The 115343-nt window shown below is 71.8% G+C and carries 92 protein-coding genes and 2 pseudogenes (1 of these 94 cut by a window edge); 48 read left to right on the top strand and 46 right to left on the bottom strand.

Annotation, left to right across the window (positions count from 1 at the left end):
• Together ACH4ZX_RS07675 and ACH4ZX_RS07670 are read right to left on the bottom strand one after the other, a co-directional pair.
• A protein-coding gene (locus ACH4ZX_RS07675; protein WP_398269051.1) for an amino acid adenylation domain-containing protein crosses the window boundary here: on the bottom strand, positions 1-9898 show its 5' portion. 1940 nt of this gene lie to the left of the window's left edge; the window shows 9898 of its 11838 coding nt (coding positions 1-9898); it begins with the start codon at positions 9896-9898; its stop codon lies beyond the left edge, outside the window.
• Positions 9895-14955: an amino acid adenylation domain-containing protein gene (locus tag ACH4ZX_RS07670; protein WP_398269048.1), complete on the bottom strand. Its 5061-nt coding sequence runs from the start codon at positions 14953-14955 to the stop codon at positions 9895-9897. The genes ACH4ZX_RS07675 and ACH4ZX_RS07670 overlap by 4 nt, the downstream gene beginning before the upstream one ends.
• Before the next feature lie 345 nt (positions 14956-15300).
• Between ACH4ZX_RS07670 and ACH4ZX_RS07665 the strand changes: the two genes are divergently transcribed.
• A complete protein-coding gene (locus tag ACH4ZX_RS07665; protein ID WP_398269045.1) occupies positions 15301-15741 on the top strand; it encodes a hypothetical protein in 441 nt (146 codons plus the stop codon).
• A 531-nt stretch (positions 15742-16272) separates the two neighbouring features.
• Positions 16273-16488: a hypothetical protein gene (locus ACH4ZX_RS07660; protein ID WP_398269147.1), complete on the top strand. Its 216-nt coding sequence runs from the start codon at positions 16273-16275 to the stop codon at positions 16486-16488.
• Here ACH4ZX_RS07660 and ACH4ZX_RS07655 read toward each other — a convergent pair.
• The gene (locus tag ACH4ZX_RS07655; RefSeq protein ID WP_398269042.1) at positions 16469-17074 is read right to left on the bottom strand and encodes a class I SAM-dependent methyltransferase; all 606 of its coding nucleotides are present in this window, start codon (positions 17072-17074) and stop codon (positions 16469-16471) included. The genes ACH4ZX_RS07660 and ACH4ZX_RS07655 overlap by 20 nt on opposite strands.
• Positions 17075-17555: 481 nt before the next feature.
• Between ACH4ZX_RS07655 and gcvPA the strand changes: the two genes are divergently transcribed.
• The 5 genes from gcvPA to ACH4ZX_RS07630 all read left to right on the top strand — a co-directional run bounded on the left by gcvPA (position 17556) and on the right by ACH4ZX_RS07630 (position 23215).
• Positions 17556-18935: an aminomethyl-transferring glycine dehydrogenase subunit GcvPA gene (gene gcvPA, locus ACH4ZX_RS07650; RefSeq protein ID WP_398269039.1), complete on the top strand. Its 1380-nt coding sequence runs from the start codon at positions 17556-17558 to the stop codon at positions 18933-18935.
• Positions 18932-20524, top strand: a complete 1593-nt coding sequence (gene gcvPB / locus ACH4ZX_RS07645; protein ID WP_398269036.1) for an aminomethyl-transferring glycine dehydrogenase subunit GcvPB — start codon at positions 18932-18934, stop codon at positions 20522-20524. Before gcvPA ends, gcvPB begins: the two co-directional genes overlap by 4 nt.
• Positions 20521-21711: an ATP-NAD kinase family protein gene (locus ACH4ZX_RS07640; RefSeq protein ID WP_398269033.1), complete on the top strand. Its 1191-nt coding sequence runs from the start codon at positions 20521-20523 to the stop codon at positions 21709-21711. The genes gcvPB and ACH4ZX_RS07640 overlap by 4 nt, the downstream gene beginning before the upstream one ends.
• Before the next feature lie 66 nt (positions 21712-21777).
• Positions 21778-22524 (top strand): SDR family NAD(P)-dependent oxidoreductase, encoded by a 747-nt coding sequence (locus ACH4ZX_RS07635; RefSeq protein WP_398269030.1) that lies wholly within the window; start codon positions 21778-21780, stop codon positions 22522-22524.
• A 49-nt stretch (positions 22525-22573) separates the two neighbouring features.
• Positions 22574-23215: a GntR family transcriptional regulator gene (locus ACH4ZX_RS07630; protein ID WP_398269027.1), complete on the top strand. Its 642-nt coding sequence runs from the start codon at positions 22574-22576 to the stop codon at positions 23213-23215.
• A gap of 155 nt (positions 23216-23370) precedes the next feature.
• Here the strand turns inward: ACH4ZX_RS07630 and ACH4ZX_RS07625 are convergent, their stop codons facing one another.
• The 6 genes from ACH4ZX_RS07625 to ACH4ZX_RS07600 all read right to left on the bottom strand — a co-directional run bounded on the left by ACH4ZX_RS07625 (position 23371) and on the right by ACH4ZX_RS07600 (position 28063).
• The gene (locus ACH4ZX_RS07625; RefSeq protein ID WP_398269024.1) at positions 23371-23829 is read right to left on the bottom strand and encodes a biotin transporter BioY; all 459 of its coding nucleotides are present in this window, start codon (positions 23827-23829) and stop codon (positions 23371-23373) included.
• A gap of 177 nt (positions 23830-24006) precedes the next feature.
• Positions 24007-24987: a biotin-dependent carboxyltransferase family protein gene (locus tag ACH4ZX_RS07620; protein WP_398269021.1), complete on the bottom strand. Its 981-nt coding sequence runs from the start codon at positions 24985-24987 to the stop codon at positions 24007-24009.
• Positions 24977-25867 (bottom strand): allophanate hydrolase subunit 1, encoded by an 891-nt coding sequence (locus ACH4ZX_RS07615; RefSeq protein WP_398269018.1) that lies wholly within the window; start codon positions 25865-25867, stop codon positions 24977-24979. Before ACH4ZX_RS07615 ends, ACH4ZX_RS07620 begins: the two co-directional genes overlap by 11 nt.
• Positions 25868-26045: 178 nt before the next feature.
• Positions 26046-26792 carry an SDR family NAD(P)-dependent oxidoreductase gene (locus ACH4ZX_RS07610; RefSeq protein WP_398269015.1) on the bottom strand — a complete coding sequence of 249 codons (747 nt, stop codon included), beginning with the start codon at positions 26790-26792 and terminating at the stop codon, positions 26046-26048.
• On the bottom strand, positions 26789-26989 hold the full coding sequence (locus ACH4ZX_RS07605; protein WP_398269144.1) for an SDR family oxidoreductase: 201 nt from the start codon (positions 26987-26989) through the stop codon (positions 26789-26791). Before ACH4ZX_RS07605 ends, ACH4ZX_RS07610 begins: the two co-directional genes overlap by 4 nt.
• A 633-nt stretch (positions 26990-27622) precedes the next feature.
• Positions 27623-28063, bottom strand: coding sequence for a hypothetical protein (locus tag ACH4ZX_RS07600; protein ID WP_398269012.1), 441 nt, complete (start codon positions 28061-28063; stop codon positions 27623-27625).
• Between the two features lie 643 nt (positions 28064-28706).
• Between ACH4ZX_RS07600 and ACH4ZX_RS07595 the strand changes: the two genes are divergently transcribed.
• The gene (locus tag ACH4ZX_RS07595; RefSeq protein ID WP_398269009.1) at positions 28707-29360 is read left to right on the top strand and encodes a TetR/AcrR family transcriptional regulator; all 654 of its coding nucleotides are present in this window, start codon (positions 28707-28709) and stop codon (positions 29358-29360) included.
• 214 nt (positions 29361-29574) lie between these two features.
• On the top strand, positions 29575-30510 hold the full coding sequence (locus ACH4ZX_RS07590) for an alpha/beta hydrolase family protein (RefSeq protein WP_398269006.1): 936 nt from the start codon (positions 29575-29577) through the stop codon (positions 30508-30510).
• Between the two features lie 308 nt (positions 30511-30818).
• On the opposite strand, the gene ACH4ZX_RS07585 is transcribed toward ACH4ZX_RS07590, so the two are convergent.
• On the bottom strand, positions 30819-31223 hold the full coding sequence (locus ACH4ZX_RS07585; RefSeq protein ID WP_398269003.1) for a RidA family protein: 405 nt from the start codon (positions 31221-31223) through the stop codon (positions 30819-30821).
• A 136-nt stretch (positions 31224-31359) separates the two neighbouring features.
• On the opposite strand from ACH4ZX_RS07585, the gene ACH4ZX_RS07580 reads away from it, so the two are divergent.
• The 3 genes from ACH4ZX_RS07580 (at position 31360) to ACH4ZX_RS07570 (ending at position 35136) form a co-directional block, all read left to right on the top strand.
• Positions 31360-31740 carry a winged helix-turn-helix transcriptional regulator gene (locus tag ACH4ZX_RS07580; RefSeq protein ID WP_398269000.1) on the top strand — a complete coding sequence of 127 codons (381 nt, stop codon included), beginning with the start codon at positions 31360-31362 and terminating at the stop codon, positions 31738-31740.
• Positions 31741-31882: 142 nt separating this feature from the next.
• On the top strand, positions 31883-33721 hold the full coding sequence (locus ACH4ZX_RS07575) for a DUF3556 domain-containing protein (protein ID WP_398268997.1): 1839 nt from the start codon (positions 31883-31885) through the stop codon (positions 33719-33721).
• Positions 33718-35136: a phytoene desaturase family protein gene (locus ACH4ZX_RS07570; protein ID WP_398268995.1), complete on the top strand. Its 1419-nt coding sequence runs from the start codon at positions 33718-33720 to the stop codon at positions 35134-35136. The genes ACH4ZX_RS07575 and ACH4ZX_RS07570 overlap by 4 nt, the downstream gene beginning before the upstream one ends.
• Before the next feature lie 73 nt (positions 35137-35209).
• On the opposite strand, the gene ACH4ZX_RS07565 is transcribed toward ACH4ZX_RS07570, so the two are convergent.
• Complete coding sequence (locus tag ACH4ZX_RS07565) at positions 35210-36205, bottom strand: Lrp/AsnC family transcriptional regulator (RefSeq protein ID WP_398268992.1); 996 nt, start codon at positions 36203-36205, stop codon at positions 35210-35212.
• A gap of 170 nt (positions 36206-36375) precedes the next feature.
• On the opposite strand from ACH4ZX_RS07565, the gene ACH4ZX_RS07560 reads away from it, so the two are divergent.
• Complete coding sequence (locus ACH4ZX_RS07560; protein ID WP_398268989.1) at positions 36376-37905, top strand: MFS transporter; 1530 nt, start codon at positions 36376-36378, stop codon at positions 37903-37905.
• Positions 37906-38066: 161 nt separating this feature from the next.
• On the opposite strand, the gene pntB is transcribed toward ACH4ZX_RS07560, so the two are convergent.
• Positions 38067-39533: a Re/Si-specific NAD(P)(+) transhydrogenase subunit beta gene (gene pntB / locus ACH4ZX_RS07555; protein ID WP_398268986.1), complete on the bottom strand. Its 1467-nt coding sequence runs from the start codon at positions 39531-39533 to the stop codon at positions 38067-38069.
• 6 nt (positions 39534-39539) lie between these two features.
• A complete protein-coding gene (locus ACH4ZX_RS07550) occupies positions 39540-41096 on the bottom strand; it encodes a Re/Si-specific NAD(P)(+) transhydrogenase subunit alpha (protein WP_398268983.1) in 1557 nt (518 codons plus the stop codon).
• A 331-nt stretch (positions 41097-41427) separates the two neighbouring features.
• Here ACH4ZX_RS07550 and ACH4ZX_RS07545 point away from each other — a divergent pair, with 331 nt between their 5' ends.
• Positions 41428-42435, top strand: coding sequence for an NADP-dependent oxidoreductase (locus tag ACH4ZX_RS07545; protein WP_398268980.1), 1008 nt, complete (start codon positions 41428-41430; stop codon positions 42433-42435).
• 290 nt (positions 42436-42725) lie between these two features.
• On the opposite strand, the gene ACH4ZX_RS07540 is transcribed toward ACH4ZX_RS07545, so the two are convergent.
• Positions 42726-43007, bottom strand: a complete 282-nt coding sequence (locus ACH4ZX_RS07540) for a hypothetical protein (RefSeq protein WP_398268978.1) — start codon at positions 43005-43007, stop codon at positions 42726-42728.
• Between the two features lie 257 nt (positions 43008-43264).
• Here ACH4ZX_RS07540 and ACH4ZX_RS07535 point away from each other — a divergent pair, with 257 nt between their 5' ends.
• Positions 43265-44104, top strand: a complete 840-nt coding sequence (locus ACH4ZX_RS07535) for a helix-turn-helix domain-containing protein (RefSeq protein WP_398268975.1) — start codon at positions 43265-43267, stop codon at positions 44102-44104.
• Here ACH4ZX_RS07535 and rph read toward each other — a convergent pair.
• Positions 44101-46773 (bottom strand): rifamycin-inactivating phosphotransferase, encoded by a 2673-nt coding sequence (gene rph, locus ACH4ZX_RS07530; RefSeq protein ID WP_398268972.1) that lies wholly within the window; start codon positions 46771-46773, stop codon positions 44101-44103. The two genes, ACH4ZX_RS07535 and rph, sit on opposite strands and share 4 nt — an antisense overlap.
• A gap of 341 nt (positions 46774-47114) precedes the next feature.
• On the opposite strand from rph, the gene ACH4ZX_RS07525 reads away from it, so the two are divergent.
• Positions 47115-47600, top strand: coding sequence for a carboxymuconolactone decarboxylase family protein (locus ACH4ZX_RS07525; protein WP_398268969.1), 486 nt, complete (start codon positions 47115-47117; stop codon positions 47598-47600).
• A 100-nt stretch (positions 47601-47700) separates the two neighbouring features.
• Here ACH4ZX_RS07525 and ACH4ZX_RS07520 read toward each other — a convergent pair whose 3' ends face one another.
• Positions 47701-49137, bottom strand: coding sequence for a PLP-dependent aminotransferase family protein (locus ACH4ZX_RS07520; protein WP_398268966.1), 1437 nt, complete (start codon positions 49135-49137; stop codon positions 47701-47703).
• Between the two features lie 169 nt (positions 49138-49306).
• Here ACH4ZX_RS07520 and ACH4ZX_RS07515 point away from each other — a divergent pair, with 169 nt between their 5' ends.
• Together ACH4ZX_RS07515 and ACH4ZX_RS07510 are read left to right on the top strand one after the other, a co-directional pair.
• On the top strand, positions 49307-49912 hold the full coding sequence (locus ACH4ZX_RS07515; RefSeq protein WP_398268963.1) for a sugar O-acetyltransferase: 606 nt from the start codon (positions 49307-49309) through the stop codon (positions 49910-49912).
• A gap of 339 nt (positions 49913-50251) precedes the next feature.
• Positions 50252-52077 (top strand): annotated as a pseudogene (locus ACH4ZX_RS07510) (carboxylesterase/lipase family protein).
• Between the two features lie 108 nt (positions 52078-52185).
• Here the strand turns inward: ACH4ZX_RS07510 and ACH4ZX_RS07505 are convergent.
• Both ACH4ZX_RS07505 and thrS read right to left on the bottom strand, forming a co-directional pair.
• Positions 52186-52764, bottom strand: a complete 579-nt coding sequence (locus tag ACH4ZX_RS07505) for a lamin tail domain-containing protein (RefSeq protein WP_398268960.1) — start codon at positions 52762-52764, stop codon at positions 52186-52188.
• A 347-nt stretch (positions 52765-53111) separates the two neighbouring features.
• Entirely contained in the window at positions 53112-54335 is a 1224-nt protein-coding gene (thrS, locus tag ACH4ZX_RS07500; protein WP_398268957.1) for a threonine--tRNA ligase, read from the bottom strand.
• Positions 54336-54673: 338 nt separating this feature from the next.
• Between thrS and ACH4ZX_RS07495 the strand changes: the two genes are divergently transcribed.
• The 3 genes from ACH4ZX_RS07495 to ACH4ZX_RS07485 all read left to right on the top strand — a co-directional run bounded on the left by ACH4ZX_RS07495 (position 54674) and on the right by ACH4ZX_RS07485 (position 57117).
• Positions 54674-55597, top strand: coding sequence for a restriction endonuclease (locus tag ACH4ZX_RS07495; protein WP_398268954.1), 924 nt, complete (start codon positions 54674-54676; stop codon positions 55595-55597).
• 144 nt (positions 55598-55741) lie between these two features.
• Entirely contained in the window at positions 55742-56419 is a 678-nt protein-coding gene (locus tag ACH4ZX_RS07490) for a carbonic anhydrase (protein ID WP_398268951.1), read from the top strand.
• Positions 56416-57117: a class I SAM-dependent methyltransferase gene (locus ACH4ZX_RS07485; RefSeq protein ID WP_398268948.1), complete on the top strand. Its 702-nt coding sequence runs from the start codon at positions 56416-56418 to the stop codon at positions 57115-57117. The genes ACH4ZX_RS07490 and ACH4ZX_RS07485 overlap by 4 nt, the downstream gene beginning before the upstream one ends.
• A 112-nt stretch (positions 57118-57229) precedes the next feature.
• On the opposite strand, the gene ACH4ZX_RS07480 is transcribed toward ACH4ZX_RS07485, so the two are convergent.
• Complete coding sequence (locus ACH4ZX_RS07480) at positions 57230-57877, bottom strand: hypothetical protein (protein ID WP_398268945.1); 648 nt, start codon at positions 57875-57877, stop codon at positions 57230-57232.
• A 105-nt stretch (positions 57878-57982) separates the two neighbouring features.
• Positions 57983-58759: a crotonase/enoyl-CoA hydratase family protein gene (locus tag ACH4ZX_RS07475; RefSeq protein WP_398268942.1), complete on the bottom strand. Its 777-nt coding sequence runs from the start codon at positions 58757-58759 to the stop codon at positions 57983-57985.
• A 131-nt stretch (positions 58760-58890) separates the two neighbouring features.
• On the opposite strand from ACH4ZX_RS07475, the gene ACH4ZX_RS07470 reads away from it, so the two are divergent.
• The 8 genes from ACH4ZX_RS07470 (at position 58891) to ACH4ZX_RS07435 (ending at position 69383) form a co-directional block, all read left to right on the top strand.
• A complete protein-coding gene (locus ACH4ZX_RS07470; RefSeq protein ID WP_398268939.1) occupies positions 58891-60225 on the top strand; it encodes a PLP-dependent aminotransferase family protein in 1335 nt (444 codons plus the stop codon).
• 129 nt (positions 60226-60354) lie between these two features.
• Positions 60355-61395: a helix-turn-helix domain-containing protein gene (locus tag ACH4ZX_RS07465; protein ID WP_398268936.1), complete on the top strand. Its 1041-nt coding sequence runs from the start codon at positions 60355-60357 to the stop codon at positions 61393-61395.
• A 391-nt stretch (positions 61396-61786) separates the two neighbouring features.
• A complete protein-coding gene (locus ACH4ZX_RS07460; RefSeq protein ID WP_398268933.1) occupies positions 61787-62368 on the top strand; it encodes an NADPH-dependent FMN reductase in 582 nt (193 codons plus the stop codon).
• A 424-nt stretch (positions 62369-62792) separates the two neighbouring features.
• Positions 62793-64688 (top strand): PQQ-binding-like beta-propeller repeat protein, encoded by a 1896-nt coding sequence (locus ACH4ZX_RS07455; protein ID WP_398268930.1) that lies wholly within the window; start codon positions 62793-62795, stop codon positions 64686-64688.
• Complete coding sequence (locus ACH4ZX_RS07450; RefSeq protein ID WP_398268927.1) at positions 64685-65995, top strand: MFS transporter; 1311 nt, start codon at positions 64685-64687, stop codon at positions 65993-65995. The genes ACH4ZX_RS07455 and ACH4ZX_RS07450 overlap by 4 nt, the downstream gene beginning before the upstream one ends.
• Positions 65979-66698 carry a GTP cyclohydrolase II gene (gene ribA, locus ACH4ZX_RS07445; protein ID WP_398268924.1) on the top strand — a complete coding sequence of 240 codons (720 nt, stop codon included), beginning with the start codon at positions 65979-65981 and terminating at the stop codon, positions 66696-66698. Before ACH4ZX_RS07450 ends, ribA begins: the two co-directional genes overlap by 17 nt.
• Complete coding sequence (locus tag ACH4ZX_RS07440; protein ID WP_398268921.1) at positions 66695-68395, top strand: WD40 repeat domain-containing protein; 1701 nt, start codon at positions 66695-66697, stop codon at positions 68393-68395. Before ribA ends, ACH4ZX_RS07440 begins: the two co-directional genes overlap by 4 nt.
• Entirely contained in the window at positions 68388-69383 is a 996-nt protein-coding gene (locus tag ACH4ZX_RS07435; protein WP_398268918.1) for a formylglycine-generating enzyme family protein, read from the top strand. The genes ACH4ZX_RS07440 and ACH4ZX_RS07435 overlap by 8 nt, the downstream gene beginning before the upstream one ends.
• Positions 69384-69474: 91 nt before the next feature.
• On the opposite strand, the gene ACH4ZX_RS07430 is transcribed toward ACH4ZX_RS07435, so the two are convergent.
• Positions 69475-69918, bottom strand: coding sequence for an MscL family protein (locus ACH4ZX_RS07430; RefSeq protein ID WP_398269141.1), 444 nt, complete (start codon positions 69916-69918; stop codon positions 69475-69477).
• Between the two features lie 140 nt (positions 69919-70058).
• Positions 70059-71345, bottom strand: a complete 1287-nt coding sequence (locus tag ACH4ZX_RS07425) for an oxygenase MpaB family protein (protein WP_398268915.1) — start codon at positions 71343-71345, stop codon at positions 70059-70061.
• A gap of 140 nt (positions 71346-71485) precedes the next feature.
• Here ACH4ZX_RS07425 and ACH4ZX_RS07420 point away from each other — a divergent pair, with 140 nt between their 5' ends.
• Positions 71486-72049 carry a TetR/AcrR family transcriptional regulator gene (locus ACH4ZX_RS07420; protein ID WP_398268912.1) on the top strand — a complete coding sequence of 188 codons (564 nt, stop codon included), beginning with the start codon at positions 71486-71488 and terminating at the stop codon, positions 72047-72049.
• 160 nt (positions 72050-72209) lie between these two features.
• Here the strand turns inward: ACH4ZX_RS07420 and ACH4ZX_RS07415 are convergent, their stop codons facing one another.
• Positions 72210-72545, bottom strand: a complete 336-nt coding sequence (locus ACH4ZX_RS07415) for a hypothetical protein (protein WP_398268909.1) — start codon at positions 72543-72545, stop codon at positions 72210-72212.
• A gap of 41 nt (positions 72546-72586) precedes the next feature.
• Between ACH4ZX_RS07415 and ACH4ZX_RS07410 the strand changes: the two genes are divergently transcribed.
• The gene (locus tag ACH4ZX_RS07410; RefSeq protein ID WP_398268906.1) at positions 72587-74047 is read left to right on the top strand and encodes a tetratricopeptide repeat protein; all 1461 of its coding nucleotides are present in this window, start codon (positions 72587-72589) and stop codon (positions 74045-74047) included.
• Between the two features lie 54 nt (positions 74048-74101).
• On the opposite strand, the gene ACH4ZX_RS07405 is transcribed toward ACH4ZX_RS07410, so the two are convergent.
• The gene (locus ACH4ZX_RS07405) at positions 74102-75457 is read right to left on the bottom strand and encodes an erythromycin esterase family protein (protein WP_398268902.1); all 1356 of its coding nucleotides are present in this window, start codon (positions 75455-75457) and stop codon (positions 74102-74104) included.
• A 457-nt stretch (positions 75458-75914) separates the two neighbouring features.
• Between ACH4ZX_RS07405 and ACH4ZX_RS07400 the strand changes: the two genes are divergently transcribed.
• The gene (locus ACH4ZX_RS07400; RefSeq protein WP_398268899.1) at positions 75915-76259 is read left to right on the top strand and encodes a hypothetical protein; all 345 of its coding nucleotides are present in this window, start codon (positions 75915-75917) and stop codon (positions 76257-76259) included.
• 102 nt (positions 76260-76361) lie between these two features.
• Here the strand turns inward: ACH4ZX_RS07400 and ACH4ZX_RS07395 are convergent, their stop codons facing one another.
• Positions 76362-77123 (bottom strand): DUF1775 domain-containing protein, encoded by a 762-nt coding sequence (locus ACH4ZX_RS07395; protein ID WP_398268896.1) that lies wholly within the window; start codon positions 77121-77123, stop codon positions 76362-76364.
• Between the two features lie 1038 nt (positions 77124-78161).
• Here ACH4ZX_RS07395 and ACH4ZX_RS07390 point away from each other — a divergent pair.
• Complete coding sequence (locus tag ACH4ZX_RS07390) at positions 78162-80801, top strand: glycosyl hydrolase (protein WP_398268893.1); 2640 nt, start codon at positions 78162-78164, stop codon at positions 80799-80801.
• Positions 80802-80848: 47 nt separating this feature from the next.
• Here the strand turns inward: ACH4ZX_RS07390 and ACH4ZX_RS07385 are convergent, their stop codons facing one another.
• Positions 80849-81157, bottom strand: a complete 309-nt coding sequence (locus ACH4ZX_RS07385) for an acetyl-CoA synthetase (protein ID WP_398268890.1) — start codon at positions 81155-81157, stop codon at positions 80849-80851.
• A 561-nt stretch (positions 81158-81718) separates the two neighbouring features.
• Between ACH4ZX_RS07385 and ACH4ZX_RS07380 the strand changes: the two genes are divergently transcribed.
• The gene (locus ACH4ZX_RS07380) at positions 81719-82681 is read left to right on the top strand and encodes a ferritin family protein (RefSeq protein ID WP_398268887.1); all 963 of its coding nucleotides are present in this window, start codon (positions 81719-81721) and stop codon (positions 82679-82681) included.
• Positions 82682-82869: 188 nt separating this feature from the next.
• On the opposite strand, the gene ACH4ZX_RS07375 is transcribed toward ACH4ZX_RS07380, so the two are convergent.
• Genes ACH4ZX_RS07375 through ACH4ZX_RS07360 form a run of 4 tightly spaced genes read right to left on the bottom strand, consistent with a single transcriptional unit; the run spans position 82870 to position 85116 of the window.
• Positions 82870-83490: a hypothetical protein gene (locus ACH4ZX_RS07375; protein WP_398268883.1), complete on the bottom strand. Its 621-nt coding sequence runs from the start codon at positions 83488-83490 to the stop codon at positions 82870-82872.
• Between the two features lie 57 nt (positions 83491-83547).
• Entirely contained in the window at positions 83548-84363 is an 816-nt protein-coding gene (locus ACH4ZX_RS07370; protein ID WP_398269138.1) for a rod shape-determining protein, read from the bottom strand.
• 5 nt (positions 84364-84368) lie between these two features.
• Complete coding sequence (locus tag ACH4ZX_RS07365; RefSeq protein ID WP_398268880.1) at positions 84369-84758, bottom strand: TraR/DksA family transcriptional regulator; 390 nt, start codon at positions 84756-84758, stop codon at positions 84369-84371.
• A 46-nt stretch (positions 84759-84804) separates the two neighbouring features.
• Positions 84805-85116 carry a TraR/DksA family transcriptional regulator gene (locus tag ACH4ZX_RS07360; protein WP_398268877.1) on the bottom strand — a complete coding sequence of 104 codons (312 nt, stop codon included), beginning with the start codon at positions 85114-85116 and terminating at the stop codon, positions 84805-84807.
• Between the two features lie 349 nt (positions 85117-85465).
• Here ACH4ZX_RS07360 and ACH4ZX_RS07355 point away from each other — a divergent pair, with 349 nt between their 5' ends.
• From ACH4ZX_RS07355 to ACH4ZX_RS07335, 5 genes are all read left to right on the top strand, one after another.
• Positions 85466-86413 (top strand): histidine kinase, encoded by a 948-nt coding sequence (locus ACH4ZX_RS07355; RefSeq protein ID WP_398269135.1) that lies wholly within the window; start codon positions 85466-85468, stop codon positions 86411-86413.
• 8 nt (positions 86414-86421) lie between these two features.
• Entirely contained in the window at positions 86422-87081 is a 660-nt protein-coding gene (locus tag ACH4ZX_RS07350; protein ID WP_398268874.1) for a response regulator, read from the top strand.
• A gap of 43 nt (positions 87082-87124) precedes the next feature.
• Positions 87125-87601 (top strand): hypothetical protein, encoded by a 477-nt coding sequence (locus tag ACH4ZX_RS07345; protein WP_398268871.1) that lies wholly within the window; start codon positions 87125-87127, stop codon positions 87599-87601.
• 94 nt (positions 87602-87695) lie between these two features.
• Positions 87696-89942 carry a protein translocase subunit SecD gene (secD, locus tag ACH4ZX_RS07340; protein WP_398268869.1) on the top strand — a complete coding sequence of 749 codons (2247 nt, stop codon included), beginning with the start codon at positions 87696-87698 and terminating at the stop codon, positions 89940-89942.
• A gap of 172 nt (positions 89943-90114) precedes the next feature.
• The gene (locus ACH4ZX_RS07335; RefSeq protein ID WP_398268866.1) at positions 90115-90855 is read left to right on the top strand and encodes a VOC family protein; all 741 of its coding nucleotides are present in this window, start codon (positions 90115-90117) and stop codon (positions 90853-90855) included.
• Positions 90856-90923: 68 nt separating this feature from the next.
• On the opposite strand, the gene ACH4ZX_RS07330 is transcribed toward ACH4ZX_RS07335, so the two are convergent.
• The 7 genes from ACH4ZX_RS07330 to ACH4ZX_RS07300 all read right to left on the bottom strand — a co-directional run bounded on the left by ACH4ZX_RS07330 (position 90924) and on the right by ACH4ZX_RS07300 (position 96989).
• Positions 90924-91208: a WhiB family transcriptional regulator gene (locus ACH4ZX_RS07330; RefSeq protein WP_398268863.1), complete on the bottom strand. Its 285-nt coding sequence runs from the start codon at positions 91206-91208 to the stop codon at positions 90924-90926.
• A 233-nt stretch (positions 91209-91441) separates the two neighbouring features.
• Entirely contained in the window at positions 91442-92617 is a 1176-nt protein-coding gene (locus tag ACH4ZX_RS07325) for an HTTM domain-containing protein (RefSeq protein WP_398269132.1), read from the bottom strand.
• A gap of 10 nt (positions 92618-92627) precedes the next feature.
• On the bottom strand, positions 92628-93431 hold the full coding sequence (locus ACH4ZX_RS07320; RefSeq protein ID WP_398268860.1) for a DUF5819 family protein: 804 nt from the start codon (positions 93429-93431) through the stop codon (positions 92628-92630).
• Between the two features lie 159 nt (positions 93432-93590).
• Complete coding sequence (locus ACH4ZX_RS07315; RefSeq protein ID WP_398268857.1) at positions 93591-94379, bottom strand: hypothetical protein; 789 nt, start codon at positions 94377-94379, stop codon at positions 93591-93593.
• A 267-nt stretch (positions 94380-94646) separates the two neighbouring features.
• Entirely contained in the window at positions 94647-95414 is a 768-nt protein-coding gene (gene map / locus ACH4ZX_RS07310; protein WP_398268854.1) for a type I methionyl aminopeptidase, read from the bottom strand.
• Positions 95415-95540: 126 nt separating this feature from the next.
• Positions 95541-96164 carry an ester cyclase gene (locus tag ACH4ZX_RS07305; RefSeq protein WP_398268851.1) on the bottom strand — a complete coding sequence of 208 codons (624 nt, stop codon included), beginning with the start codon at positions 96162-96164 and terminating at the stop codon, positions 95541-95543.
• A gap of 84 nt (positions 96165-96248) precedes the next feature.
• Positions 96249-96989: an SDR family oxidoreductase gene (locus ACH4ZX_RS07300; RefSeq protein WP_398268848.1), complete on the bottom strand. Its 741-nt coding sequence runs from the start codon at positions 96987-96989 to the stop codon at positions 96249-96251.
• Between the two features lie 137 nt (positions 96990-97126).
• On the opposite strand from ACH4ZX_RS07300, the gene ACH4ZX_RS07295 reads away from it, so the two are divergent.
• From ACH4ZX_RS07295 to ACH4ZX_RS07285, 3 genes are all read left to right on the top strand, one after another.
• Positions 97127-98080, top strand: coding sequence for a LysR family transcriptional regulator (locus tag ACH4ZX_RS07295; protein WP_398268845.1), 954 nt, complete (start codon positions 97127-97129; stop codon positions 98078-98080).
• A 204-nt stretch (positions 98081-98284) separates the two neighbouring features.
• The gene (locus tag ACH4ZX_RS07290) at positions 98285-99640 is read left to right on the top strand and encodes a GH25 family lysozyme (RefSeq protein WP_398268842.1); all 1356 of its coding nucleotides are present in this window, start codon (positions 98285-98287) and stop codon (positions 99638-99640) included.
• 34 nt (positions 99641-99674) lie between these two features.
• Positions 99675-100445: a D-Ala-D-Ala carboxypeptidase family metallohydrolase gene (locus ACH4ZX_RS07285; protein WP_398268839.1), complete on the top strand. Its 771-nt coding sequence runs from the start codon at positions 99675-99677 to the stop codon at positions 100443-100445.
• A 4-nt stretch (positions 100446-100449) separates the two neighbouring features.
• Here the strand turns inward: ACH4ZX_RS07285 and ACH4ZX_RS07280 are convergent, their stop codons facing one another.
• From ACH4ZX_RS07280 to ACH4ZX_RS07265, 4 genes and pseudogenes are all read right to left on the bottom strand, one after another.
• Complete coding sequence (locus ACH4ZX_RS07280; protein WP_398269129.1) at positions 100450-101394, bottom strand: 3-carboxyethylcatechol 2,3-dioxygenase; 945 nt, start codon at positions 101392-101394, stop codon at positions 100450-100452.
• Positions 101391-101876, bottom strand: coding sequence for a hypothetical protein (locus ACH4ZX_RS07275; protein WP_398269159.1), 486 nt, complete (start codon positions 101874-101876; stop codon positions 101391-101393). The genes ACH4ZX_RS07280 and ACH4ZX_RS07275 overlap by 4 nt, the downstream gene beginning before the upstream one ends.
• Positions 101839-102531: pseudogene (locus ACH4ZX_RS07270) on the bottom strand (alpha/beta fold hydrolase); the annotation flags it as partial. The gene ACH4ZX_RS07275 and the pseudogene ACH4ZX_RS07270, both read right to left, overlap by 38 nt.
• A 123-nt stretch (positions 102532-102654) precedes the next feature.
• Positions 102655-103377 carry an IclR family transcriptional regulator gene (locus ACH4ZX_RS07265; RefSeq protein ID WP_398268836.1) on the bottom strand — a complete coding sequence of 241 codons (723 nt, stop codon included), beginning with the start codon at positions 103375-103377 and terminating at the stop codon, positions 102655-102657.
• Positions 103378-103523: 146 nt separating this feature from the next.
• Between ACH4ZX_RS07265 and ACH4ZX_RS07260 the strand changes: the two genes are divergently transcribed.
• The 5 genes from ACH4ZX_RS07260 (at position 103524) to ACH4ZX_RS07240 (ending at position 107979) form a co-directional block, all read left to right on the top strand.
• Entirely contained in the window at positions 103524-104246 is a 723-nt protein-coding gene (locus ACH4ZX_RS07260) for a TetR/AcrR family transcriptional regulator (protein WP_398268833.1), read from the top strand.
• 159 nt (positions 104247-104405) lie between these two features.
• The gene (locus tag ACH4ZX_RS07255) at positions 104406-105986 is read left to right on the top strand and encodes an MDR family MFS transporter (protein WP_398268830.1); all 1581 of its coding nucleotides are present in this window, start codon (positions 104406-104408) and stop codon (positions 105984-105986) included.
• A 448-nt stretch (positions 105987-106434) separates the two neighbouring features.
• The gene (locus ACH4ZX_RS07250; RefSeq protein ID WP_398268827.1) at positions 106435-107061 is read left to right on the top strand and encodes a hypothetical protein; all 627 of its coding nucleotides are present in this window, start codon (positions 106435-106437) and stop codon (positions 107059-107061) included.
• Between the two features lie 232 nt (positions 107062-107293).
• The gene (locus ACH4ZX_RS07245) at positions 107294-107476 is read left to right on the top strand and encodes a hypothetical protein (protein WP_398269156.1); all 183 of its coding nucleotides are present in this window, start codon (positions 107294-107296) and stop codon (positions 107474-107476) included.
• 155 nt (positions 107477-107631) lie between these two features.
• Positions 107632-107979, top strand: coding sequence for an antibiotic biosynthesis monooxygenase family protein (locus ACH4ZX_RS07240; protein ID WP_398268825.1), 348 nt, complete (start codon positions 107632-107634; stop codon positions 107977-107979).
• Positions 107980-107993: 14 nt separating this feature from the next.
• On the opposite strand, the gene ACH4ZX_RS07235 is transcribed toward ACH4ZX_RS07240, so the two are convergent.
• The 3 genes from ACH4ZX_RS07235 to ACH4ZX_RS07225 all read right to left on the bottom strand — a co-directional run bounded on the left by ACH4ZX_RS07235 (position 107994) and on the right by ACH4ZX_RS07225 (position 110245).
• Positions 107994-108374, bottom strand: a complete 381-nt coding sequence (locus ACH4ZX_RS07235) for a VOC family protein (RefSeq protein ID WP_398268821.1) — start codon at positions 108372-108374, stop codon at positions 107994-107996.
• Between the two features lie 201 nt (positions 108375-108575).
• Complete coding sequence (locus ACH4ZX_RS07230; protein WP_398268818.1) at positions 108576-109163, bottom strand: helix-turn-helix domain-containing protein; 588 nt, start codon at positions 109161-109163, stop codon at positions 108576-108578.
• A 29-nt stretch (positions 109164-109192) separates the two neighbouring features.
• Entirely contained in the window at positions 109193-110245 is a 1053-nt protein-coding gene (locus tag ACH4ZX_RS07225; protein ID WP_398268815.1) for an isopenicillin N synthase family dioxygenase, read from the bottom strand.
• Between the two features lie 452 nt (positions 110246-110697).
• Here ACH4ZX_RS07225 and ACH4ZX_RS07220 point away from each other — a divergent pair, with 452 nt between their 5' ends.
• Positions 110698-111798: an NADH:flavin oxidoreductase/NADH oxidase gene (locus ACH4ZX_RS07220; protein ID WP_398268812.1), complete on the top strand. Its 1101-nt coding sequence runs from the start codon at positions 110698-110700 to the stop codon at positions 111796-111798.
• 150 nt (positions 111799-111948) lie between these two features.
• Here ACH4ZX_RS07220 and ACH4ZX_RS07215 read toward each other — a convergent pair whose 3' ends face one another.
• Both ACH4ZX_RS07215 and ACH4ZX_RS07210 read right to left on the bottom strand, forming a co-directional pair.
• Positions 111949-113586, bottom strand: coding sequence for a hypothetical protein (locus ACH4ZX_RS07215; RefSeq protein ID WP_398268809.1), 1638 nt, complete (start codon positions 113584-113586; stop codon positions 111949-111951).
• A gap of 331 nt (positions 113587-113917) precedes the next feature.
• Positions 113918-115141, bottom strand: a complete 1224-nt coding sequence (locus ACH4ZX_RS07210; RefSeq protein WP_398268806.1) for a Rieske 2Fe-2S domain-containing protein — start codon at positions 115139-115141, stop codon at positions 113918-113920.
• Positions 115142-115343: the final 202 nt, after the last annotated feature.

Below are 115343 nucleotides of genomic sequence, written 5' to 3'. Positions count from 1 at the left end.
TGGGCGCGGGGAAGTGCCCGCCGATGACGATCCGGTCGATGTGCACGCCGTCGTCCTCGAGGAAGCGGGCGACCGCCATGGTGGTGGCCCCTCCCATGCAGTGCCCGTACAGCGTGATGCTGCCCCCTACGTGCTCCTTGACCGCGTCGGCGCAGCGCCGGGCGACCTCCAGCAGCGGAAGCTGGGGTTCTTCTGGACGGTTGATGTCGTGCCCGGGCGGCTCCAGGGCCCACAGTTCGGCGTCCTGCGGCATCGCGGCCGCCAGTGCCTGGTAGGTGATGGCGCCGCCGCCGGCGAAGGGAATGCAGACGAGGGAGCGCTCGGCCTTCCTGTCCGGCGGGGTGAGCCGGTGCAGCAGGCCCTGTGGCCGGTCCTCCCGCTCGGTGGAGTCGCCGGAGGTCAGAGCCTGGACGGTGGGGTTGCGGAACAGTTCCAGCACGCTGGTGTGCACGCCGTGTTCGCGTGCGGCCTTGACGGCGAGGACGGCCTTGAAGGAGTCGCCGCCGAGATCGAAGAAGTTCTCGTCGATGCCGACGGATTCGACGCCGAGGATCTCTGCCCACCGCCGGGTCAGCGCCGTCTCCAGGGGAGTGCGCGGCGCGGTGCCGAGGGACTCCCGCTGTGCGGTGGTGGGGGCGGGCAGGGCACGCCGGTCGATCTTGCCGTTGGGGGTCAGCGGCATGACGGGCATGACCACGAAGGCGGAGGGGACCATGTAGTCCGGCAGCCTGCGGCGGAGGAAGGACCGCCACGCGGCGAGGTCGGGCTGCGCGGCACCGGGCCGCAGGGTGGCGTAGGCCACCAGGTTCTTCTCCCCCGTCTCCTCGCGGACGACGACGGCGACGTCGCGCACCGACTCGTGTGCGGTGAGCGCCTGCTCGATCTCTCCCAGCTCGATGCGGAATCCGCGCACCTTCACCTGGGAGTCGGTGCGGCCCAGCAGTTCGATGCGGCCGTCCTTGCGCAGCCGTGCCAGGTCGCCGGTGCGGTACATCCGGGCGCCGGGAACGGTGGCGAAGGGGTCCGGGACGAACGCGGCCGCCGTGGCGGACGGCTGTCCCGCGTAGTCGCGGGCCAGGCCGTCGCCCGCGATGAACAGCTCGCCGACCACGCCGAGGGGGACGGGCTGCAGGGACCGGTCCAGTACGTAGGCGCGGGTGTTGCGGATCGGTCTGCCGATGGTGATGTCGTCGCCGGGGTCGATGCGGATGCCGGTGGAGTAGATCGTGGTCTCGGTGGGGCCGTACATGTTCCACACCTCGGCCACCCGCTCGTGCAGCGCGGCGGCGAGTTCACGCGGCAGCGGTTCGCCGCCGGTGATCACCCTCAGGCCCGGGCGTCCCCGCCAGCCGGCGGCGACCAGCAGCTTCCAGGTCGCGGGCGTGGCCTGCAGGATCGTGGTGCCCGCGGCGTCGACAACGGACGCCAGCCGCTCGGCGTCCTGCACGTCGTCCCGGTCGGCGAGGACCACCCGGGCGCCCACCGTCAGGGGACCGAACAGCTCGAAGACCGAGATGTCGAACGCGAAGGTGGTGACGGACGTCAGCACGTCCGAGGAGGTGATGCCCGGCTCGTTCTGCAGGGAGAGGATCAGGTTCACCACCGAGCGGTGGGTCACCCGGACGCCCTTCGGCTTTCCGGTCGACCCCGACGTGTACAGCAGGTACGCGAGGTTCTCCGGGCCGAGAGCGGTGTGCGGTCTGCCGGTGTCCAGCCCGGTGGGACCGTCCGCGTCCCCGTCGCCGTCCGCGTCCACGACGAGCACGGGACCCCCGAACGCCTCGAGGTCCGCTGCGAGAGAGGACTGGGTGATGACGGCTGCCGCCCCCGAGTGACCGAGGATGTAGGAGCGGCGCTCCTCGGGGTAGGCCGGGTCCAGCGGCACGTAGGCGCCGCCGGCCTTGAGCACGCCCAGCAGTACGGCGGGAAGGTCGACCGACCTTTCCAGTGCCACGCCGACCGGTGTGCCGGGTTCGATGCCCCGGGCGATGAGCCAGTGGGCGATCCGGTTGGCACGCTCGTCCAGCTGCCGGTAGGTCAGGGAACGTCGGCCATGGCTGACGGCCGTGGCGTCGGGGGTGCGGTCCGTCCGGTCCTCGACCAGTTCGTGCAGCAGTGCGGACGGGTTCGTCTGCGGAGCCGGCTGCCACTCGACGAGTTGCCGGCGCAGTTCTGCCGGGCTGAGCAGGGCGGCGTCCTGCAGGGCGGTGCCGGAGTCGGCGGTGAAGGCCTCGGCCAGGTTCGCCAGATGGGTGAGCAGCCGCTCGGCGGTGTCCGCCTCGAACAGATCGGTGTTGTACTCCAGCCGGCAGTCCAGGACGTCGCCGCGCTCGTAGACGTAGAGAGCGAGGTCCACCTGGGCGGTGTGCAGGTCGAGCGAGAGCCACTCGGCTTCGGCGCCCGGTACGCGCAGTTCCTTCTCGGGCAGGTTGAGCAGGTTGAACATGACCTGGAAGAGCGGGTTGCGGCTCAGGTCGCGGGGCAGGTGGAGCGCCTCCACCACCCGCTCGAAGGGCAGCGCCTGGTGGGCGAACGCCTCCCGGGCGGTGGCTCGCACCTGGTCCAGCAGTTGTCCGAAGGGCTGTCTGCCGTGCAGCGTCGAGCGCAGCACGAGCGTGTTGAGGAACAGGCCGACCATGTCCTCCTGCTCGGCGCGGGTGCGCCCGGCCACCGGGGAGCCCACGCAGATGTCGCGCTGACCGGACCAGCGGAACAGTACGGCCTGGAACAGGCTGAGCAGGGTCATGTAGAGCGTCGCCCCGTGCTCGCGGCTCAGCTGCCGCAGACCGGCGGTGAGCGCGGGGGGCAGGATGCGGGACACGACCGCCCCGTCGAAGGTCTGCACCTGGGGCCGCGGCCGGTCGGTGGGGATGTCGAGGCTGGGCGGGGCGCCTTCCAGCCGCCGGGTCCAGTACGCGAGGTCGGCGCTGCCGGACTCGGCGACGTGCCGGCGTTCCCACAGGGTGTGGTCCCGGTACTGGACCGGCAGTTCCCGAAGGGGCGAGGGTTCGCCCGCGAGGAACGCGGTGTAGAGACTGCCGAGTTCCCTGCCGATGACGGAGAGGGACCAGCCGTCGGAGACGATGTGGTGCATGGCGAGGACCAGGATGTGGTCGTCCTCCTCCAGCCTGACCACCGACGGCCGGAACAGCGGGCCGTGCTCCAGGTCGAAGGGGGCGCGGCCGAGCATCCGCAGCAGGCGCAGCGCTTCCGTCTCACGCTCCCGCGCGGTGGCGCCCGCCGCGTCGATCAGCGGGAGCTGCACTGCTTCCGCCTCGCGGACCACCTGTACGGGTTCGCCCTCGGGAGCCGGGAAGACGGTGCGGAGAGCCTCGTGCCGCCGGACGAGTTCGTCGAGGGCCGCGCGCATGACGTCGAGATCGAGGCTGCCGCGCAACCGGATGCCGGCCGCGATGGCGTACGCGGCACCCGAGTCGGCGTGCACGTGGTCGAGGAACCACAGGCGGCGTTGCACGAAGGACAGCGGTACGGGGCCGTCGTGCCCGTCGGAGGCCGGGATGGGGACGGTGCCGGAGAGCGCGGGTTCCGGCTGCCCGGCCTGCGGGCCGTACCGGGCGACCAGGCCGGCGATGGTCGGCTCGTCGAAGAGCATGTCCAGCGACACGTCCATGCCGCAGGCGGAGCGCAGGCGTGCCGCGAGCTGCGTGGCCATCAGGGAGTGGCCGCCGAGGTCGAAGAAGTCGTCGTGCACACCCACGGGCGCGATGCCGAGCAGGTCCTCCCACACGGCGGCGACGGCCTTCTCGGCCACGGAGCGCGGTGCGGTGTACTCGGTGGCGACGCCGGGCCGCCGCACTGCGCCTTCTTCGGACACGTCCGGACCCGCCGGGACTTCACGGGCGGGTTCGTCCCCCGGTGCGGAGGGCACCGGCAGGCCGGCTCCCGCCGGGGCACGGGTGGCGGGCCGGGCCGGCACCCAGTACGACTGCTCGTCGAAGGGGTAGGTGGGCAGCGCGATGCGGCGGGCCGGGGCGTCCGCGCCGAAGGCGGTCCAGTCGACCGGAGCACCGGCCAGCCACATCCTGCCGACGCCTTCGAGGAAATGGACGTAGTCGTCTCGATGTGCCTCGTTCTCACGGCGCATCAGGGCGACGGCACACGCCGGGTCCAGGCCCTGGCGTTTGAGCAGTCGTGTGAGCGTGCTGCCGGGCCCGGCCTCCGCGGCGACCGCCCCGGACTCGGTGATCAGGCGGGCGCAGTCGGCGAAGCGGACCGGTTCGCGCAGCTGGGAGGCCCAGTAGGCGGGGTCCGTGGCCTGCTCGGCGGTGATCCAGGTGCCGGTGACGTTGGAGAGGTACCGCAGGGTCGGCGGCCGCAGGTCCACGGTGCCCGCCAGCTTCTCGAAAGCGGTGGCCGCAGGGGTCATCATCGCCGAGTGGAAGGCGTGCGAGGTCTGCAGTTCCCTCGTCTCGACCCCCCGGCCGGCGAGTTCCCCGCGCAATGCCCGCATCGCCTCGTCCGGCCCCGCCACGACGCAGCTGTCCGCCGTGTTGACCGCGGCGAGGGACACCTCGGGCCCCAGCATCGCCCGCACCTCGGCCTCCGGCAGCGGGACGGCGGCCATGACGCCCGTGGGGAGGTCCTGCATCAGGGACCCACGCGCGGCGACCAGCCGCAGGCCGTCCTCCAGCGAGAAGACGCCGGCCAGGCACGCCGCGACAAACTCGCCCACGCTGTGGCCGGCCATGGCGACCGGCCGGACGCCCCGCTGGAGCAGTGTCCGGGCCAGGGCGTACTCGACGGTGAACAGCGCCGGCTGGGTCAGCCGGGTCTGCCGCAGCCGCTGCCGCGCCCGCGGGGGGTCCTCGACGGCCGCTTGCAGCAGGGTGCGCAGGTCCAGGCCGAGCAGCGGCCGGAGAATCTCCGCGCACTCGTCCACCGTGCGCCGGTACACCGGATCGTGCGCGTACAGGCCGCTGCCCATCGAGGCGTACTGGGAGCCCTGCCCGGGGAAGAGCAGGGCGACGCCGTTCGCCGGACGGTCGGCCTTGGCGGTGTGGATCCTGCCGGAACGCGGTGTCCGCAGCGCCTCACGGGCGTCGTCCCGGTCGCGGGCCACCAGGATCCGCCGGTGGGCCAGCTGACGGCGGCCGGTGCGGAGCGTGGCGGCGATGTCCCGCAGCGAGCCGTCCGCGTCCCCTCCGAGGAAGTCGGCCATCCGCGCGCAGGCCGCGTCGAGGGCCGTCGGGGCGGCCGCCGACATGATCAGCAGTTCGGGTGCGGGAGCTTCGTGCCCGGAAGGCGCCGGCGGCAGGAGGGGCGCCTCCTCGAGGACGACGTGCGCGTTGGTTCCGCCCATGCCGAAGGAGCTGACGCCGGCACGCCGCGGCGTGGTGCCCTCCGGCCACGGCTGCCGCTGGGCGTTCACGTAGAACGGACTGTTCGCGAAGTCGATCCCGGGGTTGGGAGAACGGTAGTTCACACTGGCGGGAAGCACCTTGTTCCTGAGCGCGAGCACCGTCTTGATGAGGCCGGCGACGCCCGCGGCGGCGTCGGTGTGGCCGATGTTGGACTTCACCGACCCCAGGGCGCAGAACCGGGTGTCCGGCGTGTGCGCCCGGTACGCCTCGGTCAGGGCTTCGACCTCGATCGGGTCGCCCAGCGTCGTCGCCGTGCCGTGGGCTTCCACATAGCCGACGGTCCGCGCCGAGACACCCGCCTCGGCCAGTGCCCTGCTGATCACCTCGGCCTGTCCGCCGACCGAGGGTGCGGTGTATCCGACCTTGCCCGTGCCGTCGTTGTTGACGGCCGAGCCGCGGATGACGGCGTATACGGTGTCGCCGTCGGCGAGGGCCTCGCTCAGGCGCTTGAGGACGACGACGCCCACACCGCTGGAGCCGACGGTGCCCTTGGCGTCGGCGTCGAAGGGACGGCAGTGGCCGTCCGGGGACGCGATGCCGCCGGGCTGGTACAGGTAGCCGCGACGCTGCGCCGCCTCGATGCTCACCCCGCCGGCCAGCGCGATGTCGCACTCCCCGGCGAGCAGACCGCGCCGCGCCATGTGGACGGCGACCAGCGAGGTCGAGCAGGCCGTGCTCACGCTGACGCTGGGGCCGCGCAGGTCCAGTGCGTAGGAGGCGCGTGTGGCCAGGAAGTCCTTCTCGGTGCTCAGGGCGATCTGGTAGTCGCCGACCGACCTGACCAGGTCGGGCTGGGACAGCAGGTTCTCCATCAGGTAGCTGCTGCGGCCGGCGCCGGCGAACACGCCGACGGCGGCCGGGACCTCGCCGGGGGCGCGGCCGGCGTGCTCCAGCGCCTCCCAGCAGGTCTGCAGGAACAAGCGGTGCTGGGGATCCAGGATCTGCGCCTCACGCGGTGTGAAGCCGAACAGGGACGCGTCGAACCGGTCGATCCCTTCCAGCACCGTCCCGGCCTTCACGTAGTCGGGGTGGGCGAGTTCCCCGGGATCACCGCCGTCGGCGAGGATCTCCTCGTCGGTGAAGACGCGCACCGCCTCCGCGCCCTCACGGATGTTGCGCCAGAAGGTCTCGACGTCGGGCGCGTCGGGGAAGCGGCAGGCCATGCCGATGACGGCGACGGCCTCACCCTCGGCTGCGGGCTTCGCAGGCTCCTGGTCGTGTGCCGGCCGCGGTGCGCCGGACGTCCCGTCCGCGGCGGCGAGGTGCCGGGCAAGACCGCGCACCGTGGGGAAGCGGAAGAGATCGGTGACCGTGAGGGCGGGGAACTGCTCCTGGAGCACTGTGTGCAGTTGCAGCAGCAGCAGCGAATGCCCGCCGGCCTCGAAGAAGTTCTCCTGCGGTGCGACGGTGTCGCGGCCGAGGACCGTGCACCATGCCGCCGCGACGGTGCGCTCCAGGGCGCCCTCGGTGGCGGCGAGGGCGTCGTCGGGGCGTTCGGCCGCTTGTGCGGTCCTGGGCGCCGGCAGGGCCTGACGGTCCACCTTGCCGTTGACGGTCAGCGGCAGTTCGTCCAGCAGGACGACCGCCGAGGGAACCATGTGCTCGGGCACGATGTCGGCGAGCGCCGCGCGCACCGCTTCGGGGTCCGGCGTCGAGTCCTCCGCGGTGGTTTCGCCGGAGGCGGCCCGAGCGGTCACGTAGGCCACCAGCCGCCTGTCGCCGGCCCGGTCCTCGCGCAGCACGACCACCGCGTCCCGTACCTGCGGAAGCCCGGCCAGTGCCGCCTCGATCTCACCGAGTTCGATGCGGAAGCCCCGGACCTTGACCTGGTGGTCGCGACGGCCCAGGTACTGCAGGTCTCCCGTGGGCAGCCGCCTGGCGAGGTCACCGGTGCGGTAGAGCCTGCCTCCCGGGGCTCCGAAGGGGTCCGGGACGAAACGCTCCGCCGTGAGGGCGGGCCGGCCGAGATAGCCCCGGGCCACTCCCTGGCCGCCGATGTACAACTCGCCCACCACGCCCGGGGGTACCGGCTGCAGGTACGCGTCGAGTACGTAGAGCGTGGTGTTGGCGATCGGACGCCCGATGGGGACGGAGCCGTCGTGCGGGGAGCCGGGGGACACTTCGTGGACGGCGCACCCGACGACCGTCTCGGTGGGGCCGTACTCGTTGATCAGGCGGGTGGCGGGCGCGTGCGCACGCCAGAACGCGATCTGCTGGGCCCGCAGGTCCTCTCCGCCGATGACGAAGACCCTCGCCCGGCCCGGGGCCTCGGACGGTGGTATCTGACGGTTGACGATGTCCAGGTGCGCCGGGGTGATCTTCACCAGTCCGTGGGGGGCGGCCCGCAGCGTCTCGCCGAGATCGGCCGCACCGGCCGTCGGCGGCAGCATCCTCACCGCCGCTCCGGCGATGAGCGGGACGAGCAGGCTGGTGACGGTCAGGTCGAAGGCGAAGGAGGAATGGACGGGGACGGTGTCCTCGGGGCGCACATCGTAGAAGTCCTTCGCCCACAGAAGGTAGTTGACCACTCCCCGGTGAGTGACCATGACGCCCTTGGGGTGTCCGGTCGAGCCGGACGTGTAGATGACGTAGGCCAGATCGTCGCCGAGGACACCGCGCGTGTCCGGGAGGTCTTCGGGGCCGCCGCGGCTCAGGTCGTCCGCGGTCAGTACCCGGATCCGGTCGTCCGCGAGGCGGTGTGCGGCGTCCGGGCCGGAGACCACCACACGGGCCCGGGTGTCCCGCAGGATGTAGGACAGCCTCTCGGCGGGGTAGGCCGGGTCGAGCGGGACGTAGGCGGCTCCCGCCTTCAGCACCGCCAGCAGGGCCACCGGCAGGTCGATGCCCCTCTCCAGGCACACTCCGACCAGGTCACCGGGTGCCACCCCGTGTGCGCGAAGGGCTCCGGCCCAGGCTTCCGAACGCTCGGCGAGCTCCCGGTAGGTCAGGGTCCCGGCGGCGTCGCGGACGGCGACGGCGTCCGGCCGGGCCGTCGCCGCGGCGTCGAAGAGCTCGTGCACGAGGAGGGGCTGGGTCTCGGCCCGCTCACCGCGGGCCGCCGACAGCAACGCCTCGGTCTCGTCGGCGGGCAGGACGGGCAGCTCCCACACATTCGTCGCCGGGGCGTCCACGGCGGCTGTCAGGAGCCGGTCGTAGTGGGCGAGGAAGCCCCGTACGGTCGACTCCTCGAACAGCTCGCTGCTGTACTCGAGCAGTCCCTCGAGCCCGTCGGCGGTCCGGCGGACCGCCATGGTCAGGTCGAACTTCGCCGTCGGCCGGGGCATGTCCATCGCGCTGACACTCAGTCCCTCGAAGTCCGGGGATCCGTCGTCCTGCGACTGGAAGAGGAACATCAGCTGGCTGAACGGATGCCGGCCCGGGCTCCGGTCCGGCCGCACCGCCCGCACCAGGCTGTCGAAGGGCAGCGCCTGGTGGGCGTAGGCGTCGAGGAGGGTGCGGCGTACCCGGGACACCACCTCGTCGAAGCCCGGGCGCCCCGACAGGTCCGCCCGGATGGGCAGGGTGTTGGTGAAGAACCCGATGAGGTCCTGCACCTCGGGCCGCTCCCGGTTGGCCGTCGGCGTGGTGACCACCAGGTCCTCGCGTCCGCTGTAACGGGCCGTCAGCACCAGGAACGCGGAGAGCAGCACCGTGTACGGAGTGGCGTCGGTGCGCCGGCACAGCGCCTCGAAGGCCTCGGCCTCGATGCCCAGGCGGAACGGCAGGCTCGTGCCGTGCTCGGAGGCGACCGCGGGACGCGGGCGGTCGGTGGGCAGTTCGGTACTGGCGGGGGCGCCTTGCAGGGCACCTTTCCAGTAGTCGAGGTGGCTCTTGAATTCGTCCCCCGAGGCCCACTCGTGCTGCCACTCGGCGAAGTCGGCGTACTGGATCGTCAGCGGCTCCAGGCCGGGCTCGCGGCCCTGGGCGAAGCTGCTGTAGGCGGCGCCCAGTTCGCGGTGCAGGATCTGCAGCGACCACTCGTCGGCGACGATGTGATGCAGGGTCAGGAGCAGGACGTGCTCCTGCGGGCCCATACGGAGCAGGCGGGCGCGCAGAAGGCCGCCGCAGGACAGGTCCATGGGCGTGGTGGCCTCTGCCGCGAGGTGCTCGGCCAGCCGGGCCCGGGCGGTCTCCTCGTCCAGGGGCGACAGGTCCGTCACGGCGAGGGTGAAGGGTTCCGCCTCGCTGATCACCTGCTGGAAGGCGGCCCCGTCGGCGCGGAAGGCGGTGCGCAGCGATGTGTGCCGCCGTATCAGCCAGTCGAACGCCGTCTCCATCGCCCGGACGTCCAGCGGCCCGGTGAGCCGGAAGGCGGACGGCAGCAGGTAGAGGCTGCTTCCGGGCGTCAGTCGGTCCAGGTACCACAGCCTCTGCTGTTCGAGGGACATCCTGGCCGTGGACGCCGCGCTGCCGCGGGGCGCGATGACGGCGTCGGTGGCCGCCGCCTTCCTGCGGCGTGCCATCAGCAGGCGGCGCTGCTGGTCCGTCAGGGGCCGCCGCGCGGTGAAATCGCTCATTCGGTGCTGTCCTCGTGCTCGTTTCCGCTGAGTGCGACCTGCAACATGGCTTCGGCCTCCTCGTCGGAGAGACCGGTGATCAGGAGGTATTCCTCCGCTGCCAGATCGACGTCGGTGCCGTGCTGCTCGCGCAGGGCGCGGGCGCAGGCGGCCAAGGTGGGGTTCAGGAAGAGGGTCCTGAGCGGCACCGCGACGCCGAGCGCCTCGCGCAGGTGGGATGTGACGCGCGTGGCGATCAGTGAGTGCCCGCCCAGACGGAAGAAGTGGTCCTCTCGGCCCACGCCGTCGAGTTTCAGTGCGTCCGCCCAGGCCTGGGCGATCACGGTCTCCAGCGCGTCGCGCGGTGGTGAGGACGCCGCGCCGCCGCGCGACGGTTCCGGTTCCGGCAGGGACCTGCGGTCCACCTTGCCCGACGGGGTCAGCGGGAGCGCCTCGAGGAGGACGAACGCCTGCGGCACCATGTACTCGGGCAGCCGGCCGGAGAGTTCGTCGCGGTACCGGTCGGCCAACTGCCGGCGGCGGTCCTCACGGACCGGATCCTGGGGGACGACATACGCGCAGAGGTACTGCGCCCCGTCGCCGCCGCGGGCAGCGACGGCCACGGCACGTACGTCGTCCAGGCGGGACAGCGCCGCCTCGACCTCCGCCGGTTCCACCCGGTGGCCGCGGATCTTGACCTGGTCGTCCGTCCGGCCGAGGAACTCGATCGTGCCGTCGCGCAGGATCCTGACCCGGTCACCGGTGCGGTAGAGGCGCTCTCCGGTGCTCAGGGTGAGGAAGCGCTCGGCGGTCAGTTCGGGCCTGTTCAGGTAGCCGTCGGCCAGGCACGCTCCGCCCAGCCACAGCTCCCCCGGCACCCCGTGCGGCACCGGACGCATGGCGTCGTCGAGGGCCCTGGCGGTCACCGCGGACACCGGACGTCCGATGGGCGGGATGTCGGGCCAGTGGGCCGGGCTGCCGCGCAGGATGTGCGCCGTCACCACGTGGGTCTCACTGGGGCCGTAGTGGTTGTGCAGGGAACTGCCGGGAAGGGCCGCGAAGAAACCGCGCATCTGCGGCGTGATCCGCAGCTGTTCGCCGGCCGTGACCACTTCCCTGAGCCGCAGCGGGATGCCGGGCTCCCAGGCCTCGGCCAGGTGGTGCAGTGCGACGAAGGGCAGGAAGACCCGTTCGACGCGGTGCCTTCGCAGGAACCGGAGCAGTTCGCCGGAGTCGCGCCGGACGTGGTCGTCGACCAGGACCAGAGTGCCGCCGACCGCCCAGGTGGAGAAGAGTTCCTGGCAGGAGACGTCGAAACTCAGCGAGGAGTACTGGAGGGTGCGGGCGGCGCTTCCGAGCTCACCGGCCGTTCGCTGCCAGTCGATGAGGTTGGAGACCGCTCGGTGGGGCATGGCCACGCCCTTGGGCGTCCCGGTCGACCCGGACGTGAACAGCACGTAGGCGAGGTCCGCGGCGGTCGCCTCGGACGGGGGCGCAGAGGCCGCCTCCCGCGCGATCGACGGCGCGTCCTCGTCGAGGCAGACCACCCGGTGCTCGCCTTCGGGGATCCGCTCCCGCTCGGAACGCCTGGTCACCACCAGCGGAGCGGCCGATTCCGTCAGGGCCGCGGCGAGCCTGGGCGGGGGGTAGTCGGGGTCCAGGGGAACATAGGCGGCTCCTGCCTTGAGGATCGCGAGGACGGCCCGGGGCAGGTCCAGGGATCGTCCGAGGCAGACCGCGACCGGCGTGGAGGGTCCCGCGCCCAGCCGCCTGAGGTGGTGCGCGAGCCTGTTGGCCTGCTCGTCCAGTTCGCGATAGGTCAGGGCTGCCTCGCCGTATTCGACGGCGGGGGCGTCCGGTGTCGCGGCGGCCTGCCGTTCGAAGAGGGTGTGCAGAGGCAGGGGTGGCGCCTCGGTCTCCGGTCCGCGAACCGAAGCGGCGTCGCCGCTTCCGGGCGCCAGCAGCGGCAGCCGGGACACCCGGTCGCCCGGTTCCCGGGTGAGGGACCCGAGAAGGGTCTGGTAGTGGTCCAGCAGTCGCTCGATGGTGACGGCGTCGAACAGGTCGGTGTCGTACTCGACGATCAGTGCCGGCCCGGACTCGGGGAAGTCGATGTAGAGGGACAGGTCGAATTTGGCGCAGCCGTTGTCCAGTTCTCCCTCGTAGGCGACGCGCAGTCCGTGACCGTCGACCGCGGGCACCGGCTCCTGGTAGACGAACAGGGTCTGGAACAGGGGGTTGGTGACCGCGTCACGCTCCACGTCGACGGCGCTCACGATCCGTTCCAGGGGGACCTGGCCGTGTTCGGCGGCGGACATGACGGTGCGCCGCACCTGGTGCAGCAGCTCGATCGAGGTCGGGTCTCCGCCGAGGTCCACCCGCAGTGGCAGCGTGTTGGTCATCATGCCGATGAGCGGGCGGCACTCAGGCGTGGACCGCTGGGCCAGCGGTACGCCCGTGGTGATGTCGGTCTGTCCGCTGTAGCGGTGCAGCAGCAGCTGGTAGGCGGTGAAGAACACCACGAACGGGGTGACGCCCGCGTCCCCGCTCAACGTGCGGACCGCTTGCAGCAGTTCCGGTCGCAGCGGTTGCCGCGTCTTGCTGCCGGGCCGGGCGGCGGCGTCCTTGCGCGACCGGTCGGCGGGCAGCTCCAGCGCAGGCGGCGGCGTGGCGAACACCTCGCGCCAGTAGTCGAGTTGGGCGGTGAGCTTCTGTACTTGTCCGGGGCTGCGCCGCCACATGGTGATGTCGCTGTGCCGGACGTGCAGTTCGGGCAGTGCGGGAGGCCGGCCCTGGGTGAAAGCGGTGTACGCCGCCGCGAGTTCGCTCATCAGCACACGCACGGACCAGCCGTCGAAGGCGATGTGGTGGACCGCGATCAGCAGTTCGTGGTGCCTCTCGCCGAGCCGGACCAGCGTGCAGCGCAGCATCGGAGCACTGCCCGGTTCGAAGGGCAGTGCGGCCTCCCGGCGCAGGGCCTCGAGCCGGGTGCGGCGGACGTCCTCGGGGCAGCCGCTCAGGTCCACCTGGTGCAACGGCACCCGAAGGTGGGGCTCGCGCCAGGACTTCGGCCCGGATCCGTCGTCCGTGACACGGCTGTGCAGCGGCTCGTGGCGGAGCACGAGGGTGTTGAGTGCCCGTTCCAGGAGCGCGGGCTGCGGGGTTCCCGTGACCGTGAAGGCCAGCGGCACCACGTACTGGGCGCTTCCGGGGGCCATCTTCTCCATGAACCAGATACGCGTCTGGGCATCGGACAGCGGCAGTGGGTCGGGGGTCGCCGTGGGAACGGGAACGCTTGCCGACGGGGCCGGGCCCGCTGCGTCGAGCGCCTTGGCCAGGGCGGCGACGGTGGGGTTCTCGAAAACGGTCCGTGGCGCCACCGGCACCCCGAGCAGGGACTCCAGCTCCACGGCGACGCGCATCGCCACGAGCGACTGGCCGCCCAGGGCGAGGAAGTCGTCGTGGACGCCGATCGTCCTGCCGCCCAGGTGGCGCTGCCAGACGTCCGACACCATCCGTTCGCGCTCGGTACGCGGAGGGGTGAGCTCACGGTCCTGCCGGGGGCCGGATTCCGGCAGCGGAAGCGCACGGCGGTCGATCTTGCCCTGGGAGGTGAGCGGGAACGCCGTCATCCGCACAAGAGTGCGGGGCACCATGTACGCGGGCAGCCGTGTCCGCAGGTGTTCGCCGAGCACCTCGTCCAGCCGGCTCGCCTGAACGTCCGCTTCCGGCCACGTCACGACATGGGCGATCAGCTCGCCGGCCCACGGACCGCTCTCGGCGACCTGCGCCACAGCGGACTGGACCAGGGAGTGGCCCAGCAGACAGGCCTCGATCTCACCGAGTTCGATACGAAAGCCGCGCAGCTTGACCTGGTGGTCCGTGCGGCCGAGGAACTCCAGTCTGCCGTCCTCCCTCCTGCGCACCAGGTCACCCGTGCGGTAGAGGCGGGCACCCGGCTCGGTGCCGGTCGGGTCCGGGAGGAAACGCTCCGCGGTGAGATCGGGCCGGCCCAGATAGCCTCTGGCCACGCCGGGGCCGCCGATGAACAGCTCCCCGGCCTCGGTGTCCGGGACCGGGTTCAGCCGTTCGTCGAGCACGTGCAGGACCGTGCGGCCGACGGCCGACCCGATGTCGGGCAGGTCTTCCGCAGCGGACGGGACGGTCACCGTGCCGGAGGTCGCCACGACGGTGCATTCGGAGGGACCGTAGTTGTTGACCAGCCGGAAGGGCAGGTCGGCCGGTGGGAACCGGGTCAGCCGGTCGCCTCCTGTGAGCAGCAGGCGCACGGCCGTGTCCGAGGGCCACTCCAGTTCGATGAGGCCCTCGGCCATGGGCGTGGGGGCGAAGCAGACGGTCACCGAGCGCTGGACGAGCCAGTCGCGGAGCCGGGTGAGCGAGTCGCGCACGTCGGAGTCGGGAATGGTGAGAACGGCGCCCGCGCACAGGGTCGGCCAGATCTCCCAGACGCTCGCGTCGAAGGCCGGGGAGGCGATCAGCGCCGTGCGGTCCTGCGCGGAAAGGCCGAAGGCCGTTTCGTGCCAGTCCACCAGCCCGGCCAGTCCGCGGTGCGGGATGTGAACACCTTTGGGCGCACCGGTCGAGCCCGAGGTGTACACCACGTAGGCGCCCTGATCGGCATGCGGACAACGGCGTTGCCGGGGCTCGACGGGCGCCGCGCGGCCGGACACCGGGGAAGGCGGCCGGACGTGCAGGATCGTCGGATGGTCGATGTCCGGGCGGCCTCCGGAAGCGACCACCACGGCCCCGGCCCCCGATTGCCGGAGCAGGCTGTTGAGGCGATACGTGGGCGTGGCGGCATCGATGACCACGAAACACGCTCCAGCGCGCCAGACCGCCAGCTGGGCCACCACCAACAGGGGTGAGCGGTCGAGCACGAGCGCCACCACGTCCTCGGTGCGGATCCCTGCGTCGCGCAGCTCATCGGCGAGACGGTCCGCCCCGGCGAGCAGCTCCGCGTAGGTGATCGCACCGTCGGACCACTCGACCGCGGTCGCGTCGGGTGCGCTCTGCGCCCGCCGCACGAAACGGCAGACGACGTCCGTACCTGATGCCATTCCCGCCCTCCCCCTGCACACCGCGACTGGCCTCAGCGGTCGAGCCACAGGCCTTCCGGCGGATCGGCAGCCGGCGTCGGTGTGCGTCCGTGATCAAGGTCAGTGATCTTTCACACCCTTCACCAGCCACGGTGCGCAGGTCACCAGTAATTGCTACTCCCACCGGCTGATCTCTCGCCCGACGTGCTCCGACCGGCCCTCGGTCACGGCCACCGCCACCGCCGAGAAACAACTCCTGGCACAGCGCGCCGACATGACTGTGGATCAGCGCCCCCACGACTCCGCCGACCCCGGGGGCGGCCCCGCCGGGCAAGGACGAACACCGATAAGCCACCATCTCCCGTCATGGACAGCAACACACTGACACTCTTCGCCGCGCCGGATGAGCGGACAGCCGCGGTCATGCTCGCAACCGACCCCGGAGCAGGCGCCATTGAGCTGGACTTCGACGAACTCGACCCAGAGGATGTGCTGCCCGCCTGGGAGGCCCTCCTTGCCGGCCGGAACATGGAAGCAGTCGCCGAGGCCGCGAGGCCCCGCATCATCGCCCTGGACGAGGTGAGCGGTGCCACGGTGTTCGAGGTGCCGCAGGTGCTGGTGGAGGGGGTGCGGAACGCCACACCGCCCGAAATCGATCAGGTGGTCGTGGGATGGGTCCTGGGGTGCGCCGAAGCCGAAGACTTCCTGTGTGTACCCGAGATCGCCGAGCAAGCGCTCGGCGCCATCGCCGATCTCGCCCGTACCGAGGCCACCAGCGGCCGGCGGATCTACGGAAGACTGTCCTGACCTCTTCGTCACCGCGATCTCTCGTGACGGCTCAAGCTGACCCGGGTTCCGCGGAGGCCCCGGCCTGCCCCGGGCTCTGACAGGGCCGGACTGCTGCGCCCAGCTGTCCGCCCGCGTTTCGCAGCCGACCGGACCTGACAGCTCCGTGCCCCACGCGCCCGGAGAACACCGATTCGGCCCCTGTCGGACGTGCGCACACGCGCCACCGTCGCCCTGTCGACCGCGGCGCTCGGCATGGGCCTCGCCCTCGGAACGCCTGCCGCAGCAGCTCCCGCGCCGGCCGACACCGTCACCGCCGCGGCAGGGACCGCCCCGGCCACCGGCACGGCGACACATGTTCTGCGCGGTCCCGCAAGAGGGCGGTGAGACGCGGCCCCGCCGGCATCGCGTCGTGCTCACCGCGGATTCCCTCCGCACCGGCCCGCGCCCCGGCCTCGGCCCGCCGCGCCACCGTCACCCCCCGACTCGATCCGCCTCACAGACCGAGGCGTGCGGGGAACGAGGGTGTTCACGCAACCGGCTGTGCCGGCCATGCAGCCGGGCCTGGACCGGGCGGTCGTGCTCCAGGCGGTCACGGACGTCACAACCCACTGCGCGGACACGGGAGAGTATCCGCGGGCTTCCTTCGGCGATCCGGACGGCTACGCCGTACAGGCCGCCGCGCGGCTGGTGCCGGCAGACCGGGCGGCTCGCGCGGGGCGGCACAACGCCGTGGTGGACGCGTTCCTCACCGGGAGTGGACGCTGACGGCATAGCCGCCGCCGTCGTAAGGATCGGCGTCCCAGCCGGCGAAGCGGTCGACGAGGGTGAGGCCGGCTCGGGCGCAGCAGTCGTCGTACTCTGCCAGCGTGATACTGGGCGGCACGGGCAGGTGGTCCTCGTCCAGGCCGAAGCCGGCGACCAACAGGCCGCCCGGACGCAGGGCCGCGGCCAGGCGCTTGACCACCGTGGCCTCGGTGTCGGCAGCGAGCAGCGGGAAGACGTTGCCTGCGGCGACCACGAGATCGAAGTCTGCGGCGATGCCGAGCAGGGCCGGATCGAATCCGGTCAGATCTGCCTGGAACCAGGGCAGGCCCGGCGCCTGCTTCCGGGCAACCGCCAGCATCGACTCGTCGAGATCCACCCCGACACAGTCGTAACCGAGCTCCGCGAGCCGGATCATGACCCGTCCGGTACCGCACCCGGCGTCCAGCACTCGCGCTCCGGCAGGTACGAGAGCGGCGCAGAACCGCGCTTCACCGTGCACGTCCTTCCCGCTGAGGGCCAGGGCCGCGAACCTCGCGGCGTAGTCTTCTCCGGACGTCCCCCCGGTCAGCGCATTCCAACGGCTCATGACACCGAACTATATGTCGGCCATGCGTCGCTCGAACAAGCGACTGAACCCGTGGCGCCGAAGGCCGGCGCCTCGGCGAGTCCGGTCTCGCACCGTGATGCGGGGCAGGCACCGCCCAGCCGAGGTGGGGCGGGTTGAGCGACGCCCAGGTGACCGGGTCGTAGTCCCTGGTCGGGTCGAGCCAGACGGGGCCGCGCCGGCAGACGGTCGGCGAGCGCCGTTGTCGCGGGCCTGTCCACCGCCGCCCGTGCCTCCATGACGCAGCCGCCGATCAGGGGGTCGGCGCCGTGGTCGCGAGGCCAGCGGCCAGGACGGTCCGCCGCTCGGGTCCATTGACACTCTTACCTCCCGGAGGCTGTATACCTAATGCTGTATTCAGCACACTGAATGACGACGCCCGTCAAGACGTGTACATGCAAAGACCTACGAGACCGGTCGGGCCGACCGGAACACGCTGACCTGCCTGACGGAAAGGCGCGGCATGACGTCGACCGAGAACTTCGTCCACCCCTACATCCCGAACTCAGTACCGGCCGTGCGGCAGGCGATGCTCGACGAGATCGGCGCGGCGGGCACCGAGGACTTCTACGCCGACATCCCGGACGGGATCCGGCTGCACCGCCCCCTCGACCTGCCGGCTCCGCTGCGTTCGGAGGCCGAACTCGTCCGGCACATGGAGGAACTGCTCGCCCGCAACACCTCGACGCGGCAGGTCCTCAGCTTCCTCGGCTCGGGCTGTTACCAGCACCATGTGCCCGCGGTCGTGGACGAGGTGGTCAACCGCAGCGAGTTCCTCACGGCCTACGCGGGCGAGCCGTACGAGGACCACGGCCGCTTCCAGGCACTGTGGGAGTACCAGTCGATGATGGCCGAGCTCCTCGACGTCGAGGTCGTCAACGTCCCGGTGTACGACGGCTTCCAGGCCGCCGGTACCGCCCTGCGCATGGCGGGCCGCATCACCGGGCGCCGCCGCGTGCTCGTCGCCACCGCGATCGACGCGGACAAGCTGTCCCGCATCCGCGACTACGTCCGTCCCGACCATGACGTCACCGTGGTTCCGGTCGACCCGGAGACGGGCTGCGCCGACCTCGACGCGCTGCACGAGGAGCTGGCCGCCGGTGACACCGCGGCCGTCTACGCGGACGCCCCGTCGGCCCTCGGCATCGTCGACTCGTCACTGCCGTGGCTTGCGGAACTCGCGCACGGCGCCGGCGCCCTGTACGTCGTCGGCTGCAATCCGCTCACCCTCGGCGTGCTCGCGCCTCCCTCCGCGTACGGCGCGGACATCGCCTGCGGCGACATCCAGCCGCTCGGCATCCACCAGAGCTTCGGCGGCGGCAACGCCGGCTTCATCGCCACCCGCGACGAGGAGTGGCTGGTCGCCGAGTACCCCTCACGGCTGTTCGGGCTCGCGCCCACCTCGGTCGAGGGCGAGTACGGCTTCGGCGACGTCGCGTACGAGCGGACCTCGTTCGCCCTGCGCGAGGAGGGCAAGGAGTGGGTGGGCACGGCGGCCGCGCTGCACGGCATCGGCGCCGGCGTGTATCTCGCCCTGATGGGACCGCAGGGCATGCGGGAGATCGGCGACACGATCCTCGCCCACACCGCGTACGCCCGGCAGCGCCTCGCCCAGGTGCCCGGCATCGAGGTCCCGTACGGTGACGCCCTGCACTTCGCCGACTTCACCGTGCGCTACACCCGCGGCGCAACCGCCGCCGGGATACGCGCCGGCCTCAGGGAGCGCGGCATCTACGGCTCCGTACCCACCGGCGAGCACGAGGCAGCCTTCTGCGTCACCGAAGTCCATTCCAAGGCCGACATCGACCGGCTCGCCGCCGCCCTCGAGGAGATCGTCAAGTGACCGCCCACCACGCACCCGTACCGGTCTCCCCCAACGATGCGCGGATCGCGCCCAAGCCGCCGCTGCGCCGCTTCCAGCAGGCGTCCTGGGACGAGAAGCTGATCTTCGAACTCGGTTCGCCGGGCGAACGCGGCGTCCTCGTCCCGGCGCCGGACCCTTCGGTGGCGCCGGTGGAGATCCCCGCGGCGCTGCGCCGCGCCGAGCCGCCCGCCCTGCCCGAGATGTCGCAGCAGCAGGTCCTGCGCCACTACCTGCGCCTGTCGCAGGAGAACCTGGGCGCCGACCTCAACATCGACGTCGGCCAGGGCACCTGCACCATGAAGTACAGCCCCAAGGTCAACGACCAGTTCGCCCGCGACCCGCGCATCGCCGCGCTGCACCCGCTCCAGGACGAGGACACGGTCCAGGGCGTCCTCGGCATCATGCACAGCCTGGAACTGCTCCTCAAGGAGATCTCCGGCATGGACCGGGTGTCGCTCCAGCCGGGGGCCGGCTCGGCCGCGATCTACACGAACGTGGCCATGATCCGGGCGTACTTCGCTGCGCGCGGCGAGTCGGAGCAGCGCGACGAGGTCATCACGACGATCTTCTCCCACCCGTCGAACGCGGCCTGCGCCAAGACGGCCGGCTTCAAGGTCATCACCCTCCACCCGGACCCGGACGGCTACCCGGACATCGAGGCGCTCAAGGCCGCGGTCGGACCGCGCACGGCCGCGCTGCTGATCACCAACCCCGAGGACACGGGCATCTACAACCCGCGCATCGAGGAGTTCGTACGGATCGTGCACGAGGCGGGCGGCCTGTGCTCGTACGACCAGGCCAACGCGAACGGCATCCTCGGCATCACGCGCGCCCGTGAGGCCGGGTTCGACCTGTGCCACTTCAACCTGCACAAGACGTTCTCGACGCCGCACGCCTGCGGCGGGCCGGCGGCCGGCGCGTGCGCGGTGACGGAGGAGCTGGCGCCGTATCTGCCGCGCCCCACGGTCGAGTTCGACGGCGAGCGCTACCGTCTGGACGACGACCGGCCCGAGTCCGTCGGAAAGATGCGGCCGTTCTACGGGGTGGTGCCGAACCTCGTGCGCGCGTACGCGTGGATCATGTCGCTCGGCGCTCAGGGGCTGCGCTGCGCCGCGGAGACGGCCGTCCTCAACAACAACTACCTGCTCCACAAGGTCCGGCGGATCCCGGGAGTCTCGGTGCCGTACGCCCAGGGGCGGCCACGCGTCGAACAGGTCCGCTACAGCTGGCAGAAGCTGCACTGGGACACCGGGCTGCACTCCGAGGACATCGGGCTGCGCGCCGCGGACTTCGGCACGCACTACTGGACGAGCCACCACCCGCACCTCGTCCCCGAGCCGATGACACTCGAACCGACCGAGTCGTACACGCGCGCCGACCTGGACGAGTACGCGGCGATCCTTGCCGAGATCGCCCGCGAGGCGTACGAGTCCCCGGACACGGTCCGCACGGCCCCGCACCGTTCGACCATCCACCGGGTCCGCCCGGAGACCCTGGACGACCCGGCCACCTGGGCCGTCTCCTGGCGCGCCTACCGCCGCAAGATCCTCGGCGAGGCGGCCCGTTGACCAGGATCGGCCTGGTGGTCAACCCGGTCGCCGGCCTCGGCGGCCGGGTGGGCCTGGGCGGCACCGACGGCCCGGAGCACCGCCACCGCGCCCTCGCCCTGGGCGCGAGACCCCTGGCAGGGGAACGGGCGGCCGCGGCACTGCGCGAACTGCGGGCACGGTCGGGCACCGGTGCCGGTGCCCCGGGTGGCGCGGTCGCGGGGCCGGGCGGCGGGCACCGCGGCGCACCACCGGAAGTCGTCACCGCCGCCGGCGCCATGGGGGCCGGCTCCGTCGCCGCGGCCGGGCTGACGGCGCGGGTCGTGTACGCCCCGGGGGCCGAGGACGAGACCTCGACCGAGGACACCGTCGCCGCCGTGCGGGCCGTCGTCGCCGAGGGAGTCGACCTGCTGCTCTTCGCCGGCGGTGACGGCACCGCCCGGGACGTGCTCGCCGCGCTCGACGGGTTGCGCTGCCCGGTGCTCGGGGTGCCGACCGGCGTCAAGATGCACTCGGCCGTGTTCGGCGTCAGCCCGCGCGCGGCGGGCGAGGTGGCCGCCGCGTGGCTCGCCCGCTCCGGCGCCGTACGCCTGCGCGACGCCGAAGTGATGGACCGGGACGTGGACGAACTGCGCGCGGGACGCGTCGCCTCACGCCTCTACGGCTGGCTCTCCGTCCCCGACGTACCGGTGCGCGTCCAGCAGCGCAAGACCGGCAGCACGGCCGGTGCGCCGCAGGCGGTCGGCGGCATCGCCGCCGAGGTCGCCGAGCGTGTCGGCGACGGACTGCTGGCACTCGGCCCGGGCAGCACCACCCGCGCCGTGGCCGCCGCGCTGGGGACCGATGCCTCCCTCACCGGCGTCGACGTGCTCGCGCTGCGGCCCGGTCGGCCGGCGGAGGTCGTGCTGCGCGACGCCGGAGAGGACGCCCTCCTCGCGGCGGGGCCACGCTGGATCGCCCTCTCCCCCATCGGCGGCCAGGGCTTTCTCCTCGGCCGCGGCAACCAGCAGATCTCGCCGCGTGTGCTGGGCGCGGCGGGCGGCCGGGACCGGCTGCTCGTACTGTGCACCGAACAGAAGCTGGCGTCTCTGGGCGGACGTCCTCTTCTCCTCGACACGGGCGACGAGGTGCTGGACGCCGAACTGGCAGGCCATCTGCCCGTCATCACCGGCCGGCGCCGCACATCGCTGTACCGCCTGACCACCTGACCACCCGACCACCCCACCGTCCGCGCGCTCGAAACCGCGCCCCCGTACCCCAATGAAGGAAGCCTCATGATCACTCTCGACGGCAAGCGTTCCATCGTCACCGGCGGAGCCACCGGCATCGGCCGGGCCACCGCTCAGGTCCTCGCCGAACTCGGCGCCCGCGTCGTCATCGCCGACATCGACCCGGACGGCGGCGAGCGGACCGCCAGGGAAACCGGCGGTGTCTTCGTCCGCTGCGACGTCTCACAGCGCGCGGACTGCGAAGCCGTGGCCGGGGCCGCGCAGGAACGCTTCGGCGGCGTCGACGTGCTGTTCAACAACGCCGGCGTCATTCGCCGCTCCACCGTCTGCGAGATCACCGAGGACGACTGGGACCTGGTGATGGCCGTGAACGTCCGCTCCATCATGTTGATGAGCCGCCTGGTGATTCCCGGCATGGCCGCGCAGGGCGGCGGCTCGATCATCAACACCGGATCGGGATGGGGCATCTCGGGTGGCGGTCGCGCCGTCTCGTACTGCGCCTCCAAGGGCGCTGTCGTCAATATGACCCGCGCCATGGCCATCGACCACGGTCCCGACAACATCCGCGTCAACTGCGTCTGCCCCGGCGACACGGCCACCGGCATGCTCGCCGAGGAAGCCCGGCAACTCGGCGAGAGCTCCGACGCGTTCTACGCCGAGGCCGCCGACCGGCCCCTCGGCAGGATCGGGCAGCCGAGGGACATCGCCCAGACCGTGGCGTTCCTCGCGTCCGACGCGTCGTCGTTCGTCAGCGGGGCGATCATCCCGGTCGACGGCGCGGGTACCGCGTGACTCGCCGGTAACAGATAATCGACCGGACGGAAGAGGAGGGCCGCCCCACATGCCAATCGAGAACCGCCCGCTGCGCGAACAGGTCAAGGAGGAACTGATCAAGCGCCTCGGACGTGGCACGATCGCGACCAACGAGCCGATCAACGAGGGGCAGCTCGCCACCGAACTCGGGGTCAGCCGCACTCCGCTGCGCGAGGCCCTGATCACGCTCGAGCGCGAGGGCGTCATCACCAGCGAGCGCGGCAAGGGCTTCCGGTTCACGCCGCTGAGCGCGCAGGAGTTCCGTGACCTGACCGCGATCGTGGCGGCGCTGGAGGCGCTGGCCCTGGAGTCCAGCGACCCGGAGCACCTGCGGGCGACGGCTCCCCGTCTCCTCGAGGAGGCGCGGGCCTTCTCCGCGCCGCAGGCGCCGCACGACGTCATCGAGCGCTACGACGACGCATGGCACGACCTGCTCCTGTCAGGCTGCACCAACGACCGGCTGATGAAGCTGATCACCTCGCTGAAGGTGACGATGCACCGCTACGAGCGGGTGGCTCTCGGCGACCAGGACATCCTGGAGCGCTCCGCGGTGGAGCACGAGCGGATCGCGCAGTGTCTGCAACGCGGCGACACCGACGCGGCGGTGGCGGCGCTCAAGGAGAACTGGAACAGCGGGATGCACCGGATCCTGGAGCACCTCACGGACTGAGGGCACCCGGGGGCCGCCGCGGGCCGGCGAACGTCCGCACCGGTTCGTACCGGCACGCCCCGCGATGTCGTCGGCCTCGGCGCACCCGTGCACCTGATGGCGTCGCGCCGGCGAGCGGCACGGCACGGGCGGGCGCGCGGGCGCGCCCGCCGGGGTCAGCGGGTGCGGCCCGTCACACGCCACGCCGCGGGCAGCAGTGCGCTCGCGGCCAGGGCCTTGAGGACGTCACCCACGAGGAACGGCACGAGGCCGTGGGCCACGGCCCAGCCGAGCGACTGGTGGGTGACCAGGGCGAGTACCGGAACCCCCAGCGCGTACACGGCCAGCGAACCGGCGATGTACGTCAGCAGGGTGCCGGGGAGGCTCCGGTCGGCGCCCCGCTGGGCAAGCGCTCCCACGAGGTAGCCGGCCACGACGAACCCGAGGAGGTAGCCGGCGGTCGCGCCGAGGACGGCGGGCATGCCGCCGGTGGCCCCGGAGAAGACCGGCAGCCCCGCGGCACCGGCGGCGAGATAGACCAGTTGACTCAGCGCACCGCGGGTGGCGCCGAGGGCCGCCGCGGTCACGAGTACGGCGAACGTCTGCAGCGTGACGGGCACCGGTGAGCCGGGCACGGGCACCGAGACCTGGGCGGCGAGGGCGGTGAGGGCGGCGGCGCCGACGACGAGCGCGGCGTCGCGGGTGCGGCTGCGCGCCCAGAGGTCGACGAGGGTGCCCCTTCGGGGGCGACCGGCGCGAGGGAACTCATGGTGGCGGGGATCCTTTCAGGCGGTGCAGGGGGCAGCGGCAGGTCAGGACGGCTGGGGTGGGGTCAGCGCCGTGCGCAGGTGCCGGACGCGTGCTGCGGCGGCCGCTCTGGCCTCCAGCGCCTGCTCCATGGACACCGGGCGGAAGCGGGTGCGGGTGCCGGGCGCGGACTGGCCGACGGTGTCGAGATCGGCGCTGATCACCGTTGCGACCATGGCGTAGCCGCCGCCGGAGACGGCGTCGCGGTGCAGGATGATGGGCTCCACTCCCCCGGGCACCTGGATGGAGCCGAGCGGGTATCCGGCGTCCACGATGTTCGACGGGTCGGATCCGGCGCCGAACGGCTGTACCCGTTCCTCCCACTCCAGCGTCCCGCCGCTGTACCGGAAGCCGATCCGGTCCGCCACGGGCGTCAGGGTCCACGTGGTGTCCAGCAGCGAGGTGAGGCCGTCTGGGGTGAGCCGGTGGTCGTACAGGCCGATCATGACGCGCAGGTCGAGTTCGCGGGACAGCACGGGACGCAGGTGCTCGGGCACGACCAGTCCCGGCCGCCCGCCGCCGGTGCCGACGGGCAGCACGTCCCCTGCCCTCAGCGCACGGCCCTCGAACCCGCCGAATGCCCCGAGGGCGTACGTCGACCGGCTGCCCAGCACCGGCGGCACGTCGACACCCCCGGCTACGGCGATGTAGATCCGGGCACCCTGTTCCAGATAGCCGAAGGAGAGCACGTCGCCGGCCGCGACGCGGAAGGACTCCCACTGCGGTGCGGGCCGGCCGTCCACCAGGACCGGCATCCGGGCGCCGGTGACGGCCACCAGCGCTGGTTCGGTGAAACGCAGCTCCGGCCCCATGTAGGCGGCCTCGATCAGGGCGGCACCGTCCTCGTTGCCGACCAGCAGGTTCGCGGCGAGGGCGGAGTACAGGTCGACCGCGCCCGACGGCGGGATGCCCACCGCGTAGTAGCCGGGACGGCCCCGGTCCTGGACGCTCGAGGCAAGCCCGGGGTTGACGATCTCAATGGCCATACAGGGCCTCCAGCAGTGTGGCGTTGTAGGCGTCCGGGCCTGCCAGGAAGTCGCGCAGGCTGAAGTCGACCGGGCTTTGGCGGTAGCGGAAGGTGCCCGCCTCGACATCCGCCTTGATGCGCTCGTACTCGCCCTCGTCGATCGGGCGGAACTTCACGATGTCACCGGGCCGGAAGAAGACCATGAAGTCCTCGAAGTCGGGCAGTTTCCGGGCCGGGTCGAAGATCGGCACCGGGGTGACGCCGAACATCTGGTAGCCGCCGGCACCGCGCACGGAGTAGACGCAGGAGAAGCAACCGCCGTACCCGACGGTCAGCGCCGGTGTGTCGGTGCGGGGGCGCAGGTACTTGGGGACTTCGAGTTGCCGCTCCTGCGGGACCATCTGGAAGAGGAACGGGAGCCCGGCGACGAAGCCGACCATCGACGTGATCCACGGTGAACCCGAGTGGCGGTCGATGAACGCCTGCGCCGAGGGCAGTCCGTTCTCGATCGCCGCGAATTCCAGGTCGTTGCCCTCCGGCCGCTGGTGGCGGTCACGGAACCGGGCGCCGGTCTCGTTGGTGAACGGGTCGTCGTACCAGACGGGCACTTCGACGATGCGTGTCCCGAGCGTCAGCGACGGCGCCTCGCCGACCTCCCGCTCCACCTGCCGCACGGCGGCCTCCAGTGCCGCGGGGGCGATGACGTCCGGGTCGAACCGCACCAGGAGGGAGGCGTTGGCGGGGCAGATGTCGACCACGCCCGGCAGCTTCCGGCCGTGGAGCAGTCTGGCCATGGCCATCGCCGCGAAGTTGACCTCGAGGCTCATGGCCTCGTCGAGTCGGACGACGAGGTGTTCGTCTCCGCCCCACGAGTAGTGGCTGCTGACGGGCGCACTCACGCGGTCCTCCCGGTGCCGTCGTGATCGGAGGCACGGCCGGCCGGCCGACTCTCCAGCAGGTGCCCAGCACACCGTTGACGATCCGGGCGGCCTCCCAACGGGCACGGCCGGTACAGAAGATGCCGGACCAGGCGTCGGTTGCCACGGCCCTGCCACAAGCGCCACACACGGTTCGCTCCTACGGCATGACGTCGCCGGAGTTGGGCCCCAGCGTCTGGCCGACGAACAGGTCACCGCCGGGGGACGAGGCCAGCAGCACCGCAGTCGGCGCGACCTCCTCGGGCGTCCCGAACCGCCCGAGCGGCAGCTCGGCGCGCTTCGCCCGCTTCCAGTCCTCGGATATCCCGTCGACCAGAGGTGTTTCGATCGGGCCGGGGGCAATCGCGTTGACCAGCACCCCGTCCCGGGCCACCTCCAGGGCCAGGGCCTTCGTCAGGCCCAGGACGCCCGCCTTGGCCGCGCAGTAGTGCGTCAGCGATGCGCCGCCCTTGATGGCCAGCTGGGAGGCGATGTTGATGACCCGGCCGTTCCCGCGGGACACCATCCCGGGAACCACGTGCCGGCACATGAGGAACACCCCGGTCAGGTCCACGTCGATGGTCTGCTGCCACTGTGCCGGCGACATCTCCACCAGTGGGCTCTGGGTCAGGATGCCGGCGGAGTTGACCAGGACGTCGATCCGGCCCAGCAGCCGCTCCGCCTCGGCGACGGCACACCGGACCTGCTGCTCGTCGGTGACGTCGGCGGCGACACCGCCGGCCGCACCGATGGACCGCGCGGTCCTCTCGGCCGCCTCGGGGTCGTGGTCGAGCACGGCCACCTGCGCCCCGGCGGCGACGAATGCCTCGGCGATCGCCCGTCCGATGCCGCTGGCGCCACCGGTGACCAGGGCCGTTCGGCCGGTCAGGGCTGCGATCCCGCTCATGCGCGCACCCTCACGGTCAGGCCGCCGTCGACGACGAGTTGCTGGCCGGTGACGTACCCGGCCTGCGGGGAGGTGAGGAACCGGATGACGTCGGCGACCTCCTCGGGTCGCCCTGACCGCCACGGCCGCGGCGGGTGGGACCGCGGCCTTGACGATCGGCCACTCGTCCCGGCACACGTGCAGCACGACCCGGCGATCGAGGGGTTGCTGCGCCAGACGCGCGCCGAACAACTGGGCGTGGGCAGCCCTCGGACCGGCCGAACCGGTTCCGTAGACGGCCGTGACCCGGGCGTACAGCCTGCTGACGGCCTGGATGGCGGTGACCTCGGTGTCGGAGCCGTCGGCCGACGGGCCGATGGACACGTTCATGACGGCGGTGTCCAGCACCCCTCAGGAACCGGGCCGTTCCGAGGACGACCAGAGCACGCCGATGTCTCACGGTGTCCACCTCACCGAGTCGGTCCGGGCAGCGGGCGGCAAGATCGCCGCCGCTCTCATTCCACCCCGCCGACCGGTCCCGGTGCCTCACCCCGCCACGGGGGAGGTCACCACGGCCGCCGCCCGCCCGGCAGGGTCCGGCGACCGGTGTCTCAGCCGCAGACAGTCGCAGCAGCCGGCGCCCGACTGCGCGGCGACGCCGACGGCGAGCGCGATGACATCCTTCCGCGCGCCGCTCGTCTCGCAGCGTCCGGGCAAGGAGGGGGCTTGCCATGAATCACCTCGACCGCATCATCCTGGGCACCCCCGCCAGAACAGACCGCCGCGCAGGTGCACGGCACGAAGCGCCCGTCCCTCCGGCGCTGCGGTGGGACGGGCGCTCGTGTCGGGGCTCATTCCTGGAGCTTCATGCCCTTCGGTGACGTCAGGCCCTTGTCGGGGTGGGCCCGGAATGTCGCCGTCCAGGTGGTGGGCGGGCAGGACGCGCCGTTGGGGTGCCGCTCCGTCAGCCTGGCCCGGATGCTGTCCGCGACGACGGTGGCACCGCTCTTCACGGACGTCACCGTGAGCCGCACCGGGACGGTGGACGAGCCGACGTCGCCGCGGAGTCGGACCGACAGCGAGGCGAACGGATCGTCGGGGCTGCCCGATACCCGCTCCTGGCATCTGGCCTGCACGCACAGACGGACTTTCACCGCGTCCCGGCCTCCGAAGTCGGTGGGCCGCCACATCACGGACACCTGCGAGTCCGCGTCGGCCATGGTGCAGGGCGTGTCCTGGCCGAGGAGTGAGCATCCGGTCAGGGCCGCCGCCAGCAGCGGTGTGAAAAACATACGGTGCATGTCAGTCCCGCCACCACCGCCGCGCGGTACTCGTTGTCTTCGGCGGGATCTTCGCGCGCCCGAGGCCGCGGCAACCGACGAGGAGTGAGACACCGGGATCCTTTCACGACTTGTCGGTCCGAAGAATAGTCTGCATGCCTCGGTGCGGGGACGGCGCGCTGGTCAGAACCTATTCGGCGGTCCGGGCCGGGCCGTGTCTCAGTCGCGCCCTTGGCACCGCCGGCTCGGGAGCGGACCGTCGTGGCGTCGAAGCGCGCGAGGCGCCATCCGGTGCGCAAAAAGTACCTGAAGTGTCCTTCGCCGCCCTCGTCGTCACCACCGAGCCCGATGTCTCCGATCGACGGTGCGGAGGCATCGGGGCGGGGAGGCTCGGCGGTGGTGACGGTGGCGGTACGGCGCAGCGTGGTGGAGTCGCGGCGCACCGTCCAGCCGGAGGACGCCGGGCCCACACCCCGACAGCTTCGTGGCGGGCCCCGGACGCTCCCCGACGGTCCGACATCGCCTTGTCGAGCCGGAGCCAGTAACAGCCATACCTGTCCGACACGTTGACTTGCGGCGAGCTACACCTCCACCATGACCGGGCGGTCACATCAGCGTCCGTCACGTGAACGTCCGGTCACATGAAGGGGTGTCCATGCCCACTCCCACCTGGACCCGACTGTCGCCCACCCGCCGCGAGCGGGTCCTGGTCGCGGCGATGGACGAGTTCGGCACCCACGGCTACTCCACGGGCAGCCTGAATGTCATCGCCCGTGAAGCGGGGGTCGCCAAGGGCTCCCTGTTCCAGTACTTCTCGGGCAAGCTGGACCTCTTCTCCTACGTGGCGGAGCAGACCTCGCTGCGGGTCTACGCGCACATGCAGCCCTGGCTCGACGGCTACGACGGCACCGGCGACTTCGCCACGCACCTCGTCGACGCGCTGGAGGCCTGGCTCGAGTACTTCGCCGGGCATCCGCTCGAGCGAGGGGTGGCCGCCGCCACCAACATGGAGATGGACCCCGCGGTTCGTGACGCGGTCAGGCGACCCGTGAACGCCATGTACCTGGCCGGTCTCCGCCTTCTCCTGGAACGGGCCGTCGACGCCGGGGACCTGCGCAAGGACGCCGACCTGGACGCGCTGCTGTCATTCCTTCTGGTGCTCCTGCCGCACCTGGCTCTCGTCGCGCACGTCCCGACGCCGAACAGCCCCGTACAGCTCACCGGAGTCAGCCCGCAGGTCCGGCGCGGGAATCTCGAACGTCTCGTCATCCCGCTGCTCGCCGATTTCGGAGCGCGGGACGACCGATGACAAGACCCGACCGCGACATCGACATCATCGGTCCCGGTTTCGGTCCAGGTCCGGCGCGATTCTCAGCTCGGTGAACCTTCCCCTGAACACCGCTCGGGCCCACGGGTGTGCCCGCGGCGGAGTGGCCTCCGGCCCCTGAGCCGGACAACACCCGGACAGCACGGAGACGTACCACCGGACATCACTGCTTCATCCCCCCAGAAAAGGTGATCTCGTGTTCCGTACACTCCTGCGGTCCTTGACCGCGCTGCTGCTGTGCGCGGCAGCCGCCTTCGCCCTCGCACCGGCCGCCCACGCGTCGGAGGCAGCCGCACCGGTCCAGGCGGCCGACCCGTCCGCCACGGGGTCGTACCCCGTCGCCTACACCGATCTCACCGTCTCCGCCTCGGGCCGCTCGTTCAGCGCACGTGTCTGGTATCCCGGCACGACGGCCGGGGCGGACGCGCCGGTCGCCGCTGGCGCCCACCCCGGCCTCGCCTTCGGACACGGCTTCTTCCAAGCCATCACCCAGTACGAGAGCCTGCTCAAGCACTACGCCTCCTGGGGCATCATCACCGTCGCACCCAAGTCCCAGGGCGGTCTCTTTCCCAGCCACTCCGCGTTCGCCGACGACCTGAACGCGGCACTCACCTGGCTCACCGCCCAGAACAGCACCACCGGCTCACGGTTCGCAGGCGCGGTCAGCACCGACCGGCTCGCCGTCTCGGGGCACTCCATGGGCGGCGGCGCGGCATTGCTCGCCGCGAGCCGGAACCCGGCCGTCAAGTCCGTCTCCACCCTCGCGGCGGCGGAGACCAACCCCTCGGCCGTCAGTGCCTCCGGCACGCTGAGCATGCCGGTCCAGTACGTCGGCGGCAGCGCCGACAGCATCGCCGGCGTCGCCGACAACCAGCAGAAGATGTACGACGCCAAGCCGTCCGCCACTCAACTGCGCGTCATCACCGGCGGGTTCCACTGCGGATTCGAGGACAGCTCCGGCATCGGCTGTGACAGCGGAACCATCACCCGCGCCGCCCAGCTGAAACTGACCTACGGGGTCACGACCGCCTGGCTGCTCTACACGCTCGGCGTCGACTCCTCCCTGTACGACCAGGTCTGGGGCTCCGCGGCCCAGAACCTGGCCGGTGTCGTGTACTCCGCCAAGCCCTGAACACTCCGGGGCGCGACGACGGCAGTTCATCTGCGCGTGTCCATGCTTGCTGAACGGAGAGAGTCCGTGACCGCTCGGACCGCACCGGCGGTCTGAGTGCAGCGCCGGGCGGGCGGCCCGGGAAGCCCTCGTGGCCGCCCGCCCGGTCACCGGCCCGGCGACGGCGACCCGCCCGCCCGTCTTGCCGGACTCCCAGCCGCTGACCGTGGCGCGGCGCGCAGTCAGCGCCGGGGCGACCTCGTCGACCATCAGACCGTGGGCCCTGCGCAGCCGCTTTCGCTCCTCGGGGATGGCAGCGGCGGCAGCGGTCAGGCGAGGACCGCTGTGGCTTCGATCTCGACCAGATGCTCGGGGACGTCCAGCGCCATCACGCCGATCAGCGTGGCCGGCGGGACCGGATCCCCGAGCTTCGCGGCCGCCCGGGAGATCCCCTCCAGGAGTGCGGGCATCTTGTCGGGAGTCCAGTCGACGACGTAGAAGGTCAGTTTCGCCACGTCGGCGAAGGAACCGCCGGCCTCGCCCAGCGCGGTGGCGATGTTGTGGTAGCACTGCTCGACCTGCGCCGCGAGGTCGCCCTCTCCGACCGTGACCCCTTCCGCGTCCCAGGCGACCTGCCCGGCGACGAAGACCAGCTTCGAACCGGAGGCGATCGCCACCTGCCGGTACACATCGATCTTCGGCAGCCCATCGGGGTTCTTGAGAGTGATGGCCATGCTGTCCGACTCCTTGCCCGGGCTGCTGTCAGCCCGTGTTCGTCACGCCAACTGCGCTCTCTTGTGGTTACTCAGAAACCGTAGGAGAGTGTGCGTTGACATGGAAGAACGCACTTTTCAGTGACTGGGGAACCTGATGGTGACCAAGCAGCTCGAAGACTCGGCCGACGATGCCGACCTGCGGCACGCCGACTCCCTGGCGCGGGAGATCTTCTCGGACGTCGCCAACAAGTGGGCACTGTTGATCATCGAAGCCCTGGGAGAGGGCACCCTGCGCTTCAGCGAACTGCGCAGCCGGGTCGAGGGCATCAGCCACAAGATGCTCACCCAGAACCTGCGCATGCTGGAGCGCAACGGCCTGGTCGAGCGGGCCGTCCACCCCACCGTCCCGCCCCGCGTCGAATACACCCTCACCGAAGCCGGCCACGGACTGCGGGCGACGGTGGACGGGATGTGCGACTGGACCCACCGCTACCTCCGGCACATCGAGTCCGCCCGGCAGCGCTTCGACACCTGACGGTCAGTGAAGCCCCGGGTTCACGAAGGCCCCGGAGAACCCGGTGGGCGAGATCGGCACGCCCGACGCTGCGCCGGCGCGCGCTCGTGCCCTCCCGCCGGGTCCCGCCACCGCCCCTTCGAGCCACAAGGACGTGACCCTCATGGGCTTCATCAGACCCCGGTTGCCGCCCGTCGACGCCGGGACCTTCCGTACGCTGCCCCGCGACGAGCGTCTGAGGATCCTCACGCGGCACTGGGTCGAGCACGGCTTCGGCACGCCGAACGTGGTGTACCTGTTCTACGTCGTCAAGTGCCTCCTCTACGTCGGCGGGGCAGCGTTCGTGATCTCGCTGACGCCCGGCCTCGGGACGATCGCGCAGGCCCCGTCGTGGTGGTCGGAGCCGATCGTGTACCAGAAGCTGATCGTCTTCACCGTCCTGTGGGAGGTGCTGGGACTGGGCTGCGGGTCCGGCCCGCTGGCGTCCCGTTTCCAGCCCGTCATCGGATCGGTGCTGTACTGGCTGCGGCCGGGCACCATCCGGCTCCCGCCGTGGCCGGCGCGGGTGCCGCTGACCCGGGGCAGCCGCCGCACGGTCATCGACGCCGCCCTGTACGCCGCCGTCCTCGCCTCGGCCGTATGGCTGCTCACCCGCCCGGGTGACGGCAGCCACCCGGCCGGTTCCGGCACGGTGGGCCTGCTCGACGCGCGCGCGGCCCTGCCCCTCGTCGTCAGCCTCGCGCTGCTGGGCCTGCGGGACAAGACGGTCTTCCTGGCCGCCCGCGGGGAGCAGTACTGGCTGTCGCTGCTGCTGTTCTTCTTCCCCTACCCGGACATGTTCATCGGCTTCAAGCTGGTCATGCTGGCCCTGTGGTGGGGCGCGGCGACATCGAAGCTCAACCGGCACTTCCCCTTCGTGGTGGCGACGATGATGAGCAACGCCCCGCTGGTCCCGAGCCGCCGGCTGAAGCGGATGCTGTACCGCGACAGCCCGCGCGACCTGCGCCCCTCACGGCTGCCGTTCTTCCTCGCCCACATCGGCACCGTGACGGAATACGGTGTGCCGCTCTTTCTGGTGTTCCTCGGCGACGGAGGCTTCTGGACCTGGGCGGCCCTGCTCTACATGGCCGTGTTCCACCTCCACATCCTCTCGACCGTGCCGATGGGCGTGCCGCTGGAGTGGAACATCTTCTTCGTCTTCTCGCTGTTCCACCTCTTCGGCGCCCACGGCGACATCAGCGTCCGGCACCTGCATTCTCCCTGGCTGCTCGCGCTGATCCTGCCGAGCCTGGTCCTGCTGCCCCTGCTGGGCAACATGCGCCCCGACCTGGTGTCGTTCCTACCCGCGATGCGCTACTACGCGGGAAACTGGGCCACCAGCGTCTGGCTGTTCACCGGTGACGCCCTGGCACGCCTGGAGGCCGGCCTGACCACCGCATGCCGGCTTCCCACCCGGCAGATGGAAAGCCTCTACGACGAAGGGACGGCCCTGCTGATGTCCCACAAGGTGCAGGCCTGGAGGTCGTTGCACTCGCACGGCCGCGCCCACAACGGGCTCATCGACCGTGTCACCCACGGCCAGGACGACGTCGTCGTGATGGACGGCGAGCTGATCGCCGGCTTCGCGCTCGGATGGAACTTCGGCGAGGGCCACCTCCACGACGACCAGCTGCTGCAAGCCGTCCAGGAGCGCTGCGGCTTCGTCCCCGGCGAAGTGCGCGTGATCTGCCTGGAAGGCCAGCCCATCCACCGCCGTACACAGGCCTACGAGGTCCATGACGCCGCTCTCGGCCTCCTCGAGCGGGGGCACGTCGCCGTGCGGGACATGGTGACCCGTCAGCCCTGGCCCACCGACGGCCCCGACTACCCCGTGTACGACGTGGAGCGCGTGCGTCCGCTGCGGCCGGTACTCCAGCAGGGCATTCCCGCCCCGGCCGGGGAGGATGCCGTTCCCGCGCAGCGCGGCGACGGCCCGCCGCCGGCCCAGGACTCCCCGTCATGACCAGCGCGACGGTCGTCGGCGGCGGGCCGAACGGGCTCACCGCCGCCGCCCTCCTCGCCAAGGCCGGGCTGGACGTCACCCTGCTGGAGGCCGCCGACGAGGTCGGCGGCGGCACCCGCAGCCAGGAGGCGATCCTGCCCGGCCTGCTGCACGACCACTGTTCGGCCGTCCACCCCATGGCCGTCACCTCGCCGGCCCACAAGGAGCTCGGCCTCGAAGGCCACGGATTGCGCTGGCGGCTGCCGGACGTCGACTGCGTCCATCCCCTCGACGACGGCACAGCGGGAGTGCTGCTGCGCTCCGTCCAGGACACCGCCCGCATGCTGGGTCCCGACGGCGCCCGCTACCGGCGCCTGCTGCAGTCCCCGGTGCGCCGGTGGGACGCTCTGAGCCAGGACGTGATGGGCCCCCTGCTGCGCGTCCCCTCCCACCCCCTGCTCCTGGCGCGCTTCGGCCTGCCCACCGCACTGCCCGCGGCCCTCCTCGCCCGCGGCTTCTCCACCCCCCGGGCCCGCGCCCTGTGGGCCGGCGTCGCGGCGCACTCGTTCCGGCCGCTGTCCCACCCGTTCAGCTCCGCCATCGGCCTGGGCATCCTCACCGCCGGTCACGCCGCCGGGTGGGCGGTCGCCGAAGGCGGCTCACAGGCCATCGCCCGCAGCCTGGAACGCGCCCTGCACGCCTGCGGAGGCAAGGTGCACACCGGCGTCCGGATCACCCACCACGCGCAGATCCCGCCCGCCGACGTCGTCCTCCTCGACCTCGACCCCGCTCAGATCGCCCGCATCTACCACGACCGGCTGCCCACCCGCGTGCGCGACGCCTACCAGCGCTTCCGTCGCGGCCCCGCCGCCTTCAAAGTGGACCTGGCCGTCGAGGAAGGCGTGCCGTGGACGAACGAGCACGCCCGCCGGGCCGGCACGGTACACCTCGGCGGCACGCTCACCGAGATCGCACGGACAGAACGGGCGGTGAACGACGGGCGCATGCCCGAGCGCCCCTTCGTCCTCGTCGGGCAGCAGTACCTCGCCGACCCCACCCGCTCCGCCGGCAACGTCCACCCCGTCTGGGCCTACGCCCACGTGCCCCACGGATACGACGGCGACGCCACCGAAGCCGTCATCGGCCAGCTCGAACGCTTCGCCCCGGGCACCCGCGACCGTGTCGTCGGCCTGCGCACCACCTCACCCGCCGATTTCGCCGCCGACAACGCCAACTTCGCCGGCGGCGACATCCTCACCGGAGCCAAGACCGTCCCCCAACTCGTCCTGGGAGCACGCCCCGCCCTCAACCCCTACTCCACCGCCCTGCCGGGCGTCTTCTGCTGCTCCGCCGCCACCCCGCCGGGTCCCGGCGCGCACGGCATGTGCGGGGCCGCCGCAGCGGCATCCGCACTGCGCCACCTCAACCTCTCCTGACGGGGCGACAGGAGACGCCGCACGGCTCCGGCGCCGGCGATCATTCGGGCGGCCGCCGGAGCCGGGGCGGGGGTCAGGGTGTCCGCACGGTCACCGCCGCCTTGTACGTACGCAGTACCGGGGCCGTCTCGATGCGTGTCACCGCCTCCCACGCCACGCGCCGGGTGAGGTAGGCGTGCAGCGCCTCCGCGTCCCGGCACAGCGCGTGCGCGACCAGGTTCGTCGGACCGGTCGTCGCCGCGACCACCGCCAGTTCCTCGTGGCCCGCCAGGGCGGTCGCCACCGTGTCCAGGTGCGCGGGCGCGACCTGCATCCACAACAGCGCCGACACCGTGACGCCCACCAGCGCCGGTTCCACGTCCACGTCGAAGAACAGCGCGCCGCGCGCCCGCAGTTCGGCCAGCCTGCGGGCTGCCGTGGACGCCGTCGTGCCGGTCGCCGCGGCCAGTTCCGCGTAGCTGACCCGCGCGTCCTCGCGCAGCGCGTCCAGCAGTGCCCGGTCGGCGTCGGTCAACAGGTACGGTTCGTCGCCGGGTTGCGCGGCGCGCTCGCCGGCGCCGGGGGTGTCCCGTTCGGCGCGCAGCCGGGCCTGCTGGTCCTCGTCCAGGGCGTTCACCCGTCCCCGCCACGCGGTCGGCCCGCCGAGGTAGGTGTGCAGCAGGTAGTGCGCGGAGACCGAGGTGATCCCGGCGGTACGCGGGATGTCGCGCAGCAGCAGCGCGTGCGCGTCCGGGCCGGAGGGTGCCGTGTGGATGATCGCCACGATCTCCGTGCCGCCCGACGTCAGCCGGACCCACGAGGTGTCCGGCCGGCGCGCGAGCGCCGCCGCGATGTCGTGCGCGCTGCGTGTCGCGGCCGTCAGCCGCACGAACCACTGGTGGGTGCCCGCGCTGCGCGGTGTCGGCAGCGTCACCACCCGCAGCCCGGCCTGCGCGTACAGGCGTCGGTAGCGGCGGACGACGGTTTGCGTCGAGGAGCCGAGCACCTCGGCGATGAGCGTGAAGGGGGCCCGCGCGTCCACCTGTAGCGCATGGATCAGGCCTCGGTCCAGATCATCCAGTACGAGCATCTTCGGCAAACTAGCCGATCCGGATGGAAGAAATCACCTATTGATCGCGGAGCAATGGAAGTTGGTACGGGCGTGCGGGCACGGTGGTCACCGGCCCGCCGCGAACCGGTGTCCGTGTCCGTATCCGTTGTCCGTATCCGTATCCGTATCCGTATTCGTAGGGAGACCGCATGTCCCGCACCACCGGCACACCCGCCACCGTGTCTGCCGCACCGGGCACCCCCGTCACTCCCACTGCCGACGCGCCCGCGCCGTACCGGTGGCGCTGGACCGCGCTCGCCGCGCTCCTCGCCGCCGAGGCCATGAACCTGCTCGACGCCACGATCGTCCAGGTCGCCGCCCCCGTCATCCACACCGACCTCGGCGGAGCGAGTGCCACCATCCCGTGGTTCAGCGCCTCCTACACCCTCGTCTTCGCCCTGGGCCTGCTCACCGGCGCCCGCCTCGGCGACATCCACGGCCGCAAGCGCGTCTTCCGCGCCGGGGTCATCGCGTTCGCCGCTGCCTCCCTGGCGTGCGCGTTCGCTCCCACCGCCGCCGTCCTCATCGTGCTGCGCGCCTTGCAGGGGGCCGCCGCGGCCGCGATCATCCCGCAGACGTTCGGGCTGATCCGCGCCATGTTCACCGGCGCCGAACTGTCCAAGGCCCTCGGCATGATCGGTCCCGTCATGGGGCTCTCCGCCGTCGCCGGCCCCGCGCTCGGCGGCGTGCTCACCCACGCCGACGTGCTCGGCGCCTCCTGGCGTGCCGTCTTCCTCGTCAACCTCCCCCTCGCCGCCGCCGTCCTGGCCGCCGCGCCCAAGCTGCGCGAGGACCGCGCCCCCGTCCGGCCCCGCCTCGACCCGGCCGGCACCGCGCTGGCCATGCTCGGCACCGCGCTGCTGGTGTGCCCGCTCGCCACCGGCCGCCCCGGGCCCGCGGCGTGGGCGACCGCCGCGGCCGGCGCCGTCGTCCTGACGGTGTTCGTCGCCCAGCAGCGCCGCACCGCCCGCCGCGGCAAAGCCCCCTTGATCGAGCCCGCCCTGCTGCGGGGCCGCTCCTTCCCCGCGGCCCTGACCACGTCCACCCTGTTCTTCGCGGTGATGAACGGCGTCATGATCGCCGTCGTCCTGCACCTCGAACTCGGCCTCGGTGACGGGCCGTTCACCGCCGGGCTCAGCCTGCTGCCCTGGTCCACGGGACTGGCCGTGGCCTCCTGGGCCGCCGGCAGCCGCCTGGTCCCCCGCTACGGCGCCCGCGTCATGCACGTCGGCCTCGTCACCTTCGCCGTCGGTCTGGCAGCCGCCGCGCTCGCCTACCGCGCCGCCGCTCCCGGCGCCTACCCGACGGCCCTCCCCTTCGCCCTCGCGTTGGCGGGGCTGGGCTCCGGGCTGTTCACGCCACCGTTCTTCACCACCGCGCTGGAAGCCGTCGGACCGCAGGAGACCGGCTCCGCGGCGGGACTGCTCAACGCCGTCCAGCAACTCGGCGGAACGCTCGGCGTCGCCGTCATCGGCGGGATCTATCTCGACACGACCGGCGGCCCCCGCACCGCGGCCGGACACGCGCTCGGCGCGGCCGCGGTGTTGCTGGCCGCCACCGCGGCGGCCGCCGGTGTGATGACGGCGCGCCGTACCCGACCGGCAGTCGCTGCCGACGAGGCCGGGGAGGCCGACGAGGCCGACGGAGAAGCCGGGGAAGCCGGGGAGGAGGCGGGCTGACCGCCGCACCGGCCGTCACCGCCCCGTTGCCGCGTGGCCACGGGGCCACGCCCGTCAGACGGTCCCAGCGCACGGCATCGCCGCCCGGTACGAGAAGACCGCCGCCTCCGGGGAAGCGGCGGTCGCACTCGCGTCGTTCCCGCTCCGGGCGAGATCGGTGCTCAGCGGCTGGCCCCCGTCGCCTGGCGGGCGGCCGGGGCCGCGTCGCGTCGGCTGCCGGGGCCCAGTGCGTGCAGGATCTCCTCCACGCTCTGTTTGGCGTCGCCGAAGAGCATGCTGCTGTTCTCTCGGAAGAAGAGGGGGTTCTGCACGCCCGCGTAGCCGGAGGCCATGGAGCGCTTGAAGACGATGACCTGCTCGGCCTCCCAGACGCGCAGCACGGGCATGCCGGCGATCGGGCTGCCCGGGTCATCGGTCGCCGCGGGGTTGACGGTGTCGTTGGCGCCGATGACCAGTACGACGGAGGTGTCGGCGAAGTCGTCGTTGATCTCGTCCATCTCCAGGACGATGTCGTAGGGCACCTTCGCCTCGGCCAGCAGCACGTTCATGTGCCCGGGCAGGCGCCCGGCGACGGGGTGGACACCGAAGCGGACCTCGACGCCGCGCTCGCGCAGTTGCCGCGTGAGTTCCGCGACCGGGTGCTGGGCCTGGGCGACGGCCATGCCGTAGCCCGGGGTGATGATCACCGAGCGGGCCTGCGCGAGCATCTCGGCCGCCTCCGCGGCCCGCACCTCCCGGTGCTCGCCGTGGTCCTCCTCGCGGCCGGACGGCGCCTCGATGCCGAAGCCGCCCGCGATGACGGAGATGAAGGAACGGTTCATCGCCTTGCACATGATGTAGGACAGGTAGGCGCCGGAGGAGCCGACCAGCGCGCCGGTGACGATGAGCAGGTTGTTGTCGAGCAGGAAGCCGGCCGCGGCCGCCGCCCAGCCCGAGTAGCTGTTCAGCATGGAGACGACGACGGGCATGTCGCCGCCGCCGATCGAGGCGACCAGGTGCCAGCCCAGGGCCAGCGCCAGCACGGTGACCGCGATCATCAGCGGCAGGCTCGGGCTGACCGTGAACCAGACGGTCAGCGCGACGAAGGCCACGAGCGCGCCGACGTTCAGCGCGTTCTTGCCCGGCAGCGTCAGGGGACGGGACTTGATGCGCGCCGAGAGCTTCAGGAACGCGACGATCGAGCCGGTGAAGGTGACCGCGCCGATGAAGATGCCGATGAACACCTCGGCGTGGTGGATGCCCAGCAGGTCGGCGCCGATCCGGTCCTGCGCGCTGCCGTGCGCCTCCACCTCCAGGTAGCTGTTCCAGCCCACCAGCACCGCGGCGAGGCCGACGAAGCTGTGCAGCACGGCGATCAGTTCGGGCATCTGCGTCATCTCGACGCGGCGGGCCCGCCACAGGCCGATCGCCGCGCCGAGCGCCATCGCCAGCACGATCAGGGTGACCGCGCCGGCGGTGATGCTCTGCGCCGCCACGACGACGGTCGCGACGAGGGCGAGGGCCATGCCGGCGATGCCGTAGACGACGCCGGCGCGGGAGGTGCGGTGCTGGGACAGGCCGGCCAGGCTGAGGATGAACAGCAGGGCGGCGACCAGGTCGGCCGCGTGTGAGGCCGTCAGGGAGGTCATCTCGGCTCAGCCTTTCGAGAACATGGACAGCATGCGGCGGGTGACGGCGAAACCTCCGAAGATGTTGACGCTCGTCAGCAGGATCGCCACGAAGGACAACGCGGTGACGAGCCGGCTCTCGTGCCCGATCTGCAGCAGAGCGCCGATCACGACGATCCCGGAGATCGCGTTGGTCACCGACATCAGCGGCGTGTGCAGCGCATGGTGCACCTTGCCGATGACGTAGTAGCCGATCACCACCGCCAGCGCGAACACCGTGAAGTTGCCGGCCAGTTGGGCGGGAGCGTAGGCCACCAGCAGGAACATCGCGAGCATGCCGAGCCCGATCAGGCCGAAGCGCCGGGCGGGCGTCAGCTTCGGCTGCTTCGGTTCGGGCGCCTCGGGTGCGGCCGCGGGCTGCGCGGCGGGCGCGGCCGAGACCGCGACGGGTGGCGGCGGCCAGGTGACGTCGCCGTCGCGCACCACGGTCACCGCCCGCTGCACGACGTCGTCGAAGTCGATCGTCAGCTGCCCGTCCTTGCCGGGGGTGAGCAGCTTGAGCAGGTTCACCAGGTTGGTGCCGAACAGCTGCGAGGCCTGGGCCGGCAGCCGGGAGGCCAGGTCGGTGTAGCCGATGATGGTGACGCCGTTGTCGGTGACGATCGCCCGCCCCGGCACGGTGCCCTCGACGTTGCCGCCCATCGCGGCGGCCATGTCGACGATGACGCTGCCCGGCTTCATCACGGCCACGTCCTCGGCCGTGAGCAGGCGCGGTGCCGGCCGGCCCGGGATCAGCGCGGTCGTGATCACGATGTCCACGTCCGCGGCCTGCCGGTGGTAGAGCTCGGCGGCGGCCCGGTCGTAGTCGGCCGAGGTCGCCTTCGCATAGCCGTCGGTGCTCGCCTCCTGCGCGACTTCCACCGGCAGGTACTCGCCGCCCAGCGACTTCACCTGGTCCGCGACCTCCGGCCGCGGGTCGGTGGCCCGCACGATCGCGCCGAGGCTGGAGGCGGCGCCGATCGCCGCGAGACCGGCCACACCCGCGCCGGCGACCAGCACCTTCGCGGGCGGCACCTTGCCCGCCGCGGTGACCTGGCCGGTGAAGAACCGACCGAAGACGTGCGCGGCCTCGATCACCGCGCGGTACCCGGCGATGTTCGCCATCGACGACAGCACGTCCATCGACTGCGCGCGCGAGATGCGCGGCACCGCGTCCAGCGCCAGAGCGGTCACCCCGGCATCGGCCAGTGCCCGCAGCAGTTCGGGCTTCTGGGCCGGCGCCAGCAGGGCGACCACGGTCGCTCCGCGCCGCAGCCGGGCGATCTCCGCGTCGGAGGGGGCGTTCACCTTCAGGACGACATCAGCGTCCCAGGCGTCGCCGATCTCGGCGCCGGCATCGATGTACGCCTGGTCGCCGAAGCCGGAGGCCTCACCGGCACCGGACTCGACGACGACCTCGTAGCCGAGGCCCAGCAGCAGTCGTACCGTCGCCGGGGTGGCCGCGACCCGCGTCTCCCCGGAGACGGACTCGGCCACCGCGCCGATGCGGCGAGGAGGATGGTGCGAGGCTTCTTCAGCAGACATGTCCTGTATCTCTCGTCAAAGGAGGGTGCGAAAGGGAGATCTGCGCCTGGGGAGTGACGACGTCCTCCCCGTGATCGCTGGAACCTAACCCGTCTGACGGGTACGGGCCAACGCGAACCGACGGTGACGTGCTTCACCTTGCGCAACGGGCCGGGATGATCCGACGACACGGGACCGCACCGGCGGGGCCCCGGCGATCAGTCCGCTCCGTCCCGTCGTGGCCGCCGATCCCACCGTGCGGCCGTCGGCTCGGGAACTGTGACCATAGACACACCCCCTTCGTACCTACTGGTCGGTACGCTGCGGCGAGCCGTCAATGACAGGAGGCGCGATGTCCGTGACCAACCGCCAGATCCGTCTGGCCGCACGCCCCGTGGGCGACGTCAGGCCCGAGGACTGGCAGCACTGTTCCGCGCCCGTCGAGGAGCCCGGTCCCGGCCGTTTCGCGGGCCACACCCGTGTCATCTCCCTGGACCCGGCGATGCGGGGCTGGCTGGACGACCGCCCCTCCTACCTGCCGCCCGTGGGCATCGGTGAGGTGATGCGCGCCGGATCGGTCATCGAGGTCACCGCCTCCGACCATCCCGACTACCGACCCGGCGATCACGTGGTGGGCACCTTCGGCGTGCAGGAATACGTCGTCTCCGACGGCCGGGGCGCCATGAAGATCGACACCTCTCTCGCCCCTCCCTCGACGTACCTCGGCGCGCTGGGCATGCCCGGCATGACCGCCTACTTCGGCCTGCTGGACGTCGGGGCGCTGCAGGACGGCGAGACCGTCGTGGTCTCGGGGGCGGCCGGGGCGGTGGGGACCATCGTGGGGCAGATCGCGAAGGTCAAGGGCTGCCGGGTCGTGGGCATCGCCGGAGGGCCGCAGAAGTGCGCGCTGCTCACCGACGAACTGGGCTTCGAAGCGGCGATCGACTACCGCGCCGAGGACGTCCGGAAGGCGTTGCGCCGGCACGCCCCCGACGGCATCGACGTCTACTTCGACAACGTGGGGGGCGACATCCTCGACGCCGCCCTGACCCGGCTGGCGATGCACGCGCGCGTCGTGATCTGCGGTGCGATCAGCCAGTACAACAACGCCACACCGGTCAAGGGCCCCTCCAACTACCTCTCGCTGCTGGTGCGCCGCGCCCGCATGGAGGGAATGGTGGTGTTCGACTACGCCAAGCGCTACCCGCAGGCCGCGCAGGACATCTCGGCCTGGATCGGCGCCGGCCGCATCAAGGTCAAGGAGCACGTGGTCCGGGGAAGCGTGGACGACTTCCCCGAGACGTTGCAGATGCTCTTCCGCGGAGAGAACGTCGGCAAGCTCGTCCTGGAACTGGCCTGACACGTCCGGTCCGCCCTGCGTCGAGGCGTGCAGCGGGCGACCGGGCTCCAGGCCGGCCGCTGCCGTAGCGGACTTGCCGATCGTGTCGGCGGTGGGCCCGCCGTCGGCCATCAGGGGCAGCAGTAGCGGGCGAGCGGCGGGCAGTTGAGCGGTGGTCGCCGCCCAGCGTCGTGCGACGGTGTTCGGGGACAGGACGCGGGATGCCCTTGTCCGGACCCGGCGTAGGGCCGCGGTCCGCCGTCGGTGGCCTCCGCCCGTGCGGGAGTGGAGGCCACCGACAGGCTAGGTGCTCAGCGGTTGGTCCACAGGTTCCACACCCACGGCCACAGGGAGCCCTCGGCGCACTGGTAGCGGTCCCAGTGCCCACGCTCGATGCCCTGCTGGCCGGCCGTCTGGCAGCCGCCCAGGGTCATGAACTTGCCGCGGTGGATGTCGAGGCCGTCGCCCGCCCGGACGGCTGCCGCCTGGTGGGACGCCGCGCTCGGGGCCGCGAGGGCAGGCGCGGCCGAGACCGCCCCGAGCCCGACCACGGTCATCGCCGCGAAGGCGGACAGTGCGGTGCGTACACGCATGATGAAGATCCTTTCGGTAGGGGTTCGAGGTCGGGCCGTGCGGCATCCGCCGGCACTGCCACGACCACCGGCACGCTCACCCTCGGGGGTGATCTGCTCGGCCGGTATGCCGAGTTTGCGCAGGAAGACGCCCCTTGGAAACCAGATCCCGCTTGCTTCACCGATGTCGGGATAAATACAGTCCTGACCTGCCGGGACGCGTCCGTCCCGGGACACGGGACAACCGCGGGACGCGGTCTCACGAAAGGCCCTTCGCGATGACCGGCCGACGACCGGACCATGGTGCGGCAGCACGGAAGCTGGGAGACGCGCTGCGGAGCCTCCAGCAGCAGTCGGGGCGCACACTGCGCAGTCTGGAGACCCAGGTCCGTATCAGCGACTCGTCGCTCTCCCGCTACTTCCGCGGGGCGACCGTGCCGGCCTGGACGGTGGTGAGTGACATTTGCCGGGCGTTGGGGGCGGACCCTGCCGAGTACCGTGCCCTGTGGGAAGCGGCCGACCGCACCCGCCCCGACGAACCGGCCGGCACCCGTCCCGACGAACCGGCCGGCACCGGCACCGGCACCGGCACTGCGGACGCTGCCGGTCCGTCACGCCTCCCCGGCCTCGCCGGGTGGCCCCGGCTGCGCGGGGCTGTGTCCAGTCGCTGGGTCACCGCGGCGGCCGCGGCCGCCGCGGGCGGACTCGCAACGGCGCTGCTGCTCCTCCTGCTTCCCTCACAGGACGCGCCCGGTGCCGCGCCCGCGCAGGGCGTCACGGGCAGCGCGGGCAGAAGCAGCGACGCCGGTGTGCTCGTCCACAACGTCGAGAAGGCCTGCCAGAAACCCCGCACGAACGAATGCGCTCTGTCCCTGGCCTACAGTCCCTACCGCCCCTACGTGACGTCCAACTCGGCCGGCCGTGTCTGGCACCACGACCTGCTCCACGCCCGGTGCACCATCGCCAACGGCGTCAGCGTCACCGACGAGAACCACAAGCACACCAGCATCTGGATCCAGGTCACACGCAACGGAGAACACCTCTGGCTGCCCGGCATCCGTGTCCGCCCCGACCAGCTGAACCAGCTCACCACCGTGCTGCCCACCTGTCCCTCCTAGGAACTGGGCCTGGCTGGAAGGTCCTTCGCCGCTTGGTCGGCCGACAGGATCTCGACGTAGCCGTCGGTTCCGTGGACGCGGATCCGCTGCCCGTCCCGGATCAGCCGGGTGGCCTGCTCCACGCCCACGACGGCCGGCAAGCCGTACTCCCGCGCGATGACCGCGCCATGGGTCATCAGGCCGCCCACCTCCGTCACCAGGCCGGTGATGCCGACGAACAGGGGCGACCAGCTGGGGTCCGTATGCGCCGTGACCAGGATGTCCCCCGCCTCGAGGTCGGCCTGCGCCATGTCCTGGATGACGCGGGCCCTGCCCTCGACGGTCCCGGCGGAGACCGGCAGGCCGATCAGGGCACCGGCCGGCACGTCCTCACGGCGGTACGCCCCGGTGACGGCCTCGCCGTCCGAGGTGAGCACCCGGGGTGGGGTGAGCGCGTGGTACGACCGGAAGGCGTCCTTGCGCTGCCGGATGAGCCGCTCATCCACCCGGTGCGAGCGCACGACGTCGTGAAGCTCCTGGAAGGTGAGGTAGAAGACGTCCTCCTGTTCAGGAAGCACGCCCTCCCGCACGAGACGCTCGGCCTCCTCCAGGAGGGCCTGCTTGTAGACGAAGTAGCGGCTGACGATGTCGTACTTCGGGTACTCCCGGTATCCGATGAAGGTCCGGACCCGGTCGATCATCCGTTTGGCCTCGTCGGCCTTCCGTCCGCCGTCCGGCAGGGTCCGCAGGCGTGACAGCACGTCCTGCTCCTTCTTCCGCGCCGCCTGCCGTCCTTGCTCGAAGCGCCGCCCGGCGGCGCCCGGTTCGAAGTTCCTGATGTTGTCGAGGACCACGGGCACGAGAGTGGCGGGCCGCTCACGCCAACGCGGTCTGGTGATGTCGATCTCGCCGACGCAGCGCATGCCGTACCGGTCCAGGTAGGCCTCGAACGCGTCGCGCGCTTCGGTCCCGCCCGGGAGCTTCGCCAGCTCGTCCAGGAAGTCCTCGTCCCCGACGCCCTGGAGAAACGCCGTCACCTCCGGATGCGGGCGGATCGCATCCGCGACGTCGAGCAGCGCCAGGCCCATCTCCGAGGTGATGTTGCCGGGGGCGGACAGCGTGAGCGTGTCCGCCGCGTTCTTCTCCCCCAACCACGCCCGCAGCTTGTCGTTGAGCCACCACGTGGCCTCCATCCCCGCCATGATCGCCTGGATGCTCAGCGGATCACTGAGGACGCGTTTGTGCTCCTCGAAGGCCTCCAGCAGGAAGTCGAACAGCGCCGGTCCGGTCTTCGTCCGAATGTCACGCCTCAGCGCGGCGATGGACGCCTGGCTGCGCCTGACCAGCTCCGTGACGACGGCCGGATCGGTCTCGATCGGAGCGGACGCGCCGTCGGCCGGCGGCCCGCCGGGACCCTCGTCCGGGAGCGACGGGACGAAGTCGTCGCCGCGGTCGAGGACGGTCTCCAGCGCGTCCCTGGTCAGCGGATCGGATCTCCCCACGAGGTCCAGGAGGCGGGCGCGGCCTGCGGGCGAAGCCAGCCGCCGGGTGACGTCGACGAACAGCCTGCCGCCGGCCTCGTGCATCGGCACCATGGCCGTCAGCTTCCACATGGAGAGCCCCAAGGGCCTCATGGGGTCGGTCATCATCTGCTGATGACCGACGGAGACGTAGACGTGATTCTCCCGGTCGTCGGTCTCGGGAACGGGGACAGGGACAGGAACGGGGACGGGGACGGGGAACAGAGTCGTGATCGGCCGGCTCTGGACGATCTGGAAGCCGTCGTCGTCCAGGCACCATTCGATGTCCTGCGGGCAGCCGAAGTGCGCTTCGATCCGCCGCCCGAGCCGCACCAGCTGCAGCACCTGCTCATCCGTCAGCGCCGGCTGCCGCTGCCGCCGCGGATCGATCAGCGCTTCCTGGACACCGCCGGCCGGCAGAGCGTGCACGGCACGCTGTTTGGCGGCGATCGACCTGGCGACGACTTCGCCGCCTCTCACTTTGAAGACGTCCGGGTTGACCAGGCCGGAGACCAGCGCCTCGCCGAGGCCGAAGCCGGCGTCCACGGTGGCGACCTTCCGGTTGCCCGTGACGGGGTCGGCCGTGAACAGGATGCCGGCCGCGTCCGGAAGGACCATCCGCTGCACGACCACGGCCATGTGAACCGTACGGTGGTCGATGTCGTTCCGCCGACGGTAGGTCACGGCCCGCTCGGTGAAAAGCGAAGCCCAGCACCGGCTGACGTGCCGGAGGATCGCCGCCGGCCCCACGACGTTCAGGTACGTGTCCTGCTGGCCGGCGAAGGAGGCCGTCGGCAAGTCCTCGGCCGTCGCGCTGGAGCGGACGGCGTAGGCGGCTCGCCGTCCGAACCGGGCGAGCGCGCCGGTGATCTCCGCGGCGAGATCGGCCGGAACGGCGACGCCCTCGATGGTCCGGCGGATTTGCGCGCTGAGCGTGCGGATCGCCTCCCGGTCGTCCGGGTCCGCGCGTGACAGCTGATCGAGCCGGTCCTCGATCGACGGCGTCTCCGCCATGATCCGCCGGAAGGCGTCCGTCGTCACGCACAAGCCACCCGGCACGCGGACACCCTCGATCCGCGACAGCCCGCCCAAGTGCGCGCCCTTGCCGCCGACGACCGCGACCTGCGTCTCGTCCACCTCTTGAAGATCCAGCACGTACTGTCCGGTCATCGCGATGCCTCCGGGACAGCCGTGCTCCGTCGTCGACAACGACTCAGGCACCTCGTGCCCCCAAATCCGCAGGTTGTGGCCATGGCCGACGATTCTGCGCCGCGACCCGGGTCTTGCCGCAAGCCCCCCGGCGCGCTATACGTTGAGAGTGGCAAGGAGAGCACTCTCCTTGCCCTTGTTCTTTGTCGCCCGCTGGAGCCGATCCGCCCGGCGGCAAGCGCCTGAGAACGCCACCGCGTGGCACGTGGTCAGGGAGGACAGCCGTCGCGGGAGATTGACCCTGGAAACGGGCGCCCGAATGACCTCCGCGGCCGGTCTTTCCCGGCCGTAGCGTCGTGGTCATGACGAACAACGAGATCACGCTCGACAGCTCCCGCCTGGACTTCGCCAAGGCCGCCCCGAAGGCGTTCAAGGCCTTGATCTCCTTCGATGCCGCGGCCCGCGAGGGTTTGGACCCGGCTCTGATCGAACTCGTCCAGATCCGCTCCTCACACCTGAACGGCTGCGCGTACTGCCTGCACATGCACACCTCCGACGCCCGCAAGGCGGGCGAGAGCGAGGCGAGGCTGCACATGGTCTCCATGTGGCGGGAAGCGAGGAACTTCTTCACGGAACAGGAGCAGGCCGCCCTCGAACTCACCGACGCGGTCACCCTCGTCTCCGAGCGCGGGGTGCCGGACGCGGTCCACCGCCGCGCGGCCGCCCACTTCGCCGAGGAGGAGCTGGCCCGCCTGCTCGCTCTGATCTTCACCATCAACACCTGGAACCGTATCGCCCTGAGCACCGCGAAGGTGCCGGGCACCGACCGGCGTGGCGCCCGGCGATGAACCCTGGCTCGCCGCCGGCGGCCGCCGCGGCGAGCAGCAGCCGTCCAGACGGCCGGGGCTGCTCATCGCACCCTGCCCGGTCCGGTGCGGGAGCCGGTCCTCAGACCGTGCCGGACGGCGGGGGCAGAATCCGGCACAGGGCGTCGAGTGCCGCCCCGTAGGCGTGGTCGGCAGGTGCCGCGTAGCCGACGACCAGGCCGTCTTCGGCCGGCGCGTCGGCCGCGGGGTGACGGAAGTGGGCCAGCCCGTCGAGGGCGATGCGCTGCCGGGCCGCCGCCTTGGTCACGGACCGTTCGGTGCCGGGCGGGAGGCGCAGCACCGCGTGCAGGCCGGCGGCGATTCCCGTGGGCGCGATGTGCGGCGCCCGGCGGGCGAGCATGTCCACCAGCCGGTCGCGGCGGTCGCGGTAGCGCTGCCGGGTGCGGCGGATGTGCCGGTCGTACCGGCCCGACTCGATGAAGTCGGCAAGGGTGAGCTGGTCCGTCACGCCGGCCCACGCCTCACGTTCGCCCTTCGCGCGCAGGACGGGCTCCACCAGGTGCTCCGGCAGCACCATCCAGCCCAGTCGCAGCGCGGGTGAGAGGCTCTTGCTGACCGAACCCAGGTAGACGACGCGCTGCGGATCGAGCCCCTGGACGGCGCCCACCGGCTCCCGGTCGTAGCGGAACTCGCCGTCGTAGTCGTCCTCCAGCAGCACTCCCCCGCCCGCGCGTGCCCAGTCCACTGCTGCGGCCCGCCGCTCGGGAGCGAGCGGGCCGCCCGTGGGGAACTGGTGCGCGGGGGTCAGCAGCGCGGCCCGTACCCCCTTCGATTCCGCCAGGTCGGTGGTGCGCGCCCCGTGTTCGTCCAGCGCCAGCGGCACCGTACGTACACGCGCCGCCTGCAGGATGGACCGGTGGAACGGCAGTCCGTAGGACTCCACGGCCAGCGGGCCGCGCAGTACCTTCCCGCTGAAGAGCAGCCGCAACGCGTGCGCGGAGCCGGAACACACCACGATCGTCCCGGGATCGGTGCGCACGCCCCGCACTCGCGCCAGGTACTCCGCCAGGGCACGCCGCAATTCGGCCCGCCCCCGCGGATCGCCCGGCCCGAACGCCTCGCCGGGCGCCGCGTTCAGGGCCCGTCTCGCCGACGCCAGCCAGGCCGCGCGGGGGAAGGAGGAGGGATCCGGCAGCCCCTGGCGCAGGTCATGGGCGGGCGGGTCCGAACGTGCCGGCGCCGCCTTGGGGGTACGGGGCGAGCCGGCCGGCTTCGCTCTTGGCGCCACCCGCGTCCCCGACCCCTGGCGGGCGACCAGCCAGCCCTCGGCGACGAGTTCGGCGTAGGTCTCCGCGACGGTGTTGCGGGCCAGCCCCAGATCAGCGGCCAACGACCGGTACGGAGGCAGCAGGGTGCCGGGGGCGAGCCGCCCGTCCCGTATCGCCTCCCGCAGCGCGCGGCCGAGCACGGCCCGCCGACTGCCGCGCCCGCCGGCTTCCAGGTCCAGGTGCAGGTCGCTACCGATACGTCCGGCCAGACCGACCCATGAATCCGCCATGAGCACGCACCCTACTCAAGGCCTTCCACAGCGGTGGAGCAGCTGTCCGAAAGGGATCACGGTCTCTCCGCGATGTACGTAGGCTCTGCACGCGCGTGGTCGACGCGGTCGGCCGGGGACGCGTCGGGCCTGTGCCCGAAGGGTTGGATCCCATAAGGAGCGTTCCGCTGTGACGCATGCTCACGAGGACGACGACATCCTGTCCCGGATCGCCAAGGGGCTTGTCTACACCGAGTCGGAAGCGGCCTTCCAGGCGCCTCGGCGCCGTGCCGAGCAGGTCTTCGAGTACAACCACACGCCACCGGGCGAAATGGAGAAGCGTCGGTCGCTGCTCGTCGCGATCTTCGGCTCGGTCGGTGAACGCATGGTCCTGCTGCCGCCGTTCCACGCCGCCTTCGGCAGCAACGTCCACATCGGTGATGACTTCTTCGGAAACGTCAACCTCACCTTCGTCGACGACGTGGACATCCGGATCGGCGACGGCGTCATGATCGCGCCAAGCGTCACCCTGACCACGACGGGGCACCCGGTGCATCCCTCGCGACGCGCCGACTTCGGACGTTTCTCGGAGCCGATCGTGATCGAGGACAAGGTGTGGATCGGCAGCAACGCGGTGGTCCTGCCCGGCGTTCGTGTCGGCTACGGGTCGGTCATCGGCGCCGGCAGCGTCGTCAGCCGCAGCATTCCCCCGATGACCGTCGCGGTGGGAGCCCCTTGCCGGGTGGTCCGCCCCATCACGGAAGAGGACCTCACCACCCGCACCGCGGCTGACTGAGCCCCGAGACGACCACCCTGGTCCCCGGTCCTGAGCACACAGGGCAGATCCCTCGTCCGCACCGCCCGGCGGTGGGGCGAGTGGGTGGTTCTCGGCGGCCGAACGGGGGGCCGTACGACTGTTTCGGCTTCGGTCCGTTGACTCACGGACACGTCGGTGGTTGCGCCCAACCGTGTGAAAGGTGGCCAACCATGACGCGCACCCGTGACCGGTCCGGGTCGGAGACCGACGGCAGCGGTACAGCGGGGGCTCTCCTGAGCCGAGCGCACAGGGCGTTCACCGGGGGCAGGGGCCCATGCCGCGCTGCTCGGCTCGGCCGGGCGGAACGTCGGCCAGGAGATGCGTGCGCCGTGGCGAGGCTCTCCTCGGCGTCGTCTCGTCACGCCTCCTGACCGCTCCGGTGTCGTCGACGCGCGCCGTGGTCCCGGCGATGCGGGGAAGCCCGCGTCCGGCGCGTCCCGAAAGCATGCCAGGTCGTTCCGTCGTTCCCCGGCCGCCTTCGAACGCATCGCAAAGGAATTGTCCATGCGGCTTCTCCGTCCTCCCATACGCACCCGCCTCATGTCTCTCCGGCGCCCGCATCGGCGGGCAACCGGCCCCAGGGGACCGCTGCTGGTCGCCGTCGTGGCCATGGCGTCTGTCGTCGGCGTGCCGATGCCGACCGCCTCGTCCACGGCCACCGGCTCGGGCCCGGTGGTCTCGGTCGCTCAGGGCCGGCTCCAGGGCGTCGCACGCCGTGGGGTGCACCAGTTCCTGGGGATCCCCTACGCGGCCCCTCCCGTGGGACCGTTGCGGTGGAGGCCCCCGAAAGCCGCCCCGGCTGGCAGGGGACACGGTCGGCCGCCGAGGTCGGCCCGCAGTGCCCCCAGCTCACGAACGAGTCCCCCTACCACACCACCCAGGAGGACTGCCTCTACCTGAACGTCTACACACCTGCCGTCCGCACCGCGGAAGCCGTGCCGGTGATGGTGTGGATCCACGGCGGCAGCTACATCTACGGTTCCGGTGGCTGGTACGACCCCAGCCGCATGGCGGCCAAGGGTGTCGTCGTGGTCACGGTGAACTACCGGCTGGGCGCCCTCGGATACCTCGGCCTGCCCTCACTTTCGGCCGAGTCGGCCGATCATTCGTCGGGCGTCTACGCGCCGATGGATCAGCAGGCCGCGCTGCGCTGGGTACAGACGAACGCCGGCGTCTTCGGCGGCGACAGAGGGAACGTCACCGTCTTCGGCGAGTCCTCCGGCGGTGCCAGCGTCTGTCAGCACCTGGTGTCGCCGACCGCCGCGGGCCTGTTCCGCCGGGCCATCCCGCAGAGCGGTTGCGGCGCGCCCTCCATGCTGGACCAGCGCCAGGCCGACCGCATCGGCACCGCGCTCGCCACGGAACTCGGGTGTACGGACGCCGCCACTGCCGCCGACTGCCTGCGCGACAAACCGGTGCGGGACGTCCTTCTGCAAGCGGCGAAACACCCCTGGGGGCCGGTGGTCGGGAGCACCGTCTCCCCCCGGCAGGTACGTGACGCCTTCACGGCGGACGGCTACCACCACGGGTCGGTCCTCATCGGATCGACCCGCGACGAGGGCACCTACTTCGCCGCCTACGACTCTCCCGATTCGCTCACGGCCGCCCAGTATCCGAAGGCCCTGGCCGACCACTTCGGACCCGAGGCGGCGGGGAGGATCGCCGCCGAATACCCGGTGTCCGGCTATCCCTCACCCTTGCGGGCGCTGGGCGCGGCGATGACGGACGGCCTTTACGCCTGCAGCGTTCATGAAGCCACAGGCATGCTGGCCCCCGCGGCGCCGACGTACGCCTACGAGTTCGCCGACCCCGCGCCCGGCGGCTCCGACCCGTCGGTACCGGGCGCCGGGCACGTCTCCGAACTCCCCTATCTCTTCGACATCGAAGGTCCCCAGGGGCGGCCGTTCACCACCGCTCAGCGCGCCCTGTCCGAGACCGTGATCGGGTACTGGACCCGCTTCGCCAGGACCGGGAACCCGAACGCCCCAGGCGCTCCCACCTGGCCGGCGTTCACCTCCCGGATCCCCTCGGTGCTCTCACTGGCGCCGACCGCTGTCACCCCGAGCACCGATTTCGCGGCCCGCCACCGGTACGGTTTCTGGCTGCCGCTGCTCAGCGCCGGGGTGATCGACTGGAAGATCTGACTCCGGTGGTCCTTGCCGGGCAGACCGTTCTCACCGCGCCACTCGCCAGGAGTCGCTCGCCAGGAGTGGCGCGGTGTCGTGAATGGTGTGCCGGTCTCCTACGGACCGTCAGTAGCGGCGGTCCGTGCGGCGGTCACCGACGTCGCGCCGTCGGTCGCCGTCCCAGCGGTGGCCGCCGTCGCGGTGGTGCCGGTAACGGTCGTCGCCGTCGCGGCGGTCGCGGCGGTCGCCGCCCCAGGAGAACTCGTCGATGAACCGGCCCCGGTCGTTGCGCAGGGTCGCGGTGTCGTAGTCGTTGTCCCACACGTAGTCGCGGCGGTCCTGGTACAGGTCCTCGGAGGTGTCCCGGCCGAAGCCGGTGTGCACGCGGACGGTCGAGCCGCCCTCCAGCCAGACGCGGCGGAAGGTGTAGGTGTAACCGTCCTCGTCGGAGAGGGTCCAGCCGTCCAGGTCGACAGCCCGGCGGGAATCGTTGGTGATGTCCACCCACTCCCTGTTCAGCGAGCGGTTGGAACGGTCCTCCCAACCCGGGGAGTCGTACTGCACACCGCTGATGACCACACGCTCACGGTACGAGCGGCCATGGCCGTGGTCGGCAGCCGCGGCCGGCAGCGTCACCGCGCCCAGGACAGCGGCGGCCACGCCGCACGCGGCGGCCAGACGGCGAACGGAAGAAGAAACGGACACGAAGTCCCCCTTCACGGGTGCGCACACCCCACGGCGCCGCGAACGGCGCAGGCCGGCAGGGTGTGTGGTGCTGGTGTGTGACCGGTCGGCCGCACACGCACACCTTCCGGCCCTCGTCCCGCCGGGTGCGGCACCCGCGAACGGCAGTTACCGATTGCGCATATTCCTGTGACTATCGGATGCAAGGCACATGAATGTTCTGTGTGTGGCGTATTGACGCCATATAGGAGCTTTTGGGCGTGGAAGTACGGGCCTGCGGCAATGCCCGGCCGGCTCTCGCCACCCCACCGGCACCACCGCGGTCACCCGAAAGTGCGTAACAACGATCCGTCCGGCGATGCCTGCTGTCAGGTGGCGTCGGCCCACAGGTCGGTGCTGTGGGCCCCGACGAGAGCGCTGATGCGGGCGAGTGCCTCAGTGACCGGCTGCGGGTCGAGCCGGCGCCCGTCACGCAGGCGCAGTGCGACGTGATCGTCAGCGGCCTCCCTGGCGCCGATGACGGCCTGGTAGGGAACCAGGCGGGCCTCTCGGACACGGGCGCCCAGGCTGCCGCGTTCCGGCCCCGCGACCTCGGCTCGCAGTCCGAGGCGGGCACAGTGCCGGGCGAGGGCGGCGGCGTTCGGCAGTTCGGTGTCGGAGATCGGGAGAATGACCAGCTGGGTGGGGGCGAGCCAGGCGGGGAAGGCGCCACCGTGCTGTTCGATGAGGTGGGCGACGGCTCGTTCCACACTGCCGATGATGCTGCGGTGGACCATGACCGGACGGTGTCTGGCGCCGTCCGCGCCGATGTAGTGCAGGTCGAACCGCTCGGGCTGGTGGAAGTCGACCTGGACGGTGGACAGGGTGAACTCCCGGCCCGCGCCGTCGGTGACCTGGACGTCGATCTTCGGGCCGTAGAACGCGGCCTCTCCCTCGGCTGCCTCGTAGGGCAGGCCGGAGTGGTGGAGGACGTAGATCAGCAGGGCGGTGGACCGCTGCCACTTCTCGGGCGCGTCGACGTACTTGCCGCCGGGGCCCTGGAGGGAGAGCCGGTAGCGGGTCGGGGTGATGCCGAGCGCCGCGTAGGCCCGGCGGATCATCTCCAGCGCCGCCTGCGCCTCCTCGGCGACCTGGTCCAGGGTGCAGAAGATGTGCGCGTCGTTGAGCTGGATGGCCCGTACCCGGGTCAGGCCGCCGAGCACGCCGGACAGTTCGGAGCGGTACATGCCGCCGAGTTCGGCCATGCGCAGGGGCAGTTCGCGGTAACTGCGGGAGCGGGAGCGGTAGATCACCGCGTGATGGGGGCACAGGCTGGGCCGCAGGACGACCTGCTCCCCGCCGAGTTGCATCGGGGGGAACATGTCGTCGCTGTAGTGCGCCCAGTGCCCCGAGATCTCGTACAGCTCCCGCTTGCCGAGTACCGGTGAGTACACGTGGCGGTACCCCGCTCGCCGCTCGGCGGCGCGGATGTACTCCTCCAGGGTGTGCCGTACGGTCGCGCCGTCGGGCAGCCAGTACGGCAGGCCGGCGCCGATCAGCGGGTCGGTGTCGAACAGGCCCAGTTCACGGCCGAGTCTGCGGTGGTCGTGCATGGCGGTCTCCTCGCGGACATCGGGCGGGTGACCGCAAGGCGAAGCCCCGGGGCACTCGCCCCGGGGCTTCGGATCAAGACATCTGTCAGCGCGCCGGGACACTCTCCGGCGTCGTCGTCATGGCAGCGCGCTTCATGCGGGAGACGTTAGCAGGGCGTAGCGATGCCCGCACGGTGATTCCTCGTCACGACGAACATGGGGACCGGCGCCACATGGCCGTGCGGCTGCCGGCGGCCGCGTCGGCCAGGACCGACGAGCGGCGCGGCGGTCAAGATCGGGATCTCGGGGCAGACGGCCCAGTGATCTCCGTGCCGACAACGGGAAAGGGTCTCCCCACCGTGACCACACGTACGCGCCGCATACGCCCCAGTGACCGCCGACGGCCCTTCGATCTTCGCGCCACGGCCGTGTTCTTCGCCCTTCTCGCGCTTCTGCTGACCATCACCGGCTTCGCCGTCCGCTCGGCGGCCGGCGCGCTGCGGCACCGCCCGATGTGGGTCGTGCTCTGTCTCGTCGTGACGGCGACCGTCATGGCCCTGCACGGGCGCCGGCGCGCATTCTCCGCGAAGCGGACCGCGCACCGGGCCGCCGTGGCCCTGGAGGAGGCGACGCACACCGCCCTCGACATGCTCGACACGCCGGCGATTCCCGCCGCGGCCGCACAGCCCGCGGGCAACGCACCGGCGACCGGTTGTCCGGGTGTCCCCGCGCCCCGCCCGGGCGACGACGCGGCCGAGGCGACGATCGCCTTCCAGGGCGGCGGGACGGCCACCGCGCCTGTGGCCGGTGCCGAGGCCCCGAGCGACGCGGCCGGCGCCCTCGAAGCCCCCGAGACGGGCGTGTACGGGGGCGCGCTCGGCTACGACGACCTGGACGCCGACGAGTTCGAGCAGGCGATCGCGGGGCTGTGCGAACGGGACGGATGCTCCCGGGTCGATGTCGTCGGGGGCGCGGGAGACCTCGGCGCCGACGTCCTGGCCGTCGCGCCGGACGGGCGCCGCGTCGTCATCCAGTGCAAGCGCTACTGCGCCGGAAACCGCGTCGGCTCCCAGGATCTGCAGCGCTTCGGCGGCACCTGCTACACCGTTCACGAGGCCGACGTCGCCGTCGTCGTCACGACGAGCGACTTCACCGCGCCGGCCGCCGAGTACGCCGAGCAGTGCGGCATCGTCTGCGTGGACGGGGAGGCCCTGCGAGCCTGGAGCGACGGCACGGGGCCGACGCCCTGGAGCGCACCGGCCCCGGAACAGCCCCGGCGCTGAGCCACCCCACGCCCACCGGAGCCGGCCGGAGCCTGCCGCCTTCAGCCGGCTCGCCTTCGCACTGCGGGCCCGCGTCCCGCTTGGCGAGAGACACAGACGTGCCCTTACGCCCCGGCGGGCCGGCGTCCGTCGTAGCCTGCGGCCATGACCGACACGTTCCCTTCCACCCCGTGTGAGGCCTTCGACCTGCTTCTGGCAGGCAACCACCGCTTCGCCGCCGGCACACCTCGGCACCCCAACCAGGACGCCGCCCACCGCGCCGGCCTGGCCTCGGCCCAGCGCCCCTTCGCCGTACTGTTCGGATGCTCCGACTCCCGGCTGGCCGCCGAGATCATCTTCGACCAGGGGCTCGGAGACCTGTTCGTCGTCCGCACCGCCGGACATGTGGCGGGGCCGGAAGTCCTGGGCAGCATCGAGTACGGGGCGAGCGTGCTGGAGTGCCCGCTGGTCGTGGTCCTCGGCCACGACCGCTGCGGGGCCGTGGCCGCGACCCGGGAAGTCGTGGCCGACGGTACGACCGCCCGCGGGTACCTACGGGAGGTGACGGCGCGGGTGACACCCAGTGTGCTGGCCGCGCACGCCGCCGGCGCGAGCGACGACGACGAGTTCATCGACACGCACGTACGGCACACCGTCGACTTCCTCGTGGAGCGCTCCCGGGAACTGGCCGACCAGGTCGCCTCCGGACGCACGGCGGTCGTGGGCCTGTCCTACCGCCTGGCCGAGGGCAACGCCCGGCTGGTCACCTCCCGCGGCCTGGATCTGCCCCCGGGCCCGGTCTCCCGTTCCGACGCCGTGCCGAACGCGGAGCGGCCGGTGTGACGAACGCGGACGAACGGGTGACGCGGGTTCGCGAGGTACGGCGGCGGCTCGCGCGCGAGGGGCCGCCGCGGACGCGGGACCGTGAGGGGGACTTCGAGAGCGTCACGGTGCCTGAACGCCACTGCGATCAACTGCGCGATCTACTGGTCTCCGAGGGGGCTGAGACGGTCGTCGAGATCGGTCTCGCGTACGCCGGCTCCGCACTCGCCATCGGTGAGGCCCTGGCGACCGTCGATCCTCCGCTGCCCCGGCACATCGTCATCGACCCGTTCCAGGAGGGCGAGTATGCCAACGCCGGCTGGGATCTGCTGCGCTGCGCGGGGCTGGACTCCTTCACCACGCTCATGCTCACTCCGTCGTCGACCGCGCTCCCACAGCTCCTCGGCGAGGGCTTCGTCGCCGACGCGGCGTTCGTGGACGGCAGTCACCGGTTCCACGAGGTCTTCGTCGATCTCTACTTCTTGCGCAAGATCGTCCGGCCCGGGGGCCTGATCGTCATCGACGACGACTGGTGGCCGTCCGTACACACCGCCGCGCAGTACTACGAGCGCAACACGGGATGGCAGGTGATCCCCGACGCCTTTCCCGGCGACACGACCGGCACCGGACCACGGGGCGGACCAGGGGTCCGGTGCAAGGCGTATCGACTGCCCGACCCCTCGTTCGAGCCGTCCTTCGACGACTTCCGCGCGTTCTGACGTGGCACGATGCCCTCGATGTCGACGCCGGACAACTCCGGTGCCCCGGCTGACGGGCGGCGCCAGGCTTCCCGTCAGCTCGATCCACTGCCCCTCCAGTACTGTCTGACGGTCAGTACGGAGCGCCCTGATGGATCTCGTCTGCGAGCGCGTCGAGCGCATCGAGGATGAAGGCGAAGCGCTTCTTCCTCTTCAGCCATGCACCGGCCGCGGTAGGGGCGTTCGCCCCCTTGAGCTGATGCGCAGTGGGGTTGCCGACGATCCCGAGGCGGTGGGCGACGATCGCCTTGCGCAGCGTCTGCTTGCTCTGCGGGCTCTCGTGGGCCGCGTAGTTCCGCAAAGCGATCAACAACGCCAGGGCGTGGAAGTAAGCCCTGTTCTTCACAGCGTCGTAGAGGTAGTGGCCATCGCCTCCGGTGAACTTCTTCACCGTCTTGAGCAGACCGTCGCGGCCGGCGAAATCGAAATAGCCGCCTCCGGTGACGAGGTGCTCGCAGACCTTTTCCGTCATGTGCTTCGGAAAGGCGATGCTGGTGTGCTCACTGAACGGCTTGGAGTCGTTGTTCAGCGCCACGATCAGACACTCCAGCATCAGGCTCTCGAAGGCCACGCTGGTCTTCATCAGCGCTGATTCGTAGGACCAGGTAACCGCCTGGTCACTGAGCCCGGACGTGTCGATCTCGTCGAGGTATGCCCGTATGCGTTGCGTGGTGTCCTTGAACTTGTTCGCAGCGAACCGGCCGCTCTTCTTCCGCCCCATGGTGATCAGCGTACGGCCACCACCGGACCGGCAGGCCATGACGAGGTGTGCCGCCCCCAGGTCTCGTTGTCTGAGCTCGAGTCGGCCTCGGCCGAGGTCGTCGAGTCAGTCGGCTGCGGCGGTCCGGTCGAGGAAGCGTCGCAGGCCGGTTCGTACGCCGTCGGTGGGGACGGTGGCGGCGAAGGACGCCGCCTCGACCGCCAGGCCCTCGTCGATCGGCAGGTTGATGCCGCGGGTGACCGCGCGCAGGCAGGCCGCTACGGCCGTCGGCGCGTGCCGGATGATCCGGGCGGCCAGGTCCCGGGCGGCGTCGAGGAGTTCGCCGGCCGGTACGACGGTGTTGACGAGGCCCAGCTCGGCGGCCCGGGCGGCCGGGATCGGGTCGCCGGTGAGGATCATCTCCAGGCCGCGCTTGCGGCCGACGTGTCGTGGCAGGCGCTGGGAGCCGCCGAAGGGAGGCGGGAAGCCGAGGGAGATCTCGGGCTTGGCGAAGGTCGCGTGCTCCGCGGCGATCGCGAGCGGTGCGGCCTCGGTGATCTCGCAACCCCCTCCGTAGGCCAGGCCGTTGACCGCGACGATCACCGGCTTGGGGAACTCCTCGATCCGCCGGGTCAGCGCCTGTCCCCGGCGGACGATCTCGCGCACCGCTCGTTCGGGCCCGCCGGCGATGCTGCCCGCCAGAGACGGGATGTCCGCGCCGGCACTGAACGCCCTGCGCCCCGCGCCGGTCAGGACGACCGCCCGGACGCCGTCGTCGGAGTCGACGAGGTCGAGCTGGGCGAGCAGCGCGTCGATCGTCGGGTAGTCAAGAGCGTTGAGCTTGTGCTCCCGGTCGATGGTGATCACTACGACCTGGTCGTCCCGCTCGATACGCACGGTCATGCCGCCACTCCGTTTCGCCTGGGTTCGGACCCGCCGAGGCTACGAGCCGCGATCCAGGACGATCCACTGATTGTCCTGGATACACTGGCGCCCTTCCACGACCCTCCTCCGCGACGGACGGCAGGTGCCGCATGCGACCGTCCTCCTACAAGGCCGTCGTCCACGAGTTCGCCGCGGCCATCCGCTCCGGCGCGATCCCGGCCGGCACCCGGCTGCCGACGCACCGCGCTCTCGCGCGCGAGCGGCGGATCGCGCTGGCCACCGCCACCCGCGTCTACGCCGAACTCGCCGCGCTCGGCCTGGTCGTGGGAGAGCCGGGCCGGGGAACGTTCGTCCGGGTGCGCTCCGGCTACGACGGGCTCGAACCGTCACGCGCCCTGCCGGTGCCCCGGACGGCGGACCTGTCCTTCAACCAGCCGCTGGCCGCCGGACAGGCCGACCTGCTGCGGCGGGCTCTGCGCACGATGGCGGTGTCGGGAGACGTCGAGGCGCTGCTGCGGCAGCACCCGCCGGGCGGACACCGGCACGACCGGGCGGTCGTGGCGACCTACCTGCTGGGGCGGGGGATCGACACGGTGCCGGACAACGTCCTGCTGACGAGCGGGACCCAGCAGGCGCTCGACGTCGTGCTGCGCACGCTCACCCGGCCCGGTGACGTCCTCGCCGTCGACGCGCTCAGCTACCCGGGCATCAAGCTCCTCGCCGCGGCGCACGGCCTCGACCTGGCCCCCGTCCCGGTCACGGCCGGGGGACCGGACCTCGACGCGCTCGATGAGCTGTGCCACGCCCGGCCCGTCCGTGCGGTCTACACGATCCCGACCGTGCACAACCCGCTCGGCTGGGTGCTCGACCGGGAGCAGCGCGACCGGCTGGCCGCCCTCGCCCGCTCGCACGACTGCCTGATCGTCGAGGACGGCACCTACGCCTTCCTCGAACCCTCGCCGCCGCCACCGCTGCAGGCCCTGGCACCCGAACGCACCTGCTACGTCGCCGGTCTGTCCAAGAACGTGGCACCCGGCCTGCGCTTCGGCTTCGCCGTCCTGCCCGACCGTCATCTGCGGGCAGCGGTGAACGCTCTTCGCACCGCGGCCTGGGGGACGCCGGGAGTCGTCACCGCACTCGCCACCGGCTGGATCGCCGACGGAACGGTCACCCGCCTGGAGGAAGACCGCCGCGAGGACGCCGCCGCCCGGCAGGACATCGCCCGTGCCGCGCTCGCCGGCCTGGACATCACGGCACACCCGGTCTCCTACATCGTGTGGGTCGGCCTGGAGCCGCACCAGCGCCCCGATCACGTCGCGGCCGTGCTCGCGGAGGAAGGGATCCTCGTGTCCACCGCGGACGCCTTCGCCACCGGCCCGCACCGTCCCCACGCGCTCCGGCTGGCACTGGCCACACCGCCCCGGGACGAACTCGGCGCCGTGCTGCGCTGCTTGAAGGACGCGATCGACGCCGTCCCCCCGTGACACGTCGTCGAATTCCGCGCAGCGGGACGTGGTGATCAGGCCTGCCACCGGGACGTTCCGTGTCAGGATTCGAGCAGGTTCGAAGGGGCGGCCGCGCGGCCGGCGGGGGATCGGACACCGGGGAGAGGCATGATCGAGCTGACCGTGGACGCTGCCGGGCTCGCCCGTTCCCGCTTCTCGGTCTCGCCGTTGCACGAGGTCGTCGCGACCCTGCTGCCCTGGGGTCTGCGACCGGCCCCGGATGCCGATCCGTGGGTCGCCCGTACGCGGCGCGTGCTGCGCCGGGCCAAGTTGCCCCTGCTGTCCGAACTGGCCCTGGAGCAGGGCGGATACGTGCCCGACTTCCTCAGCCCGCACCCGTGCGGCCCCTCCCCCACCGTCGAGGAGGAGCTGGAGCGGGTCCGGTGCACCCCGCCGCAGCGTGTGCTGGGCGAGCTGGAGGCGTTGCGCGAGGGGCGGCCGCGCCACGGCCTCGCCGGTTCCGAGCTGCCGGCCGGGGTGCGGCGCGCCATGGCGCGCGGCGGCGCGCACGTGGCCCGGCAGGCCGCGGACGAGATGCGGCGCTACTGGGAGCTGGCCTTCGCCCCGCACTGGGAGGCGGCCAAGGCCGTCCTCGACGCGGAGGTCGACCGATGCGCCGGCATGCTGGCCCGGCACGGCGCGGCCAGGCTCTTCAACTCCCTGCACCCGGGCATCCGGTGGGCCGACGGCACGCTGCGCGTCGACAGCCGGTTCCGGATCGCGCTGCCCGTGCCCCTGGTGGTCGTCGTACCGTCACTCGTCGCGTCCGGGCCGGGCGTGGCCGTGGACCCGACGCGCGCGGGAGACCGGCCCCCGATGCTCGTCTATCCCGTGCGCGACAAGGCCATCACCGGCGCCGTCGCCCCGGCGGCCCCCTCCGCCGAGGTGGCCCGGCTGCTCGGGCCCACCCGCGCCGGGCTGCTCACCGCGCTGGCGCAACCCGCCTCCACCGCGCAGCTGGCGGCACGTCATTTCCTCAGCCCGGCCACGGTCTCGTACCACCTGGGTGTACTGCACCGGGCCGGTCTCGTCGCCCGCGCCCGGTCCGGCCGGTCGGTGCTCTACCGCCGCACGCCCGAGGGATCCCGGCTGGCGGGGAGCCGGAACACCGGGAGCCGGAACACCGACCGAAAGAAAATGAGCCGGTAAAAAAACGATCAACTTGCTTGACATGTCTGAAATCGTTCACCCGGCCCCGCGGTCGCACCATGTCCCTTCGGTCACCTCTCCCGTCGCCACAAGCCACATGCCGACCCGTTCGCCGAGGGACCGACGGTCCCGGACGGGTTCGCGTCGCTTCCGTGAACGATGCGTCCCTAGGGGACCAGTCGAAAACAGGACGGCCAAGTTCCGCCTGGTGTCCCCTGGGCCGCCGTGCGAACGTTCGGTCGTGTGCGGCAGTGATGTCCATGCGACCGGAGGGACGGAAAAGTCATCGTGGTGACGACGATGGTGACGTTCGAGTCGGCTGTGAGAGTCCACGCCCTTCATGATCGGGCCCCTGCCGCCGACCGCGCCCCGCGTGGATGAGGAGCGAGGCGTGACCACGATTCTCCTGGTGTCGGGCAGTCTGCGGCGGGGATCGGTCAATTCCGCCGTCATCGCCACCGTGCGCCGGATCCTCACCGCGCACCGCCCCACGGTCCGGACGCCCGGCCTCGACCTGCGGGCCCTGCCCTACTACGACGAGGACGTGGACGCGGTCGACGGATCCGCGGCCGTACGTGCGGCCCGCGCGCTGGTGGAGTCGGCCCACGCACTGATCATCAGCACCCCCTCCTACAACGGAGAGGCACCCGGCGTCCTGAAGAACGCGCTGGACTGGCTGTCCCGCCCCTGGGGGGACAGCGCGCTCACCGGCAAACCGGTCGCGGTGGTCACCGCGTCGTCCGGGCGCAAGGCCGGAGCCGAGGCGAGGCCCGGTCTGCACTCCGTGCTGGAGCGCGCCGGCGCGATCATGGTCGACCACGCGCCGGTCGCCATCGGCAACGGGGAGGCGCTGCCGTCGGACGCCTTCGGCTTCACCGCCCCCTCCGTCGTCGCCTCGCTGGAAAGCCTGGTGGAGGCGACCCTGGCCCAGCGCGTCCCACTCCTGCGACAGCAGCCGCGCATCCCCCTGTAGCCCTACCTCCCCGGTGGCCGGCATTCCACGGCCGCCACGGGGGCGTTGCTCGACCGGACGCCTCCTCGTCCTGTTCCCCGGTGACCGAAGGCGAGGTGATCCCCATGTCGAAGCCCGTGCGCCGCGTCCTGCGAGGCGAGATCTGAGCGTCGTAGCAGGCGAGCCGGCCGGCGGTTCGCGTACCGGCGAGATGCAGGCGAGGAGGTGATCTTCATGACCAAGCCCGTGCGCCGCGTCCTGCGTGGCGAGATCTGAGACCCGTGATCCACGTCGGAACCGTTTCCCGGGGAGGGCGCCGAGCCTTCCCCGGGAAGCGGCCGGCGTCACCACTCGGCCCCGGCGCCCGGACATCCCACCGCGCGGCCCGCCGTACCCGGTGCGCCGCTCCCCGCCTTCCCACCTCGCACCCAGGAGGATCGTGCACGTGCCGAACGAAGATCGCATCACCCGTATCGTCCACCGGCCCGGGCACGGGATTCTGGCGGCCGACGTCCGAGGCGCCCTGCACTGGTTCGACGCGGAACTGAACCGCGTCCGGTCCTCCTCCTCCAGCGTGGCCGCGCAGGCTCCGGCGGGGGACCCGGTGTACGCGATCGCCTTCACCGACGACGCGGTCATCACCCGCGACAAGATCGGCAACATCTCGCGCTGGGACCTGGACAGCCTCGCCCTGACCGACCGGCTGGACGCGCGGGCGACGGCCGACCGTGAGCTGCTGCTGGAGGGCGAGCAGCCGTCGCCGACCATGCTGCGAGGCGTCGGAGTCTGGAACGGCAAGGCCTATCTCAACAACGGCTACTTCCAGTTGGTCGTCATCGACCTGGCCACGTTCACCGTCGACCGGATCGTCCCCTGGCCCCACGGCTACGACATGCTGGAGTGGTTCTGCACCGACGCGCCCGGCATACACGCCGTCTCCGACCGGCACGGCCGGATCCACCTCGGTTCGCTGGACGACCTGTCCTTCCCGACCGTGGTGGAGATCGACACCTCGAACGTGCACCGCGTGCTGTACGACGAGCGCCACCAGCGGTTCTGGGCGACGACCGACGCCGGCATCGGCGACCATTACAAGATCGCCAACGGTGTGGTGACCGTCGGGCTGGACGGAACGGTCGAGCAGCGGCTCGATTTCGCCCGCAACGACGTCGAAGGGCTCGCGTTCTCCAGCGACTTCTCCCGCGCCTACTGCGGCGGATTCGACGGCGAGCTGCTCATCTTCGACAACTCGGCCCCGGAGCTGACCGTGGCCGACCGGGTCCGCGGTTTCCCGCACCAGATCATCGATGTGACGGTCGGGGACGGTGACCGGGTCTACGTCCTCACCCAGGACGGCGAGGTGACCGCGCTCGGTCCGGACGGGCAGCACATCGGCTCGCTGCGCTACGCCCGGCAGTGCGTCTGGGACCTCCAGCCGTTGCCCGGCGACGGTCCGTCGCTGCTGGCCGCGACCGATGACGGAACCGCCCGGCTGCGCCTGGTCGAACCCTCCCCCGGGCACCCGTCCCTGCAGGTGACGGACCGGTACGTCAGCGGGCTCGGCTTCACTCGCCGGGTCACCGTCGCCGACGACGGCTGGGCGGGCGTCTTCTGGCCCTCCTCCGTGCGCCGGGTGTCGGGCGGCGGGGAGACGCTGTGGGAGCGGGAGGTGCCGGGCATCGTCCACACCCTCGCCCAGTCGCCGGACGGCACCCGGCTGTTCGTCGCGTGCAACGGCGGCGGCATCGAGTTCGACGCGGCCACCGGCGCCGAGACCGGCCGCATCGAGGACCTGCCCGCGAGCGCCTGGGCGAGCGCCTACCTCCTCGACGGACGGCGGCTGCTCGCCACCCGCAACGGTCTCATGAACGCGTACACGGCGGACTCCACGGCGACCTGGACGGCGGAACTGGGCAACTACCCCAAACGGCTGATCGTGGACGGCGACCGGGTGCGGGCCACCGGGGGCGGCGGGATCAAGGAGTTCGAGGTCGGCGGCGACAAGATCGACCAGCGCTACAGCGAGCTGCTCGACAACACCACCGAGAACTGCGCCGTCATCGAGGGCACCGTCTGCGCGATCACCTACGGCATGCAGATCGCCGCCTACGACCAGGAGTCCGGCGAACTCCTCGCCCTGCACGAGGACCTGCCGGACTTCCCCAAGGGAATGGCGGCCGTACGCGGACCGCACGGCGACCCGTACGTCGTCGTGGGCGGGCGTGGCGGCTATGTGCGCCTGTACCGGCTGGACCGGAGCGACGGCGCCGAAGTGCTCACGGCGGTACGTGATCTGTGGCTCCCCGGATCGCCCGTCGATGTGACGGTCACGCGGCCGTGACGGGGCCCGCCTCGGCCGGAGAGAAGGCCCAGCCGACCGGTTCGGACGACGAGCTCGAGCCGTCCCCCTTCCGCAGCCGCCGGTTCATGGTCTTCGCTCTCGGCAACACGGTCAACAACATCGGGGAAGCGGTGTACGCCACGGCGCTTCCCCTGCTCATGTACGAACTGACCGGCTCACTGGCCGTGATGACCGTGCTGGCCGGCGCCGTGCCGGTGGCCCTGCTGCTCGCGCCGTCCCTCGGGGTCGCCGCCGACCGCTGGGGGCCGCGGGTGCTGGTGGTGCCGGGACTGCTCCTCCAGGCCGCGGCGGCCCTGGCCATGAACCTGCTGCTGCGCGAGGGCATCCACGACACCGCCCTGCTGTTCGTCTGCGCGCTGCTGCTCGCCGCGGGAGGCACGGCCTACCGCACCGGGTGGATGACGGGCATCCCCGGCATGTTCCCCGAGTGCAAGGTGCGCGCCCGCGGCACCCTGAACAGCCTGTTCTTCGCCTCCACCCTGATCGGCCCGCTGATCGTGACGGCCACACTTCCGTGGCTGGACTACTCCGGGCTGCTCTGGTTCAACCTGTTGACGTTCTTCGCGCCCATCGGCGTGTGGGCCATGGGCATCCACCCGCCGGCCTCCCGCTCCCGCGCCGGCGGCCCGGGAGCCGGGTCCACCTCCTGGAAACTGACGGAGGGCTGGCGGGCGATCCGTGACGACCGCCGCATCCTGGCCATGCTGGCGGCGCAGATCTCGCTGGGCATCGCCTGCGGCGCCGGCCTCAACACGCTCATCATCTACGAGCTCGGCCACACCTGGCGTCTCTCGGCCCGGGAGGCGGCCACCGCGCTGACCGTGATGAACGTGTGCATGCTCGCCGGAAACCTCCTGGTGGCTCAGCGGAAACGGTTCCGTCCCCGGCTGTCGCTGGTCCTGGGCATGACCGTGCGTGCCGTGTCGCTCCTTCTGCTGGCCGTGCCCTCGTGGCCGTTGTTCCTCGCCGCCCTCGCGCTCGGCGCGGTGGGGCAGGGCGCGGTGCTGAGCACGGCGGTGATGATGCGCGTGAAGTTCCTTCCCGCCACCGTGCTGGGCCGGGCCTCGGGACTGCTGTGGCTGCTCACCGGCGGGGCCGCACTCCTCTCCCCCGTGGTGACGCCCCTGCTCAGCAGTGCCCTCGGTACCCGCCCGGCGTTCCTGGTGCTGGCCGCGGTGTCGGGCGCCGGACTGTGGTACGTGCACACGGCACGCAGCGCCTGGACGACGGTCGTCCCACCCATCGAGCCGGCAGAGAAGGAAGTGACCGATGAACCAGCTGCGTGACCACGCCGCCCGCGACGTCCCGGCCGCCGCGTCCGTCCCGCCCGGTCCCACCGTGCCGTCCGCCGCCACGAACGGCGGTCCGGCGACGCTTCCCCCGGCCTCCGTGCGGACCACCGTGCGCATCCCCATCGACGTCGGATCCGGTGAGCCGGTGCCCGCGCAGGCCGTGACGTTCAGCGGACTGGTCGACCCGCACGAGCACATCGCCGTACGGCTGGGGCCGGACAACCCCGTCCCGCTCGTCCGGCTGCACTCCGAGTGCCTGACCGGCGACGTGTTCGGCTCCGCCCGGTGCGACTGCGGTCCTCAGCTGCGGGAGGCGCTGCGGCACATCGGCGAGGTCGGCGGTGTCCTGGTGTATCTGCGGCAGGAAGGCCGCGGCATCGGGCTCTACAACAAGCTGGACGCCTATCTCCTCCAGGAGCGCGGCATGGACACCTTCGAGGCCAACCGCGCGCTCGGTCTCGGTGAGGACCTGCGGGACTACGCCGTGGCGGCGCAGATGCTGCGCGCGCTCGGGCACTCGGAAGTCGATCTGCTCACCAACAACCCCGACAAGCGGTCCCAGTTGACCGGCTACGGGGTCGCCGTCCGGCGCACCGTCCGCACCGGCGTCTTCGCCAACCCGCACAACACCGCCTACCTCATGGCCAAGGTCGTGCAGACCTCGCATTCCCTTCGTCTGGAGGAGAAGTCAGCGTGATACGGCACAACGGTCCGATCAGCGGCGTCGCGGCCTTCGGTGGTGCCTACGTCGCCACGGCCGGGTACGACAACCAGGTCGTCCTGTGGGACGCCCGCCGCCGCGAACCCCTCGCCCGCTCCTTCCACGACCATCTCGCCAACCAGGTCGCGTTCAGCCCGGACGGCGGCAGCCTGCTCAGCGCGTCCAGCGACTACACCGCCCGCCTGTGGTCGGTCCCCGACCTGCGGCTGAAGGCGGTCTACGGCGAGCACGAGGACGACGTGGAGATGGCCGCGTTCCACCCCTCCGGGCAGTTGGTCGCCACCGCGTCGCGCGACCACCGCGTCCGGGTCTTCGAGGTGTCGGGGCGGCTGGTGGCGACGTTCGAGGGGCACACGGCCGATGTGATCTCCGTGGAATGGCTGGCGGACACCGACGAGCTGCTGTCCTCCAGCGACGACGGCACGATCAAGCGCTGGTCCCTCGGGTCCGGCCGGATGGTCGCCGACATCGACCTCGACGGCGTGGAGACCGACACGATCGCCATCACGGCAAGCGGCGTGGTCTACGCGGGCAACGACGACGGCGCGATCATCAGGATCGAGGACGGGAGCACCGCACGCCACCCCGCCCACGACGCGGGCATCAAGCGGCTCGTCCACCACGCCGCGACCGGGCGCCTGGTCAGCCTCAGCTACGACCGGACGGTGCGCGTCTGGGACACCTCCGACGGCCTCGTCCGCCGGCACGTGGCCGAGTTCCCCGCGGAGATCTGGGCGCGCTCCTGCGCGTTCGTGGACGACACGACGCTGGCGTTCGCCACGTTCGGGTCCGCGTACGCCACGTACCGCCTCGACACCGGCGAATGGGACCTGACCGGCGTCGAGCCGACCCGGTGCGTCAACGCCGTCACCACGGTCGACGGCAAGGTCTGCACCGTCGGGGACGCGGGGGTGGTCCGCGCGGACGGACGACCGCTGTCCGAGCCGGGCAGCCTCTGCAACTTCCTCGTCGAGGCCGGCGGCAGGATCCTGACCGGCGGTCAGCTCGGCCGGGTCTTCGACGCCGGCACCGGCGAGGTCCTCCACCAGCACCGCTCTCCGCTGAACTGCGCGACGGGATTCGTCCGCGAGGGCGTACCGCACGTGGTCGTCGGCGCTTACACCGGTGAGGGCCTGGTGTTCGCCCTGCGGCAGGACGGCACGACCGCGCACGTGGCCACGCTGCCGCTGCACTCCAACGCGGTCAAGGGAGTGGCCGTCTCCGGGGACACGCTGTTCGCCGTCTGCGCGGACGGCTCCGCGAGCTGGTTCTCCGTCAAGACCTTCCAGGAGACCGGCCGGCTCCCCGACGCCCACGGAAAGATCGCGAACGGCTGCGCCGCGCTCACCGGCGGACGGTTCGTCAGCGTCAGCCGGGATCTCCGGCTTCGCGTCTGGGAGGGGGAGAGCGCGCACTCCGTCTCCACCCCGCACGACCACTCCATCAAGTGCGTCGCGGCGTCCCGCGACGGGCGACTCGTCGCGACCGGCTCGTACTCGGGTGTGGTGGCGGTCCACGACGTGCGCACCGGCGACTGGCCGCACGTCAGCCGGCCGACCACGGCCGGCATCTCCAGCCTGTACTACGACGCGGCCGGGGACCGCTTCCTCGCCTCCTCCTACGACGGCGACGTCTACCCGGTCCCCGCGGCTCCGGGCGGCGCTCGTGGCTGACCTCGCGGCCGGCGCGGCCGCCGTCAACCCCAACCTGCTCGACGACCGGACGGCGATGGGGCTGCCCGCCTCGTTCGTCGACCGGGTCGATCCCCAGCGGCTCGGCGCCCGGTGCCGCCGGCTCGCGGGCACCGGTCCGCAGGAGCTGGCCCGGCTGGCCGAGGATCCGGGAGCCGACTTCCTGACCCGGCTGGCCTGCGGAATGCTCCTCGCGCTGCTCGGCGACCCCCGCATCGAGGTGGACCGGCCGGTCATGCTGGACGTTCCGGCCGCCCGCGTCCGACTGGGCCTGCACCCCGACCGGGTTGACGCCGTGGTCAGGGCCTGGAGCCATGTCGGGGTCGTCCGCGACTGGATCGTCAAGGAGACCCCCGAGTACGAGACGTGGATCCCGTCCTTCCGGATCGCCCGGTACCCGGTGACCAATCAGGAGTACCGGACCTTTCTGACCGAGCGTCCCGGGACACCGCTGCCCTCGTCGTGGCAGTTCGGGGTGTACCCGCCGCACCTGGCCAACCACCCGGTGTGGAGCGTCGCCCCCGAGGACGCCGACGCGTACGCGGCCTGGCTGGCCCACCGCACCGGGCGGGCGTTCCGGCTGCCCACGGAGGCGGAGTGGGAGTACGCCGCCTCGGGCGGGGACGGCAGGGCCTATCCGTGGGGCGAGGAGGCCGGGGACGGCCTGGCGAACACCGTGGAGACAGGCCCGCTGAGCACCACGCCGGTGGGCATCTATCCGACGGCCCGCAGTCCGTTCGGCGCGGACGACATGGCCGGGAACGTGGAGGAGTACGTCGCGGACGACTACCGCCCCTATCCGGGCGGCCCGGCCGTCGACGACGACCTGGCCGCGGGCCGTGCCTCCTACCGCGTGGCCCGGGGCGGCAGTTTCACCCGCTACACCGACCTGGCCCGCTGCCGCCGCCGCCACGGCAGGCACCACCGGGCCTTCTACGCGATGGGGTTCCGCCTCGCCGAATCCCTGTGACCTGCCGGTCGACCAGCGCCGACCGGCATACCGCGGGCAGCCGGTCGAGCCGCTCCGTCCGTAGCTCGACGCGCCGCCACCGCCGGCGCGCCTACTGGTGCTGCGCCGTGCCCGCCGCGGGCTGGTCGGTCCCGCAGTAGCGGCACTTGCCGGCCGCGGCGGGAAGGTCCTCGGAGAGGCAGGCGGGGCACGTCTTCACCGGGCCGGCCTCCTTGAAGGCGGCCACCCCGCGCCGGGCCTGGATCCTCTTGTACGGCACGACGATCAGGAAGTAGACGACGGCCATGAAGATGACGAAGTAGATGACCGCCGAGATGAACGAGCCGATGTCGAGGAAGGTCGCCTTGTTCCCGGGCCGCCCGAGCTGCCACCCGAGCCCGAAGGTCCGGCCTCCTTGCGCCCGCGCGATGATCGGGTTGATCACATTGTCCGTGAAAGACATGATGAGGGTGTTGAACGCCAGCGCGACGATCAGTCCGACCGCCACGACGACGATGTCGCCCCGCATCAAAAAGTTCTTGAATCCCCTGAGTATCTCGTCTCTCCGCGTCGGCGCCGATTCGACTGACTTGACCGATTTGTCGTCAGAACGCTAGCGACCTGGTGCGGTGAGGCGACGTGTGACGCGCGGGAATCGCCCCATCCTCCCGGGCGGACGTCGGCTGGTGACGGTGCTCAGTGCCTGATGTCGATCGGTGCGACATCGGGGACTTGGTCACGGAAGTAGCGGCGCAGGTTCCGCCGGATGAAGCGGTCACCGCTGCGCAGGAGGTACCGGCGGCCGGCCTCGGTGCGGCCGAGGAACTGGTGGCGGAAGAGGTTGGCCACGATGATCGGCGGCACGGCCCAGGGCAGGGCCGGCGGCAACCGCAGATCGCGCATGCCCCGGCGGCCGAGGAAGTAGCGCAGCATGCTCAGCAGTCGTGCGCGGGCGTAGGCCCGCCGCAGCCGGGCGAATCGCGTGAACCGCAGCTCGCCCTGCGCTTCGACGAGCGCGTTGGCCAGGGGCGGACCGGCCGAACCGCCGTAGCTCTGGGTGAGGAGCAGATGGTAGTTGAACCGGTGTTGCCGGAGCTCTCGGTCGTGGAGCCAGTCCTGGTCCACCCCCATCAAGTGGCCGACGTACTTCCACAGGTGCATGAACGCCCGTGACTCGGCGCGGGTGACGCGCACGCCGAGCAGGCGGACTCCCAGCAGCTGGACCGCGTTGAAGAGGCCGAGGGTGGCGGCGAGGTCGGCCTGGTTGACCGGGAGTCCCCAGCGCTCGGCGTCCCAGCGGCCGCTGTGCTCGATCTGGTGGTTGACCAGGGCGTGCATGAGGCGGACGTGCACCGTGAGCCGAAATCCCGCCCCGTCGCGGCGCATGGCGTCGTGGCCGCTGACCGCCGTCGCCCACTGCTGGGTCTCGGCGATCCGCTGGAGGGCGGACCCGCCGGTCAGGCCTCCGGTCTCGACCAGCACACGCGGTGGCCCGTCGAAGCGGTAGGAACCGATCAGCGCCAGTTGCATCATGACGTCGGCGGCACTGCGGCCGAACCTCCTGGCCACCCGTCCGCCCTCGTTGACCAGGTCGAAGTCCACCCAGTCCGGTACCGGTTCGACGGCGGCGAAGAAGTCCTTCAGCGGTTGCGGAGGATCGGGCACCGCGGCGATGCCGTCGGCGAGCGCGCGACGGAACTGCTTCATCGTGACCTTGTCCGGATCCGTGGTGTCGCTGCGCAGCGCGTTCGCCAGGGCGGCTCCGACCTCGTCGCGCGTCATGAGCCGCTTGCCTATGGTGGCCAGGAGTTCCTCGTCGACCCCGCCCTGATGGAGCAGCAGCAGGCGCAGCGGCCGTCCCTGACGGCGGTTGAGGGCTTCGGTCTCCCGGAAGCGCCGGGGGAACCGGGACCGGGACGAAGGGGGTGCCGTGTCGCTCGCCCCGGCAGAGGTGTCGACCCGCGATGACTCGTGTGCGACCATGAGTCGATGCTGACCGACCACCGTGCTCGCGTTCAATTCGCGTCCTGATCCGCATGTCATCGCCCCGCCGGCACGCGCCACGTGATCCGGGCACTCGCGTTTCCCCGCGCAGAACACCACGGCAGGAACGGTCGCGGGTGATGGTGAGGCGGATCCTCGACGCCGGCGAACAGATACTTTCCGAGTACGGCTACGAAGGCGCCTCCACGAGCCGGATCGCGGCGACGGCGCGCATCAGTCCCGGCTCGCTGTACCAGTACTTCCCGCACAAGGACGCGATCGTCCTGTCCGTGCTGGAGCACTACGGCGACGAACTCGTCTCGCGTGTCACCGCACGGATGACGGAGCAGTTCGAGCAGCCCGCGCCGGTGATCGTGCACGGCACGCTCGCCGTGCTGCTCGACGGGCTCGACGTGGCACCGCCGTTTCTGCGCGCGGTCGTCGAGCACGGTCCCCGGCTCGACGACGGCCGCGCCCTGCGGCTCTTCGAGCAGCGGATCGGCGAACTGGTCCTGGCCTACCTGACCACACAGCGTCCGGGGCTGCGATCGGATGCCTCTCTGGAGACCGCGGTCTGGATGCTGGTGCGCATGGTCGAGCACCTCACCGTGCGCTATCTGCTGGACAGGCCGCCCATCCCGAGGGAACGCTTCCTGGACGAGCTCACCCATCTCGCCCTGAGCTATCTGCGGCCGGTGCCGTGAACCGGGAAGACCCTCATGCCCGCCGGACACGTGCCGGTCACCGGCAGGCAGAGCTCCGGAACCCGCGAGCCGGCAGGCAGCCGGTGCGCAGTGTGCCCCGGCGGCGGGCCCGGAGAGGCCAGCCGCCGGGGTTCACTCACGAAGGGCGCGGCAGTTGCGGTCAGTTGCCCGCGACCGGGTAGCCGTGCCAGGCGCCGTAGTAGTTGGTGCTGCTGGAGGGGTTGTCCTCGACCATCCTCAGGTTGGTCAGCACACCGCTCACGAACTCGGTGTCGCAGTATCCGTTGACCGGGCTGGAGACCTGGTAGGCGCTGGAGGTGGTGGTGTAGTAGCCGCCCCACACGGAGTGGCCGTCGTCCTCGCCGTCGCAGTAGTCGAACCACGTCCCGTCGTAGGCGTGGCTCGCCCAGTCGCTCCCCTGGTAGACGTCGCTCGCGTTGGCCGGCGCCGCCCACAGACCGGCGGATGCCGCGGTGAGGGTCAGCGCGCCCAGCACGGTGGTGACGATGCGCGGGGCTGCCGCTGGCCCTGGGGATCGTGGCCGCCCGCGCCGCGGCCCACCCCGAGTCGACACTCGCCGTGCTGGCCGGGGAACTGAGCCGGGCCGCCGAGCGCCTCGACGCGCTGGACATCGGCGACCTCACCGCGAACCTCCGGGCGGTCTTCGCCGCCTCGCACCGTGCGCTCACCCCGTCGGCCGGGAAGCTGTTCGTTCTTCTGGGCCTGGCCCCGGGCCCGGACATCAGCCTGCCGGCGGCGGCAAGCCTCGCGGCCCTCGCACCGGCCCGCGCCCGGGCACTCCTGGCCGAGCTGGTGGCCGCGCACCTGGTACGGCAGGGCACCCCGGGCCGCTACCGCATGCACGACCTGGTCCGCCTCTACGCCGCCGAACTCGCCCGCGGCCGGCCCGACCGGGACATCGAGACGGCCCTGTCCCGGCTCATCGACTTCCATCTGCACACCGCGTTCGCGGCCAACCGGCTCCTCGACGGCCCCCACACCCCCTTCGAGCCCCGGCTGGAACCGCCGGCGCCCGGGTGCGCTCCGGTGCGTCCGGCGGACGCGGCGGCCGCGCTCCAGTGGTTCGACGCCGAACACGAATGCCTGCTCGCCGTGCAGTCCCTCGCCCTGGCCACCGGCCGTCACCCCCAGGTCTGGCAACTGGCCTGGACGCTCATCTCCTACCACCAGGGCGGCTACCACCTGCCGGAATACCGCACTGTCTGGCGCACCGCCCTCACGGCGGCGGAACAGCACGGCGACGCCCCTGTCCCCAGGGCTCTGGCGCACTGGCGTTTCGGCCACGCCCGCGCCCTCGCCGGCGAGCACCGCGAGGCCCTGGAGCATCTCGGTCTCGCCCTCACGCTCGCCGAACGCGTGGACGACACCGCCGGCCAGGCACACATCTGCCGCACCCTCGGCCGGGTCTGGGAGCAGTACGGCGACGACGAGCGCGCCCTCGAACACGCCCTGCGCGCCCTGTCCCTGTACCAGCGGCTGGACAACCTCATCTGGCAGGCCAACCAGCTCAACGCGGTCGGCTGGATGCATGCCAAGCTCGGCCGCCATCCGCAGGCGCGCACCTACTGCGAGCAGGCGCTGCGCCTGTACCGCAGGCACGCGCGCCCCGCCGACGCGGCATCGACCCTCGACAGCCTCGGCTACATCGCTCACCACACCGGCCGGCACACTCAGGCCCTGGACTACTACCAGCAGGCCCTGGCCCTGTTCCGTGAACACGCGGACTCAGCGAGCGAGGCCGACACCCTCGCCAACATGGCCGAGACCCACCTGGCCATGAGCCGGCCCGCGCTCGCCCGTGAGGCCTGGCAGCAGGCTCTCGACCTCTACGACGCCCAGCGACGCGACACCGCGGCCCACCATGTCCGCCGCCGCCTCGACGCGCTGACGACGCCGGTCGTCCCGGAAGCCGGCTCCCGGGACGACCGCGATACCGCTGGTACCCGCGATACCGCTGGCACCGCGGGACCGAGTTGATGAATCCGCGCGTTCCGCCGGCGGGGGTCAGGCGGGAATCAGCACCCGCGCACCCTACTGGGGCAGGAGCCGCGCGGCGTCCACGTGGTGGAAGTGGATCAGCAGGTCCGAGCTCCTGAGCAGCGAGGTGATGGCCGGAGGTTCGGGCCACTCGGTGCCGATCTCCCTGGTCGGGCGCGCCTCGATCAGCCACTGCCGGGCGGGTTGCCGGACGGTGCGCAGGTCCAGCAGGTAGTCCGGTTGGGGCACGAGATCCAGGGTGTACTCGTTGGTGCCCCGGACGGGCGGCCCGACGGTGAACGTGCGCGGAGGCCGGGGCTGGAGGGGGCTGAGGAGGTCGTACGCGACGAAGGATCCCTCGCCGAAGCTGGTGCGGACGCTGAGGTACCCGGCGCCGAACCGGTCGCGCAGGAAGGCGCCCTGCGGCCGGGGATAGGCGGGGCTGTTGCTGACCAGAGCCACGTGGCCGTCGTGCGCGGCGAGCACGGTCCTGCTGCCCGTGTGCTCGTACCACCAGGCGAGGTTGGCGGCCATCTGCTCGTCGCGGTACAGATCCTGCCGGGCCCTTTGGGTCCTGCTGTCGAAGGCGTAGAAACGGGTGCTCTGCGCGATGACCCGGGCGTCCTGGACGGTCCAGTCGAATTCCTCGCGGTCCTTGCCCGGCGGCTGCGAGCGGAGCAGTTCGTACGCCTGCCGGGTACGCCGGGCCAGGTCCAGCCGCCGGTCCTGCGGCCGGTTAGTGAACTCGCGGGTGGCGGCGGTCACTTCGCCGGTGGGGTGGTCCCGGTAGAGGTCGGTGAAGCGTGCGTGCAGTCCCGGGAACCGGCGACCGACGTACCGCAGCACCCTGTCGTACAGCACGGGTTCGATGGGAGCGATGTCGTCGCCCACGAACTGGAGCTTGCGGCTGCTGCGCGCGTTGTGGGCGCGCATCCACTCGAAGAGGTCCAGGTACTCCTGGTTGTTCCACAGCCGGTCCTCGCTCCGGAAGGCCTCACGCATGATCCGGCGGATGTCGCCCCTGCCGGTCAGCACCCAGTCGTTGATGCGCAGGCCGGCGTCCCAGCCCGCCTCCCTGGCAAAGGAGGTGAACCCCTTCTCCGCGGCCAGGTACCGAAAGACCCGCTGCTGGAGGGTGAAGAACTGGTGCGAGCCGTGCGTGGCCTCCCCCACCCCCACGATCACCGCCCCGTCCACGGCCCGGCCCAGCGCCCGCAGATCCGCCAGGTCGTCCGTCGGTTCGCCGGGGGACAGCGCGGACGCCGCCCGGGTCAGTTCGGCGACGACCGGGTCGGGCGCGTATCCGCCCGCCCGGGCGGGCGCCGCCGGAACGACCACCGTCAGCAGCAGGGCCAGCGGGCCCAGCAGGGCACCGCGACGAGGGCGGGGTATGTGGGACGCGGACTTCATGGGCCGGTACTCCTCACGTCGGCCCCCCTCGGGCCAGGATGTTCCACGCACCGGCGGCCCGCCCGCCCGACGACCGCTCGTTGGGCCGATCGGGGTAGCCCACCGGGGCGGGGACCGCGCCCCCGGCCTGCTCAGGCGGCTACGGGATCGGGCTGCCGGAGGGTGAGGCGTCCGGTTCAGGCGGCGAGTCCGAGGCTCCCGGAGAGGTGGGCGGCCAGGTAGGGCATGAGCAAGGCTGATGGCGAACTGATGGACCATCAGGAGCCGTACGGCGGGCGGGAAGGAGCGGGTCTTGCTCCACAGGGACTTCATCGGGCCGCTCCACAGGTGGCCCAGGAGGCCGTGTTCCCGGGCGTAGGTGTCGTCGTTCCCGGGCGTAGGTGTCGTCGTTCCCGGGCGTAGGTGTCGTCGAAGACGGCGCCGGAGTTCACGGGCGAGCGGGGCGTAGGCGGCCACGTTGTCGGGGTTGTGGTACTGGTCGGGGCACCAGGCGGCCGGGGAAGCCGGTCCGCCGAGGATCTCCGCCGCGCCGGCGGCCGGGGTCGTCGCGCCGGCCGGAGTCGAGGTGATCGCCGAGCTGACCGGCTGCGAGCCGGAGATCCGCGTCGAGGCGGACGAACTGCGCCAGGGCCTGTGCCGCACGCCGGAGGTCGACTACCTCATCACCGCCTTCCCGGAGGAGAGGTACAAGCAGACCTGGCTGGACTCCGCCGCCGACCGCGGGGGCGAGTACCTCGTCGGCTCGCGCTGGATCGTCAGCGCGAAGGAGCCGGAGACGCTGGAGGCGTTCCGGACGTCGTAGCGGACCGGCCGTCGTCGCCCTCCGGCTCGCGGTCACCGGTTCACCCGTTCCGCCGAGCCACGGGGCGGCATTCGCACGCCCCGTGGACTCCCGCTCCGTCCGTCAGTTCCCGGCCGAGGCACGGCGGCGCCTGGCCAGCCACCACGCGCCGCCGCCGAGGACGACGACCGCGGCGGCCACTCCGCCGACGATCACCCCTGTCGAGCCGCCCTCGTCCCCGTCGGACGTGGCCGCGTCGGACGCGGCCGTGGCGTAGGCGGTCGCGGGCGAGAGGGCCGCGGGTGATTCGGTGGCCGGCGCGGTCGGGCTGGGGGTCGCGGTCGGGCTGTGGCCGATGGGCGTGGCTCCCGCGGCGGCGGCCTTCAACTTCAGCACCGGCGCGGGCTGTTCGGGCTCCGCTCCGCCGCCGGGCAGCTCGATCCAGCGGGAGATCTCGCCGTCGCTGTAGGTCTCGATGGTCTTGAACACCAGCTGCTCGGCCTCCGGCAACTGCTTCACCCTGATCTTGTACTCGGCGTCGACGCCGGGCTTCAGGGCGGTCCCGCCGACGCTGTAGCCGTCGTCGGTCACCGTGAGCTTCCAGCCCTTCGGCGCCTCGTCGAGCGTGACGTCGGCGGGTGCGATGCCCTCGGGCAGGACGACGCGCACGGTGCGGAAGCCCGCGTCGTCGGACTCGGCCTCGGAGACGAAGGTGAGGGTGACGTTCTCGGCCAGGGCCTGTGCCTTGTCGGCCTCGACCTCCGCATGGGCGAAGGCCGGTCCGGCCAGGGAGAGGGTCGCCGTGAGCGCGGCGGCGCCGACGAGCGCGAGACGGCGGAGCGTACGGGCAGGGCGGTGCATGGGCATGGGCATGGGCATGGGCATGAGGATTCCTCGCTGGTGAAGCCGGGCAGGCCGAAGCCCTGGCCCGGGTGAAGGGACGGTTCGGGACGCGGTCGCGTCCCGGTGGTCCCCTGCGCACCAGCGCGTGTTCCAGGGTTCGTGTCCCCGGCGCCCTCGGAGGCGCGAAGCAGCCGGCCGGCCGTACGGCGAGCGGGGCGGGGACGGTGGCGGTGTCCGGGGCCGGCACCATCCGGGCCACGACGGCGGCAGCGACACGGCGCACCGCGCGGGCCGTGGCCAGTCCCGCCGCCACCGCCGCGTCCGCGCGCTGCATCAGCACGGCGACCACCAGCGCGGCGGCCATGTGGGCGGTCGTCATGACCGCCGACGCGTGATGCCAGGCATGACCGTCCCCGTGGACCATCGCGAGGGGTCCGTCCCCGTGGACCATCGCGACATGGCCGTCCATGGTGTTCGCCGCGCGATGGCCGTTCGGGTGGCGCGTGCCGTCGGCCCGGGTCAACTCCCGGTGCAGTACGGCCTGGGCGGCGAGCGTGCACGCGATCACGGCGGGCAGGGACGGCCGACGGCGGGCGAACGGCCACAGGAGGACGAACTGGACGAGCGCGAACGTGGCCACCAGACGCCAGGGAACAACCAGCCGCCAGGGAGCGGCTTCTTCGGCGACCGTGTGATGGCCGAGCGCGGCCAGCACGCTGCCGACGAGGGCGAACAGCCCGGCCCGGGCACAGGACCCGCCCCAGCCCGGACGCGCGCCCGCGTCGCGGCCGTCGCCCCCTGCCCTGTGATCACCCGGCACGGTCGCCCATCATCCCCTCTCCGGCCGCTGCCCGTAACCCCGGGTCGCGCTGACGGTCACGGCGGTCACCGCGGTCACCTCGTCGTATACGTCGGTGCCGGGCGGGGTGTTCACGCATCCGGGCCCCTGTCGGCCGGCTCGATGTGCGGGCGTTGGTGACAGGTATCGATCAAAGACTTGTCCAAGTGCCGGACGGCTCCCGTCGCCGGTGGTCGGGTTCTCTGCAACAGCTGTACGACCACCCGTTCTGGGAGGATCTGGTGCCAGCACCAACCCGCAAGAGACGATGGTTCACGATCTGCGCCATCACCGCATCCGCCGCACTCGTCGCGACACCCGCGGGCGCGAACTCCGGAAAGGGCCACAAGCCCTTCGGGGCGCGCACCCTCGCGCAACTGGCCGCCGAACGCGAGCAGTCCGTGGGCGCCATGAGCCCCAGCCTGAAGGGCGAGGACGACGGCAATGAGGCGGACGAGATAGCCGAGGGCGCGCAGCAGTACGCCGAGGCCCGCACCTCGCCCGGCATCGTCGCCCCCGGCGCGTACGGCGCGGCCTGGGCCGGCCTCATGAAGCTGCCCCGCACGGGCGGCAGTTGGCACGGCGTCACCGACCTGCCGTACGACTCCGACGATCCCCGCTACCGGGACATCGACTCCAACTCCAGCGGCGGTTCGGGCAACGTCACCGGCCGCATGGCCGCCATGGCCGCCGACGACGACGGCTACGTCTACGCCGGCAGCGCGGGCGGCGGCGTATGGCGGTCCAAGCGGGGCGGCGGGCACTGGAAGCCCATCAGCGACAAGCTGCCTTCGCAGTCCACGGGCGCGCTCGCGCTGGACGGCGCCGGGCGGCTGTGGCTGGGCACCGGCGAGGCGACCACCAACGCCGACGCCTACCTCGGCAGCGGCGTCTACGTCCTGTCCCACCCGCATCACGGCACCTTCTCCTCCCGCGGCCGGGTCGGCGGCGACGAACTGGAGTCCACCACCGTCCACCAGTTGCGCTTCGGCGGCGGCAAGGTGTGGGCGGCGACCAGCGAGGGCGTGTGGAGCCACTCCACGAAGACGCTGAAGGGCGCCTGGAAGCTGGAGTACGCGCCCAACCCCGATTATCTGCCGGGTGGTTCGAAGGACGACGACCCGCAAGCCCCGTACAAGAACATCACGAACGACATCGCGATCGACCCGAAAGACCCGTCCAAGGTGGTCCTGGCGGTCGGCTGGCGCAGCGGTGACGACTACAACGGCTTCTACACCAAGGGCGCCGGCGGCGCCTGGACGCGGATCACCGGCGGCCTGGGCGACCTGCCCGCCGACCCGGACCAGGTGGGCAACGTCACCTTCGCCCGTTCCGCCGACGGCTCGCGCTACTACGCCATCGACCAGTCGCCGGAGCAGCTGAACACCAACCCCGACAGCGGCCTCGAGGGCATCTTCGTCTCCAAGTCCGGCTCTCCCACCGGGCCCTGGACGAAGATCGCCGACTACCAGGGGCTGGCGGCCTCCGGCTCCGCGCTGACCAGCGCCGGTTACATGCCGGGCGTACAGGCCTGGTACAACCAGTTCCTCACCGTCGACCCGAGCGACCCGCAGCACGTGTACGCCGGGCTCGAGGAGGTCTACGAGACCAAGGACGGCGGCAGCAACTGGTCGACCGTGGGCCCGTACTGGAACTTCACCTTCTCCTGCTGGTCCATCGACCCGGCGAAGCAGAGCGGCGACTGCAACCAGACCACCCACTCCGACCAGCACGGCGTCGCGATCGGCCGCTACCACGGCAAGAGCTTCGTGTACGTCGGCAACGACGGCGGCGTCTACAAGCGCCCGGTCCACGGCTCCCAGGACGCCTCCGGCAACGCCACCGACTGGACCTCCCTCAACGACGGCAGCATCGACACCCTCCAGTACTACTCGGTCGGCATCGGCAAGGACCTCGACCACGGCGGCGTCTCCGTCACCGGCGGCCTGCAGGACAACGGCCAGTCCATCCTGCGCAGCAACGACAAGGTCATGGGCTCGAACTTCGGCGGTGACGGCGGCGACACCCTCACCGACCCGGCCGACGGCTGCAACATCGCCGAGGAGTACGTCTACCTCTCCGTCCAGGTGACCCAGAACTGCGCCGTCAACGACGGCAGTTGGATCACCGACCCGGCCAAGGCCACCTCGTACGGCGTCGCTCCGGCCGACAACGCCACCGGCGAGGCCCGCTTCATCGCCCCGCTCACGGCCGACCTGAAGAGCAGCTCGACCTGGATCGCCGGCGGCCGCCACGTCTGGGTGCAGACCCACGGCTACGCCATCCGCAGCGGCGACGAATGGAAGAGCGTGTACGACCTCGGCGCCGGCCGCACCGCGACCGCCGTCGCGGCCTCGGGCGGCAAGGTCTACGCGGCCTGGTGCGGCCCCTGCAACAACCAGGGCTTCGCCCGCGGCATCTCCGTCGGCAACGCGGACGGCACCGGCTGGCACGACATCGCCCTGCCCGTGGACGGGACCGTGCCCAACCGCTACCTCAGCGGCTTCGCCATCGACCCGAAGAACGCCGACCACGTCTTCCTCGCCGTCAACGGCTTCTCCCGGCACTGGACCGAGGGACCCGGCGCGGGCGTCGGCCACGTCTTCGAGTCCACCGACGGCGGCACCACCTGGAAGGACATCTCGGCGAACCTGCCCGACGTGCCGACCGACTCGGCGCTCGTCACGCCGAACGGCGGCCTCGCCGTCGCCACCGACCTGGGCGTCGTCTACCGTGCCCCGGGCCACACCGAGTGGCAGCGCGTCGGCAGCCTCCCCGCGGTCGCCGTGCTCCAGCTGAAGCTGAGCCCCGACGGCGGCACCCTGTACGCGGCCACGCACGGCCGCGGCATCCGCAGCATCAAGGTGCGCGACTGCGACTGACACGCGCCGCGTGACGGCGGGAGGGGTGATCCCGGGTGCTCCCGGGATCACCCCTCCCGCGCGTACGGGGTCACCGTCATGTCGAGGACGAAGGCGCCGCGCGCCGCGCCCGCCACGTCCGGGGCCTTCGCCAGCGCGGTGATCTCGGCGCTGCCGCCCCGGGTGCCCGCGCACGTCAGCGAGGCGTGCGCGGTGCCGTCGGCATCCACTCGCCATCCGGACACCAGGACGAAGACCGGCGCGGAACTCCGCACGGCCGTCCACCGCTTGTCGTCCGTGCGGGGCCGGAGCACCAGCGACACCACCGTCCCCGGCCGCACGCACACCCGCCGCCGGAGCGGACCGGCCGACGCCACGGTGATCTCCGTCCGTCCCGCGACACAGCCGGCGGCCGAAGCCGAGGAAGAGGCGGCGGGCGCGGACGGGCCGGGTCCCGTCGGGCTCGCGGCCCCGGTCGAGGGCGGGGCCGAGGCCGTGGGCGGCGGCGAGGCCGCTGGAGCGGAACTGCCCGGCGGCGCGCTGCTCGTAGGCACATTGCCCGGCGGCTCCGTCGAGCGGTTCTGCGACGCGCCTCCGGCCGATCCGCCGGCGGGCGACGCGCCGCAGGCGGCCAGGGCGACCACCCCGGCGACCGTCCATGCCGCGGCCCACCACCGCATCCCGACACCTCCCGGCCGACTTGCCCGATTCCCAGGATGCCCCGTCGTCGCGGACGGAGCGGCGGTCGTGCGAGAACTCACCGAAGACCGGGGGGCGCCCCGTCCGCCGCCGGGCCACCGCCGCCGTGGTGACCCGCCCTGTTCACTCATCACGCCTACGTCGTCACCCGGGAGGCTCAGCAGACAGGGCGGCGGCACGCTCCAGCGGTTCGGATGTGGAAGGGGCGTGTCATCCGAGAGCCCCCGGAGGAGGAAGTCGTGTTCCGCTCTATCCGTACGCTGCTGGTCGGTCTGTGCGCACTGACCGCGGCGTCGCAGGCAGCGCCCGCCCTGGCCCTCGCCGGCCCGGTCGACACCCACCCGCGGGCCCATGCCGCCCGGGCTCTTCACGCGCAGACGATCGAAGACCTCGACACCACCATGAAGGGCGAGGCGTTCGCCTTCGCCTCCTACGACCTCTTCGGCACGCAGGCCGACCGCGAAGGCCTCACCAGCGTCGCCCGGCTCTTCCGGACCACGGCACGGACCGAGCTGAACGAGCACCTGCGCGAGGCGGCCACGCTGGCCGGCGTGGTCGGCTCCAACGCGGCCAACCTGCGTCAGGCCATCAACGGGGAGACGTACGAACACGAGACCATGTACCGCGAGTTCGCGGAGCAGGCCCGGGAGGACGGGGACGACAACGCCGCCGAACTGTTCACGGAGATCGCCGCGGACGAGGGCGTGCACCGCGACGCGTTCCGTGCGGCGCTCGCCGTCCTGACGTCCGGCCAGGGCGCCATCCCGGCGCCGCCCCCGGTCGACCCGGTCTCGGTGCCCGCCGGGCTGCCGCAGGTGCACGCCGCGCGGACGAAGGCCAACCTGGACACCGCGATGCACGGCGAGGCCCTCGCCTACGCCAAGTACATGCTGTTCGCGGAACACGCGGAGCAGACCGGAAACCCGGCGCTGGCCCGCCTGTGGGAAGGGACAGCCGCGGTCGAGCTGCGCGAGCACTTCGCCGGCGAGGCCGTCCTGGCCGGCCTGGTGCGCACCACGCGGGAGAACCTGAGCCGCGCCATCGCCGGTGAGCGCTCGGAGGCGACCACCGTCTACCCGCTCTTCGCCGCGCGGGCCGCCGCCGTCGGCGACACCGCTGCCGCCCGCTACTGGCTCGACACCGCCCGGGACGAGGCACGGCACGCCATCGCCTTCCGGGCGGCGCTGATCCGGCTGCACTGAGCGCGCCGCGCCCGGGCAGTACCCCCGTACCGGCCGGCCCCGGAAGCCTTCGGCCGGTACGGGCTCGAGCCGCCCGGCGCCCCGCCCGCCGCGAACGCGGCCCCGCGCCCCCGTCCGGCCCTCCACACCGGCCGGCGCCGTCCATGACCGGCACGCGCACACACCGTCCGTCCGGCCCTGCTCCGGGCCTACGGCGATGTCGTCCAGCGGGGTGCTGTCTCGGCCCAGGCGGTGTCCCATGCGGCGAGGTTGCGACGCTGGACGACGCGGCCGACGGCCCCGTAGGCGGCGGCCGCGGTGGCGTGGACGCCGAGGGCGGCGATGACGGCCGAGCCCATCGCACGGCTGCGGACCTGGCCGGGGCTCATGGGCGGATCGGTGATCTTCCCGTCGGTGCCGACCCAGACCCGGACGGTGCTGCCCCTGGGCAGGGCCGGCTGGACGTCGGTCGTGCCGGTGTGGGTGCGTCCGTCGGGGCCGGTGAAGCGGACCTTGGACGGGTAGCGGGTTTTCCTGGCCTCGGCGGAGGTGGGTTCGGGGTGGCGCCGGGCGTCCTCGATGAGGGTGGCGGTGGTGTGGTGGCGGGTGGCTGCCTGGTGCCGGGCGGTGCGGGTGCAGTGGTGGTAGGAGGCGTCGCCGGCCAGGAACATGGCGGCCGGGGTGGCTGCCAGGGCGGCCAGGAGCAGGCCGAGGCCGGTCCATGCCTGGACCAGGTCGCTGCGGCGGCGCAGCGGGTTGCGCCGCAGCCGCCAGAGCGTGACCCGGGGCAGTTCCTGCGGTAGTGAGGGTGGGGGTGTGCGGCCGGGCACGTGTCCTCCTTTCGGCGGTGGACGCGGCGGATGCGGGGTGCCGACGGGACAGCACACCTAACGGGAGCGGGCGGCCGGGGGCAGGGGACCGGAGGCGGAGGGGTGGGTGTGGGCGGCTTGCAGGAGCTCGGCGGCGCCGCGGACGGCCGCGGTGTGCGGGGCCGGCACCACACGCAGCGGCGCGTGCAGCCGCCCGGTGAGGTGATACGTGATCTCGGGACGCAGGGCGCCGCCACCGGCCAGCAGGATGCCGCGGTGCAGGGCGTCGACGGTGAGCGAGGTGCGGTCCTGACGGAGCATCGCGGTCAGCATCGCCGCCACCGCATCGGCGATCTGCTCGGGTGTGGTCGGTCCGGCCAGGTCGCCGGTGCCCAGGGCGGTGCGGCGCGCGTCGGTGATGTCGCCGTCGCCCAGCAGCACCGCTTCGGTGAGGTGGGCGCCGACGTCCACCACCATCAGCGGACGGGACAGGTCCGCGCCGGCCGCTACGGCGATGGCCCGGGCGCTGGGCACGGTCAGCACCGTACGCGGGCGCAGCACGTCGATCGCGGCGCGGGCCTGGGTGCGGTAGGCGACGCCGTCCAGGACGGGAGCGGTGACGATGACCATGGGGCGGGTGAGGCGGGGCAGGCGGTCGGCGAGCAGGCGCTGCAGCATGCGGGCGCACCCGGGGGTGTCGACGATGGCGCCGCGCTGGATGGGGTGCACCGCGTCGGCGCCGGGGAGAGTGACGGTGGGTACGTCGACGACCACGCCCCGGCCGGCGATCCAGACGCGGGTGCGGGCGCTGCCCATGTCCAGGGCGATGCCGCAGCAGCGCCGGCACGCCGGCCAGGGCCGGTGCGGGGCGGAGGCGTCCGGGTGATGAGACATGCCGGTCACGGGGCTGCCTTCCTGACCTGCTGGCAGCGTCCGCAGTAGCGGGCCTGCGGCACGATCATCAGCCGTTCCCGGTCGAGGGGCCGGCGGCACAGGTGGCAGATGCCGTACGTGCCCTCGTCCATGCGGGCGAGGGCTGCCTCGACGTCGGCGAGGACCATGCGGGCGGAGGCGGCGAGCTTGACGTGTACCTCGATCTGCGCGGCGTCCTGCCGCTGGAGCCGGACCTCGGTGCGGGAGGTGACCTCTCCGGCGAGCTGCTGCAGTTGCTCCTGGCGGAACAGCAGCTGCTCGTGCAGGGTCTCGCGCAGGGCGGCGAGGTCCTCGGCCGACAGGTGTGCCGTGCTCGGATGTGCCGTGCGCTGGCCGATGGTCTGGTGGTTCACCACTTCACCCCTTTGATGGCAGGGCGTCGGAGGGTCGGTGCGGGCGTGGTCAGGTGGTGCGGCGACGGCAGGAGACGCAGAAGCGGGTGTAGGGGAGGATCTCCAGCCGTTCCGCGGGGATCGGCTGGGCGCAGCCCAGGCAGGTTCCGTAGGTGCCGTTCTCGACGCGGGCGAAGGCTTCCTCGATCTCTTTCAGGGCTCGCTGCATCGCGCTCCTCTGCTCGGACAGCAGGTGGTCGTCCGGGGTCTGTCCGGTCTCATTGAGGGCCTGCAGCTGCGCCAGCCGGGAGCTGCGGGCGTGTTCCAGGCGCTGTCGCGCCTCGTGCAGGTGGGGTTCGGCCCGGGTGACGTCGAGCGACATGGTCGGTCCCTTTCTCGAGGACTCGCCGCACGCGCGGCATTCGCGCGGGCGGGTGCCGGACGGCGGTCGGCCCGGCGGTGTCGCCGGGCCGACCGTCGGCCTGCCCGGTGCCTTCCACCCTGGCCGGGCCGGCGGCGGACACCTATCGGGCGCGGGCCCCATTTGCGCCGGGCCACGGGATCCATGCGGCGACGCGTGGGTGGTGCGCGTCCCGGAAAATGGGGTCCGGGTCCCATCGACGGGGCACGGGGGACGGGGCAGGCTGGCAGCGGACTCACTTCGAACACCCGGCACCGTGAACGTGGCGGGCCACAGTGGAGGTGAAGTGAGAAGGGAAGGCATGGGGCAGGTGTCCTTGTTCTGGCGGATCTTCGCCCTCAACGCCGTGGTGCTGGGCACGGCCACGGCCCTGCTGCTGTGGTCGCCGGTGACCGTCTCCGTACCGGTTCTGCTCACCGAGGCGATCATCCTCGTCGCCGGTCTGGCGGTGATGCTGGTCGCCAACGCCGTGCTCCTGCGGCTGGGCATGGCCCCGCTGGACCGGCTCACCAAGCTGATGACCACGGTGGACCTGCTGCGCCCCGGCCAGCGCCTGCCCGCCTCCGGCGGCGGCGAGGTCGCCGAGGTGATCCGCACGTTCAACGCCATGCTGGAGCGGCTGGAGCAGGAAAGGGCCACCAGCAGTGCTCGGGCGCTGCTGGCGCAGGAGGCCGAACGCCGCCGCATCGCCCAGGAGCTGCACGACGAGGTCGGGCAGACCATGACGGCGATCCTGCTGGGCCTCAAGCGCGCCGCGGACGACGCCCCCGAGCCGCTGCGCAAGGAGCTGACCGAGGTGCAGGAGATCACCCGGCAGAGCCTGGACGAGGTCCGCCGCCTGGTGCGCCGGCTGCGGCCCGGCGTGCTGGACGACCTGGGCCTGGTCAGTGCCCTGACCTCGCTCACCGAGGACTTCGCCACCCACACCGGGCTGCGGGTCACCCGCCGCTTCGACGCCGACCTGCCCGCCCTCGCCCCGGAGACGGAACTGGTTCTCTACCGCGTGGCGCAGGAGTCGCTGACCAACGTCGCCCGTCACGCGGAGGCCGAAGAGGTCACCGTCGCCCTGTGTCCCACCGACGACGGCGTGGTGCTGACGGTCACCGACGACGGCTCCGGCATCAAGGCCGCCCGTGAAGGCGCCGGCATCCGCGGCATGCGGGAGCGGGCCCTGCTCGTCGGGGGCAGCCTCGAGATCGGCCCGGCACCCCGCACCGGTACCCGGGTCCGGCTCGCCGCACCCGTCTCCAGGAAGTAGCTCTGCCCATGACCGGAACGCCCACGATCCGCATCCTGCTCGCCGACGACCACGCGCTGGTCCGCCGCGGGGTGCGGCTCATCCTCGACCAGGAACCGGACCTCGAAGTGGTCGCCGAGGCCGGTGACGGCGCGGAGGCCATCGAACTGGCCCGCACCCTGGACGTCGACCTGGCCGTGCTCGACATCGCCATGCCCCGCCTGACCGGACTGCAGGCCGCCCGCGAACTGGCCGTCCTCAAGCCGGGCCTGCGGATCCTGATGCTCACCATGCACGACAACGAGCAGTACTTCTTCCAGGCTCTGAAGGCCGGTGCGAGCGGGTACGTGCTGAAGTCCGTCGCCGACCGGGATCTGGTCGCCGCGTGCCGGGCCGCGATGCGGGACGAGCCCTTCCTGTACCCCGGCGCGGTCACCGCGCTGATCCGCAACTACCTCCACCGGGCCCGCCACGGCGAGGAGACCCCCGACCAGATCCTCACCCCCCGGGAGGAAGAGGTCCTCAAGCTGGTGGCCGAGGGGCACTCCTCCAAGGAGATCGCCGACCTGCTGTTCATCAGCATCAAGACGGTCCAGCGGCACCGCGCCAACCTGCTGCAGAAGCTGGGCCTGCGCGACCGGCTGGAACTCACCCGCTACGCCATCCGCGTCGGCCTGATCGAACCCTGACCTCCCGGCCCGCACCACCACCGTGACGAGAGGGGGACGGTGCATGTACCCCGCCGCGCGCACCGTCTCCGGCACCAGCACCGCCCGGCCCCCGGCCGTCGCGGTGCCGGCGGCCGTGGTGCTGACGGTGCTGGCGCTGCTGGCCATGCTCGGCGCCGCCGGACCGCCGCCCGGTACGACGCACCGGCCGGCGGTAGGTACGGCGGTCGGGGCGACTGCCGGTACGGCGGGCGGGCCGGCGGTCGTCGCGACGGCGGCGGCAGCCGGCCAGCAGCGTGACACGGCGCCGCACGCCGGCGACGGATGCGACGCCGTCTGCGGCGTCCGGGCGGCGACTCGCGGGGAGCCGCACAGCGAGCACCCTCCCCCGCGCGCCCACCTCGCCACCTGCGGTCCGGGCACGCACATCGCCTCACCCCGGTCGGCGCCGCTCCCGGCGCCGGCCGGGCACACTCCCTCGTCCGATCCGCACACGCCCCATGACCGTGGGCGGGCACCGCCCGTGCCCTCCGGCGCCTGACACCCCTTCTTTCGCACTTCCCACCCCACCTCACCGGGCTGCGGCCTTCTGCCGGCCGCGGCCATGGCTGTGGTGCGCCCGCCGGAGGCCCCCCTTGAACCGTTCTGCGCGCGTGAGGGCGCTGCTCGCCCTCGCCGTGATCGCCCTGTCCGTGTACATCGCCGTCACCGTGCCGGTCCGCCTCGGACTCGACCTGCGCGGCGGAACCCAGATCGTGCTGGAGACCCGCTCCTCCCCCACCGCCGAAGCCGACCGCGAGGCCACCGACCGCACCCTGGAGGTGCTGCGCGGCCGTATCGACGCGCTCGGCGTCGCCGAACCCACCCTCGTCCGTTCCGGCGACCACCGGATCATCGTCGAACTGCCCGGCGTGCAGGACCCGAAGAAGGCCGCCGACGTCCTGGGCCGCACCGCGCAGCTCACCTTCCACCGGGTGCTCGGCACCGCCGACGCCGACTCCCGCTCCCTGCCCGGGCGGTCCGGCGAGCGGGTCCTGCCCGACGAGTCCGGCGGGCTGCTGCGTCTCGGGGCCGCGGCGCTGACCGGCGAGCACGTGCAGGAGGCCGCGGCCCTGTTCGACCAGCAGGGCGGCGCCGGATGGCACGTCACCGTGGACTTCGAGGGCGCCGGCCGCGCGGGCTGGGCCCGGCTGACCGGTGAGGCCGCCTGCCGCCCGGCGGGCGATCCGGCACGGCGGGTGGCCATCGTCCTCGACGACAAGGTCATCTCCTCACCGCAGGTGGACCCGGCGGTCGCCTGCGGCGCCGGTATCCGCGACGGCGCCACCCGGATCACGGGCTCCTTCGGCCCGGAGGAGGCCCGTGAGCTTTCGCTGCTCATCAACGGCGGCGCCCTGCCCGTGCCGGTCGAGACCGTCGAACAGCGCACCGTCGGCGCGACCCTGGGCGCGCGGGCCATCACCGCGAGCGCCTGGGCCGCGGCCGTCGGCACCGCGCTCACCACGCTGTTCGTCATCGTGGTCTACCGGCTGCTGGGCCTGCTGGCCGCCGTCGCCCTGGCCTGCTACGGCCTCGTCTCCTACGCCGCCCTGGCCGCGCTCGGCGCCACCCTGACGCTGCCCGGCCTGGCCGGATTCGTCCTGGCGATCGGCATGGCCGTGGACGCCAACGTGCTGGTCTTCGAACGGTCCCGTGAGGAGTACGCGGCCCGCCGTCGTCCCAGCCCCCGCTCGGCGCTGGCGGCCGGGTTCCGCAACGCCCTCAGCGCGATCGCCGACTCCAACATCACCACTCTGATCGCGGCCGCTCTGCTGTTCTTCCTGGCGTCCGGGCCCGTGCGGGGCTTCGGCGTGACCCTCGGCATCGGCGTGCTCGCCTCCATGTTCAGCGCCCTGGTGATCACACGCGTGCTCGCCGAATACGCCGCCGGCCTCCCCCAGGTGCGCCGCAGCCCCCGCCTCACCGGCATCGCGACCACAGGCGCCGTCCGGGACCGCCTCAACCGCCGCGATCCCCACCTGATGCGCCGCCCCCGCCGCTGGCTGGCCGCCTCAGCGGCCGTGCTGGTCCTGGCCGCGTCGGGCATCGCGGTGCGCGGCGTCGATCTGGGCGTGGAGTTCACCGGTGGCCGCCTCATCGAATACACCACCGACGCCCCCGTCGATGCCGACCGGGCCCGCACCGCGCTCGCGCGGGCCGGCTTCCCCCGGGCCGTCGTGCACTCCTCCGGCGGCACCGGCCTGACCGTGCGCACCGATCCGCTGGACGACGCCGAGGAGGCCCAGGTGACCGGCACGGTGCGCGACCTGGCCGGAGGGGCGGACAAGGTCCGCGACGAACTGATCGGGCCCAGCCTCGGGCAGGAGCTGCGCCGGGGCGCCCTGATCGCACTCGCCGTGGCCCTCGGCGCGCAGCTCGTCTACCTCGCGGCGCGCTTCCACTGGCTGTTCGGCACCGCCGCGGTCGCGGCCCTGGCCCACGACGTGGTGATCCTGGTCGGCGTCTTCGCCTGGCTCGGCAAGCCCGTCGACGGGGTTTTCCTGGCCGCCCTGCTCACCGTCATCGGCTACTCGGTCAACGACTCCGTGGTCCTCTTCGACCGGGTCAGGGAACTGGTCCGCAGGTCCCCGAAGGAACCACTGCGGGACCTCGCGAACCAGGCGATCCTGCAGACCCTGCCCCGCACGGTGAACACCGGCCTGGGCGCCGCCTTCATCCTCACCGCCCTGGCCGTGCTCGGCGGGTCCTCGCTCACCGATTTCGCGCTGGCGCTCCTCATCGGCCTGGCCGTCGGTACGTACTCCTCCGTCTTCACCTCCGCCCCGGTGGCCGTGGAGATCCACCGGCGCGCCGGCCGGGCCCGTCCGTCCCGGCGGCGCTGACCCGGCCGGCGGTTGCCCGCCCGTTGGCCTCTGTTCGGCGACGGTGTCCGCGGACGCCGTCGCGGAGCGGGGGCGGGCGGGTGGGGGCGGGCGGGTGGGTGCGGGCGGGCGGGTGCGGGCGGGCGGGTGCGGGCGGGCGGGTGCGGGCGGGCGGGTGCATAGGATCGCCGGCATGGCATTGCGACCCGTTCACGTGAACGTCAAGGCGGTCGACGCCTCCGCGGTCGGCCGGTTCTGGGCGGAGGCGCTCGGCTGGAGTGCTTACAGCCCCGGTGTGGCCACGTACGTCGGCCCCGCCGGCGGCCTCGTCTGGCCGCACCCGGTCGCCGTCGGCGTGGACGTCGTTCCCGTCCCGGAACCGAAGACGGCGGCGAAGAACCGTGTGCACCTCGATCTCGCCACCACCTCCGCGGCCCATCAGGCGGAGCTGGTCGCGCACCTGGAGGCGCTCGGTGCGACACCCGCCGACGTGGGCCAGGGCGACGTGCCGTGGACGGTCCTCGCCGACCCGGAGGGCAACGAGTTCTGCGTGCTGGAGCCTCGGGAGGTCTACCGGGACACCGGGCCGATCGCGGCCGTGGTGGTCGACTGCGTGGATCCGCGGGCCATGGCCCGGTTCTGGGGTGAGGCAGTGGACTGGACCCTGCACGAGGTGAGTGACGACCACGCGGTGTTGCGCTCCGCCCGGGATGCCGGCCCGTATCTGGAGTTCCTCCGCACGCCCGGCGGGAAGACCGTGCCGGACCGCGTGCATCTCGACCTGCTGCCGTATGCCGGTGACGACAAGGCGGCGGAGGCGGCCCGGCTGCGGGCCCTCGGCGCCACCGACCTCGACATCGGCCAGGGGGACGTGCCGTGGACCTGCCTGGCCGACCCGGAGGGCCACGAGTTCTGCGTCCTCGCCCCGTCCTGACGCGGAGCCCCGACCCGGGACACCCCGGCCGGCGTCCCGGGCCGGCCGGGCCGGTCCGGGGAAGCGGTTCACCCAGTCGGGGGCGACGTTTCCCGCACCGCTCGGCGGATGGCACGGCGCTGGGCGGCCGTGGTCGCACCCCAGATGCCGTGGTCCTCACCGTGGTCTATCGCCCAGGTACGGCAGGCGATGACCACGGGGCACCGGCGGCACAGCGCCCGGGCCAGGGACTCCTCCCCCGCGAAGGCGGCTGAGTCGGAGAGCGGGAAGAAGAGTTCGGGGTCCTCCCCGACGCAGGCAGCGTGATCACGCCAGTCGGAGTGTGCGCGGGTTCCGTGGAGTGGGCCTGTCATGGTGCACCTCTGATCGGCCTGACAGCAGGCAGTGCGAGCGGTGGTCACGGCACACGGGTGCGCCGCGTGCCCGGCAGAGGTGCGTAACAGCATAGGGCCGAATGCCTGATTTGCGACAGGTGGTGAAGCTGCGAACCGGGCCGCCACCACCCGAGCGGCAACGCGTCGAGCTCGCCTCGCCTCCGGCACCGTCGACGTACGTGACTCCACGGCCGTCGACGGCCCCGTCCGGCTCACGCCCAGGTTCTGACCGCGCTTCGTGACGTACGCCTGGTGAGGACGACGACGTTCTTCCAGCACGCGCCGACAGCCGTCAGGAAGCCCGTGGGCAGGAAGACGGCGTCGCACGCGACCATGGCCAGGGAGAAGAACGGGATGCCGAGGAGCACCGCGATCCCCAGGTGCTCCAGCATCATGACGGCGATCAGCACGCTCTTGACCTTGCGGTTGACGAGGGTGAAGGGGAAGGCCACCTGAAGCATGACGGTCCCGTAGCTCAGCAGCAGCACCAGTACCGCGTTGCCGGCGAGGAGCGCGGAGAGCCAGGGCCAGGGGGCGAAGTACTCGAGGTTCAGCGCGTAGTGGAGGGCGCTGCCCTGCTCCCATCGTGAGCCCTGCACCTTGTACCAGCCGGAGGTGGCGTAGATCAGACAGACCTGCGCGGCGATCGTCAGCATCGCGGTGTTGTGGAGCATCGACGCGCCCGCGTCCAGCAGTGCGCGTGCCTCGCTCTCGGGGAACCAGTGGCCGACGGCGAACCACAGTCCCTGCGCGGCCCACAGGGTCCACAGGACGAGGGGCCATCCCGTGTCCCAGCCGAACGCCAGCAGCAGGAACAGGCCGGTTGCCGTCCACAGGGCGACCCCGGTCCGGTCGGTGCGGGGAGAGCCCTCCCGCAGCGGGGTGCGGGCGCGTCGCGCGTCCAGCGACCAGACCTGGGCGCAGCGGGTGAAGACGAGGTAGATCACCATGATGCGCAGGACGTTGTCGCCGCCGTCGCCCACCAGAGGGTTGCGGTTCTCCAGCGAGAGCACCCCGACCATGAGGATCACGGACATGGTCCGCGTGCGCCAGCCCACCAGGACCGCGAAGGCCGAGGCGATGGTCAGGGAGTAGACGATCTCGAACCAGATCCGGCCGCCGGACCACTGCAGCACGCTGAAGGTGCCGTCCAGGCGGCCCAGTTCCAGCGCCATGTCGTACGACAGCGGGCTGCGGTCGCCGTACAGCACGCGGCGCTTGGGCCATTCCCGGCACAGGAAGGCGACGATCACCAGGGACAGCCCGATACGGAAGGCGGCGGCCTGGTGGGGTGCGCGGGTGGTACGGATGACGTGTCCGAGACGGGCGGCTCCCGTGCGGACGCGGCCCCCACGCGGCCGGGCGGGGGCGTTCGCCCTGGATGTCACGGTGCTCAACTCACAGCCCCTTGTAGTCCTGATCGGTCACCGGCCACCAGGGCAGTACCCGGTAGGTGGTGGTGTCGGGCGTCTCCTCGCCGGTCCATGACGGCGGCGGAACCATCGTGTAGCGGCCCGCGATCTGGACGGCCGTCACCGGCTCGCCCCGCCACCGGTGCCCGACCCGCTGGAGCACGACGCGCTTGAGGTACGCGCCGGCCACCACCCCCCGGATGCCCGTCGGCCTGTCGCCCGGCCCGTGCAGGGCCTCGGAGTTGTCCCAGGCGAGACGGAGCATGTTCTGGTTCACATGGCTCGGGGCCAGGGCGCCCTTGATGGCGGCCACGTCCTGGTCGGTGAGGTTGATCCACTCGGAGACATGACGGGCACCGCGGGCGCCCGTGGTCCGCAGGCGGACGCCGATGGCGTCGTTGCGCTGCTTGGGGTTGGGCGCGAACAGCTTCCAGTCCTGCCCGAACTCGGGCTGCACGTACGAGTTGATCACTTCCTGGTCACGGGTTTTGAGGACGTTGGTGGGGGCCAAGGTCAGGAAGATCATCGCCAGGTGCACCAGGAGGGCGGCTGCCAGCACCATGGCGGTCGCCGTGAGCAACGCGACCGACAGGCGCGACCACGGCCGGTCCGGCGCGCTGACCGCTCCCGGGGCCGGTTCGCCGCCGCGGACCCGTGCTCGGGCGGTGACGAACCCGGGAGGGACGGGACCGCCCTCCTCGGTGCCCGGTCGTGGAGGGGGCAGACAGTGCGTGCCGCTCGCGGCCTCGCCCACCGGATGTACGGCGGCGGATTTCCTGGGGGGTTCCATTGCATTCCTTCTGCTCGGCGGCCCGTGTGGTGAGGAGAGTGCTCACCACACGGGCCGCACGCCTGACGCGGTCTTCCGTCAACACGCAGACGACGCCAGACAGAGCCGGGCATTCCTCAGAAGCGGTTGTCCGGCGCTTCGACGACCGTTTCTCTTATTTCAGCTGAGCGGGCAGGTGGCGGTGGCCTTGTCGGTCCACGACAGGCCGGCGGCCGCGCTGAGCACGTCGGCGATGTCGTTGAGGACCTCGCCCCGCGGCCGTACGTACCACTGCGCGAAGTTGTTCGCGTTCTGCGGGTCCCAGATGTACGTCAGCAGCGGGTCTGCGGGGGCTCCCGCCGCCACGCCCGCGGCCGTCCGCGCGAGGGTGTCGGAGTACGGAGGCGTGGGCAGGTCGCTCCACTGGGAGGTGGCCGGGTCGTAGGGCGCGGGCCAGTTGTCCAGTCCCTGGTTGAACCAGTAGCCGGGGGAACACCACTGGTTGAGGGATGACGTGGTGCTGGTGGTGCTGGTGGTGTTGGTGCTGGTCGTTGCGGTGGTGCTGGTGGTCGCGCTGGTGCTGGTGGTCGCGGTGGTGCTCGTGGTCGAGGTGGTCTGTCCGTTGGTCCCGCTGGTAAGGCCGATCAGCCCGGTGGTGACGCCGATGTCGCCGATGATCTTCGGGGCGAAGATCGCGTCGCTCGTGCAGTAGTCGAACTTGCCCTGGCAGCTGTGGATGAGCTCGTACTCGTCGCCCTTTTTCTGGCCGTGCTCGTAGTGCTCCCTCTCCTTGTGGTCCTTCTGCCGCCCCTCTTCGTCACCGCCGCGGAAGGCCGGGGACAGCGTGCTGCTGTGGCTGCTGTGCGCCGCCCAGGGGCGCTCCCACCCCATCGCCTGCGAGGCAGCCGTGGTACCCACCGAGGCGGTGAGCACGGAGACTCCTACGAGCAGGGCTCGAATGGCCCGCATAATGCTCCTTTTACCGTTTCCTTTGCGAGATGATTCCCGCATCCGTAGGCGGATTAGAGCAAATCCGGAGTGGGCAGTTCAATGAATCGGGCCGTTTTTCTCCATTGGTGTTTCATAAATTGCGCCAGCAGGGTGGCCTATCATCACACTAGGCACAATCTCTTGCGGGCGGATTATTCATGCGCGAGGCCCAATAATGATTCCGGATAAATTCGCCGCGGGTTGCCGGAGGCCGCAGGTCCCGGGTCCCGCGGCCTTCGGGAGACGTCAGGGCAGGGTCAGGATGCGGGGGCCCTCGTCGGTGATGGCGACGGTGTGCTCGAAATGGGCGGCCCTGCTGCCGTCGGTGGTGCGCAGCGTCCAGCCGTCGACGTCGGTGCGGTAGGTGTTCCGCCCGCCGGCCATGAGCATGGGTTCGATGGCGAGGACCAGGCCGTGGCGGAGGGGGAAGCCGCGTCCGGGGCGGCCGCGGTTGGGGACGTGCGGGTCTTCGTGCATACGGCGGCCGATGCCGTGGCCGCCGAAGTCGGCGGGCATGCCGCAGCCGGCCTTGCGGGCGACGGTGTCGATGGCGTGGGAGATGTCGCCGATGCGACCGCCCACCCGGGCGGCGGCGATGCCGGCGTCGAGGGCCTGCCGGGTGGCGTCGATCAGCTCGAGGTCGCCGGGGCGCGGCGTTCCGACGGTGAAGCTGATGGCCGCGTCGCCCGTCCAGCCGTCGAGCTGGGCGCCGCAGTCGATGCTCACCAGGTCGCCGTCGCGCAGCCGGTAGCCGGTGGGGATGCCGTGCGACACGGCGTCGTTGACGGATGTGCAGATCACGGCCGGGAAGGGGACGGGGGCGAAGGACGGCCGGTAGCCGAGGAACGGGGAGCCGGCCCCGGCATCGGCCAGCACCGACCGGGCCGCTTCGTCCAGTTCCCGCAGCGGCACCCCCACGCCGGCCGCTTCCCGGGCCGCGGCCAGGGCGTGGGCCACCACGCGTCCGGCCTCCCGCATCGCGTCCAACGCGGCATCGGTCTTGATCTCCACCATGTGTGTGACTCCCCACAGCACGTCAACCCAATACTTATACCGGTATTAGTATCACGGTCGCGGCGAGGACTCGTCACGAGGGACTCGGTTGCGCCGATGGGGAAGGCGGCCGGCGCCGGGGGTGGGTCAGCCGGTGACTCCGAACTGGCTCAGCAGGGTCTCGTTGTCCTCGATGTGCCAGTCCTCGACGATCTTGTCGGTGCCGACGTGCTGGATGTCGATGGCGTCGAAGCGGATCCGCTGTCCCTTGCCGTGGACGCCGTGGAACGTGCCGGTGAAATGGCCGCGGAAGACCAGCCGGGCGGTGATCTTGTCGCCGGTGACCAGGAGATCGGCCAGTTCGCAGGTCAGGTCCGGCACGGCGGCGCGGAAGTTCTTCGACGCGAAGAGCGGGCCGGCGGGGCCCTGGGGGCGGCCGGAGGGCAGCGTGTTGTCCCGGAAGCGCGGGCTGACGGCGGCGTCGAGGTACTTCTGCTCGCCGGTGTTCCAGAACGTGTACAGCTGCTGGGCCAGGCGCACCTCCTGGGAGGCCCGCCGCCGGCCGATCGAGCGGTCCACGGTCAGCGACCCGGGCCGGATCAGGCCGGTCGAGCGGTCGACGAGGTCGCGCGGCGACGCCGGTGCGGCCCGCTCGCCGGGCTGCTGGTGGTAGTCGAACGCGCCGACGGCCATGGCGGCGCCGACGGTGAGCGCGGCCGCGCCGGCGATGGCGGCGGCGGTGATGAGGACGGTACGGATCACCTTGTGCATGAGGGAGCTCTCTCGGTTTCGATGTGGTCGTCGTCGCTGCTGCCGTGGCGGAGCCGGTCGACGCCGGGACCGCCTCGCCGGGTGTCAGGCGAGCCGGCCGCCGCCGTCGACGTGCAGCACGGTGCCGGTGACGTAGGGGTTGGTCATCGCGAACAGGACGGCCTGGACCAGGTCGTCGGGGGTGCCGACGCGGCGGGCCGGGTTGCGTTCGGCGACCTGGCGCAGGAACGCCTCCTTGTCGGCGCCGAGCCCGTCCCAGGAGCCGGTGTCGACGATGCCGGGCGAGACGGCGTTGACCCGCACCGGGGCGATCTCCACGGCCAGGGCCTGGACCAGGAAGGCCAGCGCCCCGTTGGTGGTGGCCATCACGGTCCGTTCCGGGGCCGGGCGCCAGGCGGCCACGCCGGAGAAGAAGGTGAACGAGCCGCCCGCGTCGGCCTGCCCCGCCAGGTGCTTGGCCAGCAGCAGCGGGCCGATCACCTTCGCGGCGAAGGCCCGCTGCACCGCGGCGAGTTCGAGGTCGGCCAGCGGCCCGTTCGCGGGCATCGCCGCCGTGGACACCAGATGGTCGAAGGCGCCGGTCCGCCGGGCGAGCCGGGCGATCGAGTCCTCGTCGGCCAGGTCCACCGGCGCCACCAGGGCGGGGCCGGCCAGTTCGCCGGCGGTCCACTCGAGCTTGCGCGGGTCCGGTCCGGCCAGCACCAGGTCGGCGCCGGCGGCCGAGGCCGCCCGGGCGATCAGCCTGCCCGTACGGGAGCCCGCACCGATGACGACCAGGCGCCGCCCGTCGAGGAACCGCGCGTCGAGAGCAGTGGAAGAAGGCATGGATGTACTCCGTCGAACGATCGGGGAAGAGGGATCCGCCGTCCGCGCGCTGAGCGCGGCGGCCACGGCATGAGCCTCTCCCACGCTGCGCCGATGAGTCCAAGACTTGCTTTTGAGCGCGGCGATAACATTTGTTCATGGCGACGCTTCGGCAACTCGAGTACCTGGTCACGGTCGTGGACACCGGGTCCTTCACCCAGGCGGCGGAGCTGCTGCACGTCACCCAGCCCGCCCTCTCCCACCAGGTCCGCGCCCTGGAGACCTCCCTGGGAGGCCCGCTGCTCGAACGCCTGCCGCGCACGATCCGCCTGACGCCCCTCGGCCGCGCCGTGCTGCCGCACGCCCGCGCCGCGCTCAAGGACGCCGAACGCCTCCGCTCCGCCGCCCGCCGGGCAGCGGGACTCGACGGCGGCGAACTCGAGGTCGCCACCGTCTACTCCGTCAGCCTCGGCGTCCTGCCGCCGGTACTGCGTGCCTGGCGCCGCCGCTACCCGGGCGTCCGTATCCGGCTGCGCGAGTACCCGCACCCCAGCCGGCTGGAGGCGGCGATGGCCGCCGGCCAGGCCGATCTCGCCGTCGGCCCGACCCCGCGACGCTGGGAAGGCCCCGTGCGCGACCTCGGCGTGGAGGAGTTCGTCGTCGTCCTGCCCGCCGACGACCCGCTCGCCGCCGGCGCTCCCGCGGGCGTCGCCCTCAGCACGCTCGCCGACCGCGACTGGGTGCACTTCGCCACCGGCAACGGCCTCGCCGACCTCCTCGACCGGGCCTGCGCGAACGCGGGCTTCCAGCCCAAGGTCGCGGTCCGTGCCGAACAGACCTCCGCGGTCCCCCTGCTCGCCGCCGCCGGACTGGGCCCGGCACTGGTGCCCGCCAACATCGTCCCGCGTGAATTCGACGGCGTCGCACTGCGCCTCGACCCTCCGCTGCGCCGCACCCTCACCGCCTACACCCGCACCCGGCCCGACCCGCTCACCACCGCCTTCGCCGAGCTCCTCGCCCGGCAGGCGTGCGTCCTGCCCGGGCACCTCCGCACCCACGACACCCGGCCGACGGCTTCGGCCGACGCGCCTTTCGACACCCCTGCGGACTGATACGGCTCCACCCCGCGGGGCGGGACAGGCTCACCGCCCGACGCCGGCTGTGGGCGGGGGTGGTGCGGCGGCCGGTCTCTGCGCGTAGATTCACCGCGGGACACCTCTTCCCCCGGGCGGCGGGCGGCTCCTAGGATTCGGCTGTCATGTACATGAAATGACAGCCGAATCCTGTACCGCCCGTCCACCGTGCGGAGATTTCCCATGCCCGAGAACAGACCGGCCCGGCTCCCCTCCCCCCTCTCCGGCCTGCGCCTTCGCACGGCCGCTGTCCTCGCTCCGCTGCTGGCGGGGCTGCTCCTGATGTCCGTTCCCGGCGCCGCCGGCGCCGCCGGTCGGGGTGCCGACGACCGGGCGGCGACGTCCGCCGGTTCCGCCGCGGCGCGTGCCGGCCAAGACGCGGCGCCGATGCCCCGGCGGGGCACCGCGCACGCCGGCAGCTCGCTCGACGGCAGCGTCTCCGCGGCGCGGACCGCCTCCAACGTCGCCTCCGTGGAAGCCGCCGCCGCGGTCTCCGCCGGCCCGCTCGGCCTGGACGTCAGCGGGCACCAGGGCAACGTCGACTGGACGTCCGTCGCCGCCAACGGCGCCGCCTTCGCCTACGTCAAGGCGACCGAGGGCGTCAGCTACACCAACCCGTACTACAGCCAGCAGTACAACGGCTCCCGCAGCGCGGGACTGATCCGCGGCGCCTACCACTTCGCGCTGCCCGACGTCTCCGGCGGCGCCGCCCAGGCCGACTGGTTCTTCGCCCACGGCGGCGGCTGGACCGCCGACGGCTTCACGCTCCCGCCGGCCCTGGACATCGAGTACAACCCCTACGGCGCCTCCTGCTACGGGCTCGGTACCAGCGCGATGGTGTCCTGGATCAAGGCGTTCAGCAACGAGATGTACGCCCTCTCCGGCCGCTACCCGATGATCTACACCACCACCGACTGGTGGAGCACCTGCACCGGCAACACCAGCGCCCTCGCCGCCACCAACCCGCTGTGGATCGCCCGCTACGCGAGCAGCGTCGGCACCCTGCCGGCCGGGTGGAGCGCGCAGAGCATCTGGCAGTACGCGGACTCCGGCACCTTCCCCGGCGACCAGGACGTCTTCAACGGCACCACCGCCCAGTTGCAGGCGCTCGCCCTCGGCACCGGCGGCTCCACCACGACCGCTTGGCCGACCGTCAAGAAGGGCGCGAGCGGGCAGACGGTGAAGACGATCCAGTACCTGCTCAACGCACACGGCGCCTCGCTCACCGTGGACGGCGGCTTCGGCACCAACACCTACAACGCGGTCGTCGCCTTCCAGTCCGCGAACGGACTCGACGCCGACGGCATCGTGGGCCCGCTGACCTGGGCCGCGCTCGTCGTCACCGTGCAGAAGGGCAGCAGCGGGCCGGCCGTCTCCGCCGTGCAGAGCGAACTCAACGCGAGCGGCGCCTCGTTGACGGTGGACGGCAGCTTCGGCACGAACACCTACAACGCCGTCGTCGCCTTCCAGTCCGCGCACGGGCTCACCGCGGACGGCATCGTCGGCCCGCTGACCTGGCGCTCTCTCGTCACCTCCTGAACCCCGACGATCCCGATCCCGTGAGGAGACAGCCATGACCCCCGACCCCCGAACCCGCCCCGGCCGCCGCAGTGTGCTGCGCACCGCCTTCGGCCTCACCGCGGCCGTCGGCACCGCCGGACTGCTGGGCGCGGCCGCGGCCGCCCCGGCCGCCGCCTACAGCTGGTCCAGGACGCTGTCCCAGGGCTCCACCGGCGCGGACGTCGCCGAACTCCAGATCCGGGTGGCCGGCTGGGCCGCCGACAGCGCCAAGCAGACCTATGTCGCCGTCGACGGCGACTTCGGCTCCGGCACCGCCGCCGCGGTCAAGCGGTTCCAGTCCGCGTACGGGCTCAGCGCCGACGGCGTGGCCGGCCCGGCGACCCAGTCGGCGCTCAACGCCCTGGAGAGCTCGGACGGTTCGACCGCGCACTTCGACTTCAGCGAGTTCACCTCGCACGACGGCGCCGGCTTCACCGGCGGCAACGTCTCCTCCACCCAGGTGAAGGAGAACGTCCGGCGCCTGATGTACAAGCTGGAGGCGCTGCGCAAGAAGGCCGGCGGCAGAGCCGTCACCATCAACTCCGGTTTCCGCAGCGTCTCGTACAACTCCTCGGTGGGCGGCGCCTCCAACAGCATGCACACCTACGGCGTCGCCGCGGACGTGGTGGTCTCGGGGCTCTCCACGCTCTCCGTCTACCGCATCGCCGAGACCTGCGGCTTCTCCGGCCTGGAGACGTACTCGGTGTCGTGGCAGCACGTGGACAGCCGCGTCGAGTACCCCTACGGGTCGCAGTTCTGGTGGTGGCAGGACGGCGTGGCCTGAACCGTCACGGCGCGGTCCGCGCCGTCATGACGCCGAAGCCGGCGATGTACTCCCGCACGGGCCGGTAGAACTCGTACGTCACCTCGTACGGGCCCGCGGCACCGAGCGCCGCGAAGGCGGCGACCCAGGTGCGGACCTCGTGGGAGGAGTTGCCGGCTTCCTCGGCCATCCGCTCGGCCGTCATCGCGTCGACCGGGGTGAGGTCGCCGGAGGCGAGGGTCGCCATCAGGGCCCGGTCCCATTCGGGGTTGAGGTCCCGGATGGTGGCCGTGCCCGCCGCGAAGGCCTTCGCCGTGTCGATGACCCGCTGCTGCCGGGCGTCGCGGGCGGCGGCCGTGGGGTGCCTGCCGTCGAGGAGCATCGCGCGGGCGGTGTCGTCGGCGGTGGCCCACTGCGGCACCGGCGGGTCGTGGGAGAGGCCGCCGGAGCCGATGACGAGCACGCGCTCGTCCGGGAGCGCGGCGAGGTAGCCGCCGATCGCCTCGCCGAGGCGGCGGACCCGGCGCATCGTCACGAAGGGCCTGGCGACGCCGTTGACGAAGACCGGGACGGTCGGCACGGCGGCGAGTGAGCCGAAGAGGATCTCCAGCGGCTGGACCGTGCCGTGGTCGACCTCCATGCGGCGGGAGATCGCCACGTCGATGTCGCGTTCCGCGACCCACTGGGCCAGTTCCTCGGCGCGCTCGGCGGGCACGTTCAGCGGCCCTTCGGCGGTGCCGTAGTCGCCGACGCCCCGCGCCCGGTAGCCGATGCAGAACGGCGGCATCAGGTCGTAGAAGAAGCCGTTGTAGTGGTCGGGCGCGAAGCAGACGACCAGGGTGGGGGCGTAGTCCTCGACGAAGGCCCGTGCGGCGTCGAAGGCGCCCTGGACGGCGCCGGCCACCTCGGCGGGCGGGTCGGCGTACTCCAGCAGGGGGCTGTGCGACATGGTGACGAGGGCGAGGGTCATGCGCGGGTTCCTTCCCGGACGAGCGACCCCGCGGTGACGACGGCGGCGAGGGTCCGGGAGGCCTGCTGGGTGAGGGAGGCGGCGGCCACGAAGCGGTCGGGGCGCAGCACGACCAGGCCGCAGGCGCGGACGTCGAACCAGTCCTTCAGGGCCCCGGTGCTGTCGCCGACGACGGTGACCGGTGCCGGGGAGCCGGCGTACCGCTTCTCGGCCCGGGCGCGCTGCGTCTCGGGCATGAAGGAGAGCAGTCGGAACCGGTGACGGCGGACGAGCGCGAGGTCCGCGGCACAGAGGAAGGCCGTCGGGTCGGTGCCCCAGGTGGCGAGGGTCCACCAGTCGCCGGTGACCTCGTCGAGGAGGACGTCCGTGGCGTCGCAGGTGTTGACCCGCGGCTGGATGAACTGCAGGCCGACCGGCGAGTGTTCGCCGGCGGAGTCGGTGAACGGCCAGGAGCCAGAGGCTGATCTCGTAGTGCAGGACACGGTCGTCCTTGCCGTGGATCAGCAGGGTCGGCGCCTGGATGCCGGGGATCTTGTCGCGGTCGACCCTGACCGGGATCGGGGCGCCGTGCGCGAGGCCCTCGACGTAGTTGCGGAGGTGGTCGGGGCGGGCGAGCGCCGCCTCGGAGCGGGCCCGGGTCAGCTCCGGCGTCGCGAAGCGCTCCTTGTCGTAGGTCATGATCTCGACGAGCGCCTTCATGTTCTCCGGGCTCGCGTCCTTGTAGGCCCGGACGAGAACCTTCAGCCCTTCGCTCGGTCCGTCGCCGGCGCCGAAGAGGGTGGCGGGGCCGCGGCCGAGCGAGGCGCCCATCGTCACCAGGTGGGTGACGCGCTCGGGGTGCAGCGTGGCGAAGCGGATCGCGGTGTGGGCGCCCATCGAGTTGCCGACGAGGGCGGCCTTCGGCAGGCCGAGGGTGTCGAGGAACTCCACGAGGGTCCTGTCGTGGTCCATGTCCCGCGTCGCCTGCGCGTCGGAGTCGCCCCATCCCGGCATGTCGGGGGCGATCACGTGGAATCCGGCGTCGGCGATCGCGCCGATGTTGCCCGAGAAGTTCGACCACCCGGTCGCGCCGGGGCCGGAGCCGTGCAGCAGGACGACGGGCGCGGCAGCGGCCTGCCCGGCCTCGTAGTACCGCATACGCAGGCCCGAGGGCAGGGCGATGTCGCGCGCCGCGGATTCCTTCTTGACTGACATGACGTCTTGTGCACTATATGCACGCACTGAATCGATAATTGCACAATCGCGCTCATGGAACGCCTGTTACAGAGCAATGTCAAGAGGCGGCCGCGGCCGCCGCCGGCCTCGGCCGAGGTCGCGGCGCAGCCGCTCGGCCGCCGTGATGAGCGTCGGCGCCGCGCCTTCGGCGATCTCGGCGCGTGAGGTGATCAGGTTGAGGCAGGCGGCCGGGAGACCGTCGACCGCGATCGGCACCGCCACCCCGTAGGCGCCGGGCTCGACCTCGCCGAACGTCGCGGCGAAGCCGCGCTCGCGCGCCTCGGTGACGTTCGCGGCCTCACCGGGAGCGGGCGACTGCGCCGCGAGCAGCGCGACGCCCGCCGAGCCGCGCCCCAGCGGGTGCCGGCTGCCCGTCTTGAAGCTGAGCCGGTACGAGGCACCCGGCGGCTCGACCACCGCCAGGGCCACCGCCTGACTCCCCTCGATCACCAGGAGCGAGATCGTGGCGCCGAGACCGGCGGCGAGTTCGTGCAGGACCGGCTCCGCGGTCGCACGCAGGGTCGCGTGGATGCCGGCGGCGAGCGCGGCGAGCCCGGTGCCGGTGCGGTAGCGGCCGTCGCCGCCGCGGGTCACGAGGTGGAAGTCCGCGAGGGTCGACAGCAGCCGGGAGGCGATCGACCGGTGGACGTCCAGCTCCTGGGCGACCTCCTGGATGCTCAGACCGTCGCCCGCCGTGCTGACAAGCTGCAGGGCGCGCAGTCCGCGGGCGAGCGTCTGGGTGCCGGTAGCGCGAGGGGAATCCGCCATACGCCGAAGCCTAGAACCCCTGCTCGCGCGGGCCGTTCCCGGCCGTGTCCGAGCGCTTCCCGCCGAGGGCCGACAGCGTGTCGGCGTTCGGGGGCCGAGAAAATTGCAGCTTGTGCAATCTTTGCATGATCTGCAAAAATGAGGGTGTGTCCTCTCCTTCCCGCAGCTCCGCTTCCACGGCGTCCTCCGCCGCACCCGAGGATCTGCGCGCCCGGCGCCGGCGCGAGACCCGGCACAAGATCCACGTCGCGGCCGTGCGGCTGGTGGAGCGTGACGGGCTGGCGCAGGTGACCGTCAACATGATCAGCGCCGAGGCAGGTGTCTCACCGCGCACCTTCTTCAACTACTTCCCGACCAAGGAATCCGCCCTCGTCGTGGTTCCGCCGCCGCTCTCCGACGAGCAGCGGCACCGGCTCGCCGCCGGTGACCCGCGACCGCGCCGCGTCCTGCACGACCTGGTGGACGTCCTCACCCAGCAGACGGACGAGGACCTCATGCTCCCGGGCGGACGCCACCATTTCCGGGCCATGGTCCGGATCGCGTCCGCCCACCCCGAACTGGCCGCCCTTCTGCACGCCCGGTTCGACGCCTTCGAGAGCGAACTGACCGGCGTCGTCGCCGACCGCCTCGGCGTCCCCACGACGGACCCGCTGCCCGCCCTGCTGACCGCCCTGGCCTTCTCCGTGGTCCGCGTCGGCCTCCACCAGTGGTCCTCCGGCGAGGAGCACCCCGAGAGCCACGGCCGCGACGACACGCGCACCGGGGCCGGGCACCGCGACACCGACGAGCCGGGGAGTTCCTCCCTGGCCGCGGAACTGCGGCGTGCCGCAGACCTGCTGCGCACGCTCGTCCCCGACCAGCCCGAGTGAGGGACGGCCCTTCCCCTCAGGAACGCCCTTCCCCGCTCCGTGGTCTCCACGGCCCCCCGCTCAGACGGCCCGTGGCCCGGAGCCGTCCGTCGCCGCACATCCGGCCGCCGGCTCGCTCCGGGCTGCCCGCACCACCCACCGACTCAGAGAGTTCCGGACATGCCCGCTGCACCCGCCGCGGCCCGCCCCGATCCCGGCACCCCCGGACAGGGCACGGCCGACGAGCCGTCCACCGAACCCACCCGCGTACCGCGCCACTTCGGGCTGATCTACGCCAGCCTGATGATCGCGATGCTGCTCGGCGCCCTCGACCAGACCATCGTCTCCACGGCCCTGCCCACGATCGTGGGGGAGCTCGACGGCGTCAGCCACATGGCCTGGGTGACGACCGCCTACATTCTCGCCGCCACCATCGGCATGCCCGCCTACGGCAAGCTCGGCGACCTGCTGGGCCGCAAGGCCGTCTTCCTCACCGGCATAGCCGTCTTCGTCCTGGGGTCCGTCCTCGCGGGCGCCGCGCAGTCGATGGCCCCGCTCGTCGCCGGACGGGCCGTGCAGGGCCTCGGCGGCGGCGGCCTCATGATCACCTCCCAGGCGATCATCGCCGACCTGGTGCCGCCCCGGCAGCGGGCCAAGTACATGGCGCCGATGGGCGCCGTGTTCGGTCTCGCCTCCGTCGTCGGGCCGCTGCTGGGCGGCTGGTTCACCGACAGCTCCGACTGGCGCTGGTGCTTCTGGATCAACCTGCCGCTGGGCGCCCTCGCCCTGGCCATCTGCGCCTTCGGCATGCGTCTGCCGCGCCGCCCGGTCAAGGTCGTCTTCGACTACGCCGGCTTCGTGCTGATGGCCGCGGCCGTCACCTGTACGGTGCTCGTCGCCACCTGGGGCGGCAACGACTACGGCTGGACCGACCCGCTGATCCTCGGCCTGGCCGCCGGAGGCGTCGTCGCCTGGGTGCTGTTCCTCGCGGTCGAGGGCCGGGTCGCCGAGCCGATCATCCCGCTGAGCGTCTTCCGCAGCCGGATCTTCAACCTCTCCACCCTGATCGGCCTGCTCGTCGTCGGGGTGGGCATGTTCGCCGTGGTCGGCTACCTGCCCACGTACCTGCAGATGGTGTACGGGAGGACCGCCACCGAGGCGGGGCTGCTGATGATGCCGATGGTCGTCGGCATCATGAGCACCGCCGTCCCGTCCGGCTTCCTGATCAGCAGGACCGGCCGCTACCGGGTCCATCCCATCGCCGGTTCGGTCGTCACCGGTCTCGCCGTCTTCCTGATGTCGACGCTCACCATGGACGACTCGATCGTGCTCGTCAGCGTCTACGTGTTCCTCATGGGCGCCGGCGTCGGCCTGCTGATGCAGACGCTCGTGCTCGCCGTGCAGAACGACTTCCCGGCCGCCGAGGTCGGCACCGCCACCTCGTCCAACAACTTCTTCCGGGAGATCGGCGCCACTCTCGGCACCGCCGCCGTCGGCTCCGTGTTCGCCTCCCGGCTCACCGACCGGCTGGCCTCCACCCTGCCCGGCGACGCCACCGCCTCCGTGGGCAGTTCCCGGTCGCTGACCCCGGCCCTGGTCCACGCCCTCCCGGCACAGACCCGGTCCCTGGTCGTCGACGCCTACCAGCACGCACTGACCCCGGTGTTCCTGTACCTCACCCCGGTCTTCGGCGTCGGCCTGGTGCTCGCGCTGATCCTGCCGGAAAAGCCCCTCGCCGACGCCCAGGCAGACACCCGGTAGAGCTCCGCGTCCGCAAGCCGCACCGCGCGTGACCGCGCGTGCGGCCACCTCACCGACCAGGTGTGCCGTCGGCTGGCCGCCCGGTTGCCGGTATACCCGTCGTCGGCCGGCCCGTCGTCGGCCGACCCGTCGTCAGTCGGCCCCGTGCAGCAATGCGTCGTCGTACGGGCCGGGGCGCGCGCGGGTCTCGGCGCCCGGGCGCCGCACTCGTGGGTCCGCGTGTGGGCGACCACCTCACAGGCCGGTTCTCAGCCCGCTCATGCCGGTTCACACGTCGGGTCGATGACGGCCCGCGCCGCGCCGCATATCGTCGGCGGACACCCTCGATCGCACATGTGCCCCGCGACGGGGCGCGTCCGCGTGTATTTGCCGCGCTGCCCGGCCTCGGCAGGCTCCTGCGCTCCCAGTAGCATGCGTCGAGTCATCCACACTGAGGGAGTGAACGGCTGTGCCCACCACATCAGCCACCACCACGATCCGGTCACGGTATGCCGAGCAGGCGATCTCCGATCTGGCCGAGAATCGCCGCCGGCAGAAGGAATTGACGCGTCAACTGGAGGCTCTGCACCAGGAGGAGTCACTGCTCCTGAACATCCTGAAGCTCGCGGGGGCATCTGACGCGGCGTCCGACACGGCCCCGGACCTGCCGCCCGTACCGCAGCAGGCGGAGAACGAGGCAGAGGTGTCGGCCCCTGTCACCCCGGCCACCTCGCCCGATGCCGCCGAAGCCCCGACCGGGCGTCCGCGCGACGCAGGTGCGAGCCCGGACACCCGTCAGCGCGAGACCCGGGCCGGCAGGACGGGCGTCGGCAGGACCGGCGCCAAGGGTGCCGGCAAGCAGGAAGAGCGGCCGGTTCTCCTCCAGGACCTGCTGCTGGAACTGCTCGCCGCGCACAGCGAGCCCCGCCTCGCGGCGGAACTGCGCGAGGAACTGCTGCGCGCACACCCGGACCGGCAGCCCACGCCGCAGGTCGTGCGCAACACCCTGGAGGCGCTGGTGGCCAAGGGGCGCATCCAGCGGCACAAGCAGAACAGGTCGGTCATGTACACCGTGGTGAAGTCGAACGACACCTGAGCCGCCGAACGCATGTGACGGCGGACCGCTGCAGCCGGTCGGGGGGTGACTCGTCGTGCTCCCCCGCTTTCGCGTTTCGTCGAACGACCGACTTCGGCGGTGACGCCGCGCCCGCGGTCCGGCGGGCTCGGCTGATCCGGCCGACTGCCGGGGTAGCCCGTTCGGCCTCCACAAGAGGCCGCCCCATGCCGGCCGTGCTCGTATGGGAGTGTTCTCCACATCGACCTGGGAGGTGACCATGCACGAAATGTGGCAGGGCGCGGACCCCTCAGGAGAACCGGTGTGGCATGTCCTGACGGCTGACAAGACCTCTACGTTGTGCGGTGTGGAGAAGCCGGAGCAGCCCAGCCGGCAGGAGCCGACGGACAAGCACTGCTTTGCCTGCATGAAGGCGTTTCAGGCAGCCATGGTGTGACTCCCCCACGCACCCGCATCACCGCCCCGCACGCGTCGGTGTGTGAGGGACCATGTGTCGGCCACCCCGGGCGAGCGAAACAGGGTTGTGGGTTCGGGTGGGTGCGCGAGATCCTTTGAGGCGGTACTGCCCGTGTCGTCTGTTGGAGGACTTCCGTGACCGATCCTGCGCCCGCGCCGCTGCCCGCGCCGCCCTACTACGCCGTGGTGTTCACCGCCGTGCGGACCGCCGACGACAACGGCTACGGGGAGGCGGACGAGCGACTGCTGAAACTGGCTGCCGAGCAGCCGGGATTCCTCGGCATCGATTCCGCCCGCCGCGCGGACGGCCTGGGGATCACGGTGTCGTACTGGAAGGACGAGGACTCGATCGCCGCTTGGCGGGAGCACGCGGAGCACGCCCTGGCCCGTGCGCACGGACGCGAGCGCTGGTACTCCTCGTTCGCGCTCCACGTGGCCAAGGTCGAGCGCGCCTACGGGTTCACCCGCCCGGCGGACTCGTAGCCGCCACCGCGCCGTCAGAGCGGGTTCAGGCGGGCCTTGAGGAGGCAGAACTCGTTGCCCTCGGGGTCGGCGAGAACATGCCATTGCTCCTCACCGGTCTGGCCGATGTCTGCCGGGCGCGCCCCGAGCTTCAGGAGGCGTTCGAGTTCGGCGTCCTGATCGCGGTCGGTGGGGTTGACGTCGATGTGCAGCCGGGCCTTCCCCGGCTCCGGCTCTTCCCTGCGGCTGAGGATGATCGTCGGCTGCGGACCGCCGAACCCTTCGCGCGGCCCGATCTCGATGCAGTCGTTCCCCTCGCGGTCGAGCACGACGAAGTCCAGGACCTCGCACCAGAACCGCGCCAGCACCTCGGGGTCGCGGCAGCCGAGCACGAGCTCACTGATACGACATGCCATGGACGAAACCTGCTCTCCGGAACGGGAACTGTCGGGAGCGGCGGCGCGGAGCCCTCGGGCCCCCACCGTGGGAACACGCTCGCGACCGTACCGGGCCGTGCGAGCGGGCGCGAAGGGTTTTCCGGGCTGACGACGGGAAGCGCCGCCACGGCGAAGGCAGCCCGTACTCAGCCGTACCCGACAGTGCGTGCGCGGCCGTACTCAGGAGTGCCGTGCGTGGGCGGTGACGTGGAGGATCCTGACGGGCCCGCCCGGGGCGGCTTCCCAGCGGCAGCGTGCCCTGGCGGGGTAGAAGATCGTGTCACGCGGGCCGAGGCGGTACCTGCCGTCGCCTTCGATGTCCACGTCGAGACGTCCGGCGATCAGGTAGGTCGCGGCAGGGGTGGGGTAGTCGAACCACTCGTCGTTGTTCTGGGTGTGGTCGAACTCCATCTCGGAGAGTTCGAAGGAGTGGTGGGCCATCCCGGCCATGAAGCGGACCGGGATGGCTGACTCCTCGGTACTCGCGATCCGGCGGCCCTCGTGGGCCCGTACCACCGTCGCACCGGGTCGCGGCGTCACGACCGGCAGCAGGTCTCCCGGCGTGACGTCGAGCGCTGTCGCGATGCGGTACAGGCTCAGCATGGACGGCGAGGCCTCTCCTCGTTCGATCTTGCTCAGGAACGGCTGCCCGATGTCGGCGGTCTCGGCCAGCTGCCGCATCAGCAGGCCGCGTTCGGTGCGCCAGTGGCGAATGCGTTCGCCGACGGCGAGGGCGACGGCGTCCGCCACGGGTTCTCCGGTTTCCATCAGTCGGCTTCCGTCAGAGCGAACGCGGCCTACGAACCCTGCTGGGCCGCGAGGACGCGGGAGGCCTCACGCACGGCGGCGGTGTTGGCCTTGCCCTGCCGCGAGCCGGCCAGCTTGGCCGCGATGTGGTCGCGCACCAGGATCGGCTCGTAGGCCATGCCTCCGTCCGCGTCGAGGTGGCTGGGCAGGGTGGCGACGGTCGCGTCGATGTTGCCGTCGTGGAAGAACGCCACCGACCGGCGCCGCTTGATCGTCCCGTCGATCACCGGGGGCTTCACCCGGTGGAGGGTGGACATCCACCGGTCGTTCGTGAGCCGGGCGGTGAGGTCGCCCAGGTTGATCAGCAGAGCGCCGTCGATGGGCTGGACGTCGTGCCAGACGTTGTCGCGGCCGAGGACCTGCAGGCCGGCGACCTGGTCGGCCCACAGGACGGTGACGAAGCCGAAGTCGGTGTGCTCCCCCATGCCGGTCGGGTCGCCGTCGAGGGAGACGTCGGTGCCCTCGGGAAGGGCGTAGTTGTTCATCCGCAGCACGTCGACGGAGTGGTCGGTGAGGTGCTCGAAGAAGTCGCCGGGTATTCCGAGCGCGTCGGCGAAGACGGTCATCAGGGTGCGGGCGACCCGCGCGGCGTGGTCGTAGTAGGCCTCGACCCTGGGCCGGAAGGCGTCGACGTCGGGCCAGACGTTGATGCCGTAGTCGGCCTCCGAGAGGTCCGGTTCCTCGAACCAGCGCGCTTCGGAGCCGATGTTGAACGCCTCGAAGAAGTCGTTCATGCGCGACGCCGATTCCACACCGAGGCTGAGGCTCAGCGACTCGCTCTTCGGCGGGCTGTAGCCGCGGTTGCCCGGCACCTGGTAGGCCTTCTTCTCCTGGAGGCCGAGCGCGAAGAAGCCGTCGACCGCTTCGGTCAGCCCGGCGATCACGTCGTCGGGCACGCGATGGCCGAGGATCTGCACGAAGCCGACGGTGGCGCAGGCTTCGTCCATGGCGCGGGCGACAGCCGCCCGTGCCTGGGCGCCGAGCTTCCCCGTGTAGGCGGATATGTCCACGACGGGAACGCTGAACGGGCTGCTGTCGGGCATGGTTCCTCCGGAGGACGTCCGTCGATCGAGGGGGACGGCGGGGCAGGGAAGGCTCCTGGCCAGGAGGCGACGTTCAGAGATTCTCCCGGGGAATGCGTATTCCCTCGATGAATGCGTCGTTACGGTCGCGTTGCCCGGCCGACGTGCCCGCAGCCGGTCAGCGCGTCGCGCGGCGCGGAGGGCGAGGAGATGCCGAGCTTCGCGTCGACGCGGTGCGGGTGCGCCCGCAGCGTGCGCGGCGAGATGAAGAGCGGCGGTCGGTCATTCGACCGACGCCGTCGTTCGTCGACACAGGCGGCCTCGTAGATGCGGGCGGCCTCGTAGATGCGGGCGCCGGTAGGCGGCGGGAATAAGAAGCCCGCGCATGCAATTGATTCGCGGGGAGCGTGTTCCGTGTCCGCGGGGTGCGCCACCCGTCCGCCGTCCGCTCAGGACACTGCCAAGGAGTCCCTGTGACCTCCCTCTTCACGCCCTACGATCTCAGGTCGCTGACCGTCCCCAACCGCATCTGGATGGCCGCGATGTGCCAGTACAGCGCCGAACCCGAGGGCGAGGCGGTCGGCGCCCCCACGGACTGGCACTTCACGCACCTGGCGGCACGGGCCACCGGCGGGGCAGGGCTGATCATCACCGAGGCCACGGCCGTCAGCCCGGAGGGCCGGATCAGCCCCTACGACCTCGGCATCTGGAACGACACCCAGGCCGCCGCGTTCCGCCGCATCACCTCTTTCCTGACCTCGCAGGGCGTCGTCCCCGGCATCCAGCTGGCGCACGCCGGGCGCAAGGCGTCGACCGAGCGGACCTGGGTCGACCGCGGCCGGCAGATCCGCCCGGACGAGCCCTACGGCTGGCAGCCGGTCGCCCCCAGCGCTCTCCCCTTCGACGCCTCCGCCACCACGCCCGCCGAGCTGACCACGGACCAGATCCGGGACGTCGTCCGGCAGTTCGCCCAGGCCGCCGAACGCGCGCTGGGTGCGGGTTTCCAGGTCGCCGAGGTCCACGGGGCCCACGGTTACCTGATCCACCAGTTCCTCTCCCCGCACAGCAACCACCGCACCGACGAGTACGGCGGCTCCTTCGAGAACCGGATCCGCTTCGCCCTGGAGGTCGTCGACGCCGTGCGCGCGGTGTGGCCGGACGAGCTGCCGGTGTTCTTCCGGGTCTCCGCCACCGACTGGCTCAGCGAGAATCCCGAGGACGACCGCGAGGGCTGGACCGCCGACGACACCGTCCGCCTCGCCAAGGAGCTCCAGGCCCGCGGCGTCGACCTGATGGACGTCTCCACCGGCGGCATCGCCCCCGACGCCCGGATCGAGACCGGTCCCGGCTACCAGGTGCCGTTCGCCGAACGGGTGCGCAACGAGACCGGCATGCCGGTCGCCGCCGTAGGACTGATCACCGAGCCCGCCCAGGCCCAGGAGATCGTCGCCTCCGGCCGCGCCGACGCCGTTCTCCTGGCCCGCGAGCTGCTCCGCGACCCGTACTGGCCGCGCCACGCCGCCGCCGCGCTCGGCGGCCGGGTCGCCGCGCCCGTCCAGTACCACCGGGCCTGACCGGACGGTGGGCGGGACACCGGTTCCCGCCCACCGGCACGGGCCTGCGCCGCCCCCGTGTCCGCTTGCGGCTGGTCACGACGACGGCATCATGCACCCGTTCAGGCATCCCACACGTGTGTCACCGGCATTCCTGGTTCCCTGTCGCCCCTAGGAACCGAATCCGCCGATCACATCGCTCATCGGGTAGCTGTAGATCTCCCGCTTGCACGAGGAGCAGGCGCTCGACGCGTGCTCGCTCAGTGACCAGAGCTGAGGCGCGAGACCGGTGCCCCTGCCGTGCGTCAGGTACAGGTCCTCGGGGCCGATGGCCGACTTCAGGACGGTCGAAGCGGCGACCAGGCGGTCGGTGCCGTTGACCGTCTGCACGGTCGCCTGCAACAGGCGGCCGGTGCTGTAGCCGTTGCTGCGGTGGAAGTACCACTTGCCCTCGTACCGCATGACCCCCTGGATCTTGTGCCACAGGGGTTCGCCGTTGAACGTCCCCGTGGCCGGCAGGCCGTAGGCCGCGTCCGCGTCGGCGAGGGTGCCCGCCGCGCCTTCGACGGCTGTCGTCAGCGCGGTCATCGGGTAGGTGGCGACCCGGCCGGGACTGTCGCCGCCGGCGTTGAGGTTGCAGTACTCGCCGATGACCATGTGGTCGGTGCCGGTGCGGTCCAGGGAGACGTACGACACCTTGGGCCGGCCGGTCGAGTAGCACTGGCTGTTGTCCGTGCTCCCGCCGTTCTTCGCCGTCGTCATCTTCAGCGAGGCGACCTGGGGCATGACGTACCGGTAACCGAAGCTGTACCAGACGTTGCTCTGGCGGCCGATCAGCTTCTTCTCCGTGACGTCGCTCGTCAGCCCGTCGGGCGTCGGGTCGTTGACCGAGTCGTCGTTGTCCGGGTTGAGGTCCAGGATCTGGCGCATGTCGAACACCCGCAGCCCGTTGGCGGTGTCGGCGACGTACAGGTAGTTGCCGTACCAGGCCATGCCGCCCGCGTGGATGCCGTTCTGCGCCGCGCAGGACGACGTCACGACGGACACGCACGAGCCCTCGCGCGCGTGCAGGGCGTCGAACGAGATGTGGTTCCTGGAGTTGACGTACGGCCAGACCAGCAGCACGTGTCGGTATTCGTGCGAGGTCGTGTTGAAGAAGCTGACGCGGACGCCCTTTTCGTTGCAGGCGTCGGCGGCGGTGGACAGCAGACAGTTGTTGAGTCCGCCCGAGGCGTAGTCGCTGCGTCCCGGGTTCTGCGCGTCGTAGGAGGCGACGGCCAGCGGGTTGGAGTCAGAGGTCCCCCAGGTCTCGTCCTCCTGGGCGTCCGAGATACCGGTGATGGCCTGCGGCACCCACTCCGTGGACGTGGCGTCGTCGCTCTTCCAGCAGACGCGGTGGTAGGGCGTCAGGTCGGAGTCGTAGATCGTCTTGGTGCCGCATCCGTCGTCCCAGGCGGCGTCCCGGTTGGTGTTCTCCACCTTCATGAGGTCGGTGAGGGTCTCTTTGGGCAGTGCGGCGTCCAGCTGCGACACCAGCCCGCTGAGGTCGCCGCCCTTCTTCAGCTGGAAGTCCCCGGCGCGGCCCGCGACCAGTGTGGAGGTCCCGGTCGAGGTGGCGCCGGCGAAGTCGTCCTGTTCCCCGGCGCCCTCGTCGTCGAAGTTGTCGTCCGGCATACCCGCTTCGTAGGCGGTGGTGGGATCGTCCGCGGCCGCGGCGGGGGCGGCGTTCGACACCGGTACGAGGCCGAGCAGCACGCCGGTCACCAACGTACGGACGACGAAGCGCGCCCTGCGGGAGGGTCTTCCCATCTGGAGCCTTTCCATCAGGCATGGCTGACACGCCATCAGCCACATGAGGGAAGAACGTTAGCAATCATGATCCGCAGATTGCATGCACCTGTCAGCCACGCACGGGGTCGGGATCCGGCCGCCATGCTGCGCGGGCGGACGGGCCGTCACCCGAGCGCTCTGCTCAGCCCGTCCGGCTGGTAGACGTCGTCGCCCATCGCTTCGTCGGTCAACCGCACCCCTCGTTCCCGGTTCCGCGCGGGGCGACGGCTCAGCCGCCCCGTTCCGCGCCGTCGATCCGCCGGTCGCCTGTGACAGCGCCCTGTCGGCCGCTTTCACAGGCGACCGGCGTTCACCCTCCGTCGTCCGCCCGGCCGCTCGGACCGGCGGACCCGCCCGGTCCCGGGTGGCTGTGGCCGTCGGTCGACGCCGGGCCGTCGCACGGCGGGGTGGTCCCGCAGGCGGCAGGCCCGCACCGGCCGGGAAGCGGGACGCCATTGGCGCGCAGCACTTCGCGGACGTCCAGGATCAGGGGGAACACCTCCTGGTTGCGGTCCTCGCCCTGCTCGTCCCACGCCCGCTGCTCGGCTTCTACGGCCATGCGGTCCTCGGCGAACACCCGCTCGGTGAAGTGCCTGATCAGCGGCCAGGCCAGATGCAGGACGCCGGGCACCCGGGGCTTCTCGATCATGAGCAGCCCGTAGGCGCGACACGTGCGCTGCTCGGCGTCCTCGGGCACGTACACCGCCCAGAGGCGGAACGCGGGACGCTCGGCCTTCTCCGGGACCAGGTCGAGCGTCTGGTACGGGTATTCGGTCCGGATGGTCATCACGTCGGCTGAATCCCCGCCGCGCAGGCCCTCGCCGGCCAGCAGACCGGCGCCGAGGTTGCGCTTGCCGCCGGCGTGGGTGAACAGGTACCTGGCCTCCACGGACCGTGCGGACGTGCGGTGTTCCAGCAGTTCGGGGTGGAGTCTGCCGACCACGCCCCGGTGGAGGAACTGGTGGTTCATGTCGAGCAGGTTCTCGTGCATGAACGAGTAGTGGCAGCGTACCGACCGGGAGAAGGTCATGGTCCGGTACCGGGGCGAGCCGAACGCCGGCAGCACGGGCAGCGCGGCGGCCGACGCCTTCCGCGGGTCGCCGGGAAACACGTACACCAGGCCGTAGGCCTCGTGGACGGGGTAGCCGCGCACACCGCGCGACGGACGTCGGTCGCCCTTGGACAGGTACGGGATCTGGGAGATCCGGCCGTCTCCTCGGTAGGCCCACGCGTGATAGCAGCAGCGGAGCGCGTCACCGTCCACGACGCCCATGCTCAGCGGCACCTGCCGGTGGGCGCACCGGTCCTCCAGCGCGTGGACCGCGCCGCTCTCGCCGCGGTAGAGCGCGATGCGCTCACCGGCGAAGGCGGTCGCGATCACCCGGCCCCTGCGCACGTTTCTCGACAGGGCCACCGGATACCAGTGGTCCGGGTTCGCCCCGACACGCCTCAGGTCGACGGGACCGGGACCCGGGTCGTGGCGTCCTCGGGGGCGCCGACGTCCACCGGCTGCGTCGACGTCGGTGTCGGTCATACGTCTCCCCTCGCCATGGGACGGCACCCGCCCATGCTGACCGTCGCCCGCCGCCATGGCCCGCCCAGCACGTCCGGACGGGTGGGGGGGGGCCGGGGGCGGGGGGGGGGCCCCCCCCCGCCCCCCCCCGCCCCCCGCCGCGGCGCCGGGGCGGGGGGGTGGCCCCCCCCCCGGGCGGGCCCCCGGAGCGCGGGGGGGGAGG

This window comes from Streptomyces sp. NPDC020490, from assembly GCF_044335305.1.
In the GTDB taxonomy this organism is placed as follows: domain Bacteria; phylum Actinomycetota; class Actinomycetes; order Streptomycetales; family Streptomycetaceae; genus Streptomyces.
This window is presented reverse-complemented; position numbering and strand designations above follow the sequence as displayed.

What these genes read in the sequence shown, in the direction of transcription:
- ACH4ZX_RS07670 (WP_398269048.1), bottom strand. Translation starts at nt 14,955, where the DNA reads ATGGCATCAGGTACGGACGTCGTCTGCCGTTTCGTGCGGCGGGCGCAG.
- ACH4ZX_RS07665 (WP_398269045.1), top strand. Translation starts at nt 15,301, where the DNA reads ATGGACAGCAACACACTGACACTCTTCGCCGCGCCGGATGAGCGGACA.
- ACH4ZX_RS07660 (WP_398269147.1), top strand. Translation starts at nt 16,273, where the DNA reads ATGCAGCCGGGCCTGGACCGGGCGGTCGTGCTCCAGGCGGTCACGGAC.
- ACH4ZX_RS07655 (WP_398269042.1), bottom strand. Translation starts at nt 17,074, where the DNA reads ATGAGCCGTTGGAATGCGCTGACCGGGGGGACGTCCGGAGAAGACTAC.
- gcvPA (WP_398269039.1), top strand. Translation starts at nt 17,556, where the DNA reads ATGACGTCGACCGAGAACTTCGTCCACCCCTACATCCCGAACTCAGTA.
- ACH4ZX_RS07635 (WP_398269030.1), top strand. Translation starts at nt 21,778, where the DNA reads ATGATCACTCTCGACGGCAAGCGTTCCATCGTCACCGGCGGAGCCACC.
- ACH4ZX_RS07630 (WP_398269027.1), top strand. Translation starts at nt 22,574, where the DNA reads ATGCCAATCGAGAACCGCCCGCTGCGCGAACAGGTCAAGGAGGAACTG.
- ACH4ZX_RS07620 (WP_398269021.1), bottom strand. Translation starts at nt 24,987, where the DNA reads ATGGCCATTGAGATCGTCAACCCCGGGCTTGCCTCGAGCGTCCAGGAC.
- ACH4ZX_RS07610 (WP_398269015.1), bottom strand. Translation starts at nt 26,792, where the DNA reads ATGAGCGGGATCGCAGCCCTGACCGGCCGAACGGCCCTGGTCACCGGT.
- ACH4ZX_RS07600 (WP_398269012.1), bottom strand. Translation starts at nt 28,063, where the DNA reads ATGTTTTTCACACCGCTGCTGGCGGCGGCCCTGACCGGATGCTCACTC.
- ACH4ZX_RS07595 (WP_398269009.1), top strand. Translation starts at nt 28,707, where the DNA reads ATGCCCACTCCCACCTGGACCCGACTGTCGCCCACCCGCCGCGAGCGG.
- ACH4ZX_RS07585 (WP_398269003.1), bottom strand. Translation starts at nt 31,223, where the DNA reads ATGGCCATCACTCTCAAGAACCCCGATGGGCTGCCGAAGATCGATGTG.
- ACH4ZX_RS07580 (WP_398269000.1), top strand. Translation starts at nt 31,360, where the DNA reads ATGGTGACCAAGCAGCTCGAAGACTCGGCCGACGATGCCGACCTGCGG.
- ACH4ZX_RS07575 (WP_398268997.1), top strand. Translation starts at nt 31,883, where the DNA reads ATGGGCTTCATCAGACCCCGGTTGCCGCCCGTCGACGCCGGGACCTTC.
- ACH4ZX_RS07570 (WP_398268995.1), top strand. Translation starts at nt 33,718, where the DNA reads ATGACCAGCGCGACGGTCGTCGGCGGCGGGCCGAACGGGCTCACCGCC.
- ACH4ZX_RS07565 (WP_398268992.1), bottom strand. Translation starts at nt 36,205, where the DNA reads ATGCTCGTACTGGATGATCTGGACCGAGGCCTGATCCATGCGCTACAG.
- ACH4ZX_RS07560 (WP_398268989.1), top strand. Translation starts at nt 36,376, where the DNA reads ATGTCCCGCACCACCGGCACACCCGCCACCGTGTCTGCCGCACCGGGC.
- pntB (WP_398268986.1), bottom strand. Translation starts at nt 39,533, where the DNA reads ATGACCTCCCTGACGGCCTCACACGCGGCCGACCTGGTCGCCGCCCTG.
- ACH4ZX_RS07550 (WP_398268983.1), bottom strand. Translation starts at nt 41,096, where the DNA reads ATGTCTGCTGAAGAAGCCTCGCACCATCCTCCTCGCCGCATCGGCGCG.
- ACH4ZX_RS07545 (WP_398268980.1), top strand. Translation starts at nt 41,428, where the DNA reads ATGTCCGTGACCAACCGCCAGATCCGTCTGGCCGCACGCCCCGTGGGC.
- ACH4ZX_RS07540 (WP_398268978.1), bottom strand. Translation starts at nt 43,007, where the DNA reads ATGCGTGTACGCACCGCACTGTCCGCCTTCGCGGCGATGACCGTGGTC.
- ACH4ZX_RS07535 (WP_398268975.1), top strand. Translation starts at nt 43,265, where the DNA reads ATGACCGGCCGACGACCGGACCATGGTGCGGCAGCACGGAAGCTGGGA.
- rph (WP_398268972.1), bottom strand. Translation starts at nt 46,773, where the DNA reads ATGACCGGACAGTACGTGCTGGATCTTCAAGAGGTGGACGAGACGCAG.
- ACH4ZX_RS07525 (WP_398268969.1), top strand. Translation starts at nt 47,115, where the DNA reads ATGACGAACAACGAGATCACGCTCGACAGCTCCCGCCTGGACTTCGCC.
- ACH4ZX_RS07520 (WP_398268966.1), bottom strand. Translation starts at nt 49,137, where the DNA reads ATGGCGGATTCATGGGTCGGTCTGGCCGGACGTATCGGTAGCGACCTG.
- thrS (WP_398268957.1), bottom strand. Translation starts at nt 54,335, where the DNA reads ATGCACGACCACCGCAGACTCGGCCGTGAACTGGGCCTGTTCGACACC.
- ACH4ZX_RS07490 (WP_398268951.1), top strand. Translation starts at nt 55,742, where the DNA reads ATGACCGACACGTTCCCTTCCACCCCGTGTGAGGCCTTCGACCTGCTT.
- ACH4ZX_RS07480 (WP_398268945.1), bottom strand. Translation starts at nt 57,877, where the DNA reads ATGGGGCGGAAGAAGAGCGGCCGGTTCGCTGCGAACAAGTTCAAGGAC.
- ACH4ZX_RS07475 (WP_398268942.1), bottom strand. Translation starts at nt 58,759, where the DNA reads ATGACCGTGCGTATCGAGCGGGACGACCAGGTCGTAGTGATCACCATC.
- ACH4ZX_RS07470 (WP_398268939.1), top strand. Translation starts at nt 58,891, where the DNA reads ATGCGACCGTCCTCCTACAAGGCCGTCGTCCACGAGTTCGCCGCGGCC.
- ACH4ZX_RS07465 (WP_398268936.1), top strand. Translation starts at nt 60,355, where the DNA reads ATGATCGAGCTGACCGTGGACGCTGCCGGGCTCGCCCGTTCCCGCTTC.
- ribA (WP_398268924.1), top strand. Translation starts at nt 65,979, where the DNA reads ATGAACCAGCTGCGTGACCACGCCGCCCGCGACGTCCCGGCCGCCGCG.
- ACH4ZX_RS07425 (WP_398268915.1), bottom strand. Translation starts at nt 71,345, where the DNA reads ATGGTCGCACACGAGTCATCGCGGGTCGACACCTCTGCCGGGGCGAGC.
- ACH4ZX_RS07420 (WP_398268912.1), top strand. Translation starts at nt 71,486, where the DNA reads ATGGTGAGGCGGATCCTCGACGCCGGCGAACAGATACTTTCCGAGTAC.
- ACH4ZX_RS07405 (WP_398268902.1), bottom strand. Translation starts at nt 75,457, where the DNA reads ATGAAGTCCGCGTCCCACATACCCCGCCCTCGTCGCGGTGCCCTGCTG.
- ACH4ZX_RS07395 (WP_398268896.1), bottom strand. Translation starts at nt 77,123, where the DNA reads ATGCCCATGCCCATGCCCATGCCCATGCACCGCCCTGCCCGTACGCTC.
- ACH4ZX_RS07370 (WP_398269138.1), bottom strand. Translation starts at nt 84,363, where the DNA reads ATGTCTCATCACCCGGACGCCTCCGCCCCGCACCGGCCCTGGCCGGCG.
- ACH4ZX_RS07360 (WP_398268877.1), bottom strand. Translation starts at nt 85,116, where the DNA reads ATGTCGCTCGACGTCACCCGGGCCGAACCCCACCTGCACGAGGCGCGA.
- ACH4ZX_RS07350 (WP_398268874.1), top strand. Translation starts at nt 86,422, where the DNA reads ATGACCGGAACGCCCACGATCCGCATCCTGCTCGCCGACGACCACGCG.
- ACH4ZX_RS07345 (WP_398268871.1), top strand. Translation starts at nt 87,125, where the DNA reads ATGTACCCCGCCGCGCGCACCGTCTCCGGCACCAGCACCGCCCGGCCC.
- ACH4ZX_RS07335 (WP_398268866.1), top strand. Translation starts at nt 90,115, where the DNA reads ATGGCATTGCGACCCGTTCACGTGAACGTCAAGGCGGTCGACGCCTCC.
- ACH4ZX_RS07330 (WP_398268863.1), bottom strand. Translation starts at nt 91,208, where the DNA reads ATGACAGGCCCACTCCACGGAACCCGCGCACACTCCGACTGGCGTGAT.
- ACH4ZX_RS07320 (WP_398268860.1), bottom strand. Translation starts at nt 93,431, where the DNA reads ATGGAACCCCCCAGGAAATCCGCCGCCGTACATCCGGTGGGCGAGGCC.
- ACH4ZX_RS07315 (WP_398268857.1), bottom strand. Translation starts at nt 94,379, where the DNA reads ATGCGGGCCATTCGAGCCCTGCTCGTAGGAGTCTCCGTGCTCACCGCC.
- map (WP_398268854.1), bottom strand. Translation starts at nt 95,414, where the DNA reads ATGGTGGAGATCAAGACCGATGCCGCGTTGGACGCGATGCGGGAGGCC.
- ACH4ZX_RS07305 (WP_398268851.1), bottom strand. Translation starts at nt 96,164, where the DNA reads ATGCACAAGGTGATCCGTACCGTCCTCATCACCGCCGCCGCCATCGCC.
- ACH4ZX_RS07300 (WP_398268848.1), bottom strand. Translation starts at nt 96,989, where the DNA reads ATGCCTTCTTCCACTGCTCTCGACGCGCGGTTCCTCGACGGGCGGCGC.
- ACH4ZX_RS07295 (WP_398268845.1), top strand. Translation starts at nt 97,127, where the DNA reads ATGGCGACGCTTCGGCAACTCGAGTACCTGGTCACGGTCGTGGACACC.
- ACH4ZX_RS07290 (WP_398268842.1), top strand. Translation starts at nt 98,285, where the DNA reads ATGCCCGAGAACAGACCGGCCCGGCTCCCCTCCCCCCTCTCCGGCCTG.
- ACH4ZX_RS07285 (WP_398268839.1), top strand. Translation starts at nt 99,675, where the DNA reads ATGACCCCCGACCCCCGAACCCGCCCCGGCCGCCGCAGTGTGCTGCGC.
- ACH4ZX_RS07280 (WP_398269129.1), bottom strand. Translation starts at nt 101,394, where the DNA reads ATGACCCTCGCCCTCGTCACCATGTCGCACAGCCCCCTGCTGGAGTAC.
- ACH4ZX_RS07265 (WP_398268836.1), bottom strand. Translation starts at nt 103,377, where the DNA reads ATGGCGGATTCCCCTCGCGCTACCGGCACCCAGACGCTCGCCCGCGGA.
- ACH4ZX_RS07255 (WP_398268830.1), top strand. Translation starts at nt 104,406, where the DNA reads ATGCCCGCTGCACCCGCCGCGGCCCGCCCCGATCCCGGCACCCCCGGA.
- ACH4ZX_RS07235 (WP_398268821.1), bottom strand. Translation starts at nt 108,374, where the DNA reads ATGGCATGTCGTATCAGTGAGCTCGTGCTCGGCTGCCGCGACCCCGAG.
- ACH4ZX_RS07230 (WP_398268818.1), bottom strand. Translation starts at nt 109,163, where the DNA reads ATGGAAACCGGAGAACCCGTGGCGGACGCCGTCGCCCTCGCCGTCGGC.
- ACH4ZX_RS07225 (WP_398268815.1), bottom strand. Translation starts at nt 110,245, where the DNA reads ATGCCCGACAGCAGCCCGTTCAGCGTTCCCGTCGTGGACATATCCGCC.
- ACH4ZX_RS07215 (WP_398268809.1), bottom strand. Translation starts at nt 113,586, where the DNA reads ATGGGAAGACCCTCCCGCAGGGCGCGCTTCGTCGTCCGTACGTTGGTG.
- ACH4ZX_RS07210 (WP_398268806.1), bottom strand. Translation starts at nt 115,141, where the DNA reads ATGACCGACACCGACGTCGACGCAGCCGGTGGACGTCGGCGCCCCCGA.